The organism is Paenibacillus sp. A14 (assembly GCF_036864815.1).
Taxonomy (GTDB): Bacteria; Bacillota; Bacilli; order Paenibacillales; family Paenibacillaceae; genus Fontibacillus; species Fontibacillus sanfengchensis.
This window is the reverse complement of record NZ_JBAGJD010000002.1, coordinates 1-115,343: the sequence shown is the minus strand read 5'-3', so window position 1 is coordinate 115,343 and position 115,343 is coordinate 1. Positions and strand designations below refer to the sequence as shown.

At 49.1% G+C, this 115,343-nt stretch carries 94 protein-coding genes, 1 rRNA gene and 2 pseudogenes (1 of these 97 running past the window's edge); 89 read left to right on the top strand and 8 right to left on the bottom strand.

Going from position 1 to position 115,343, the window contains the following annotated elements; all coding sequences use genetic code 11:
- The 28 genes from V4U88_RS04995 to V4U88_RS04860 form a co-directional block, all read left to right on the top strand.
- Nucleotides 1-648, top strand: partial view of a stalk domain-containing protein gene (locus V4U88_RS04995; protein WP_334072168.1) — the final stretch only. It extends 2,043 nt beyond the left edge of the window; the window shows 648 of its 2,691 coding nt (coding positions 2,044-2,691); its start codon lies beyond the left edge, outside the window; it ends in the stop codon at nucleotides 646-648.
- A gap of 47 nt (nucleotides 649-695) precedes the next feature.
- A complete protein-coding gene (locus V4U88_RS04990) occupies nucleotides 696-1,871 on the top strand; it encodes a sensor histidine kinase (protein WP_334072167.1) in 1,176 nt (391 codons plus the stop codon).
- Nucleotides 1,864-2,592, top strand: coding sequence for a response regulator transcription factor (locus V4U88_RS04985; protein WP_334072166.1), 729 nt, complete (start codon nucleotides 1,864-1,866; stop codon nucleotides 2,590-2,592). Before V4U88_RS04990 ends, V4U88_RS04985 begins: the two co-directional genes overlap by 8 nt.
- A 495-nt stretch (nucleotides 2,593-3,087) precedes the next feature.
- A complete protein-coding gene (locus V4U88_RS04980; protein ID WP_334072165.1) occupies nucleotides 3,088-3,510 on the top strand; it encodes a hypothetical protein in 423 nt (140 codons plus the stop codon).
- Nucleotides 3,511-3,702: 192 nt separating this feature from the next.
- Nucleotides 3,703-5,799: a DEAD/DEAH box helicase gene (locus V4U88_RS04975; RefSeq protein ID WP_334072164.1), complete on the top strand. Its 2,097-nt coding sequence runs from the start codon at nucleotides 3,703-3,705 to the stop codon at nucleotides 5,797-5,799.
- A complete protein-coding gene (locus tag V4U88_RS04970; RefSeq protein WP_334072163.1) occupies nucleotides 5,796-6,854 on the top strand; it encodes a ComF family protein in 1,059 nt (352 codons plus the stop codon). The genes V4U88_RS04975 and V4U88_RS04970 overlap by 4 nt, the downstream gene beginning before the upstream one ends.
- 102 nt (nucleotides 6,855-6,956) lie before the next feature.
- Nucleotides 6,957-7,379: a TIGR03826 family flagellar region protein gene (locus V4U88_RS04965; protein ID WP_334072162.1), complete on the top strand. Its 423-nt coding sequence runs from the start codon at nucleotides 6,957-6,959 to the stop codon at nucleotides 7,377-7,379.
- A 128-nt stretch (nucleotides 7,380-7,507) separates the two neighbouring features.
- Entirely contained in the window at nucleotides 7,508-7,792 is a 285-nt protein-coding gene (gene flgM / locus V4U88_RS04960; RefSeq protein ID WP_334072161.1) for a flagellar biosynthesis anti-sigma factor FlgM, read from the top strand.
- A 12-nt stretch (nucleotides 7,793-7,804) separates the two neighbouring features.
- A complete protein-coding gene (locus V4U88_RS04955; RefSeq protein WP_334072160.1) occupies nucleotides 7,805-8,305 on the top strand; it encodes a flagellar protein FlgN in 501 nt (166 codons plus the stop codon).
- Between the two features lie 30 nt (nucleotides 8,306-8,335).
- Entirely contained in the window at nucleotides 8,336-9,907 is a 1,572-nt protein-coding gene (gene flgK, locus V4U88_RS04950; protein ID WP_334072159.1) for a flagellar hook-associated protein FlgK, read from the top strand.
- 48 nt (nucleotides 9,908-9,955) lie between these two features.
- Nucleotides 9,956-10,843: a flagellar hook-associated protein FlgL gene (gene flgL, locus V4U88_RS04945; protein ID WP_334072158.1), complete on the top strand. Its 888-nt coding sequence runs from the start codon at nucleotides 9,956-9,958 to the stop codon at nucleotides 10,841-10,843.
- Between the two features lie 31 nt (nucleotides 10,844-10,874).
- Nucleotides 10,875-11,273, top strand: a complete 399-nt coding sequence (locus tag V4U88_RS04940; RefSeq protein WP_334072157.1) for a DUF6470 family protein — start codon at nucleotides 10,875-10,877, stop codon at nucleotides 11,271-11,273.
- Complete coding sequence (gene fliW / locus V4U88_RS04935) at nucleotides 11,270-11,695, top strand: flagellar assembly protein FliW (RefSeq protein ID WP_334072156.1); 426 nt, start codon at nucleotides 11,270-11,272, stop codon at nucleotides 11,693-11,695. Before V4U88_RS04940 ends, fliW begins: the two co-directional genes overlap by 4 nt.
- Complete coding sequence (gene csrA / locus V4U88_RS04930) at nucleotides 11,696-11,935, top strand: carbon storage regulator CsrA (RefSeq protein ID WP_334072155.1); 240 nt, start codon at nucleotides 11,696-11,698, stop codon at nucleotides 11,933-11,935.
- A gap of 24 nt (nucleotides 11,936-11,959) precedes the next feature.
- Nucleotides 11,960-12,328, top strand: a complete 369-nt coding sequence (locus V4U88_RS04925) for a flagellar protein FlaG (protein WP_334072154.1) — start codon at nucleotides 11,960-11,962, stop codon at nucleotides 12,326-12,328.
- Nucleotides 12,329-12,348: 20 nt separating this feature from the next.
- Nucleotides 12,349-13,854, top strand: coding sequence for a flagellar filament capping protein FliD (gene fliD, locus V4U88_RS04920; protein ID WP_334072153.1), 1,506 nt, complete (start codon nucleotides 12,349-12,351; stop codon nucleotides 13,852-13,854).
- 15 nt (nucleotides 13,855-13,869) lie between these two features.
- The gene (fliS, locus tag V4U88_RS04915) at nucleotides 13,870-14,262 is read left to right on the top strand and encodes a flagellar export chaperone FliS (RefSeq protein WP_334072152.1); all 393 of its coding nucleotides are present in this window, start codon (nucleotides 13,870-13,872) and stop codon (nucleotides 14,260-14,262) included.
- Nucleotides 14,249-14,668, top strand: coding sequence for a hypothetical protein (locus V4U88_RS04910; RefSeq protein WP_334072151.1), 420 nt, complete (start codon nucleotides 14,249-14,251; stop codon nucleotides 14,666-14,668). Before fliS ends, V4U88_RS04910 begins: the two co-directional genes overlap by 14 nt.
- 101 nt (nucleotides 14,669-14,769) lie before the next feature.
- Nucleotides 14,770-15,588, top strand: coding sequence for a flagellin N-terminal helical domain-containing protein (locus tag V4U88_RS04905; protein WP_334072150.1), 819 nt, complete (start codon nucleotides 14,770-14,772; stop codon nucleotides 15,586-15,588).
- Nucleotides 15,589-15,701: 113 nt separating this feature from the next.
- Nucleotides 15,702-16,277 carry a hypothetical protein gene (locus V4U88_RS04900; RefSeq protein WP_334072149.1) on the top strand — a complete coding sequence of 192 codons (576 nt, stop codon included), beginning with the start codon at nucleotides 15,702-15,704 and terminating at the stop codon, nucleotides 16,275-16,277.
- A 15-nt stretch (nucleotides 16,278-16,292) separates the two neighbouring features.
- On the top strand, nucleotides 16,293-18,182 hold the full coding sequence (locus V4U88_RS04895; protein WP_334072148.1) for a motility associated factor glycosyltransferase family protein: 1,890 nt from the start codon (nucleotides 16,293-16,295) through the stop codon (nucleotides 18,180-18,182).
- Nucleotides 18,166-19,170, top strand: a complete 1,005-nt coding sequence (locus V4U88_RS04890) for a UDP-N-acetylglucosamine 4,6-dehydratase family protein (protein WP_334072147.1) — start codon at nucleotides 18,166-18,168, stop codon at nucleotides 19,168-19,170. Before V4U88_RS04895 ends, V4U88_RS04890 begins: the two co-directional genes overlap by 17 nt.
- Nucleotides 19,171-19,193: 23 nt before the next feature.
- The gene (locus V4U88_RS04885; RefSeq protein ID WP_334072146.1) at nucleotides 19,194-20,141 is read left to right on the top strand and encodes a dTDP-glucose 4,6-dehydratase; all 948 of its coding nucleotides are present in this window, start codon (nucleotides 19,194-19,196) and stop codon (nucleotides 20,139-20,141) included.
- Between the two features lie 50 nt (nucleotides 20,142-20,191).
- Nucleotides 20,192-20,923 carry a glycosyltransferase family protein gene (locus tag V4U88_RS04880; protein WP_334072145.1) on the top strand — a complete coding sequence of 244 codons (732 nt, stop codon included), beginning with the start codon at nucleotides 20,192-20,194 and terminating at the stop codon, nucleotides 20,921-20,923.
- A gap of 6 nt (nucleotides 20,924-20,929) precedes the next feature.
- Nucleotides 20,930-21,832 carry an SDR family oxidoreductase gene (locus V4U88_RS04875; RefSeq protein WP_334072144.1) on the top strand — a complete coding sequence of 301 codons (903 nt, stop codon included), beginning with the start codon at nucleotides 20,930-20,932 and terminating at the stop codon, nucleotides 21,830-21,832.
- Nucleotides 21,816-22,895, top strand: coding sequence for an N-acetylneuraminate synthase family protein (locus tag V4U88_RS04870; RefSeq protein ID WP_334072143.1), 1,080 nt, complete (start codon nucleotides 21,816-21,818; stop codon nucleotides 22,893-22,895). Before V4U88_RS04875 ends, V4U88_RS04870 begins: the two co-directional genes overlap by 17 nt.
- Nucleotides 22,895-23,419 (top strand): GNAT family N-acetyltransferase, encoded by a 525-nt coding sequence (locus V4U88_RS04865; RefSeq protein WP_334072142.1) that lies wholly within the window; start codon nucleotides 22,895-22,897, stop codon nucleotides 23,417-23,419. The genes V4U88_RS04870 and V4U88_RS04865 overlap by 1 nt, the downstream gene beginning before the upstream one ends.
- Nucleotides 23,419-24,471 (top strand): methyltransferase domain-containing protein, encoded by a 1,053-nt coding sequence (locus V4U88_RS04860; RefSeq protein WP_334072141.1) that lies wholly within the window; start codon nucleotides 23,419-23,421, stop codon nucleotides 24,469-24,471. Before V4U88_RS04865 ends, V4U88_RS04860 begins: the two co-directional genes overlap by 1 nt.
- Before the next feature lie 290 nt (nucleotides 24,472-24,761).
- Here the strand turns inward: V4U88_RS04860 and V4U88_RS04855 are convergent, their stop codons facing one another.
- Nucleotides 24,762-26,639, bottom strand: coding sequence for a glycosyltransferase (locus tag V4U88_RS04855; protein WP_334072140.1), 1,878 nt, complete (start codon nucleotides 26,637-26,639; stop codon nucleotides 24,762-24,764).
- 582 nt (nucleotides 26,640-27,221) lie between these two features.
- On the opposite strand from V4U88_RS04855, the gene V4U88_RS04850 reads away from it, so the two are divergent.
- The 7 genes from V4U88_RS04850 (at nucleotide 27,222) to V4U88_RS04820 (ending at nucleotide 35,517) form a co-directional block, all read left to right on the top strand.
- On the top strand, nucleotides 27,222-27,419 hold the full coding sequence (locus tag V4U88_RS04850) for a cold-shock protein (RefSeq protein WP_007132290.1): 198 nt from the start codon (nucleotides 27,222-27,224) through the stop codon (nucleotides 27,417-27,419).
- A 570-nt stretch (nucleotides 27,420-27,989) separates the two neighbouring features.
- Nucleotides 27,990-29,084, top strand: a complete 1,095-nt coding sequence (locus V4U88_RS04845; RefSeq protein WP_334072139.1) for a glycosyltransferase family 4 protein — start codon at nucleotides 27,990-27,992, stop codon at nucleotides 29,082-29,084.
- A 137-nt stretch (nucleotides 29,085-29,221) separates the two neighbouring features.
- Nucleotides 29,222-29,785, top strand: coding sequence for a VanZ family protein (locus V4U88_RS04840; RefSeq protein ID WP_334072138.1), 564 nt, complete (start codon nucleotides 29,222-29,224; stop codon nucleotides 29,783-29,785).
- Between the two features lie 130 nt (nucleotides 29,786-29,915).
- Nucleotides 29,916-30,467, top strand: a complete 552-nt coding sequence (gene hpf / locus V4U88_RS04835; RefSeq protein WP_334072137.1) for a ribosome hibernation-promoting factor, HPF/YfiA family — start codon at nucleotides 29,916-29,918, stop codon at nucleotides 30,465-30,467.
- 276 nt (nucleotides 30,468-30,743) lie between these two features.
- Entirely contained in the window at nucleotides 30,744-33,251 is a 2,508-nt protein-coding gene (secA, locus tag V4U88_RS04830) for a preprotein translocase subunit SecA (RefSeq protein WP_334072136.1), read from the top strand.
- 110 nt (nucleotides 33,252-33,361) lie between these two features.
- Nucleotides 33,362-34,475, top strand: a protein-coding gene (gene prfB, locus V4U88_RS04825; protein ID WP_334072135.1) for a peptide chain release factor 2 whose coding sequence is annotated in 2 segments (ribosomal slippage) — nucleotides 33,362-33,433 and nucleotides 33,435-34,475 — 1,113 coding nt in all. Because the reading frame shifts where the segments join, the coding sequence is not laid out codon by codon here.
- 148 nt (nucleotides 34,476-34,623) lie between these two features.
- Nucleotides 34,624-35,517 carry a YitT family protein gene (locus V4U88_RS04820; protein WP_334072134.1) on the top strand — a complete coding sequence of 298 codons (894 nt, stop codon included), beginning with the start codon at nucleotides 34,624-34,626 and terminating at the stop codon, nucleotides 35,515-35,517.
- 594 nt (nucleotides 35,518-36,111) lie between these two features.
- Here V4U88_RS04820 and V4U88_RS04815 read toward each other — a convergent pair.
- Nucleotides 36,112-37,632, bottom strand: coding sequence for a zinc ribbon domain-containing protein (locus V4U88_RS04815; RefSeq protein WP_334072133.1), 1,521 nt, complete (start codon nucleotides 37,630-37,632; stop codon nucleotides 36,112-36,114).
- Nucleotides 37,633-37,658: 26 nt separating this feature from the next.
- Complete coding sequence (locus V4U88_RS04810; RefSeq protein WP_334072132.1) at nucleotides 37,659-38,609, bottom strand: hypothetical protein; 951 nt, start codon at nucleotides 38,607-38,609, stop codon at nucleotides 37,659-37,661.
- A 298-nt stretch (nucleotides 38,610-38,907) separates the two neighbouring features.
- Here V4U88_RS04810 and argC point away from each other — a divergent pair, with 298 nt between their 5' ends.
- From argC to V4U88_RS04755, 11 genes are all read left to right on the top strand, one after another.
- Nucleotides 38,908-39,954, top strand: a complete 1,047-nt coding sequence (gene argC / locus V4U88_RS04805) for an N-acetyl-gamma-glutamyl-phosphate reductase (RefSeq protein WP_334072131.1) — start codon at nucleotides 38,908-38,910, stop codon at nucleotides 39,952-39,954.
- Between the two features lie 59 nt (nucleotides 39,955-40,013).
- The gene (gene argJ / locus V4U88_RS04800) at nucleotides 40,014-41,249 is read left to right on the top strand and encodes a bifunctional glutamate N-acetyltransferase/amino-acid acetyltransferase ArgJ (RefSeq protein ID WP_334072130.1); all 1,236 of its coding nucleotides are present in this window, start codon (nucleotides 40,014-40,016) and stop codon (nucleotides 41,247-41,249) included.
- Between the two features lie 749 nt (nucleotides 41,250-41,998).
- Nucleotides 41,999-42,772 carry an acetylglutamate kinase gene (gene argB, locus V4U88_RS04795; protein WP_334072719.1) on the top strand — a complete coding sequence of 258 codons (774 nt, stop codon included), beginning with the start codon at nucleotides 41,999-42,001 and terminating at the stop codon, nucleotides 42,770-42,772.
- Between the two features lie 39 nt (nucleotides 42,773-42,811).
- Entirely contained in the window at nucleotides 42,812-44,014 is a 1,203-nt protein-coding gene (locus tag V4U88_RS04790) for an aspartate aminotransferase family protein (protein WP_334072129.1), read from the top strand.
- Complete coding sequence (gene argF / locus V4U88_RS04785; protein ID WP_334072128.1) at nucleotides 44,011-44,964, top strand: ornithine carbamoyltransferase; 954 nt, start codon at nucleotides 44,011-44,013, stop codon at nucleotides 44,962-44,964. Before V4U88_RS04790 ends, argF begins: the two co-directional genes overlap by 4 nt.
- Before the next feature lie 17 nt (nucleotides 44,965-44,981).
- Entirely contained in the window at nucleotides 44,982-46,217 is a 1,236-nt protein-coding gene (locus tag V4U88_RS04780; RefSeq protein ID WP_213507776.1) for an argininosuccinate synthase, read from the top strand.
- Nucleotides 46,218-46,623: 406 nt separating this feature from the next.
- A complete protein-coding gene (gene argH / locus V4U88_RS04775; RefSeq protein ID WP_334072127.1) occupies nucleotides 46,624-48,039 on the top strand; it encodes an argininosuccinate lyase in 1,416 nt (471 codons plus the stop codon).
- A 318-nt stretch (nucleotides 48,040-48,357) separates the two neighbouring features.
- On the top strand, nucleotides 48,358-50,337 hold the full coding sequence (locus V4U88_RS04770; RefSeq protein ID WP_334072126.1) for a methyl-accepting chemotaxis protein: 1,980 nt from the start codon (nucleotides 48,358-48,360) through the stop codon (nucleotides 50,335-50,337).
- Nucleotides 50,338-51,427: 1,090 nt separating this feature from the next.
- Complete coding sequence (locus tag V4U88_RS04765) at nucleotides 51,428-52,072, top strand: YhbD family protein (RefSeq protein WP_334072125.1); 645 nt, start codon at nucleotides 51,428-51,430, stop codon at nucleotides 52,070-52,072.
- Entirely contained in the window at nucleotides 52,069-52,779 is a 711-nt protein-coding gene (locus V4U88_RS04760; RefSeq protein ID WP_334072124.1) for a hypothetical protein, read from the top strand. The genes V4U88_RS04765 and V4U88_RS04760 overlap by 4 nt, the downstream gene beginning before the upstream one ends.
- Nucleotides 52,780-52,810: 31 nt before the next feature.
- On the top strand, nucleotides 52,811-53,503 hold the full coding sequence (locus V4U88_RS04755; protein ID WP_334072123.1) for a hypothetical protein: 693 nt from the start codon (nucleotides 52,811-52,813) through the stop codon (nucleotides 53,501-53,503).
- Nucleotides 53,504-53,596: 93 nt separating this feature from the next.
- On the opposite strand, the gene V4U88_RS04750 is transcribed toward V4U88_RS04755, so the two are convergent.
- The gene (locus tag V4U88_RS04750; protein ID WP_334072122.1) at nucleotides 53,597-54,964 is read right to left on the bottom strand and encodes a CynX/NimT family MFS transporter; all 1,368 of its coding nucleotides are present in this window, start codon (nucleotides 54,962-54,964) and stop codon (nucleotides 53,597-53,599) included.
- A gap of 608 nt (nucleotides 54,965-55,572) precedes the next feature.
- Here V4U88_RS04750 and V4U88_RS04745 point away from each other — a divergent pair.
- Nucleotides 55,573-55,782 carry a hypothetical protein gene (locus V4U88_RS04745; RefSeq protein ID WP_334072121.1) on the top strand — a complete coding sequence of 70 codons (210 nt, stop codon included), beginning with the start codon at nucleotides 55,573-55,575 and terminating at the stop codon, nucleotides 55,780-55,782.
- A 266-nt stretch (nucleotides 55,783-56,048) separates the two neighbouring features.
- On the opposite strand, the gene V4U88_RS04740 is transcribed toward V4U88_RS04745, so the two are convergent.
- Nucleotides 56,049-57,611 carry a VanW family protein gene (locus V4U88_RS04740; protein WP_334072120.1) on the bottom strand — a complete coding sequence of 521 codons (1,563 nt, stop codon included), beginning with the start codon at nucleotides 57,609-57,611 and terminating at the stop codon, nucleotides 56,049-56,051.
- A gap of 244 nt (nucleotides 57,612-57,855) precedes the next feature.
- Between V4U88_RS04740 and ftsE the strand changes: the two genes are divergently transcribed.
- The 5 genes from ftsE (at nucleotide 57,856) to V4U88_RS04715 (ending at nucleotide 63,787) form a co-directional block, all read left to right on the top strand.
- The gene (gene ftsE, locus V4U88_RS04735) at nucleotides 57,856-58,542 is read left to right on the top strand and encodes a cell division ATP-binding protein FtsE (RefSeq protein WP_334072119.1); all 687 of its coding nucleotides are present in this window, start codon (nucleotides 57,856-57,858) and stop codon (nucleotides 58,540-58,542) included.
- Nucleotides 58,532-59,446 carry a permease-like cell division protein FtsX gene (gene ftsX / locus V4U88_RS04730; RefSeq protein ID WP_334072118.1) on the top strand — a complete coding sequence of 305 codons (915 nt, stop codon included), beginning with the start codon at nucleotides 58,532-58,534 and terminating at the stop codon, nucleotides 59,444-59,446. The genes ftsE and ftsX overlap by 11 nt, the downstream gene beginning before the upstream one ends.
- Before the next feature lie 44 nt (nucleotides 59,447-59,490).
- Nucleotides 59,491-60,735: a murein hydrolase activator EnvC family protein gene (locus tag V4U88_RS04725; RefSeq protein WP_334072117.1), complete on the top strand. Its 1,245-nt coding sequence runs from the start codon at nucleotides 59,491-59,493 to the stop codon at nucleotides 60,733-60,735.
- Nucleotides 60,736-60,906: 171 nt separating this feature from the next.
- Nucleotides 60,907-62,373 (top strand): S41 family peptidase, encoded by a 1,467-nt coding sequence (locus V4U88_RS04720; protein WP_334072116.1) that lies wholly within the window; start codon nucleotides 60,907-60,909, stop codon nucleotides 62,371-62,373.
- Between the two features lie 127 nt (nucleotides 62,374-62,500).
- Nucleotides 62,501-63,787, top strand: a complete 1,287-nt coding sequence (locus V4U88_RS04715; protein ID WP_416367210.1) for a PDZ domain-containing protein — start codon at nucleotides 62,501-62,503, stop codon at nucleotides 63,785-63,787.
- A 265-nt stretch (nucleotides 63,788-64,052) separates the two neighbouring features.
- Here V4U88_RS04715 and V4U88_RS04710 read toward each other — a convergent pair whose 3' ends face one another.
- The gene (locus tag V4U88_RS04710; RefSeq protein ID WP_334072114.1) at nucleotides 64,053-64,931 is read right to left on the bottom strand and encodes a flagellar motor protein MotB; all 879 of its coding nucleotides are present in this window, start codon (nucleotides 64,929-64,931) and stop codon (nucleotides 64,053-64,055) included.
- Nucleotides 64,928-65,713 (bottom strand): flagellar motor protein, encoded by a 786-nt coding sequence (locus tag V4U88_RS04705; RefSeq protein WP_334072113.1) that lies wholly within the window; start codon nucleotides 65,711-65,713, stop codon nucleotides 64,928-64,930. Before V4U88_RS04705 ends, V4U88_RS04710 begins: the two co-directional genes overlap by 4 nt.
- 234 nt (nucleotides 65,714-65,947) lie before the next feature.
- On the opposite strand from V4U88_RS04705, the gene uvrB reads away from it, so the two are divergent.
- The 6 genes from uvrB to galU all read left to right on the top strand — a co-directional run bounded on the left by uvrB (nucleotide 65,948) and on the right by galU (nucleotide 75,837).
- Nucleotides 65,948-67,942: an excinuclease ABC subunit UvrB gene (uvrB, locus tag V4U88_RS04700; protein ID WP_334072112.1), complete on the top strand. Its 1,995-nt coding sequence runs from the start codon at nucleotides 65,948-65,950 to the stop codon at nucleotides 67,940-67,942.
- An 18-nt stretch (nucleotides 67,943-67,960) separates the two neighbouring features.
- The gene (gene uvrA / locus V4U88_RS04695) at nucleotides 67,961-70,819 is read left to right on the top strand and encodes an excinuclease ABC subunit UvrA (protein WP_334072111.1); all 2,859 of its coding nucleotides are present in this window, start codon (nucleotides 67,961-67,963) and stop codon (nucleotides 70,817-70,819) included.
- Nucleotides 70,820-71,197: 378 nt separating this feature from the next.
- Entirely contained in the window at nucleotides 71,198-71,407 is a 210-nt protein-coding gene (locus V4U88_RS04690) for a DUF2759 family protein (RefSeq protein WP_334072110.1), read from the top strand.
- 269 nt (nucleotides 71,408-71,676) lie between these two features.
- The gene (locus tag V4U88_RS04685; protein WP_334072109.1) at nucleotides 71,677-74,190 is read left to right on the top strand and encodes a U32 family peptidase; all 2,514 of its coding nucleotides are present in this window, start codon (nucleotides 71,677-71,679) and stop codon (nucleotides 74,188-74,190) included.
- Between the two features lie 370 nt (nucleotides 74,191-74,560).
- A complete protein-coding gene (locus tag V4U88_RS04680) occupies nucleotides 74,561-74,758 on the top strand; it encodes a hypothetical protein (protein ID WP_334072108.1) in 198 nt (65 codons plus the stop codon).
- A 194-nt stretch (nucleotides 74,759-74,952) separates the two neighbouring features.
- Nucleotides 74,953-75,837, top strand: coding sequence for a UTP--glucose-1-phosphate uridylyltransferase GalU (gene galU, locus V4U88_RS04675; protein ID WP_334072107.1), 885 nt, complete (start codon nucleotides 74,953-74,955; stop codon nucleotides 75,835-75,837).
- Nucleotides 75,838-75,858: 21 nt separating this feature from the next.
- Here galU and V4U88_RS04670 read toward each other — a convergent pair whose 3' ends face one another.
- The gene (locus tag V4U88_RS04670) at nucleotides 75,859-78,315 is read right to left on the bottom strand and encodes an O-antigen ligase family protein (RefSeq protein WP_334072106.1); all 2,457 of its coding nucleotides are present in this window, start codon (nucleotides 78,313-78,315) and stop codon (nucleotides 75,859-75,861) included.
- A 114-nt stretch (nucleotides 78,316-78,429) separates the two neighbouring features.
- Here V4U88_RS04670 and rfbA point away from each other — a divergent pair, with 114 nt between their 5' ends.
- The 31 genes and pseudogenes from rfbA to V4U88_RS04525 form a co-directional block, all read left to right on the top strand.
- The gene (gene rfbA / locus V4U88_RS04665) at nucleotides 78,430-79,302 is read left to right on the top strand and encodes a glucose-1-phosphate thymidylyltransferase RfbA (RefSeq protein ID WP_334072105.1); all 873 of its coding nucleotides are present in this window, start codon (nucleotides 78,430-78,432) and stop codon (nucleotides 79,300-79,302) included.
- A 36-nt stretch (nucleotides 79,303-79,338) separates the two neighbouring features.
- Nucleotides 79,339-80,118, top strand: a complete 780-nt coding sequence (locus tag V4U88_RS04660) for an ABC transporter permease (RefSeq protein ID WP_334072104.1) — start codon at nucleotides 79,339-79,341, stop codon at nucleotides 80,116-80,118.
- A gap of 10 nt (nucleotides 80,119-80,128) precedes the next feature.
- A complete protein-coding gene (locus tag V4U88_RS04655) occupies nucleotides 80,129-81,778 on the top strand; it encodes an ABC transporter ATP-binding protein (RefSeq protein WP_334072103.1) in 1,650 nt (549 codons plus the stop codon).
- Between the two features lie 30 nt (nucleotides 81,779-81,808).
- Nucleotides 81,809-84,262 carry a methyltransferase domain-containing protein gene (locus tag V4U88_RS04650; protein ID WP_334072102.1) on the top strand — a complete coding sequence of 818 codons (2,454 nt, stop codon included), beginning with the start codon at nucleotides 81,809-81,811 and terminating at the stop codon, nucleotides 84,260-84,262.
- Nucleotides 84,255-85,097 (top strand): glycosyltransferase, encoded by an 843-nt coding sequence (locus V4U88_RS04645; protein WP_334072101.1) that lies wholly within the window; start codon nucleotides 84,255-84,257, stop codon nucleotides 85,095-85,097. The genes V4U88_RS04650 and V4U88_RS04645 overlap by 8 nt, the downstream gene beginning before the upstream one ends.
- Before the next feature lie 13 nt (nucleotides 85,098-85,110).
- Nucleotides 85,111-86,211 carry a glycosyltransferase gene (locus V4U88_RS04640; RefSeq protein WP_334072100.1) on the top strand — a complete coding sequence of 367 codons (1,101 nt, stop codon included), beginning with the start codon at nucleotides 85,111-85,113 and terminating at the stop codon, nucleotides 86,209-86,211.
- 38 nt (nucleotides 86,212-86,249) lie between these two features.
- Nucleotides 86,250-88,166 (top strand): glucosyltransferase domain-containing protein, encoded by a 1,917-nt coding sequence (locus V4U88_RS04635; RefSeq protein ID WP_334072099.1) that lies wholly within the window; start codon nucleotides 86,250-86,252, stop codon nucleotides 88,164-88,166.
- Nucleotides 88,167-88,291: 125 nt separating this feature from the next.
- A pseudogene (locus tag V4U88_RS26935) lies at nucleotides 88,292-88,441 on the top strand (hypothetical protein); the annotation flags it as partial.
- A 35-nt stretch (nucleotides 88,442-88,476) separates the two neighbouring features.
- Nucleotides 88,477-88,707 carry a transposase gene (locus V4U88_RS26930; RefSeq protein ID WP_416367209.1) on the top strand — a complete coding sequence of 77 codons (231 nt, stop codon included), beginning with the start codon at nucleotides 88,477-88,479 and terminating at the stop codon, nucleotides 88,705-88,707.
- A gap of 400 nt (nucleotides 88,708-89,107) precedes the next feature.
- A complete protein-coding gene (locus tag V4U88_RS04630) occupies nucleotides 89,108-89,500 on the top strand; it encodes a GtrA family protein (RefSeq protein ID WP_334072098.1) in 393 nt (130 codons plus the stop codon).
- Nucleotides 89,500-91,056, top strand: a complete 1,557-nt coding sequence (gene rfbH / locus V4U88_RS04625; RefSeq protein WP_334072097.1) for a lipopolysaccharide biosynthesis protein RfbH — start codon at nucleotides 89,500-89,502, stop codon at nucleotides 91,054-91,056. Before V4U88_RS04630 ends, rfbH begins: the two co-directional genes overlap by 1 nt.
- Before the next feature lie 19 nt (nucleotides 91,057-91,075).
- The gene (gene rfbF, locus V4U88_RS04620; RefSeq protein ID WP_334072096.1) at nucleotides 91,076-91,873 is read left to right on the top strand and encodes a glucose-1-phosphate cytidylyltransferase; all 798 of its coding nucleotides are present in this window, start codon (nucleotides 91,076-91,078) and stop codon (nucleotides 91,871-91,873) included.
- Complete coding sequence (gene rfbG, locus V4U88_RS04615) at nucleotides 91,870-92,937, top strand: CDP-glucose 4,6-dehydratase (protein WP_334072095.1); 1,068 nt, start codon at nucleotides 91,870-91,872, stop codon at nucleotides 92,935-92,937. Before rfbF ends, rfbG begins: the two co-directional genes overlap by 4 nt.
- Nucleotides 92,938-92,953: 16 nt before the next feature.
- The gene (locus tag V4U88_RS04610; protein WP_334072094.1) at nucleotides 92,954-94,720 is read left to right on the top strand and encodes a thiamine pyrophosphate-binding protein; all 1,767 of its coding nucleotides are present in this window, start codon (nucleotides 92,954-92,956) and stop codon (nucleotides 94,718-94,720) included.
- 14 nt (nucleotides 94,721-94,734) lie between these two features.
- Nucleotides 94,735-95,700, top strand: a complete 966-nt coding sequence (locus V4U88_RS04605; RefSeq protein WP_334072093.1) for an NAD-dependent epimerase/dehydratase family protein — start codon at nucleotides 94,735-94,737, stop codon at nucleotides 95,698-95,700.
- A complete protein-coding gene (locus tag V4U88_RS04600) occupies nucleotides 95,693-96,652 on the top strand; it encodes a glycosyltransferase (protein WP_334072092.1) in 960 nt (319 codons plus the stop codon). Before V4U88_RS04605 ends, V4U88_RS04600 begins: the two co-directional genes overlap by 8 nt.
- A 21-nt stretch (nucleotides 96,653-96,673) precedes the next feature.
- Nucleotides 96,674-97,375 (top strand): annotated as a pseudogene (locus V4U88_RS04595) (sugar phosphate nucleotidyltransferase).
- A gap of 23 nt (nucleotides 97,376-97,398) precedes the next feature.
- A complete protein-coding gene (rfbC, locus tag V4U88_RS04590; RefSeq protein ID WP_334072091.1) occupies nucleotides 97,399-97,947 on the top strand; it encodes a dTDP-4-dehydrorhamnose 3,5-epimerase in 549 nt (182 codons plus the stop codon).
- A gap of 13 nt (nucleotides 97,948-97,960) precedes the next feature.
- Nucleotides 97,961-98,983, top strand: coding sequence for a dTDP-glucose 4,6-dehydratase (gene rfbB / locus V4U88_RS04585; RefSeq protein ID WP_334072090.1), 1,023 nt, complete (start codon nucleotides 97,961-97,963; stop codon nucleotides 98,981-98,983).
- Nucleotides 98,980-99,858 carry a dTDP-4-dehydrorhamnose reductase gene (rfbD, locus tag V4U88_RS04580; RefSeq protein WP_334072089.1) on the top strand — a complete coding sequence of 293 codons (879 nt, stop codon included), beginning with the start codon at nucleotides 98,980-98,982 and terminating at the stop codon, nucleotides 99,856-99,858. Before rfbB ends, rfbD begins: the two co-directional genes overlap by 4 nt.
- Before the next feature lie 100 nt (nucleotides 99,859-99,958).
- The gene (locus V4U88_RS04575) at nucleotides 99,959-100,924 is read left to right on the top strand and encodes a glycosyltransferase family 2 protein (protein WP_334072088.1); all 966 of its coding nucleotides are present in this window, start codon (nucleotides 99,959-99,961) and stop codon (nucleotides 100,922-100,924) included.
- Nucleotides 100,925-101,056: 132 nt separating this feature from the next.
- On the top strand, nucleotides 101,057-101,989 hold the full coding sequence (locus V4U88_RS04570) for a glycosyltransferase family 2 protein (RefSeq protein ID WP_334072087.1): 933 nt from the start codon (nucleotides 101,057-101,059) through the stop codon (nucleotides 101,987-101,989).
- 119 nt (nucleotides 101,990-102,108) lie between these two features.
- On the top strand, nucleotides 102,109-103,548 hold the full coding sequence (locus tag V4U88_RS04565) for a sugar transferase (protein ID WP_334072086.1): 1,440 nt from the start codon (nucleotides 102,109-102,111) through the stop codon (nucleotides 103,546-103,548).
- Between the two features lie 126 nt (nucleotides 103,549-103,674).
- Nucleotides 103,675-104,565 (top strand): phosphatidylinositol-specific phospholipase C/glycerophosphodiester phosphodiesterase family protein, encoded by an 891-nt coding sequence (locus tag V4U88_RS04560; protein ID WP_334072085.1) that lies wholly within the window; start codon nucleotides 103,675-103,677, stop codon nucleotides 104,563-104,565.
- Nucleotides 104,566-104,762: 197 nt separating this feature from the next.
- Nucleotides 104,763-105,485, top strand: coding sequence for a heptaprenylglyceryl phosphate synthase (locus V4U88_RS04555; protein ID WP_334072084.1), 723 nt, complete (start codon nucleotides 104,763-104,765; stop codon nucleotides 105,483-105,485).
- Nucleotides 105,486-105,746: 261 nt separating this feature from the next.
- On the top strand, nucleotides 105,747-108,092 hold the full coding sequence (pcrA, locus tag V4U88_RS04550) for a DNA helicase PcrA (protein WP_334072083.1): 2,346 nt from the start codon (nucleotides 105,747-105,749) through the stop codon (nucleotides 108,090-108,092).
- 85 nt (nucleotides 108,093-108,177) lie between these two features.
- Nucleotides 108,178-110,196, top strand: coding sequence for an NAD-dependent DNA ligase LigA (gene ligA / locus V4U88_RS04545; RefSeq protein WP_334072082.1), 2,019 nt, complete (start codon nucleotides 108,178-108,180; stop codon nucleotides 110,194-110,196).
- Nucleotides 110,197-110,371: 175 nt separating this feature from the next.
- Nucleotides 110,372-111,754 (top strand): radical SAM/SPASM domain-containing protein, encoded by a 1,383-nt coding sequence (locus tag V4U88_RS04540; protein WP_334072081.1) that lies wholly within the window; start codon nucleotides 110,372-110,374, stop codon nucleotides 111,752-111,754.
- Nucleotides 111,755-112,024: 270 nt separating this feature from the next.
- A complete protein-coding gene (locus tag V4U88_RS04535) occupies nucleotides 112,025-113,416 on the top strand; it encodes an ABC transporter substrate-binding protein (protein ID WP_334072080.1) in 1,392 nt (463 codons plus the stop codon).
- A 23-nt stretch (nucleotides 113,417-113,439) separates the two neighbouring features.
- Nucleotides 113,440-114,861, top strand: a complete 1,422-nt coding sequence (locus V4U88_RS04530) for an ABC transporter substrate-binding protein (RefSeq protein ID WP_334072079.1) — start codon at nucleotides 113,440-113,442, stop codon at nucleotides 114,859-114,861.
- Nucleotides 114,862-115,220: 359 nt separating this feature from the next.
- Nucleotides 115,221-115,343, top strand: a 16S ribosomal RNA gene (locus V4U88_RS04525); the annotation flags it as partial.

The following is a 115,343-nucleotide window of genomic DNA, read 5'->3' as shown; positions in this document are numbered from 1 at the left end:
CTTGGAGATGCGAGCCTGAACTGGCTGCGGGCCGAGTTTGCCGGAGCGGACGGAAAGAGCGTTTATGTGGATCTTGCGCGGCCACTCGACTTTACCGGATGGAAGACATTGACGGTCGATTTGACGGCAAGCGGACTGAAGCACCCGGCCAAGCTGAAACGGCTTTATGTGGTAAACCTGGAGGACGGCCAGGATGAGCGTGCCTTGACGGGAAGCGTGTCTTTTGATAATATCCGGTTTATTGCCCCGGTGACGGGTGGAGATACGGGCCTGCCAAGCGCTACGGTGACGATGATCGCCGGGCAGAAAGCGATGACCGTAAACGGGCAAAAACAAAATATGGACGTGGCTCCGCTGTTGAAGGACGGAACGACGTATATCCCGATCAAGTATGTGGTGGATGCTTTTGGCGGGGAGGCGTTATGGAACAAAACCGCGAAGAAAATCACCGTCACGCGCGGTACCACCGTGCTTGAGTTAACCGTAGGGAAGAAAGAATTTATTCTGAATGGGGCTACGAAAAAAGCCGAGGTTTCCCCGATTATCGATAACAATAGGACTTTGGTCCCTCTTCGCTTGGTTTCGGAGCAACTAGGGATATCCGTAAATTGGGAAAAGAAAACCAAATCCATTACCCTCGAATCATGATATGATAAGTTCGGAGTATACGGACACAGGGAATGGAGAAGGGTGAAGTGGCAGACTATCAAGCTGATGCAATTGACCGCGTTATTAAAAACGCCGTAGGCGTTATGGAGAATAGCAAGCTGCAGATCCTTGAAATTCTGGACGCAGCGCGGAATGAGCTCAAGACGCTCAACAATGAGTTGCAGCAGGTCGTTAAAGAAACCGCAGAGACTGTGGAAAAGGTCGATCAACTGGAAATTAATTACCGGCGTTCCCGCATCCGGCTGACGGAAGTCAGCCGGGATTTTGTGCGGTATAAGGAAGAAGACATCAAACAGGCCTATGAGAAAGCCACCCAGCTTCAATTGGATCTTTTGATTTACCGGGAAAAAGAAATGTATTTGAAAGCACGCCGGGATGAATTACAGAAGCGTGCGCGAAATGTCGAAAAATCCGTGGAACGGGCCGAAACCGTCAGTTCGCAGATGGGGGTTGTGCTGGAATACCTGTCGGGTGAACTGGGTCAAGTGTCCCGAATCCTGGAGTCGGCCAAAAACCGACAGATAATCGGTTTAAAGATTATTTTGGCGCAAGAAGAAGAAAGAAAGCGGATCTCGCGGGAGATTCATGACGGACCGGCTCAGCTTTTGGCGAATCTAGTTCTTAGGACGGAAATTGTGGAAAGAATGCTTGCCAAGCAGGAATTTAAGATGGTACAGGACGAAATAGTAGACTTGAAGAGTCAAGTCCGTTCCAGTCTGGAAGAAATGCGGAAAGTCATTTTTAATTTGCGTCCCATGGCTTTAGATGATCTAGGTTTGATTCCGACTTTGCGCAAGTATGTACATGATTTCGAAGAGAAGACCAAAATTAGAACGACCTTCGAAACGAGAGGGAAAGAACATCGCATGTCTTCACCCATGGAGGCGGCGGTATTCAGACTGGTTCAGGAAGCTCTCACCAATGCAGCCAAGCATGCCTTTCCTACTTATGTCGGTGTCGATATCACCTATCAGGCCCAAATGGTCAAAATCGTAGTTCAAGACAATGGACTGGGATTCAAGGTCGATCAATTGGAGCAGAAGACAAAGGAGCATACCCATTTCGGTCTGATTGGGATGCGGGAACGGGTAGAATTGCTGGAAGGAAGAATGGAAATAGAGTCGACAGCGAACATAGGCACCAAAATCATTATCCACATTCCGACAAATGCAGAGAAGAGAAAGGAGCACCAGGATGGATAACCTTGTTACCAACAGTAGACAAACAATTAAAGTTCTCTTGGCAGATGATCACCAGCTGTTTCGCGAGGGATTGAAACGGATTTTGAATATGGAGGAAGATATTGAGGTCGTTGGGGAATGCGGTGACGGCTCTCAGGTTCTGGAGTGCTGCCACCAGTTAGAACCGGAGATCGTGCTCATGGACATCAACATGCCGCTTTTAAACGGAGTGGATGCGACGGCCGAGCTTCGCGACTCGCTTCCGGAAGTCAAGGTCATTATTTTATCGATTCATGATGATGAAAGTTATGTATTTGAAACCCTGCGCAAAGGGGCTACCGGTTATTTGTTGAAGGATATGGAAGCCGAATCACTGATTAACGCGATCCGTACCGTGGCCGAAGGCAATGCCTTCATTCATCCGAAGGTAACGGGGAAATTGATTCAGCAGCTTCGCCGGATGGAGTACCTGAGCGAAACGGGCGCGATCGCCGAGGATCATGCGATTCGCGAAGCAGGCGTCAAATTTGTGGCGGGCGAAGATAATCCGCTAACGCGCCGCGAAGCGGAAGTGCTCCGATTGATGGCGGAAGGACGCAGCAATAAAATGATCGGGGAGCATTTGTTTATTAGCGAAAAAACGGTCAAGAACCATGTCAGCAGCATCCTGCAAAAAATGGATGTCGATGATCGGACGCAAGCGGTAATCAATGCGATTAAATTCGGCTGGGTAACCCTGTAAGGAAGGATGTAACAGTTAGGTCTTACAGCACGGATTAGGGATCTTTTTCGGTCTCGTGTTCCAATTTTTGTTGGAACATGAAATAAGAGGACTGCCCTCTTGTTCGTAAAAATTAGAGTAAGAGGGTTTGCCGGGGCGCGTACATAAGATTAAAATAATTAATATGGCTATATAAATTGAACTTGAATTTGCTAGGAGGCAGCCGTGTGGAATGTTCTTCCGATCGCTGTTGTTCCCGGATTTCTGGATTAAGTAAAACAAGTCGGTAGAAATCTAGTCACAAAGGCGAACGCTCCGCTTCTCCAGAATCATTTCACACTCTTGCCTAAAGCTAATTTTCTAGTTCAACTTATATAGCAGGTGGTGCAGAACGGAATTGAGCAAAGCGCGTTTGGAACCGTCTTCCTTGATGCGGCATATATTGTCGCTATATAGGGGTGTTCGGCAGCCGGGGGAAAGGCCCGCCGCCGAAGGGCTCTACAAGGAGGAATGGCCATGGTTGTTCACATGGGTTGGATATTGCTCGGCTATGTGATGGCAGCACTGCTCGTGCACCTTTCTTACGGCAGGCTTCGGCGGCAACCGCCGGAGAACTCCGGAAGAACGCACTATATTTTGGTCACCCGGAATCACGGGGATCAAATGGAATGGTATTTAAGAGCTTTATCTTGGTATGCGCGGATTCGTGGCGAGTCCGTTAAAGTGACGGTGCTGGACGAATATTCTCAAGATGATACCCGTAGGATCGTGCAAAGGTTGCGGAATCAGCCGGGGATCGAACTGGCGCTGCGGTCATGGAGAGCGTCAGGCGATGCCGGGATGAGCGGGTCTGGCGCGCTGGCGGAAGAAGAGACCCTGATTTATGTGGATCTTCGCAAGCCGCAGGAGGCGGCAAAAATTCCCTATGTCCAGGTATGAATTAATTTATAGAGAACATGAGTTGAAAGTGTGAAGCACACTCTTTTCAGGCTATAGGCCGGGGAGTGTGCTTTTTTGCGTTGTTTGGGCTGTTTCGGGATTCAGCAGCAAGCTGAGAAATTCAATAATTTTCCTCTAATTTATATTTTTTTACTTCCATAATCGGGAGTACCTTGAAGAGGGGGTTAACAAATGAAAGTCGGGCTGTATGCGATCCGGGGGAGTTTGCGTTGGGCATTGAGGATCACGCTGGATATGTATACCGATCTTTATTGGTGGTCAAACGGGATGGAAACGAAAGAGGAAGATGGTCATCGGCCAGATCAGGGAAAGGGGGAATTTTCCGAAGCAGGGCAGGCGGAAGGGTTGCTGCAGTTGTCCTCCGGAATGCCGCTGGGATGGGCGGTGACCCTTCGTGACGAGTTCGGTCTTCGTCCGGTCGAAACATTGGATGGATGGACGGCTCGCGATTGGATGCGATACATGGAGGAAGCCTTAGCCGCGGAACTGGAGGAGGAACGGAAGGGTATTGTAAAAGACGGAGGGCGCGGCGAGCCGGTGGGAATCCGTTCGCTGAATGAGGTGGCGAACCCGCAATGGTTGTGGACCCGAGGGCGGGGACTGACGACCTCGGGAGCGGCCCTGCTTCGGGGGCGGGGCCACCCCGAAGCAGGGCCGCGCGAGGCGGCGCGAGTCGCGGACGCGCTGGCGGGGCGGTCGCTGCTGGAGGCGGAGCTCCAGCAGCTTTTGGCGGAACGCCTGCCGGAGCTGGGCCCGGCCTGGCGCTCCGCGCTGCAGCTCGCGCACCTGCAGGGGCGCGTGCAGCTCACTTCGGGCGTCGCGCGAGCGGACGCCCGGGGTGGGGCGGCCCGCCCGCTCGCGCGGCGGGCCCCGGAGCTCCGCTGCCGGCGCTGCGGCAGCGGGGTGCACCGCCGCACGCCCTGCGGGTCGTGCGGCTGCGGCGGCTGCGCCTACTGCGAGGCCTGCCTCGCGCTGGGGCGCAGCCGCTCTTGTGCGCTGCTGCTGCGCGGCAGCAGCGCCGATGTGCCGCCCGCCGCAGGCGGCGGCACGGGAAGCCCCACCGGGTCCCTGCTGGACCGGTGGGGCCTCAGCCCAGCGCAGCGCGAAGCGGCGGGCGCCGCGCTGCGGTTTTTGGCGCAGCCGGGACCGGTGGCTGCGCCAACCCCCAGGGCCGCCTCCCCCGAGGCCGGCGGCCCGCTGCGCCTGCTCCCCGCCCGGCTGCGGCCGCGCCGGGCCGCTCCGCCCGGGCCGGCGCCGGGACCGCCCCGCTTTTTGCTCTGGGCGGTGACCGGAGCGGGCAAGACGGAGATGATCTTTCCGCTGCTCCGCTACAGCCTGGACCGCGGCGGCAAAGTGCTCGTCGCGACCCCGCGGCGCGACGTGGTCCTGGAGCTGGGCCCGCGGATCGCCCAGGCGTTCCCGGAGGTGCCCACCGCCGTTCTTTACGGAGGCAGCCCGCAGCGCTGGGAGGAGGCGAGGCTGTTTCTGTCGACGACCCACCAGCTCATGCGTTTTTACCAAGCGTTTGATCTGGTCATTATCGACGAAATTGACGCTTTTCCTTACCATAACGATCCGATGCTCGAGTATGCCGCAGAGCAATCGTGCAAGCCGAGCGGACGATATGTCTTTCTCTCGGCTACGCCCCCCGCTCCCTTGCAGCGTGAGGTTCGGAGCGGCCGGTTACCCCATGCCAAAGTTCCGGCACGGTTTCATGGTCACCCGCTCCCGCTGCCTCGGCGGATCGTCATAAAGCCGGTCGATGTCTGCTTGCGCCGGGGGGAGCTTCCAAAAGCCTTGCTTTCCGCTTTGGAGACATCGATGAAAAGAGGAGCGCAGATCTTTATTTTTGTGGCGCTCATTCGCCATATCGAACCTGTCGTCGCGCTTTTGCGGAGGCACTTCTCTGCGGAGGCTGTTGAAGGAACGTCATCGCAGGACAAGCAGCGGGGCGATCATGTGCTCGAGTTCCGCACTGCCCAAACCCGAATTTTAGTGACGACCACCATTCTGGAACGTGGAGTAACCGTGCCAAAAAGCGATGTATACATACTGGATGCCGACAGCGAGCTGTTCGATGAGGCCTCCTTGGTCCAGATGGCCGGACGGGCGGGAAGATCCAAGGATGATCCGAAAGGACGGGTGGTGTTTGCTTCCCCGGAATGGACCCGGTCCCAAAAAGGAGCCGTCCGCCAAATCCGCGAGATGAATGAGATGGCTCGTAAACAAGGCTTTTTAAAAGAAGATGAGGAGGTCGTGAAGAAATGAAAAGTACGTCTTGTGCCTGTGAAGAGTTGCAACGCAAGTTCAGACTGAGAAATCGGGTATGGCCCGGCGGGTATCACCGGGATGGTGGAGAAGATGCGGGAGCGGTGCCTGCCCGTTTGGTCGGCTGCAGCCGAGAAGGAGCTGTGGTAAACGAAGAACGATCCGTTTCCTATGCGAGAATCGATTGGAGCACAGCCAAGGAAGCGGTGCTGTCTCCGCTGCATAATCTGCTTGCTCCTCCCGCTCTTCCTTGTCTGACCTGCGGCAAAATGATTTCCGGCACCGCAAAAGGCTACCCGGAAATTTGCTCCTCCTGCTACGCCGCCATCCCTTGGATTACGTCTTTGAAATGTAAAAACTGCGGGCGCCCTGTAGGCTGCCCCGATTGTACCCGGGAAGGGGCGCCGGCGCGAAATTTTGTGCTGAACCGCAGTGCGGTTTCCTACAATGCCACGATGCGGGAGTGGCTTGCCCAATATAAATTCAGAGGCAATGAGGCGTTGGGCCCCGTTCTGGCACGCATGACCGGATTTGCCGCACAGCGAATGCTTCGGGAATTGAGTGAAAAAAATGGCGGGACAGGCGACAGGTTTCGTTTCGATGCCGTAACTTTTGTGCCGGTCAGCGAGGACCGGCTGCTGGAGCGCGGGTTCAACCAGGCCAGAACGTTAGCGTTGGAGGCGGCCTCCATTCTCGGTTCCCCGCTGCTCCCTTTGCTCGAGCGTGTCCGCCATACCGAGAAGCAGAGTTTTAAAAGCCGGTGGCAGCGCCTGCGTGACCTGCAGGGAATCTTTTGCCCGGCGGAGGACGCGTGGGATCAGCTCAAACCGGCGCTCGATCGCCCCGGGGCCAAGACTTTTCCGTGGTCGGTTTTTTCGCTTCATGATTCTATGGTTGCCGAAACCTCTCGTGCTAGACCGATCCGGCTGCTGTTGATTGACGATGTTTATACCACCGGAAGTACGGTCGATACCTGTGCCGGTTTGCTCCGCGAGTTATGCGAATCCGAGGGGCGTTCGGGGGAAATCTATTGCCTGACGTGGGCGAGATCTTAGATCAGGGGGCTGGGAATATTTTTAAAACCCATGGACGAATTTCCTTAAATAAGGTAATCTAACAGCATAAGATAACGTAATATCGAAAGGACGAACGGTCGAATGGCTCTAAATGTAGGAAATTGTCCGCGCTGCGGAAGGCTGTTTGCCAAGAACTTCAAAGATATCTGTCCGGTTTGCATGAAGGACATCGAGAAGGAATACGAGAAGTGCCTTGAATACCTGCGACAGGAGAAAACCGCGACGATCCAGGAGGTCTCCGACGCAACGGAGGTATCTGTTCGGCAAATTACGAAGTTCATTAAAGAAGGTCGGATTTCCATCGCCAATAATCCGAATATGATGTATCCGTGTGAAGTTTGCGGTGTGCTTATTCGTGAAGGAAATATGTGTGACGGATGCCGGGGACGGCTTACCCGGGACTTGACGGCCGCCGCCCGGGAAGAAAAGAAAAGCGGTGAAGCGGGGAATAAGAACGGCGGGGCTTACGGGGTTATCGACAAATTCCGTGATCCTTCGAGATAAAATCCCCAAAGGTTTGGCATAATATTCTTTATAATCCAACGGTTCGCTATTAAATCTGATTCAATCCACGCCGATAAACTTAGTAAAGATTATCGGCTTTTTTATTTGGAAAGAAAGGTGGAGCCCTTATGAAAATCAATGAGACCGGACGGCTTGGTGCCATAAATAACTATCAACGGCAAGTGGATGCGCAGCGTAAAGATCCCGACAATAAAACCCGCCGCAAGGACGAGGTGTCGATCTCTTCGGCAGGCATGGAGATGCTGAAAGCCCAGGGAAGCGCCCAGGACCCCGCTCGCGCGGAGCGCATCGCCGAACTGAAATCGCAGGTTTCCGAGGGAACCTATCATGTGGACGCCGCAAAACTGGCTGAGAAGCTCGTTCCATACTTCAAGTCTTTTACCGATAAATAACAGGGGGCGAATATGGAAGTCCAAAAATTAATCGATGGTCTCAACCGAATGGATGAGCTCCATGTCAACTTGCTGGAAATTATGGAGCAGAAGAAACAATCCATCCTGAACCGGAATTACGAGGAATTGGTGGGGACTCTGTCGCGGGAGTCGAAGATGGTCAAAACCATCGAAGAATGCGAACAGGCGCTTTTGACCTCGGCGCAGGAATTTTTGCACTCCAAGGGCATTAAATCACGGCTTGAACTGACGATTTCGGAAATTCTCCGGCTTGTGTTCGACCCCGAAGAGAAACGGGCGCTGGAAGAGGCCAGGGTGAGATTAGGGAAACGCTTGGTGGAATTGAAGCAGGTCAATGCGTTGAATCAGGAATTGATCACGCAGTCGCTCTCCTTCATCGATTTCTCTTTGAATCTGATGATTGTGGGGGAGGATGATGGAGCGACCTATTCCCCTCCCCAGGGCCAGGACAGAAAGCCTGCAATGAGAAGTATGTTTGACACAAGAGCATAATTAATATGAACCGATAAAGGAGAACTGCAGATGGCCTCCACTTTTCATGGCATCGAAACAAGCAAACGCGCTTTGTTTGTAAATACCGTATCAATGCAAACGCTGGGGCATAATATCGCCAATGCCAACACCGAGGGGTACACTCGGCAGCGGGTAAATTTAAGAGAAGCCAACCCGATCTGGGCGATGGGGATGACGAAGAGTCAGCAGCCCGGACAATTGGGAACCGGCGTCGAGTACACAAGCATTACACGGATTCGGGACAGCTTCTTGGATACCCAATTCCGCCGGGAAAACCAGTTGCTCGGTTCTTGGGAAATCCAGAACGCCAGTATGACCGCGATCCAGAATATCTTAAATGAACCCACGGGCAGCGGGCTTAGTGCTGTCATGGACGATTTTTGGAATTCCTGGGAGACTTTGAACCGGGACCCATCTTTGCTAAGCGCGCGTGTGGCAGTAGCCGGTGCGGCCAGCAATATGGTAGACACCCTGAAGCATATCAGCGAGGCTTTGACCAACCTGACGAACGATTTGAACAACAACATCGATAAGAAAGTGATGGAAGCCAACAATATCGTTGAAAATATCGCACGATTGAATGTTCTTATCCGCGACAACGAGAGTTTCGGCGATCATGCGAACGACTATCGGGACCAGCGGGATCTATTGCTGGACAAGCTGTCGTCGATCGTAGACGTGGCGTATGTCGAAGATGAGAACGGCATGGTCAACATCACGTCCGCCGGGGCAAATGTACTGGAAGGCGAGAATGTTACCGCCTTAACTGCGGCGAATGCCACCACAGCCACGGCCGGGCAACTTCACGGTTACACCCAATCCCTTCAAGAAACCGCTCTGATCCGTAATCAGTTAAACGGCTTGGTCAGTACGTTGGTGACGGGCGATGTTAAGGTAACCTTGAGTAACGGATACGTTACCACGAACAACATGGTGGCTCTAAACGATGTTACGGTGGATGGGTTAGGTGTCATCCCTGCCGGCAGTTCCATCCCTGCCGGTTCGAAGATTACGTCTTCTATGCAAGTCATGGTTAAAGGCTTTAATGGTCTTCATCAATTGGGATATACGTTAACGGAACCGACTACGTCCGGTATTCCTTTCTTTACGTCCACTACTGGAGCTTTTACGATCGACAGCATTCAGGTGAACGCGGAAATACTGGCGGATACGAATAAAATCGCCGCTTCCTCGCAATTTGAAACCGTGAACGGCGTAAACAAAGTCATTCGCGGGAACAGCGATGTGGCCAATGCTCTGGCAAGCATGAGAGATGCGCTCTTTACTTTCCCAGATGCGCTTACCTCCATGTCCCAGGGAACGACGGATGACTACTTCCGCGCGTTGACGGCCGATTTGGGGATTCGGGCCAGCAATACGGAACGGAACTACCAGAATGAACAAACAATGACCGACAATTTGCAAATCCAGCGTCAATCCGTAAGCGGGGTTTCGATGGATGAAGAACTGGCGGATATGATTCGTTTTCAGCAAGCGTACAATGCGGCCGCCCGCAACATGACCACCGTCGACGAAATGCTGGATCGGGTGATCAATCAAATGGGCCGGGTAGGATTATAGGATATAGTCGTTAGTTGACTTAGACTCATGAATAAAGGAGGTTTATCCATGCGCGTAACAGGCATGATGCAGAATATTCAGCTTTTGAAAAATTTACGGAACATCAATACTGCAATGACTACAGGGCAACAGCAGCTTGCAACCGGCCAAAAGATAACCAGGCCAAGCGATGATCCGATCGGGACAGGGTATCAGATGCGTTATGACACGGATTTGGCACGTAGTGAGGAATTTTTGACGAATGCCCAGACGGGCTCGGAAATCCTGAAGACGATGGATTCTTTGCTGCAACAGGCCAACGACGTGTTGAAACGGGCACGTACTTTGACATTGCAAGCCGCTAATGGTACTTATGCCTTGGAGCAGAGACAAACTATTTCCGCGGAGATCAAGCAATTGAAGGAACAGATGGTGACGATCGGCAATAGTACTTATAACGGGAGATACCTGTTTAATGGACAAAAGACTGATCAGCCGCCATATACTGCGGCTGGAGCTGCCGGTGAAAAAACGGATCCAGGCTTGTTTTACCTGAATGTGAGTCCTTCCGTAAAGGTACCGGTTAGTATAACGGGAGAAGTTGTATTCGGAGCAGCCGGGACGGACAACGTTTTTAAGGTGTTGGATGACTTGGCCAATGCTCTCAATACGGATAATCGCACTGGGATTAGCGCAGCTTTGAATAAGATTGACGCCTCTTCTGATCGTTTGTCTGTCAGTTGGGCGGAAATCGGAGCACGAATGAATCGCTTTGAGATGATGGAGAATCGCATCTCCGATGATCAGGTGAGCTTAAAAGAGCAGCGTGCCCATGTTGCCGATGTGGACGTCCCTTCCACGATTGTTGATCTGAAATCCAAGGAAACAGTACTGCAGGCCGCTCTCTCAACGGGAGCAAGAATCATGCAAACCTCGCTTGTTGACTTCCTAAGATAATGGATTAGGCCGCAAGGCGAAGGAGGGAAATATGCCAGGGATTCAACCCATGTTGTCCAGTGATTGGGGGACTTACCGCCCCGCTGAACTAACCATTCGGATGAAATCAGCCGATATGAATACCGATTGGACTAGCGTGTTTAACGATCTGGAATTGAAGCGGCCGATGACGTTAGGAAAAGATTTGGAACAGCAAGCCCGGACTCAGACGATTCAAAATATAGCTATTAAAGCGCAAGAAGGCGATCGGATGATGAATATAGCTGCCGGGGAGAAAAATGTCTTTGGACGCATCGCCCATGACCGTTACATGCGAAATGGTCAAAAGGAAGTGACGGTTGAGGCCATTCCTCATCAGGGCGTTGTTATAGATTTTCGTATCTATCCGCCGGAAATTTCGGTCGATCCGAGAGGAGCCATCCCAAAATGAAGGAATTGCATAGTAAGGCATATGGATTGCTTGAAGTTGAAGACAGCCAGATCTATCTGTTTGAATCGGGAATTCTGGGAATTCCCGATATCGGGCAGTATGCCCTGCTTCCGATGGAAGGCACCCCTTTTTTTGTTCTGCACGCGCTTGGAGAAGAAGTCAGCTTCATATTAGTGCCATCGCACCAGGCTGTGGAAAATTACAGTTTTCGCATCACCGATGAAACCATTGACCTTCTTGAACTGAAATCACCGGATGATGTCGGGGTTATGTTAATTGTGAACATTAATAAGGACGAGCTCTATGTGAACCTGATGGCTCCGATCCTCCTCTCTCCGCACTCTCAGAAAGGATGCCAATATATAATCAAGGATCAGGAGCTTCCGGTCCGTCATCCTTTAGTGCCGAAGGAGGAAGCTTAAATGTTGGTGCTGAGACGAAAAGTTGGCGAGACCGTGATGATCGGCAATGATATCCAAGTACAGATTTTGGGTATCGAAGGAGACCAAATTAAACTTGGCTTTTTAGCCCCCAAGGAAGTGCAGATTTTAAGGCAAGAACTATACGAAGGTATTGTTGCCGAGAATTTGGCAGCTAGGGAACACACAAATCAATTACAACAAGAACAAATCCTAAACCTGCTGAAAAATTTTAAAATGTAAACATTTGAGGTAGGTGGGTTTGAGATGAATATCAACGTTAATCGCGTGGATGCTAATTTTTCAGACACATTAAGATCCGCGGAACCAGGGATCAAAAAAAATACGCCATCCCTGTCTGAGAACAGCTCGAACATCAATGAGCTGAGAGCGCAGAAATTTTTGAGAGAGCAACAAGAAGAACTTGAAAAACAAGCAAAAAAACTGAACGAATCGATCGCATCGACCGGCAAAGAGTTAAAGTTTAAATACAACGATGAAGCCGAGGAGCTTTACGTGGAGATTATCGATTCGAAAACGAAGGAAGTCTTATCCAGCCTTCCTCCGGAATTTTTGATTGAGCTTTCCGTCAAAATGAAAGAAATGATAGGGATGTTTTTTGATAAGAAAATCTAAAATTAGAAAGGATGATAGTGATGCCAACAGTTACGTTTCCCGGTTTAGCCTCCGGGTTTAACACGAAAGAATATATTGATGCAGTTATGAAGGCTGAGAAAATACCGTATAACAGGCTGGAAGAAAAAAAGGAAATTACGACAGTTTATAAGGGTGTGTTTGACAGCCTGAAAACTAAATTAAATACGTTTAAGGATGCCGCTGCGGATTTAAAATTAGTCGGCAGTTTTACGGTAAATAATGCCACGGTATCTGATGCAACAAAAATGACGGTAACTGCAGGTGAGTCAGCTTTAGCGGGCAGCTATGCAATTAAGGTGGATAAGCTGGCTAAGCAAGGGGTCTATCAAAGTAAAGTCATGCAACAGAATTCTGATATTAGCGGCTTAGTTGGTCAGAAAATTCAGTTGAAATTGTCGGATTCGGAAATTACAGAAATTGAATTGAAAGGTACAAATATCGACGAAGTACTTAATAATTTGGCTAAAAGCATCAACAATAACACCAAATCCGGAGTTTCAGCTTCAATCGTGCAAACTTCGTCTACTGAAAAACGGTTGGTTCTTACCTCCAAAGAAACCGGTGCGGCTCATGAAATCAATTTTATGGATCCCATTACGAATTGGAGTACATTGACTCCAGAAGACAGAAAACAGGTTTTGCAGCCGACAGGGGATCATCCTGTAATTTTTATGTCGAGTGCCGTAAAATCGGCGTTGGGTTTCGATGCCGCTGATGCACATATTCAAACAGCCATTGATGCGGAATTGACAATTAACGGAGTAGCAGTGAGCAGTCCTTCCAATTCGGTTAAAGACGCAATACCGGGTGTAACGATGCAATTGACCGCCATTGGAGATTCGACGGTAAAGGTCAGCCAAGATACGGATAAAATCGTAAGCAAAGTACAAGCATTCGTGAATGCCTATAATGATATCATTAAGACAATAAAAGCAAACACACCTAAGTCCAGTAAGAACAGTGATGGCTCCTTAACCTTGACATTACAAGGTGATTCGACTTTAAGGTCGCTGCGCAATGAGCTTGGTTCTTGGATGGACAGCATTGTAGGGGATGTCCAAGGTTTCAAACTACTAAGCGATATTGGATTGGAAGTGGATAAAGGCGTTAAAACTGCTGCGGCTATGACAGGTGAAATTAAGTTTGATGCTGAACTGTTTAAGAGTAAGCTGGCCGAAAATCCGGAAGCTGTACAAAAAATGTTCACCTCGAATAAATCCTCAGGGGATACGATAGATGGAATAGGCGCTCTTTTTGAAAAAAATCTGACACCTTGGACTCGGAGTACCGACGGCTATATGGCATCACGAATCACCGCGTACGAATCGGATATCAAATTTATTACAGAACAATTGGACAATATGGATTTGAGATTAAAAAAGAGACAAGCGACACTGGAAAGCAAATTTGTGAACATGGAAAAAGTGATGTCGGGTTTGAACAATCAATTGACATGGATTAAAGGTCAGGTAGCATCCCTGACTAAATCTTCATCATCCAATTAATGGGAGTTGGAGCTAGTGGCTTTTAACACAGCAGGTTACCAAGCATATCAGAAGAATAAATACCAGACGGCTTCCCCTCATCGGTTAACACTAATGCTTTACAATGGTGCCATCCAATTTGCTGGTCAGGCCGGGGCTGCTATTCAGCAAAATAACATTGTGGATACAAATACTTATATCCAAAAGACTCAGGATATCATCTATGAGTTGATCTCCTCTCTTAACATGAAAGAGGGAGGGGGGATCGCACAAAATTTGCGCCAGCTATACTTTTATATGATAAGCAAGCTGATCGACGCAAATATAAAAAAACGTGTAGATTTTATTGAGGAAGTTATAGGTCTGTTGAACGAGCTAAGAGAAGCCTGGGACCAGATTGGAAAAGGAGGTACACTTGGACAATCTTAAGTCGGTGAGTTCACTGTTGGCGGAACGAAAAGGTCTGTATGGCAAACTGCTGCAATGCTCCAGAGCACAGCTAGGCCTGTTTGAACGATTAAGAAGTGAGGAGGAACTTCCTGTCGAGTTTCTGGAATTACAGGACCAGTGGGAGAGTACTGCGTCGGATATTAATAAGATACAGAAAAGACTGGAAGAAACGGTACAGGAAAAGGATATTCAAGACTCAGAACTGGTAGAGGTTATGCAAGAGTGCATCGAGAATATGAGTCTGCTACAACAGAAGTTGGCAAGCTACAAGGAGAGTTTAGGTGGCGACTTTCAAAATATCAGGGATCAACGAACTCTGATGAACGCTTACTATGGAATTACCCGCAAAACACCGATTTCATTCTATTTCGATGAAAAAAATTAAAAAATTCTCCTAAAGACCTAAACAATTAGTTTCTTCCGCCGATATAAATAATAGGCCACAAGGATGTAGCCAATATAAACCAATCATGGAGGATGATTACGATGGGAATGTTTATCAACACTAACGTTGGCGCGATTAACGCTAACCGCAACCTGAACTTCAACAACACGAATATGGGTAAGACGATGGAAAAGCTGGCTTCCGGCTACCGCATCAACCGTGCTGCTGACGATGCTGCAGGTTTGGCAATCTCCGAAAAAATGATTTATCAAATCAACGGTTTGAACCAAGCTCAGCGTAACGCTCAAGACGGTATCTCCCTCTTGCAAACGGCTGAAGGTGACTTGACTGAAGTTCACTCCATGCTGCAACGTATGAACACGCTGGCTAACCAATCGGCGAACGGTACTTACCAAACTGAAGACCGTAATAAGATCCAACTCGAGGTTGCAGAACTTGTTAAAGAAATTGACCGTATTGTTGACAACTCCAAATTTAACGGAGTTAACTTGCTGAACGCAAGCGCTACTGTTACTTTCCAAATTGGTGTTAATAACAACGAGACATTAGTAGCGAATTTGGCAGACAACAATACTACGGTTCTCTTTAGTGGGAATACCCTCAACGTTGCTACAGTAACTGGTGCAAGAAGTGCAATGGCGCTTATTTCCAAAGCAATCAATACAGTATCTCAGAACCGCGCACAACTTGGTGCTTATCAAAACCGCTTGGAACACACCATCAACAGCTTGGGCGTAACTTCCGAGAACTTGTCGGCTGCTAACTCCCGAATCAAGGATGCCGATATGGCAACTGAAATGACGGCATTCACGAAGAACCAAATTCTGGTTCAAGCGGGTACGGCTATGTTGGCACAAGCTAACTCCGCACCTCAAGCAGTTCTTAAGCTTCTTGGTTAATAACCGGAAAAAAGGCCTCCAAAATTTGGAGGCCTTTTTTTTTATTGTTCTATACAGACCGTTGCTGGATAAACCGATAAAATAAGTAATACTCGAAAAAAGGTGTGTAGTTCATGAATATAAAAGTAGATCAAGCCGAGCAGTTCTCCGTTTTGAATTTTAAGGAAGAATTTGAGAAAGTGTGGATGAACTGTTTGACAGATATATATCGTGAGGACAGATTAATTCATCATGTGGAAATCGATGGACAAATTTTTTATAGTGGTTACGAAAATTACATTAAGAGCAATGTGGACTTGGTTAAAGAAATCCACATTATTACTTTTTCGAGGCTAGAAAGTATAACCGAAACAGAAACTACTTTATCAGAATATTTAGTCAAATACATTCCCGGGATGGAGGAGATTACAAACAAGCTTTACGGAGACGTGTCTCCTGAAACATGGGAGGAATTTGCTACTGGTTTAAAAGGTCTCCAATGGATCGTGAGCTCGTTAGAGTTTTTGAGGTTTTTATATGCACCAGGATCGGAAAAAAGTGCACATATACAGGATTATTGCTCTCAATTATCACAAATCGTGAAGGAGCTTGATAAGGAGATGCAAAGTAACAATTTAGTAGGTGTAGCGGACCTGTTGCAATATGAGCTATTGCCTTGTCTTAATGATTTTTTGTCTGAAGAAAAATAAGGAAGGTTCGTGGATATGGACGTATTCAATAAAAATTTGAAATTCCTTGAGCAGAACTATCCTCAGTTGCTTCCGGTTATTCAGGGAAACGATATTAGTTCCTGTACCCAGGTTTTCACCAAAAAACAAGAGCCAAACATCATTTTGAATGCAAACGGGACGGAAGTCTATCTCCATAGCAAATATAACGCTGAGGAAGAAGCACGCAAATGGGCTCTTTCTCTTGGTGAACAAGATATTCAATCCGAACACTTGTTAATTGTAGGTTGCGGTTTAGGCTTTTATTTAGAGCAACTGCTTGATCATTCGAAATCCTCCTCAATTTATGTTTATGAACCGAATATTCAAGTCTTGAAAGAGTGGGCTCAGAGCAGAGATATGTCGAAGGCTTTATCTCATCCTAGAGTTCGTTTATTTGTCGTCGGGGAGGACGAGTTTTTTCAAACCGTAGTGGTTCATAGTGTCTCTTCATATGTATCTAACACAATCGGTTTCGTCTCTCCACCTGTTTATAAAAGGATATATCCAAACCTAGTAGATGATTTACAGCAAAAAATGAAAGATGCTCTTCATGCGCATAGAACGAATCAGGCAACGCTTAGTACTTTCAATAAAGAATGGCTTGAAAATGTGTTGTATAATTTACCGTATGCTAGTCAAGTAGACTCGGCAGCTAAGCTTAAGGATCGTGCCAAGGGAGCAACGGCCATTGTTGTTGGCTCTGGCCCCTCTTTAAAGTATGACATCGACTACCTGAAATCTGTAGAATCAAAGTGTCTAATTATTGCAGCAGGTTCAAGTATTCAAGCCTTGGAGCACCATGGAATTACTCCCCATATAGTTGTGTCTATGGATGGAGGTCTCCCTAATTATAAAGTCTTCCAAAATATTGATACAGGGAGGGTTCCTCTTGTATATTGTTCTCAGATCAATTACCAGATCGTTGAGAACTACAAGGCTCCATTATTCTGTTCTGTATTAGATACGGACGAAGTAACCCCATATGTCGTCGGCCAAGAATCACTGCCTAAATTTCAATCAACTACCTCGGTGACAGGTACTGCGATGCAGTTGGCAGTTTACATGGGGGCTTCCGAAATAGTTTTAACGGGACAGGATCTTTCCTACCCCGGACACCAATACTATTCTTCAGGTGTGAATCATATCTCTTCCAACATAATAGAACGGGAACTAGATGGAGCTAAAGAATTAGTGCCGAATGTGGATGGTGGAGAAAACCCGACTACTTTGAAAATGAAAATTACCTTAAATGATCTTGGGCTATTAGTTCAATTGATTCATCTGCAGGGGGTTAGAGTAATCAATGCTTCCAAACACGGGGCTGTAATTCAGGGCACGGAATGGAGAGCAATGAAGGAGTTGTTGCCTCAGTGGTTAAAGAAAGAAGACCAAGATTTTAGAATTGAAAGATTCGCATCATCATCTTCTTCTGAAGAGAAATTAGAACATTTATCTAAGGTTAAAACCGATATTCAATCCCTATATGTGAAAACAAAAGAACAAAACAAACGAATTAACCGAATGGCGGATCTGATTAAACAGTTAGCGGATAAATCGGAAAGCGGAAATATAAACACACTTTCAAAAAGATTAAATGAAGTGGACAAATTGTGGACAACGATTACCAGACAAGATGTTTTTAAATTATTTTATTCATTTTTACTAAAACACCACATTGATGTTTATATGCGACATGTAACTACTATTGTCGAAACTCAAAATCAACGACAGAAAGCAGCACTTATAGTGGAACATCTAGGCAAGCTGGTAAAAGCGATGAACGACTTGACTCCGGAGATATATGAAATTCTGAATAAAAGCATGGATCGAGTCGACTTACTAAAAGATAGATTAGGTGATGTCAGCTATGAACGGACAATTTAGAGGGGCGAAAGTATTAATCGTAGGCGGTACAGGTACAATTGGTCAAAGCTTGCTTCGCGAAATATTAGTAGACAATCCTGAAGTTGTTCGTTTGTTGAGCCGGGATGAATTTAAGCAGTTTCAGTTACAGCATGAATATAAGGAATACACGAATATTCGTTACCTAATTGGAGATATCCGTGATTATAATCGATTGGAAAGAGCTATGCAGGACATAGATTATGTATTCCATACTGCTGCTATGAAGCATGTTCCTGCGTGTGAATATAACCCTTTTGAAGCCGTACAAACCAATGTTCTGGGTACACAAAATGTCATCCAAGCCGCATTAACCTGCAATGTGAAGAAAGTGATTTTTACGAGCACGGATAAAGCCATTTCACCTACAAATACTTATGGAGCATCAAAACTCATGGCTGAAAGGTTAATTGCCGCGGCTCAATATCAGGCAGGTTCAAAGCAAACTAAATTTGCTGCTGTACGATTTGGAAATGTTATGGGATCCAGAGGTTCGGTTATCCCGCTGTTTGAGTGGCAAATTGAAGAAAAAAGAAAAATTACAGTTACCTGCAAAGAAATGACAAGATTTATGATGAGTTTGAAACAGGCAACCGAACTAACTTTAAAGGCTATGGAGATCGCCCAAGGCGGTGAGATTTTTGTTCTAAAGATGCCTGTTGTTAGACTTATTGATTTGGCACACGTTGTCATTGAGCAGACTAGTTCTAAATTAAACCTTGAACGATCAAGTATCGTGATAGAGGAAGTTGGTCTTCGCCCAGGGGAGAAAATGTTTGAAGAATTAATGACCGAAGAGGAAGCTAGATATGCTGTAGAAACTGATGACATGTTTATTATTCAAAATTCTTTTATGGAAAAACGAGACTATTCAGGCGCTTTCCCGGCAAAAATTCAAGGTTACAGTTCACATAGTTCTACTCCCGTTGATATTCAACAGCTTCATTTATTAATTAGTGATAAAAAGTAGAAATTATTTCATGAGGTGGGACAATGAAAATCTTATTAACAGGCGGGGCCGGATTCATTGGTCGTTGGGTAGCGAAACAACTATTAGATGGGGGTCACCAACTTTGGATACTGGACGATCTTTCAAACGGTAGAGAGGAAAACATCAGAGAGTTTTTGGATCATCCAGGAATGAAAAGGTTTATTATAGGATCTATTCTGGACGAAGCCTTGTTAACAGATCTTTTTGAAAAAAATCAATTTGAATTGTGCTATCATCTGGCTGCTTCGATTAATGTGCAAGATTCGATTGATGACCCTAGTACGACATTTAAAAATGACACTGTAGGCACCTTTTATATTTTGGAACAGTGTCGAAAGCATAATACTAAAGTTGTGTTTATGAGTACTTGCATGGTGTATGATCGGTGTAATGATGATCAAGGTATAAGTGAGGTGCACCCTACGAAGCCGGCATCCCCGTATGCTGGGGCAAAGGTAGCAGCAGAAAACATGGTACTGTCTTATTACTATGCGTACGGGCTACCAACAGTAGTTATTCGCCCTTTTAATACTTATGGGCCTTATCAGAAGACTGGTGGCGAAGGTGGAGTTGTTGCAATATTTTTGAAAAATCATTTGAATGGATACGACTTGAATATTTATGGTACCGGTACTCAAACCCGTGATTTGTTATATGTAGAGGATTGTGCTCGCTTTGTAATCCAAGCGGGATTGTCATCCTCTGTTAATGGAGAAATTGTAAATGCGGGTCTTGGGAAAGATATATCTATTAATGATTTGGCATTAATAATTACTAATGATAAAACAAAGATAAAGCATGTAGATCATATTCACCCTCAAAGTGAAATCCAAAAATTATTATGTAACTCGAATAAAGCAAAACGATTATTAAACTGGAAGCCTGAGATCAGCTTAGAAGTTGGGCTTGAACTTACAAAAAAATGGATTGAAGAGACGGGTATGATATAATGTCTACCCGTATTTCTATCTACCAGAAATCGTTGAGAGGTTGATTAGAAATGAAAACAGTTGCAATAGTTCAGGCAAGAATGGGATCCTCAAGATTACCAGGAAAGGTAATGAAGAAACTACAGGATAAAACGGTTTTAGGCCAGGTAATTACAAGACTTAAAGCGGTCGGACAAATTGACGAAATTGTTATTGCTACTACCTCAAATTCAGAAGATGATGTAATTGTTACGGAAGCTGAACAGTATAATGTGTCCTATTTTAGAGGAAGCGAAGAAAACGTTTTGTCCAGGTATTATCTAGCAGCTTCAGCTCTGTCAGCAGATGTAATTGTAAGAATTACCTCCGACTGTCCTCTTATAGATCCTGTTATCACAGGAAATACCATAGATTTGTTCAACAGATCAAACGTAGACTATGCTAGCAATAAAATGATAACAACCTTTCCTAGAGGGCTTGATACAGAGGTATTTACTTTTAATGCGTTAAAAAAATCATATGAGGGCGCATATAATGAGATTCATAGGGAACATGTTACCCCTTATATCTATTTACATCCCGATCAGTTTAAAGTAGCAGATTACACATGGCATATTGATTATTCCAAATATAGATGGACATTAGACACTGTCGAAGATTATCAATTAATTTCTAGAATTTACTATGATCTGTATAGTCCGGGTAGTATTTTTTCATGGCTTGAAGCAATTGAGTTAGTGAAACGTAAACCCGAGCTTTGTCTTATCAATCAACATATTGAACAGAAAAAATTGGGAGAATAGCTCATTATGGGCCATAAAGGAAAATTGCTTATTATAGGATCAACCGGAATGCTAGGAAGATCTTTGACAGCAGAAGCTATAAATAGAGGATATGACACTTATACAGCGTCAAGATCTTCAAGTGATCTATATATTGATATAACTGATGTTAATAGTATTATGGTGGTTGTGGATAAAGTTAACCCCGATATCATTATAAATGCAGCGGCTATTGTTAACTTAACCGAATGTGAGATTGATCCAGGTAAAGCTTATCTTGTAAATGCTCGTCCTGCTGCAATTCTTGCCGATATATCTAGTGCCAGAGGGATCTATAATATACACATTTCAACGGATCACTATTTTAGTGGCGATTTCATGCAATTGCATGATGAGAAGTATCCTGTACGTTTGCTAAATGAATATGCAAGAACCAAGTATGCTGGCGAAACATATGCCCTAACCTGTCCGAAATCTTTAGTCGTACGAACTAATATTGTCGGCTTTAGAGGACGCGCGGACCAACAAACTTTTGTTGAATGGGTGATTTATTCCTTGAGGAATGAACATAAAATGACCTTATTCGACGATTTCTATACTTCGAGTATTTCTACTAAACAATTATCTAGAACGCTGTTTGATGTTATAGATCGGCGGGAAATATACGGAACTCTCAATATTGCAAGCAAGGGAGCTTATAGCAAAAAAGATTTTATTGAGAAATTAGCTAGGTGCTTTGGTTATGGTTTAGTTCATTCATATAGCGGAAGCGTTCATGATTTGCCGGGGGTTCAAAGAGCCGATAGTTTAGGACTTAACGTTTCAAGAGTTGAAAAGATTGTTGGGTATGAAATGCCATATTTAGATGATGTTATAAACCAGTTGTATGAAGATTACATGGAGGAACAAAAGAATGGACTATGCCAATAAGGTGCTTATTAATAACAGAAAGATTTCATTAAGCGAACCCGTTTACTTCATTGCAGATATTGCTGCCAATCATGATGGTGATCTAGCACGGGCAAAAGAACTGATTTGGATGGCTAAAGAAGCGGGTGCAGATGCTGCGAAATTCCAGCATTTCAAGGCGGATAAGATTGTAAGTGATTTTGGTTTTCGACAGTTAAATGGGCAAGTAGGTCACCAGGCTTCATGGAAGCAAAGTGTATTTGATACGTATAAGCAATACGAATGTAACCGTAACTGGAATGAGGAATTAGCGCTGACTGCCCAGAAGGCAGGCATAGACTTTATGACAACTCCATATGATTATGAGGCTGTTGAATTATTAGACCCTTATATTCCTGCTTATAAAATTGGTTCGGGAGACATCACCTGGACGGATTTCATCAGCTTGATAGCAAAAAGGAACAAACCAGTACTCTTAGCTACCGGTGCCTCTGAAATGCGAGATGTGGAAAGGGCAGTGGAAGCCATATTGAACTATAACGATAAAATAGTACTTATGCAGTGTAATACTAATTACACAGGTAGCCTAGAAAATTTTAAATATGTAAATCTAAATGTTTTAAAAACATATGCGGTTAGATACCCGCAAATGATACTTGGGTTATCTGATCATACACCAGGGCATTCCACTGTGTTAGGAGCCGTTGCGTTAGGTGCACGAGTTATCGAAAAACACTTCACAGATGATAATTTTCGAATTGGCCCAGATCATCCCTTTTCAATGAATCCTCAAACATGGTATGAAATGATGCAGAGATGTAGAGAGCTTGAAGCGTCCTTAGGAACAGGAGTCAAATATGTCGAGGACAATGAGCTAGAGACCGTTGTTATACAGCGACGCTGCGTTCGCCTTAACAAAGATGTTGCATGTGGTGAAATTATAACTGAGGCTGACATCGAAGTGTTGAGACCGGCTCCGAAAGGAGCGCTCCAACCATATGAAGTAAATTTAGCTATAGGCAGGAAGTTGAAGGTTTCGAAATTAAAAGGCGATGCCTTGTATGAAATGGATTTGGTGGATTAATGTTAATCGGAACATGTGCAGGGTTAAGGGCAGTTGAAAAGGAAGATTTGAAGAAATTACTTTATTGGAGGAATCAACCGGAATTCAGGAGATATTTTCGAGAGTATCGAGAATTAAGTTTTTCAAATCAATTATCGTGGTATGAAAATGTTGTTCTCAAAGATAAAAGCACCATAATGTTTTCTATTGAGGAGTTATCAACAGGAGAATTAATTGGCGCTTGTGGCCTTTGTTATATTGATTGGGTTAATAAAAACGCAGATTTTTCAATATATATTGGAAAAGATAATCTATATATTGATGAATATTACGCCGATGATGCCGCGAAAGTTATGATCAATTATGGCTTTGATGAACTTGGCCTTCATCGTCTTTGGAGTGAAATATACGATTTAGATCTTTCAAAGCAGAAGTTATTTAAGAGATTAGGCTTTGAATTGGAAGGGAGACACCGCCACAGCCATTGGTCAGAAGGTAAGTGGAGTGACTCGTTATATTATGGTTTGATAAACACGAAAGGTTGATGACATTGATACGGAGATATGGAAAATCATTTACAGATATTGCAGATATAAAAGGACATTTTTTTTCAGAAAATGAGAATTTGGTTAGGAACAATTATAAAATGGCGGAAATATATAAATCGCAGCCTAGAAGGGAACGTTGTAAAAATTGTGACAATATTCTAAATGATAATGTTTATTTTACAAAACAAAAAATAGATTACTATCTGTGTTCTAATTGTAATCACTTAAATGGCGCTTATGAGGATACTGAAGACTTTGCCAGTGCAATATATGTCGAAGAGGTGACTAATTATTCAGTCACATACACTAATGAAAGCTTACAAAAGTATATAGAAAGAATGGATAGAGTTTATAAACCCAAAGCTGAATTTCTAATACATTGTCTTGATAACCTTGGAATAGAATATCGAAACAAATCTTTTTGTGACTTAGGAGCTGGCTCAGGCTATTTTATATATGCTTTAAATAAATTATTTGGCATTAATAAAATTAAAGGCTACGAAGTTTCAACAAAACAGGTCGAGCTGGGTAACATTATGCTGCAAAGCGAGTTCATCTATAACATTAATATTTCGGGTCTCCAGAGTGTTATTGATAATTCTACTAGTAATATTTTTTCAATGATAGGAGTACTAGAACATCTAACAAATCCTAGGGATATCTTATCCAGTTTAAGAGTAAATCCAAATGTTGAATTTTTATATTTATCGCTCCCGTTGTTTTCATATTCCGTTTTTTTTGAATTAGTAAATCAAGATGTGTTTAATCGTCATTTATCCGGCGGACATACTCATTTATATACTATGGAATCAATAGAATACCTTTGTAATGAATTTAATTTTGATATCGTAGGACAGTGGCAATTTGGAACTGACTTTATGGATCTTTATAGGCACATGGTGGTAAGAATGCACGAACTAAATGTTAGCTCCGAAGCAATTAACTTATTTGGTAGCAAGTTTACTGAAGTGTTAGATGATCTACAAAAGACAGCGGATAAACAACACTTTTCTTCTGAGATTCATCTATTACTGCAAAAACGATTGTAGTGCCCTCTGAAACTTCTTTGGTCGGTATTTTAGAGGGATATATTTCGACTTAGGGGCATGTTCTTTTAGCTAATGATGAGTCAATTATGTCCTGCCGGTGACAGAGCAAAAGGTAAGTAAAAGGTAAGTACTTGCGAGTGACTGCAAGTTAAGCAAGCGGCCTCAATTTCATTCGATTGAGGTCGCTTGAACTTTTTATACATGAAATTTTTTACCTGGTTTTCGAAAATTACGAAAACTCAGAGGAGTATTGTTTAAGTTGCTTGGTTGAGGCGTTGGCGTTTATATGCTTAAATTGACTTTTTAAAATGCTCATAACAATGAGCTAGTATTTCTAGATCACTGCGATAGTTGTCGCTATCATTATTTATATTAGCCTTATAGAAGTTTTCATTCGAGCATAATTCATACGCTTGTTCGTATAATTTTCGATAGTCTGTGCCTGTTTTTTTATAATATACGTTTATTGAAACTGTTGTTAGGAACAAGGTTTTTGCACAAAGATGAAGGTACATTTCCCTAAGCAAATCGGATTCCCTGGTGCAAATTTCTAGATCACGAAAAATATGGGTAAACCCTTCATGTTGCTCTAGTCGACCCTCGATTGATGCATAATAAGGTATGACTACTTCATTATTAATTTTTATACTATCGACTTCACTCTTTTCAGCTTTACCTTCGTTTACTAGAATAAGATCCGTGCTCTCTACATTTCCATATTGGCACAGCAGTAGTTCCCAAAACATATGAGGATACCAGTAACAAACGCTATTGTTCAGGTTTTTTTTTATGTACTCGATCCCTCTATAAATTTTGAAAAGGTTATTATTTAGAATAATACCAGACATATAATTTGAAGATAACATAAAGTTTAACAAGGCATCCCTTCCGGGATTGGCAACTAAATTTGATAGGTTGTATTGTGAGGTAGTGGAGGTCCTCATTACAGATATCTTATTGTTCGAGAGGTATAACTTATTCATAATGAAATGTAAATTATCTAGATTTATTAAATCCTCATCACTTAACAATAATATAAATTTTCCACTTGCCAATTCGCAGACTTTGCAGCAGTTAATGGAAAACCCCCGATTCTCTTCAAAGGCAAAGTATTTTAGCCTGGCGTCATCAATTTCACCTATTTTATCATAATATACTTTTGTTTCATTTTGCGTCCCATTATTAGATAAAATAACTTCAATTTCTTCATCATAGTAGGATTGCAGTAGATGAACTACATTTTCATAGGCTCTTTTTCCTCTGTTGTAACTAGGAATACAGACGCTAAGTAAAACGTGGTTGCTCTTTCGATTGTCTTTATGAATCCGGTTATTATGAATTTCATCCAAAGTATTTTGAGGCATTGAGCTACTATCAGATAAGTTGATTATATTTCTTGGGAGAAACAAATCAGAGTTGTACATATAGTGCCTGAAGCGATCAAGGTTATCAAATATTAGAGCATTAGAGATAGTTGCGTTATTTAATAATGAACCTTGCAAACAAGAAAGGAATTTTTCAATATCCTTTATTATGACGTAAGTCTTCTTGTTTCTCTTTTTTGCAGAATTTGTATATGTTAAGACATTGCTCCAATCCCAATCCTCTAATAATAAATAATCTGCAAAAACATCTAAGGTCGGGAGAGATTGTACTGGCTTGTAAGTAAATAATGTTATTTTATCTTGTATAAGTTTCTGACTCTTATTATATAAATAGTATTCATTAGATATGCCATTGGGGAGGAGCCAGAATGGTAAATCCTCAAAATCTATGATTTTCTCGACATCTAAATAATCATTCTTTTGCAAGAACTTAATATTGGCCTCATAAAGATTTCTAAATTCTTTAATGTTAGGCTTAACAAAAGCTTCTAAAATTACTTCTTCTATTTCATCTTTTGAATATCCGTATTCCTGAGCTTTCAATAGCATCTCAAAAAAAGAATTGAATTGAGACCCACTAAACAGAAAATAAGCAAAAGAGATATAAACTTTTGCTTTATATTGATGATTAATATCTTTATATTCCTTACCTTCTATCTTTTGTAAAAGATTAACATACTCCGTGTATGCTTCATCAATCAATTGACTGTCCAATAGCCTGTCTATTTTATGTAGATCCTTCTCGATTTGTTGAGCCATTACAGATAATTCTTTTTCTGTCATCTTCAATTCAGCACCTTTTTTAAGTAAATTATAGCATTAACTTTATCCAATTGAGAGGTATATAATTTTACAATTCGCCCAAAGTAATCGAATAGAAATCGGAAGAGGAATGAGTGTACCAATAAAACACTTTTTTGAGTCAGCCCATCTTTTAACAAACTCTAGCACCAAGCTGAAATTCGGTGCTTTGCCGTAGAGGGAATCGGAAATCGTGGATTCATATGCAAGTACTTTAAAACTAATAGAATTGGGATGGAGTTGGAAGGACGGGTTAAATGTAAGGAATAACAAATATAATATATCAACTGGCTGTAGGCAAAATAGAGGATAGCGTGCAGAAGTTAAACTGATTTCTGTTGCATCTGTTTCACCCCCTCTCACTCTGGTTAATAATAAAGTGGAACCCCACCATTTGCTGCTTACTAACTCACTAAAAGGTCGATTCGACATGGAGAGGCATTTATTGACAATAAAACCCTTTCCTTGGTAATTGACACTGGATTAGTTTGAGTGGTATAGTCAGAAATGTGGACTTGGTCACAGGGTCACACTCTTATTTGATAATGAAGGGAATGTTAGTGCATGCAAGGTAAAGTTAAATGGTTCAACGCAGAGAAGGGTTATGGTTTCATCGAGACTGAAGAAGGCGGCGACGTATTCGTACACTTCTCCGCAATTCAATCCGAAGGTTTCAAGACTTTGGAAGAGGGCCAATCCGTCGAGTTCGAAATTGTTGAAGGCGCTCGTGGACCGCAAGCAGCTAACGTAATCAAATTATAATCATCCGGCACAGCCGACCTACATATAACGGTACGATGGTTAACAATTGAAGATTCGCTAGCATCGACCCTGGGGGAACCTAGGGTCTTTATTTGTTTGCTCCGCAGCGGCCGTACTGAAGCTCTCTAACACGGCGTTACGCTCCACCCCACCAACCACCATCCCCCAACTTTCAGAAGAATCTCCACCGCTCTGAATCCCATTCAAAGCACGTTATCCAAGGCACCGGATAAATCAGAAACGCACGGCTCGCTTCCGGACAATCGTCGGTCATCACATACATAACCCACTTTCGACGAGTGGAAGTTCCATTCTCATAAATTGTGGCCCAGACTACAGAACTCAGCGCCCCTAAAGAAGTATCCTTTTTTTCAGAAAGGAACTACGATGGCGAGTCGATCCCTAGGCCTGATAAGCACCTCGGGCAGGGAACCTGGATAGGTACTGAAGGCACGGGTGATCTATAACATATCGCTCCGTCGCAGTTTTGCACAGTGCCCGAGCGGCAGTGGTCAAAGATATCACGGAGAGCGGGGCCCATACGGGAGTCCCGGCAAGGAGGTTAAAGGGGTGGCCAGAAAAATTTTGGTATTGGCTGATTCCGGCATGGGCTTGTATCGGTTCAGAAAAGAACTGCTGCAAAAGCTCATAGCCGAGAACTATGAAGTGCACATTTCGCTTCCTGAAGACGAGTACACCGCCCGTTTGATAGAACTGGGCTGCAAGTTTATCAATACGCGCATCGACCGCCGAGAAGCCAATCCTTTAAGGGATGGGGGGCTATTGCGCTTTTATATCCGCACGATCCGCAGCTTGAGACCGGACGCCGTGCTGACTTATTCCATGAAGCCGAATATTTACGGCGGGCTCGCCTGTCGGATGACGAACACATCTTATTTGGCCAACATCACGGGGGGAGTCGCCTTTTTGGAAAACAAGGGGTTCCTGCAAGAGATCCTGCTAAAGCTTTATAAGGCGGGTTTGAAAAATGCTTCCTGCGTGTTCTTTCAAAATGAACCGAACCGGCAGTACTTCTTAAGCAAAGGGATTGTCCGTTCGAAAACCCGGCTGCTGCCCGGTTCGGGGGTCAACCTGGAGGAGCACGGGGGCGAGGCGTATCCTCCCGACGGACTTACCCACTTTCTGTTCGTCGGCAGAATCATGAAAGCGAAAGGGGTCGGCGAGCTGCTGGAAGCGGCCAAGCGGATCAGGCGCCAGCATCCCGACGTACGATTTCATCTCGTGGGCGGCATGGAGGAGAAGCATTTCGGTAGAAAGCTGGCGGAATACGAAAATTACGGGATTATTAAATACCACGGCGAACAGAGGGATGTCCGCTCATACATCAAAAATGCGCACGCGGTGATCTTGCCGTCTTATCACGAAGGCGCCTCCAATGTCCTGCTTGAAGCGGCGTCCACTTGCCGGCCTGTATTGGCCTCCCGGGTGACGGGGTGCCGGGAAACGTTCGACGAAGGGATCAGCGGGCTCGGTTTTGAAGCCAAAAACGCGAACAGTTTAATGGATGCAATCCACCGGTTCATTGAATTGCCCTATGCGGAGAAGGAGTATATGGGAATCGCGGGGCGGGCCAAGATGGTCAAGGAATATGACCGGAGCGTCATAATCAATACTTATATAGAGGAAATAGGGTCAATATTTTGAATCGGTAAGCCCGCCTGGCTTTGTCTTTCTTTGCTCGTCTATAATGGAGATAGCAGTTCTAAAACAAATTACAATCGGCTGCTATTAGAAGTATAGACACCGGCCGAGGTATGGCCGTATTTACGAGGTGACCCGACGTGCAATTCCGCAAATTTTACAAATGGATTCCGGCCGTGATGATCATGATGCTGCTTTTCGTGTTTTCATCGCAGTCCTATCAGCAGCAGAGTCTTAAAACCGACATTGAAAAAAGCATTACACAACACTCCGTAAAGGACCGTCTAAGCGGCTTCTCGTTTACCTATGCGGGGCATGAAGTGAGTATACAGAGTTTGGGGATCGGGGGATTTATCGAGTTTTTTATCCGTAAGGCTGCCCATTTCTCCATCTACGGACTATTGGGGATGTTCGTCCTCTATGCGCTGAATTCCGGGCGGAGGGGGCGAGACTTTACTCTGGCTGTGTTCATCTCCTTCCTCTATGCTTGCTCCGACGAGGTGCACCAGGCTTTTACCCCGGATCGCACCCCAATGGTCCAGGATGTCTTGCTGGATACGGCAGGGGCCATCTGCGGCGCGCTGGTCTTGATTCTGTTTTGGCGATGGAGAACGGGGCGGAAGCTGGCGCAAGAGCGATGGAAGAGGACGCCGGAAAAAGAAAGGAAAGAAGGAGGCCCGGGAAGGGCCTCCGAATCGCGTTAAGCGTGATCGTATTGATCGCGAGATAGGATGGGGAAGTGACTTAGAAAGCAATTTACCCTCTGTTAACATTTTTTACTTTGGGCTTACATCTATGCTATAATGAAGGTGCAAAGCAAAGGAGGAGTGCCCAATGAATTACAGTATTCGTGGACAGCAAATTGAAGTGACTGAGGCCTTGAGAGAATACGTGGACAAGAAGCTCAGCCGGCTTGACAAGTACTTTGATGCACCCCCTATCTCCGATGGTAACGTCACCTTGAGTGTCGTACGAGGTTTGCACGTGGTGGAGGTTACAATTCCTCTCACCGGAGCTGTGCTTCGCGCCGAGGACCGCAGCGATGACATGTACGCATCGATCGATGCCGTTGCGGACAAGCTGGAACGGCAGATCCGCAAGCACAAGACCAAGATTAACCGCAAATTCCGCCAGGAAGGCAGCTTGAAGACGCTGTTCGTCGAGAATGGCAGCGATACCGTAGCCACGATGGAAGAAAGCGACGAGGAGCTGGAACTGGTCCGCACCAAGCGGTTTAATTTTAAACCGATGGACGTGGAAGAGGCGATTTTGCAGATGAACATGGTGGGTCATAACTTCTTTGTTTTCTCCAATATCGATACTCAGGAAATCAACGTAGTATACAAACGAAACGATGGGAAATACGGGTTGATCGAGAAGGCCTAACAATACGGAATGTCGGCTTTAAGCCTTCAACCTATCTGAATAACGGGTTAAACAGCCATTATAGCGTATCCAAACATGACGATTGTTTGAATGTCAGTGGTAATTCTTTCAATTGGAGTCAAAGGAACGAGCCTTTATCCGCCTGCGGATAGGGCTCTTTATTCGTATAGAAGAGGGTTTGACGGTTTTTTTGCCGTGACGCCGCTTGTTGCGGCACGCTCTACAAACTGTTACAATTTAGGCAAATCATCTGTTTTTGCGTGAAAGGGGTAAACCATGCTGGGAATTATGAAGAAGATATTTGGCGACACGAACGAACGTGACGTCAAACGTCTTATGAAAACGGTAGATTATATCAATACATTGGAACCGCAATTTGAAGCCCTTTCGGATGAGCAACTGAAAGCGAAGACGACTGAGTTCCGGGAACGGATCGAAAAGGGCGAAACGCTGGATGAGCTCCTGCCGGAAGCTTTTGCCACAGTGAGAGAAGCTTCGAAGAGAACGCTGGGCATGCGCCATTTTGATGTGCAAATGATCGGCGGGATGGCCTTGCACGAAGGAAGAATTTCCGAAATGAAAACCGGTGAAGGTAAAACCCTGGTCGGGACCCTGCCGGTTTATTTGAATGCGCTCCTGGGTCAAGGCGTCCATGTCGTCACCGTCAACGATTATTTGGCGCAGCGGGACAGCCAGCAAATGGGGCAAATTTATAACTTCCTCGGCATGACCGTCGGGGTAAACCTGAACGGGATGGAACATCACGAGAAACAGGAAGCCTATGCCTGTGATATCACGTACGGAACGAATAACGAATTCGGGTTTGACTACCTTCGCGACAATATGGTGCTGTACAAAGAACAGATGGTACAACGCCCGCTCTATTTCTGTATTATTGACGAAGTCGATTCCATTCTTATCGATGAAGCGCGGACGCCGCTGATCATTTCGGGACAAGCCCAGAAATCGACCGAGTTGTACTATGCGGCGGACCGTTTTGTGAAACGCCTGGAGCCTGAAGAAGACTATACCGTGGATATTAAGGTGAAAGCCGTAGCCCTGACCGAAAAAGGGGTGGCCAAAGCCGAGAAAGCGTTCGGCATCGACAACCTGTATGATCCCAACCATATTACACTGAACCACCACGTGGTACAGGCGCTTAAAGCCAACGTCATTATGCGCCGCGACGTAGACTACGTAGTCACCGAAGATGAAGTGCTGATCGTCGACGAATTTACGGGACGCATTATGCAGGGCCGCCGATACAGCGACGGTCTGCATCAGGCGATCGAAGCGAAGGAAGGCATCGATGTTCAGAACGAAAGCATGACGCTGGCCACGATCACGTTCCAGAACTACTTCCGGATGTACCGCAAGCTGGCCGGGATGACCGGTACGGCGAAAACCGAGGAAGAAGAATTCAAGAAAATCTACGGCCTGGAAGTATTGCAGGTGCCGACGAACCGGCCGAACCGCCGTCAGGACTTGCCGGACGTGGTATACAAGAGCGAGGACGGCAAGTTCAAAGCCGTGGTCGACGAAATCGTCAACCGGCACAAGAACAATCAGCCGGTGCTGGTCGGTACGGTCTCGATCGAGAACTCCGAACGCGTCGCGGAAATGCTGAAGCGTAAAGGCGTCAAGCATAAAGTCCTGAACGCGAAGTACCATGCCGAAGAGGCCGAGATCATTTCCCGCGCCGGTGAGCCGGGTGCCGTGACCATCGCTACCAACATGGCGGGCCGCGGTACGGACATCCTGCTGGGCGAAGGCGTGGCCGATTTGGGCGGGCTGCACATTATCGGGACCGAGCGGCATGAATCCCGCCGGATCGACAACCAGCTGCGCGGCCGGGCAGGCCGTCAGGGCGACCCGGGGTCGACCCAGTTCTACCTGTCCCTCGGCGATGAACTGATGAAGCGGTTCGGGGCCGACAACGTGTTGAACATGATGGACCGCCTGGGTTTTGAAGAGGATCAGCCGATCGAAAGCAAAATGATTACGCGCGCGATCGAATCCGCCCAGAAACGGGTGGAAGGCAACAACTTCGATGTGCGTAAAGTCGTATTGCAGTATGACGACGTAATGAACCAACAGCGGGAGATCATCTACAAACAACGCCGCGAGCTGCTGGAATCGGAGAACATCAAGCCGCTGATCATCGATATGATCAAGCCGGTCATTGAGCGCGTTGTCCAGGCGCACACGGCGGATGAAATTCCGGAGAACTGGGAGCTGCAAGAGGTTGCAGATTATGTGAACAGCAAGCTGCTTGAAGAAGGCGCCCTGACGAAGGATGATCTATGGGGGAAAGAACAGGAGGAAATGATCGAGTTCATTTTTGAACGTGTCATGAAGAAATACGATGTCCGCGAAGAAGCGCTCGGATCGGAAATGGTTCGCGAATTCGAGAAGGTCATCGCCCTCCGTTCGGTCGACAGTAAATGGATGGACCATATCGACGCCATGGATCAGCTGCGTCAAGGGATTCATCTTCGTGCCTACGGCGGTACGGATCCGCTTCGCGAATACCAGTTCGAAGGCTACGAGATGTTCAACCAGATGGTCGCCAGCATCCAGGAGGAAGTGGCCACGTACATCATGAAGGCGCAAGTGGAAAGCAACCAGGAGCGTCAGGCGGTCGTGGACGAGGACAAAATCTCCACCAGCGGCGAGCCGGCCGAGAAGCGTCCGGTACAGCGCGGAGAGCAGATCGGGCGCAACGATCTTTGCCCTTGCGGCAGCGGCAAGAAGTACAAACACTGCCACGGACAAAACGCTTAAGCAGCCGGAATGGGCTCGGGTAGTTTAAGAATAAAGCGGGGGGCCGTCCGTCGGATGGCATCCCCGTTTCTGCTTGCATATTATGTGATGACGAAAGGTGGAATCTCAGCATGATCGATGCTAACGTGAAACAGGACATGCGTGAAATAGCCAAGAAATTATCCAATCTTAGGGGGTCTCTTTGACTTAGACCTCAAACAGGAAATGATCGCGAACTTTGAGGAAAAGATGGCCGCCCCCGACTTCTGGGACGACAACGACAAGGCGCAGAGCGTTATTGCCGAGCTGAACGCCGTCAAGTCTTCCGTCGACCAATACAGCGCCCTGCAGCAAGAGTATGACGATGCCGAAATGATGGCGGAACTGGCCGAAGAAGAAGGCGACGAGTCGCTCGCGGAAGAAATCGCCGCCTCGGTCGCGTCGCTGCTCAAGAAGCTGGAGGAGTTCGAGCTTCAACTGCTGCTCAGCCAGCCGTACGACAAAATGAACGCCATCCTGGAGCTCCATCCGGGCGCCGGCGGCACCGAATCCCAGGATTGGGGCCAAATGCTGCTGCGGATGTATACCCGTTGGGCGGAAAAACGCGGCTTCAAAGTAGAAACGCTCGATTACCTTCCCGGTGATGAAGCCGGAATTAAGAGCGTTACCCTGCTGATCAAGGGGTATAATGCTTACGGCTACTTGAAGGCGGAAAAAGGCGTGCACCGGCTCGTCCGCATTTCGCCGTTCGACTCCTCCGGCCGCAGACATACTTCGTTCGTCTCCTGCGACGTCGTGCCGGAAATTACGGACGACGTCGAAATCGAGATCCGCACGGAGGATCTGAAGATCGATACGTACCGGGCCAGCGGCGCCGGCGGTCAGCACATCAACACGACCGACTCGGCCGTGCGGATTACCCACTTGCCGACCGGTATCGTGGTGACGTGCCAGAACGAGCGTTCGCAGATCAAGAACCGGGAGCGTGCGATGACGATGCTCCGTTCCAAGCTGTACGAGCGCAAGCTGGAAGAGCAGCAGAAGGAACTGGACGAGATTCGCGGCGAGCAATCCGATATCGCGTGGGGCAGCCAGATCCGTTCCTATGTTTTTCATCCGTACAGCATGGTTAAGGACCATCGGACTTCCGTGGAAACCGGGAATGTCGGAGCCGTCATGGACGGCGATCTGGACGCGTTTATCGACGGGTATTTGCGGAGCCAGATCAAAACTGAGGCCAACTAAGTCGGAGAATGATTTAAAGATAAGTGTCGACAGTCCTACACTAAGAGAAAGCCTTTATGCCGGAGACAAGCGGAATTCCCGCTGTTCCCTCCGGCCGGGCCGCCTCCGGGGTGTAGGAATTTTTTTGGATGAGTGAGGAGGGGCAGGGGTGCCGCCAAAAACCCGCAAACGCAGATTCAATGAATACATTCCCGTTACCGGCCCGGTGAGGCATACGATGGATACCCTGATGATTATCGTCGGTTCGTTCATTACCGCGCTCGCTTTTAACCTGTTTCTCGTGCCGAACCATATCGCTTCCGGCGGGGTGTCCGGTTTGTCGGTTATCGCCCAGTCGCTGTTCGGCATCGAGCCCGCTTATACGCAGTGGGCTTTGAACATTCCGCTTTTTATCGCGGGCTTCCTGCTGCTGGGGCGCAATTACGCGATCCGCTCCCTGCTCGGCACGGTGATTCTGCCGTTGTTCGTGTTAATGACCCGGGTTTTTCCCGTTCCGACCACCGACCCGCTGCTGGCTTCTCTCTACGGGGGAATCGGCGTCGGTCTGGGACTCGGGATCGTGTTCCGGGGCCGCGGTTCGACAGGCGGGCTATCCACCCTGGCTCAAATCATTCAAAAATACAGCGGACTCAGCCTGTCGGTCTGCGTCGTCCTGATGGACGGGACGGTGATCGCCCTGGCCGGGTTTGTTCTTTCTCCGGAAAAGGCGCTGTACGCATTGATCGGCCTTTACATCACCGGCAAAATCATCGATTCCATCGAATTGGGCTTCAATTACACGAAAGTGGCGTATATTATCGCGGAAAATACCGAGGCTATCGCCCAAGCGGTTCTCTCTGAGCTGGACCGGGGGTTGACGAAGCTGAACGCCCGTGGCGGCTATACGGGGGATGACCGGACCGTGTTGATGGTCGTCGTCGGCCAGAGCGAAGTCACGCGGCTTAAGACGCTCGTCCAGAAGCTGGAGCCCTCCGCTTTTGTCATCATTACCAACGCCCACGAAGTGTTGGGCAAGGGTTTCAAGCGCTCGGAGCAGGCATAGGAAGCTGTGAGGCGGGGCCCTAGCCCAGTGGGCCGACCTGCAAGCAAAGGCTGGCGGGCTGCCGTAGAAGCCGGAATGCTGCAGCAACCGGATTGCCGCAAAAGCCGGACTGCAGCAAGCTGCCAGACACCGGACCGCCGCAAAAGGCCGGACTGTTGCAAAAGCTGCCAGACGCCGGACCGCCGCAAAAGCCGGACTGTTGCAAAAGCTGCCAGACGCCGGACTGCCGCAAATGCCGTAGCTGCCGGACCGCCAAAATTAGCAAAAAGATGCAATAGTGCAGGAATTTCACGGCATTTGCAAGTCATCAAGCGGAAAGATGCGATAGTGCGGGAATTTTTGGAAGATCGGGGATATGGATACTTTTCTGACGAAAAAAACTGCAGATTTGCAGGAATTTTTTAATTCGGTCTCCAAACGACGAAAATTCCTGCAGATTTGCAGGAATTTCGGTTCACGAAATGGGCGCGCGCTCCCGGCTGACAAGCCGGCCAGGTGAATAAGGGCCTGTGTTTGGATTCGGCACCGGGTTTGATGCAACCTCAGTGCGGGTTAAAGGGATTTTCCTTTTTAACCCGCACTTTTTTTTATAAATTACAGCAAGACTTCCTCCGTATTCGCATCATTAAAGTTATAGGAGTCGTAGAAGTTGGTTACGATCCACTGACCGTCCTCCAAATAGGTAAGTTCAAGCGTTTGCTGAATACTGGTATCTTCGGTCTTCTTGGTTGAAGGGTCGGCTGAAGGATGAACCGACTCGCTCAAATCCACCTTCATGTTGACCGTCGCTTTATACTCCCCGTCCCAGCCCGACAGCTTAATGCTGTCCAAGTCGAACGCGATTTTCTTCACCTTTGCACTGTAAACCGCCTTCTCCGCTTTCAATTCCTGAATCAGCGAATGAATCGCCTGTTTGACCGGTTCCGACAGATGAGCCGCCTTAGAGGTGTCCTGCGTGTTCATGGCCGTTACCATCTCTTGAAAAAACGTCTTTGCGGCCGCCTGAACGGTTTGCCGGAACGCATCATTTTCCGGTTCGAGCCCTATCCGGATGTAGGAATCCCGGATGGGGAGTTTCTCGCTCCGGATCAGGCCCCACGGATATTCTTTCTGTATATACACCTCACTGCTGCCGTCCAGCAGGAGCGGGCCGATCTCCTTGAAATTACCGGTGGTGAGTCCAGTATCCTTGTCATCGATAAAAATAGCGGCATCCTGCTCATCGGACACCACGGTGATGTAGCTGCCCTCCAAATCCAGGTTGACGTCATAATAGCGGAGAGCATCGCCGAAGGTGACGGTCTCTTTCTTTTCGATCGCGGCAAACTTGCCTTCGTATTCCGCAAGTATCTCATGCGTTCCGGGGATCAGCGGCCCGATTTTCTCGCCGAGGTAATCTTCGTCTGAAGTCATCATTTCTTTCCCGTCGACCGATATTTTGGTTCCCTCAAAGGTTGTTTCGACATAGGGATAAATGGGCGCCACAACCAACGTGTAATTATCGAAGAGCCACAGTTTTTTCCCCGACTTCTTCACCTGAACGATGTTGCTGTCAGATTCCTCCGAATCGGTAAATTCGCCCTCGGCCTTTTTGGCTTTCGCCGCTTGATCACGCAGCCTTTGGACCAGGGCAGTGCGGCTGAACTCGTCTTTTTTCAAGTAATTCAGCAGCGGGATAACGGTATCTTTATTGATGGTCAGAGCCTTGTCCTCCGGCTGGAGGAGGGAGGCGAGCGCAGCGGCGTCGCCCTTTTTGATGGCTTGTTCAAAACGGGATACGACCCGGTTGCCATCGGTCAAATAGGCCCCGGCGGCATACAAGCCGCCGAGTATAACGACAAAGACCAGAACGCTAAGGGTGACCCATTTATGGCGTTTGATCCAGGACATGGCCGAGGCCGCTCTCTTTTTCCGCTGGATCGGAGCCTCCGTTCCGGAAATCCCGGGCGCTTCGGAAGCGAGAGCTTCAATCGGCATCATTTCCTGCGCAGCGGCGGACTCGGCGGCAGGAACCGTCGGTGCCAGATCCGGATCTTCCACCACAGTGCCGCATTCGGGGCAAAATCGCGAGCCCGGAGCAAGCTTTACACCACATTCGCTACAGTAGTTCACCATAGATTGTTTTCCCTCCCAAATCTCCGTTATAGAAGGCCGCCCATTAAAGCGTCAATCCCGAAATCGGCAAATTTGAAGAGAATATAGCCGAACGCGATGCTGGCGATGACGGCGCCGTACAGTGGGTCCAATCCGCCGCCCGATTCCTTCCGGCTGCCAATAACGACCGCAATGATCGCTGTGAAAATGAACGTCAGGGCAAGCGAGAAAAAGAAGAGCGAAACGTTTGGACTGAACTGCAGGATAATGCTGAGATTACATAGCGCCAAGGCGGCGGTTGCCGGTACGAGCAACGTCCCCAGCTTGGTGGTCACGGACCTGTAGTCGCTGGCCACACGGGCCAACCGGATGAGTCCAAACGCGATCGCGCTGGCCAGAAGCAGGGCGATCAGGATTAAAATAAACGGCTTGATGACGCCGCCGATAAACGGCAGATGAAAAAACGGGTTCCGCAGGCTCGTAAGGTAAAACGCGAGCGGGAGCAATAGCGAGGTGAGTACCATCGTAATGATCCCATTGGTAAAATGCGACTTGTCCAAAGTGGCGGCCGTGCCGAACGGGTTCATCAACGCCTTCAAATAATAGGCGAAATACTGCTTGCTGATTACCGTTCCCTGCTGGACGACCTGACTTTTTTTCACTTGCTCCCAGCTTTTCGCCATCGACGGCAGCTCGGGAATATCCGTTGATCCGGATGAGGCAGCCTGCTGCACGCCGGAAGCCGGCCTTGCTTGGGATGCCGGGTTCGCGTTGGTTACAGGGTTCCCATGGATGGTTGGGCTCCCGTCAGGCGTTGGGTTCGTGTGGGCATGGGATGCCGGTTCTGTTGGAGCAGCCGTTCCCGGTACCCGGGCAGGGTTGTCCAAGCCGGGGGCAGCGGAATTCGAATTCGACGGGAACGTAAAGGTGACAATGTCCCCGGTTTCCGAGGTCGCCGCCGACTGGCTCGGGTTGGACGGACCGGACTCCTCTGTCAAGGGACTTCCGCATTTGACGCAGAATCTTCCCTTTTCATAAATTTGACCACATTGCATACAAATCATATGTATTTCAACCTCCTCAAGAAATAAGGCACATAACTCCAGAATAGTAGTATGACGGGAAGAATACAAACCATAAAATGGAAAAGAATATGAAAGAGACTGATATGCCGCGAAAATTTCCCGTTGTATATATATTAATATGAATGTATAATAATACGTACTTACGAATGAAGGGGCCCGATTCTTAAATACCAAGCGTCCTTGAGAGGAGAAAGAGAGGCAGAAGGTGAGCATGGAGAAAGTCAAAGTTGCCATTGTCGGTTCCACGGGGTATGGCGGTGTGGAGCTGATTCGTTTTTTATTGGGACATCCGCAGGTGGAGATTGCCTCGGTCATTTCCGCATCCAGTGCGGGAGCACCGATCACGGAAGGGTTTCCGCATCTGTCGGACATCGTAACCCGGCCGTTGGACGGGGTCGATCCGCGGGAAATCGCCGAAAAAGCCGACGTGGTGTTCACCGCCACTCCTTCCGGCGTCAGCGGGAAACTGGTTCCGCAGCTGTTGGACGCCGGGCTCAAGGTAATCGATCTGTCGGGCGACTTCCGGATCAAGGATGGCGCGGTATACGAGACGTGGTATAAGCATGAAGCGCCGAAAGCGGAGCTGCTCGAAAAAGCGGTCTACGGCCTGTCCGAGATCAACGGAGCCCAGGTCAAGGGGGCCGGCTTGATTTCCAATCCCGGCTGTTATCCGACGGCCACGCTTTTGGGCCTGATTCCGGTGCTGCGTGAGGGATGGATCGATCCCGCATCGATCATTATCGACGCCAAATCGGGCGTTTCCGGCGCGGGCCGGGGCACCAGCCTGACGACGCATTACGCGGAAATCAATGAGAACCTGAAGGTTTACAAAGTCAACAAGCATCAGCATATCCCGGAAATTGAACAATGCCTGTCGGAGGCGGCCGGCGAAGCGGTGACCGTGACGTTCACCACCCATCTGACGCCGATGACGCGGGGCATCATGAGTACGATGTACACCAGTTTAAAAGGAAACTATACCGAGGAAAACCTCGTGGAACTATACCGCCAATATTACGAAGGACGGCCGTTCGTCCGCATCAGAGAGTCCGGGAAATGGCCGGCGACCAAAGAAGTGTTCGGGTCCAATTATTGCGATATCGGCTTTGCCGTCGACCCGCGAACCGGGCGTCTGACGATCATTTCGGTGATCGATAATGTCGTCAAGGGAGCCGCCGGGCAGGCGATCCAGAACCTGAACCTGATGATGGGCTGGGACGAAGTGCTGGGCCTTCAATTGAGTCCGGTGTATCCGTAAATCGTTCTATGGGCCATTCCAAATAAAAAGATAAGGTGCCAAATCGAAAGGAGAACGTCATGGGAGTAGTTAGTTTGTTTAGCGTGGCGCCGGAGGGTTCCATTACCTCGCCGAAGGGATTTCGGGCCGGCGGCCTGCATTGCGGCCTGAAGAAAACGACGCGCAACGATCTCGGCGCGATCGTGTGCGAGGTGCCCGCGGTGGCGGCGGCCGTCTATACGACGAACGTGTTCCAGGCCGCCCCGTTGAAAGTGACGCGAGAGAGTCTCGCGTCCGGCGGGCGGCGGCTGAAAGCCGTCGTCGTCAACAGCGGCAACGCCAACGCCTGCACCGGGCAGCAGGGCGAGGCCGATGCCTACGCCATGCGCGCCGCGGCGGCCGCGGCCTTCGGGCTCGCCGAGCACGAAGTCGCCGTCGCCTCCACGGGCGTCATCGGCGAACTGCTGCCGATGGACCGCGTCGAAGGCGGCATCGCCGGCTTGCCGGGCGTGCTGTCCGGCGGCGGCGACGGCGCCGAGCAGTTCTGCCAGGCGATTCTTACCACCGACCTCGTGAAGAAGGAGGTGTGCGTGAGCCTGGCGGTGGACGGCCGCGAGGTGCGGATCGCCGGGGCGGCCAAGGGCTCGGGCATGATCCATCCGAACATGGCGACGATGCTCGCCTTCGTGACGACCGATGCCGCCGTCGAGCCGCAGGCGCTGCAAAGCCTGCTCGGCACCACCACCGACGTGACGTTCAACATGATCACGGTCGACGGGGATACGAGCACGAACGACATGTTGGTCGCCATGGCCAGCGGGCTGGCGGGCAACCGGGAGCTGGCGCCGGGCCATCCCGACTGGGAGGCCTTCGCGGCCGGGTTTCGCCATGTGTGCCAGACGCTGGCACAGGCGATCGCCCGCGACGGCGAAGGCGCCACGCGCCTGGTTGAAGTGACGGTGGAAGGCGCCGTCACCGATGCTTCCGCGCGCGTCATCGCCAAGACGATCGTCGGCTCCAGCCTGGTGAAGTCGGCCGTTTTCGGGGCCGACGCCAACTGGGGCCGCATCATCGCGGCGGTCGGCCGCGCCGGGGAGCCGGTGAATCCGGATACCGTCGATATCCGGCTGGGCGACATCGTCGTTTTGGCCGGCTCGCGCCCGATTCCTTTTGACGAGGATGAGACACTGGCCTATCTCCAGGGCGATACGGTTGCGATTCACGTCGACCTGCACGGGGGCAGCGGCCGCGCGACGGCCTGGGGCTGCGATTTGACTTATGACTATGTGAGAATCAATGCGGCTTATCGGACATAGGCGGCGGAGATGAATGAAATATTCAATCTATATAGGTTGAACTAAAGAATTGGCGATAGGCGAGGATGTGAAATGGTTTCGGAGATACGATGCTAACATCCACGATTGTAGATATAAAGCGCCACCGTCGGAGTCTACACACTAACGGGAAAACCTCCCGTTAATATATCGCTCATGACCCTTGGATCGGATTTAGCTGGAAAAGCTCCATCTATTTCGCGGCCTAATTGCCGATATACACAATTTCAGGCGAATTAGCGGGAGGTTTTCCAGCTAAATCGCCTCTGCAACCGCATAGGCACCAAATTAACGGGAAGAATTCCCTTTAATTCAAACCAAAGAATTAAGAAAAGAATCCTTTACACGCATGTCTAATATGCAGATTCTAGTTCAACCTATCTAGAGTCCCATTAGGAAGCGTTACATGCAGGAAAAGATGCAAATCTGCAGGAATTAAGCGCCTTTTTGATAAAAGCTATTTTTTCAGAAAATTCCTGTAGAATTGCAGCAATCTTGTAAATTACTGTACTGCTCGGGAAAAACAGCAGATATGCAGGAATTCTATTGTGAATAAGTGATTCGGTGCGCGAAAGCTGCAGCTGCGGTCGCGTACAGTCCGATAAAGGGTGTATTTTGCTAAAAATGATATTGTGAACCTTGAGAGGGGGAGAACGGGAGTGAGAATCGTACTGGAAGGCGGTCAATTGTCCGCCGGAGCGCCGGGGATCGCGGTTAAACGGACATTTGTCATGAAATGCGGGGGCAGCACGCTGGAGGAACTGCCGGATTCGTTCTACGAGGACTTGGCCGGACTTCAGGAGGACGGGATTCAACCCGTAATCGTCCATGGCGGCGGGCCGGCGATCTCCGAGAATTTGGGCAAACTGGGGATTGAGTCGCGTTTTGTGAACGGGCTCCGCTATACCTCCGAAGAGGTGCTCGACGTGGTGGAGATGGTGCTTGCGGGCAGCATCAACAAAAAGATCGTTCGCCGGATCGGGCAAGCGGGCGGAAAAGCGGTCGGCTTGTCCGGTGTGGACGGCGGCCTGATTCAGGCGAAGCCGGTCGTGAACGCCGCGGAAGTCGGACTTGTCGGCGAGGTTACCGGCGTCAATGCCGAGCTGATTGAAGGTGTGGCGGAGCTCGGCTTTATTCCGGTCATTGCTCCGGTGGGCATGGATGGCGGCGGACAGCGCTACAACATCAACGCCGATACGGCGGCCGGGGCTGTCGCTTCGGTGCTCGGTGTGCAGCGGATGATCGTGGTGACCGATGTGCCGGGCATTTTGAAGACGGTGAACGGGGAAAAAAGAGTGCTCCCGACGGTGACCGTCCAGCAGATCGAGGACATGATTCATACCGGTGAAATTTACGGCGGCATGATTCCGAAGGTCCGGGCGGCCGTTGCCTGCATCAGCGGTAAAGTGAACGAAGTCGTTATCGTCGACGGCAGTGTGCCCGGCGTGCTGGGCAAGGTGCTGGCCGGAGAGGCGATCGGTACGAAAATCGTGCGTATGCAGTAAGCATCTTGGAACGTATGCCAAGGAGAAGGAGATGGAGAAATGACGCAAAGCGCATTGTTTACGACCTATGCCCGCTATCCGCTGAATCTGGTCAAAGGGCACGGAAGCTGGGTCTGGGACGATCAGGGCAACCGGTATCTGGACTTCATGAGCGGCCTGGCCGTCACTAATCTGGGGCACGCTCCGGAGAAAGTCAAAGAGAAGGTCAAAGCCCAGCTCGACGAGCTGTGGCATATTTCAAACCTGTTTCAGATTCCCCAGCAGGAAAAAGCGGCGCGGTTGCTTACGGAAGTCAGCTGCGCGGATGCGGTCTTTTTCTGCAACAGCGGGGCGGAAGCGAACGAAGCGGCCATCAAGCTGGCCCGCCGCTACCATCAGAAGGTGAAGGGTGCGGACCGCTATGAAATCATTACGTTCGAGCAGTCCTTCCACGGCCGGACCCTGGCCACGCTGACCGCCACCGGCCAGCAGAAAGTGAAGGACGGGTTCCTTCCGCTGCCGGAAGGTTTCAAAACGGTGCCCCTGCATGACCTGGACGCGCTCCGGGCGGCGATCGGGCCGAAGACGGCGGCCGTCATGCTGGAACTGGTGCAGGCCGAGGGCGGCGTGTACCCGGTGGAGCGCGAGTTTGTTCAGGGGCTTGCGGCGCTCTGCAAACGGGAAGGGCTGCTGCTGATCCTCGACGAGGTGCAGACCGGCATGGGCCGGACCGGAACCTGGTTCGCGCATCAGCAGTACGGCGTGGAGCCGGATATTTTCACCACGGCCAAGGGGATTGCCAGCGGACTTCCGGCCGGCGCGATGCTGGCGAAGGACTACCTGCGCGAAGCGTTCACGCCGGGAACGCATGCCTCGACCTTCGGCGGCAACCCGGTTTCGGCGGCGGCGGTGATCGCCACGATCGAGACGATGCGCGAAGAGCGCGTGCCGGAACGGGCGGCGGAGGCGAGCGCCTATTTGATGGAACAGCTGCGCGGGGCCTTGGCGGATCAGCCGTTCGTGAAAGACATTCGCGGCCTTGGCTTGATCATCGGCATCGAGTGTGCCGGTCCGGTCGGAGAGATCGTGATCGCGGGCCAGCAAAACAAGCTGCTGTTCGTGACCGCCGGGCCGAACGTCATCCGGCTGCTGCCAAATTTGCTCGTGTCGCGGGAGGAAATCGACCAGGCGGTGGGGACACTGACCGATTTGATCGCCGACCATGCCGCCAAGGATGCCGTAAAGGAGGAAATGAAATTATGAGCCTGACGGAACAGAAAAAATTCAATCTTACCGGACGCGATTTTCTGGAGCTGGATGACTACTCCACCGAGGAGATTCAATACTTGATCGAGCTGGCGATCGAAATCAAAGCCAAGCAGAAGCGCGGTGAGGCTTATCAGTCGCTGAAGGGGAAAACGATCGGGCTGATTTTTGAAAAATCGTCGACCCGTACTCGCGTGTCTTTTGAAGTGGGGATGTACCAGCTCGGCGGCCATGCGCTCTTTTTGAGCAAAAATGATATCCAGTTGGGCCGCGGTGAGACGATCGCAGATACGGCGGGCGTCATGTCCCGCTACCTGGACGGGATTATGATCCGCACCTTCGGCCATGATAAAGTGGTGGATTTGGCGCGGTACTCCACGGTTCCCGTGATTAACGGACTCAGCGATCTGGCTCATCCGTGCCAGGTGCTGGCGGACTACCAAACGATCTATGAACATAAAGGCGTGCTGAAAGGGCTCAAGCTGGCCTATATCGGCGACGGCAATAATATGGCGAACTCGCTCATGATCGGTGGAGCCAAGCTCGGCGTGCACGTATCGGTGGCGAGTCCGGAAGGGTATGAGCCGGATGAGCAAGTTGTGGCGGCCGCGCGGGAAATTGCCCAAGCGACGGGAGCGGTCATCGAGGTGCTGCGCGATCCCCGGGAAGCGGTGAAGGATGCCGATGTGATTTACACCGACGTCTGGGCCAGCATGGGGTTTGAGGAAGAGCAGAAGGCCCGCGAGGCGGCATTCGCTGCTTACCAGGTGGACGAGAAACTTGCCGGGTACGCCAAGCCGGATTATTTGTTTATGCACTGCCTGCCGGCGCATCGCGGCGAGGAAGTCAGCGAGGGCGTCATCGACGGCGGGCATTCGATTATTTTTGACCAGGCGGAAAACCGGCTGCATGCGCAAAAAGCGCTGATGGCGGCTTTGATGGGATAAAAGGAGGATTTACGATCATGGCAAAGGAAAAAATCGTATTGGCGTATTCGGGCGGCCTGGATACGTCGGTGATTTTGAAATGGTTAAAAGAGACTTACGACGCGGAAATCATCGCCTTTACGGCGGATATCGGACAGAAGGAAGAACTGGACGGGTTGGAGGAAAAGGCGCTGGCCACCGGAGCTTCCAAAGTATACATCGATGACCTTCGCGAAGAATTCGCCAAGGACTTCATTTATCCGATGTTCCAGGCTGGAGCGCTCTACGAGGGGCAGTATCTGCTCGGTACGAGCATCGCCCGTCCGCTGATCGCGAAGCGCATGGTGGAGATCGCGCGGGCCGAAGGCGCGACGGCGATTGCTCACGGCGCTACGGGCAAGGGCAACGACCAGGTGCGCTTCGAGCTCGCGGCGGCGGCGCTGGCGCCGGAAATCGCCGTGATCGCCCCTTGGCGGCTCAGCGAGTTCCGCGACCGGTTCCCGGGCCGCGCGGAAATGATCGCCTACGCCGAAGCGAACGGCATTCCGGTGACCGCCTCGGCCGCCAAGCCGTACTCGATGGACCGCAACCTGCTGCATATCAGTTACGAGAGCGGCGTGTTGGAGGATCCTTGGTTTGACCCGTCGGCGCCGGAGAACAAGGAGATGTTCCTGCTGAGCGCCTCCCCGGAGGATGCGCCGGACCAGCCGGAATACCTGGAGCTGGAATTCGAGCAGGGCAACTGCGTCGCGCTGAACGGCGAGCGGCTGGATCCGCTCCGCGTCATGGAGAAGCTGAACGAACTGGGCGGCAAGCATGGGATCGGGCGCGTTGATATGGTGGAGAACCGCTTTGTCGGCATGAAGAGCCGGGGCGTATACGAGACACCGGGCGGCACGATTTTGTTCACGGCCCACCGCAAAATGGAGTCGCTGACGATGGACCGCGAGGTCATGAACCTGCGCGACAGTTTAATTACCCGTTACAGCACGCTCGTATACAACGGGTTCTGGTTCGCCCCGGAACGGCTTGCCCTGCAGGCCCTGGTTACCGAGAGCCAGAAGAACGTGACGGGCACCGTTCGCGTCAAGCTGTACAAGGGCAATATTATTGCGGCCGGCGTAAAAAGTCCGGTAAGCTTGTATAATCCGGACATCGCGACGATGGAAGCCGATCCGACCCAAGCTTACGATCAGGGCGACGCGACCGGGTTTATCCGGTTGAACGCGCTGCGTTTAAAAGTGGGATCGGGTGTCGAGCAGAACAAGCAATAGATTTTTCACAACGTTTACTATACACAATTTTAGATATAAAGCACCGCCGTCGGAGTTTAAGCACTAACGGGAAAACCTCCCGTTAATGTACCGCTCCTGGCGCTTGGATCGGATTTAGCTGGAAAAGCTCCATCTATTTCGCGGCCCGACTATCGATATACGCAATTTCAAGTGAATTAGCGGGAGGTTTTCCGGCTAATTTGCCACTGCAGCCGCATAGGCACCAAATTAACGGGAAGAATTCACGTTAATTTTGAACAACCGAATTAGCTGTAGGCAAGAGTGTGAAAAGAACCTTCGGACCGCTGCCTGATGTGCAATTCAATAAGTTCAACCTATACGGGGCGTTTAACAATGGCGATAAACAGATTGATTTCAGAGCGTATAGAACTAAGGAGTGAATCAGGTGAGCAAGCTGTGGGGTGGACGTTTTACGAAGCAAACGAACCGTCTGGTGGAAGAGTACACCGCTTCGATCGGATTTGACAAGGCGCTGGCGGAGGAGGACGTACAGGGAAGTCTGGCGCATGTGACGATGCTGGGCAAATGCGGCATCCTGCCGGCGGACGACGTGGACAAAATCAAGGACGGCCTCCATGCCGTCCTGAACAAAATCCGTCGGGGCGAGTTGGAGTACACCGTTTCGGACGAGGACATTCACATGAATATCGAGAAGCAGCTGATCGACGAAGTCGGCTCGGTCGGAGGCAAGCTGCATACCGGACGCAGCCGCAACGACCAGGTGGCGACGGATATGCACCTTTACTTGCGCAAACGGGTCGTCGAATTTGCGGGACTGCTCCATGATCTCCAGGAGGCGTTGATCGGACAGGCCAAGGCGAACCAGACCACGATCGTTCCTGGGTATACCCACCTGCAGCGAGCGCAGCCGATCTTGTTCGCCCATCATTTGATGGCTTACGTCTCCATGTTCCAGCGGGATATCGAGCGTTTGCAGGACAGCTACAAGCGCATTAACGTGCTGCCTCTGGGCGCCGGGGCACTGGCGGGCACGACGTTTCCGATCGACCGTCATTTCGTGGCCGAACAGCTGAATTTTGGCGCGGTCTACGAGAACAGTTTGGACGCGGTCAGCGACCGGGACTTTATCCTCGAATTTTTGGCCGACGCCTCCATCTTGATGATGCACCTGTCGCGGCTTAGCGAGGAGCTGGTTCTGTGGAGCAGTACCGAATTCCGGTTTATCGAACTCGATGATGCCTTCTGTACGGGCAGTTCCATTATGCCGCAGAAGAAGAACCCGGACGTGCCTGAACTCGTGCGCGGCAAAACGGGCCGGGTCTACGGTAACCTGATGGGCCTGCTCACCGTGTTAAAGTCGCTGCCGCTTGCCTATAACAAAGATATGCAAGAGGACAAGGAAGGCATGTTCGACACGGTGGCTACCTTGCAGGGAGCGCTGCAGCTGTTCGCCCCGATGATCGCAACCATGAAGGTGAACGGGGAGCGGATGCGCGAAGCGGTGAACAAGGATTTCTCCAATGCGACGGATATCGCCGATTTCCTGGCGGGCAAAGGGCTGCCGTTCCGGCAGGCGCATGAGGTCATCGGCAAAACGGTGCTGTACTGCATTCAGAACGGGAAGTTTTTGCTGGATCTGACGCTGGAGGAGTTCAAACAGTTTTCGCCCCTGTTCGACGAAACGATTTATGGGGTGCTTCAGCCCGAAGCGGTCGTCAACGCGCGGAATGTATACGGCGGAACCGCCTCGGATCAGGTGGCGGCGGCGATTGCCCGGGCCGAAACGAAGCTGGCGGAAACGGGCGAATGGGTTCGGACCTATATGGAAAAAAGCAAATAATCCATCGGGCGGGGAACAGCCTTCGTCTGCAGCATTGCTGCTGACGGAGGCTGCTTTTAGTTTTGCGATGAAAATGAAATAAAATTTTCACTTTTATTTTCAAAAATATATAAAAAGATAGTCAATTTTTGTCGAAATAATGTTATATAGCTCACTGTAATTATAAGGTGGGCCAGCTGAGGCCACCACCGCGGTAGCACCTGGGATATTTTACAAGAATCATTGCCGCTTTACCGGCCTTATATTTATCTGAAGTACATACAAAGTAGAGACTTACTGAGAGAGAGGGAAAAAAGTATGAAGACGCTATTTAAGCGTATGAGAACTCTGCTGGAAATTCGTACGCTGCGCAACCGGATGCTTCTGCTGTTTGCGGTAACATTGATCATCCCGAATCTGGTGATCGCCTATTCCAGCTTGAACAGTGCCAGCGGACAGCTGCGCGCCAAGATGGATCAAAGCACCGAATCGAACGTCAAGTTGGTCAACGACTTGCTAGGCCAAATCGTGGAAGCTGAGGTCAGAAACGTCGAGCAGCTCGTTATGGAGCTAACCTCGCAGGGGATTGAAGATAAATCCCCGGAGCTGCGCAAGCACATCGAGCTTTTTATGGAGAAGCATCCCGAGCTTGAGCTGATGACTGTAGGCACGCAGAGCGGAGCCTGGATGAAAGCTCCGGATCCGGGGCAGGAGGATTATGATCCGCGAAAGCGGGACTGGTTCAAGAAGGCGCTCGCCGCGCCGAATGAGACGCTGATTCTCGATCCGTTCACGTCTGCGACGACCGGCAACTACAATTTGTATATCAGCCGGGCTTTGCCGGATGGACAAGGGGCGATCACGGTCTCCTTGAACATGGCGGAGCTGAACAAAAAAGTGGCCAGCTTGCGGTTAGGCAGTAAAGGTTACATCTACATCATGGACGCAACGGGCAAAATCGTGGCCGATCCGACCGCAAAAAGCGGGGAGCCTGCCACCGGGGACCAGGTGGCCAAAATTCTGGCCGGCCAATCGGGTTTTCTCCATTATACCAGCCCGTTGACCGGAGAACCGCAAAGCAGCTACTATACGACGAACGAGCTGACCCGCTTCAAAATCGTCGGGCTGCTGGAGACCAATGAGTTTACCGAAGCGTCGATGCCGATTTTCTGGACTTCGCTGGTCGTATTGGCCGTGTCCCTGCTGGTGGCCGGCGTGATCTTGTTCTTCGTCATCCGCAGCATCACCCGTCCGATCGAAGCGCTGAATCTTTCCGCAAAGCGGGTGGGCGAAGGCTATCTGAACGAGCAGGTGATCACCAAACGCCGCGACGAGATCGGGCAACTGGCGGGCAATTACAATGAGATGGTCAGCTCGATCCGCTCCATGGTGCTCGGCATTTCGGAGCTGTCCAGCCAGGTTGCCGCTTCCAGTGAGGAGCTGACGGCCGGAACGGAGCAGAACTCCAAGGCGGTCGAGCATGTGGTGAACCTGGTGCAGGAGACATCAGAGGATGCGGAGAGACAGGCCGCGATGTCCTTGGAAAGCGCGAAGACGATGGAGGAGATGTCGCTGGGCATCCGCAAAATCGCGGAAGCATCGGGCAACATCGTGGAATCCTCGCGCCATACGGAGGAGGACGTGAGGTTCGGCAGCGAGAAGGTTAGTCATGTAAGCGAGCAAATGGAGGAAATCCGGCGTTCCACGCGGGTGTCGGCGGGCTTGATGCATCAGATGAATGAGCTGAGCGCTCAAGTGGCCGGCATGAGCAGCGCCATCTCCGAGATCGCCAACCAGACGAACCTGCTGGCCCTGAATGCGGCGATTGAAGCGGCTCGGGCGGGCGAGGATGGCAGAGGCTTTGCGGTCGTGGCGGGCGAAGTGCGCAAGCTGGCGGAGCAGTCCCGGGGGACGGCCGAACGGATTCAGGACAGCATCGGGCAGATGACCGAATTGACGGCCAAAGCCTACGAGGTGATGAACCGCGAGGTCAACGAGAGCGTTGAACGAGGCATTTCCGTCACGGAGGCGGCGCGAACCGCGTTCCAGCAAATCGAGGCTTCGACGAAGCAAATCGCCGAACAGATTCATGAGGTCTCGGCCATTACGGAGCAAATGTCGGCCAGCGCCGACGAAATTGCCGCATCGGTGACCCAAATGGCCGATACCTCCTCGAGAAGTCTGGAATCGTTCCAGAGCGTAACCGCGGCCACACAGGAGCAGTTGGCTTCGATGGAGGAAATCTCCTCCGCGTCGGACGGCTTGGCCCGGATGGCGGCGGACATGCATGCCCAAATCGATCATTTTAAATTGGAATAGACGTTTTCAGGGAAAAGCGTGCTATCGGGGTCCCAACTCAGCTTGGGGCCCGGGGCACGCTTTTTTTGACTGGAAAATTAATTTACGGGAAAAACTCCCGTTTTCTCGTATGAGCCGGAGGCCAGCCCTCCCTTTGAAGCCAGTCAGGTGAATAAGGGTCTTATGCGGCGCTATTTTGTCGAATTCGTATGAACTGGTTTCGGAGTTACGTTGCCGACATCCACAATTATAGATATAAAGCCCCAGCGTCAGAGTCCACATCATTAACGGGAAAATCTCCCGTTAAAGTACCGCTCTTGGCTCTTCGATCTGATTTAGCTGGAAAAACTCCATCTATTTAGCGGCCCTATTGCCGATATAGACAATTTCAGGCGAAATAGCGGGAGGTTTTCCAGCTAATTCGCCTCTGCAGCCGCATACGTGCTATATTAACGGGAAGAATTCCCTTTAATTCAATGAGTTGCAGGTGAAGAGTGGGAAAAGAACCCATTACAACGTTGTCTAGTGCTCCATCAGACATCGCGTTAGGAGAAAATGAGAATCCGCTGCTTCAACTATAATTTGGAGTTAGTGAGATACTCGAAAAGTACGCAGTCTCAAGCCCACAGATATCCAAATCCGCATTAAGCCCACGGCTATCAAGGTGCCTAGCGCACTACCAACTCCAACTCTAACTCCGAAATATGCAAATCTGCAGGTATTTCTAGCGGTTTTAGAGAAACGGGCCTATTTCGTGTAAAATTCCTGCAGAATTGCAGGAATCCTGAAATTTTTATTCCAAACAGAAAAAAAACATACACATATGCAGGAATTCTATGTTATCAAGGTTGTCTGACGGGGACTAGTATGCAAATCATTAGTTCAAACTATATAGCGGATTTTTAGGTCCTTATTTTGGGGCTCGTAACCGTAAAATAAGCCCCTTTTTGATCGCGGTAATTCCGCCGCAGTCGAATTGGACCGCAATAGTGCCCTAAGAGAGAGGCCGCTATTTACGACGGGCGGCTAGTGAATTTAGCGGCAGTGAGAACCGCTCGTTTACAACGTAACAATGTTATGTTACATTAAAAAGCAAGAAAGGAGTCTGGTGATGACGGAGGAATTGATCTCAAAGAAGGAATTGCTTGATGTCACAGGAATCTCTTATGGCCAGCTGTACCGTTGGAAGCGGAAAAACCTGATCCCGGAACATTGGTTCATCCGCAAATCTTCCTTCACGGGCCAGGAGACCTTTTTTCCCCGGGAGAAAATAATGCGGCGCATTGACCGGATATTGAACATGAAGGACGACCTGTCGCTCGATGCGTTGGCGGATGTATTTTCCCCCAGCCCGGGAGAAATCAGCCTGAGTGTTGGGGAAATATTGGAACGAAACATTGTGTCGTCGGTTTCTTTGAACCTGTATTTGGAAACTGTGGAGTCGGTACAACAGCCTATTCTCGGCTTTGAAATAATATTAAAGATTTATGTGCTCGACAAGCTGCTGCGCAGCGGGGACATTTCTTTGGATGAGGGGCGGATCCTGATCCGGACGCTGGAGGCGTATTTTCCCGGAAAAACCGGCAGGGAATGCGGAATCAGGCTAACCCGGAAGATGGGAGTGGCGGCTTTTATGCTGGTGCCGGGCGACGGAGAGGTTTATTTCGACAGTGAGGTTAAAACGGTAGCAAGGTTGTCCATGCCGGCTTGCACCGAAGAATTGAAATTAAGAATGGGCGGGAGTGAAGGCGCGTGAGCGACTTGAAAATCAATGGCCTGGGGCAGGCCGTTGGAGGAACCTACGGAAAGATCAGCATCGACGGGATCGGGACTCTAAACGGGGATACGGTTTGCGATTCCTTGACGGTGAACGGTACGTTGAAGGCGAAGCAATCGATTCAAGGCGGCGACATCCGCGTTAACGGCAGCAGCTCGGTCGGCGGTACGGTCGAAGGCGGACGTTTGCGGGTGGACGGCACGCTCAAGGTTGGCGGGGACGTTCGCTCAGAGCGGATGGATATCAACGGGATGCTGCGGATCGGAGGCGGCGCTGTCGGTGAAATTCTCGAGATCGATGGCGGCTTGAAAGCGGTCGGGAATGTGGAATTTGAAACCGTGCAGGTGTACGGCGGCATCCAGGTCGGTGGCATGCTGAACGCGGGAACGCTGGAGATCAAGATGGCGGGAGTTTGCCAGGCCCGGGAGATTGGAGGGGAACGGATCCGGGTAGAGGCCAAGAAAGGGTCCCGGAAACTGCTCGCGCTGTTTTCGTCTTCCCTGGGCGCCCGCCTGAGGGCGGATGTGATCGAGGGCGACGATATCGTGCTTGAGGATACCACGGCGGATGTGGTACGGGGCAGCCGAGTGCGGATCGGCCCGGGGTGCGAAATCGGCGTTGTCGAGTACAGGCACGTATTTGAGGCGGATCCCAAGGCGGCGGTAGGAAGAGCGGTGCAACTATAAACGTTTTTTTTATCAAAGGAGGTTGGGGAAGATGCATGAATCCACCCGTGAACCGCAACAGGCGGACATGAAGCTGGTCGGCAACAATACGGCGAGCGGAGGCGTATACCGGAACGTAAGCATTACCGGAGACGTGGAGATTGGCGGGGGTGTCGATTTCCGTTCTTTCAAATGTATCGGGAATGCCAATGTGGACGGAAGCTTGCGCGGCGGAGAACTGAAGACGACGGGGAATCTGGGGGTAAAAGGCTCGTTGGAGGCGGCCCGCATCAGGCTTACCGGGGACATGGAGGTAAAGGGTGCACTCACCGGAGAAGAGATCCATATTTTTGGGGGATGCGCGGTAAAGGCCGGAATCCAGGGGGGACAATTTCATTTGAAAGGGTCGCTCCAAAGCGAGGGTATGCTGAATGCCGAGCATGTAAATATCCGTTTGCTGGGCAGAAGTACAGTTGGCGAGATCGTCGGAACCCGCGTGGAGATCAAGCTGCATGCCTCGCATAAATGGGTGCCCTGGCTGCCTCTCAGGGACGCTCCGGAGCTTGCGGCTAACGTCATTGAAGGGGATATCGTTTATTTGGAAAATACGGTGGCCAAAGCGGTCCGCGGCGAACAGGTGACGATCGGTCCGAACTGCCGGATTGAACTTGTGGAATACCGCACCGGATTTCATCAGGATTCGTGTTCTGAAGTGGCGCGTAGTGTGCGGCACAGCGAAAAATAGAGGTATTGGAGAAAAAACGCCGGAATCCCCTCGTCTTTTTCGGAGAGACGTGAGAATAGCGGCGTTTTTTTGTGATACCCGTCTGCAAAAAAATTAAGCGGGATTAACATACCCTTTTCGCCCGGCCGCATATCCCATCACGATGGTGAGCAGGGAGAGGGCAGTAATCGTCGCAAGCGGGACTGTCCATCCGCCGCTTTGATCGTGAAGGAAGCCGAATAGCGTCGGCCCGACCGCGGCGAGCAGGTAGCCGATCGACTGGGCCATACCGGACAATTCGGCAGCCTGGTCGGCCGAGTGGGCGCGAAGCCCGAAGAACATGATGACCAGGCTGAAGGTTGTGCCGCAGCCGAGGCCGATCAGCATGATGAAGAGCATGGCCAAGGATGCGGGGCCGAGCCATACCCCGGCAAAACCGGCCAGGAACAGGGCGGAGGAAGCGGCGGCGAGCCATTTTTGACTCTGGGTACGCGCCGCGATCAGCGGCATGGTAAAGGAGCCGACCATGCTGAGCAGTTGCATGATGGACAGCATCCATCCGGCCTGCTCCATGCTCATGCCCCGTTCATGCAGAATTTCCGGCAGCCAGGAAATGCCGATATAGAACATGACCGATTGCAGGCCCATGAACAAGGTGACTTGCCAGGCGACCCGGGAGCGCCAGACCGCTCCGGATTTCCGATAGGGTCCTGCCGGGGCGCCTGTGCTCTTCCGGTTGGCGGCGTACCGGCGCACCAGCGGAATCCAGACGAGGGCGGTCGCCGCCGAGAGCAGGATCCAGAAGCCGAGCGCCCCGCGCCATCCCAGAAAAGTCCGGGCCAGCGGCATGCTGACGCCCGAGGAAATGGCCGACCACATGTTCATGAAAGACGTGTACAGCGACGTCATCAGACCGATCCGCAGCGGAAAATCCCGCTTGATCACGCCGGGGACCAGCACATTGGCGACGGCGATCGCACTGCCGACTAGCGCGGTACCGCCGAACAGGGCGGGAACGGACGGCAGGGAACGAAGCAGGATCCCTCCGGTCATGATGACCATGCAAACGAGCAGCGTCGATTCGCTGCCCCAGCGCGCCGCCAGCCGCGGCGCGGCCAGAGCGAATACGGCGAAGGCGAGCAGCGGTAGTGTGGTCAGCATCCCGGACAGGGTATGCGACAGGCCAGTGGCGCGCTGGATCTCGCCGATCAGCGGCCCCACGCCCGTGATCGGCGAGCGCAGCGTCGCTGCCGTGAGCAGGATGGCCGCGACCGCCAGAGCCGTTCCAGCGCCGCGCGGGAGGTTGCCCGCTGCGGGTGATGGGGCCGGATTGGACTCGGCCGGCGTTGAATCGGGCATTTTACCGTTTGCCGAGTTGTCGGCCGATGCGGTAACTGAAGGAGAAACTGGTGCTGCTGTGCTATTCGTCGAAATAGACTCCTCTTTTTGAAGGAGATCGGGAATCGTTGGATTAGACTTCATTATGAGATAAATCCTTTCTGTGTAATTCTGCTTGATCCTGAGCCGAACATCGGAAATCAGGTGGGTTTACCTTACCACAAGAGAAGAAAATTAATCAACAGCAGCTTCCATCCCTCGTCAGGGACTTCAGACAATGACGGAGTAGGGTGAGCTTGTGGAATTGCGGGAGACTATTATGGTAAAATCTGTGGTGAAATAAGGTTAAATCGAGAATGGTGAATATTTGGAGAAGAGTCGTGGAGCACACGCCTTTTGCCGCGGAGATAGAAATCCCGGGCAAGGGGCGTTTTTTAATGGCGAAAAGGAGGTAAATCGAATGGCATTCCTGGAGGCGCACGAAGTTTATATGAAAGAACACTTGGCAGTGAGGGAGAGGGAACGGGAGAGAAGGCTGCTGGAAGGGCGCGGTTATGGTCCCCACTGGAGGAATGTCAGCCGCATCCAGTTTTCCGATCATTGCCGGAGGCAGAACGATTTGGTGATCGATGGCTGGAAGGTGCTGAGATTCTCCTATACGATGTCAAAGATAGCCCCCGCCACTGCCAGCAGAAAATCCAGCAATTTCTCGAGCGCTGGCTCGGTGAGGACAAGGCTGGGCCGGAGACGGATTGCTGGAAAAGGAGGTCGTCCGACTGTTTATGCGGACCGGCCGTCCTTTAACGCCGGGGGAGGTAGGCCGGCATATGGGGTTCGGTGAGAAGAAGACCAGGGCGGTGCTGTTCAGCCTGGCCCGAAAAAAATGGATCCAGCCCCATAGCGGCAAGGAGCGAATTCGCTCATACCGGCTGAGTTTGGAGGGGCGGGATCTCACTTTCTGATGTGGAACAGGGAGCGTGCGAGCGGTTTCCCTTGTGGAGCCATTCAATAGGATAAGTGCCTTTTGGGGCGCTATTTTGTCGAATTCGGCTCGTCAGTGTGAAATAGCGGCCTTTTGGGGCCTTGTTTTTGGAAAATACGGGCCGGAACCTGATTTCAGGGGCCGAAGCAGGCAAATAAGGCCGTTCTGGACTGCTATTATTCCGGCGGTACCGAATCGGCCCGCAATAGCGCCCCAAAACGTCGCTATTGCGGGCGGCGGTGGCGGCTAGGGGAATTGCGGAGCGCCGACGCCGTCCTCCAGCAGAGCGGGAGGACGCCCTTCCGCCGCCGGCGGCTTGCCGCTGCCCGGCGTGCGGCCGCCTTCGCGGGCGTTTCCGCCGCGCTGCGCGTCACGCTCGGCGCGCGCATCGCCAGCACCGCCCGCGTCGTCCGGCGCCGCGCCTGTGCCGCCGCCCGCGCCGGGCGGCACGGCGATTACGTTCGGCTGCGCCGGGTACGTGTCGCGCGACAGCCGGATGCGCTCGGCGATCCGGCCGTCGACGTATTTGACCCGGTACGTGTCGACGACGAACCCGGGTTTGCCCCTGACGATGACCTTGCGGCTTCCGGCGGGCAGGGCGGGATTTACGACATATTTATTTCCGGCGGGGAGGATTTTCGCTGTCTTGGATTCCATGTCGTAAAGCACGTTCCCGGGGATGTCGCCGAACAGCTTGACGGTCAATCGGCCGCTGTCCGTCCGGGCCGCGATCAAGAGGTGGTTTCCGGTCGTGTTCCGGAAACGGAAATTGATGTGGCCCTCGGCGAAAGTAGCGTCCTGTCCCAGCGGGATGTATCGGACAGGCACGGAGTGGTTGCGCCGCTCGACGATGTCCAGCCCGGCGCGGACCGCCGCGTTGTACAGCGTGCTGGACACCTGGCAGATGCCGCCGCCGACGCCGGGCACCAGGCGGCCGCCGAAGATCACCGGGGCTTCCCGGAAGCCGTACTGCTCCTCGGCGGCGCGGACGATCGCCGCGTAGTCGAACACGCCGTCCGGCGGCAGCACCAGGCCGTCGAGAGCGCGGGCCGCCGCGTCCACGTTGTGCACCCGCCCGGCAACGCTGGCCCCTAGCCCGGTCGAGAATTCGGCGATTTTGCGCCGGATGCCCTGCCGCTTGAGGGACTCGACCGTCACGGCGGGCGGCACTTCGGTCAGCGGCAGCTGTACCGAAGCGAACACGCCTTCCGCGAGGTCGCCGGGCGTGCCCAAACGTCCGGCGCCGCTGCCTTCGGCCTCCTTTGCGGCTTCGAGCATGCGCCGCTGCAGGAGGGGCCAGTCGATGCGCCGGACCGATGTGCCGGGCGAATAGCTGATGGAGTCGTCCGGGTGGATCGTGCGTACGGCGTTTACAGGGCTGCCGAACTGCCGTTTTTCCCAAGTCGGACTGAAGGTCCGTTTTAAGGCGGGAGCATGGAACGAAGTTTGCAGCGCCCATTCTTTTTTAAAATGGAATCGCGCCCGGGCCCGCTGCCATATCCCTCCCTCGGAGAGGGAGCTTAATCCGGCGCGGAAGCCCGGGGCGCTCCAGGTGATTCCCGCCTTCCGCCAGGACAGCACGATTTCCGTATCGACAAACTCCACTTGCCGCTCCTCCAAATCGGCGATTCGGGCTTCCAGCAAGTGAAGCGCCTTTTCGGCGGGGAGGCCGCCGAGCCGGAGAGAGCCGACCGCCGTGCCCGGCGGTATGAGATCCCGCGATCCATAAAGCCATAGACCGCCATAGAACAAAGCGGCGGCAAGTGCCAAGCCCGCGGCGGCCATCCATATCCGCTTGGATTTTTGCATGGAACCTCCTTTTCCGATCCGAACTTCTTTGCGATCAGGTTGTACAACCATATATATGTTTCTACTTCAGGAAACTTTCGGGTACTCAAGTGGTAACATATTTGTTACAATAGGTAACGGACTGATGAAATGGCTCGCCTTTTAAAGGAATTGGCGAGATGATGTCGAATGTACAACGTGGTAAAAAAGACAGCTTCGTCGAATTATCAACTAGGGTTTGGAATCAAGTTTAGGACGTGATCTAGTGATAGAAATGCAGGACATATGGAAGACGTACCCGAACGGTACGCATGCTTTGAAGGGCGTCTCGGTCAAGATTGACCGCAACGAATTTGTCTACCTGGTCGGCCCGTCCGGAGCGGGTAAATCGACCTTTATGAAGCTTATATATCGGGAAGAAGTCCCCACCAAAGGGCAGATTTCCGTCAACGGTTTTAATATCGGTAAGCTGAAACCTCGCAAAATTCCTTATGTTCGCCGGAATATCGGCGTTATTTTCCAGGATTTTCGCTTACTGCCCAAGCTGACGGCTTATGAGAATGTCGCTTTTGCGCTCGAGGTGATCGAAGCGCCCAAGAAAGTGATCAAGAAGCGCACGATGGAAGTGCTCGAGCTGGTCGGGTTGAAAAACAAAGCCAACCGTGACCCGTCCCAGTTGTCGGGGGGAGAACAGCAGCGCGTGGCGATTGCCCGGGCCATCGTTAACAACCCTTCCGTCATTATCGCGGACGAGCCCACAGGGAACCTCGATCCCGAAACCTCCTGGGGCATTATGCAGTTGCTGGATGAGATCAACTTCCGGGGAACGACCATCGTTATGGCCACCCATAACAAAGATATCGTGAATACGATGCGCAAGCGCGTTATCGCGATCGAGCACGGCAACATTGTCCGAGACCAGCTGAGAGGGGATTACGGTTATGAGTTTTAACACCCTCCTCAGACATTTGCGGGAAGGCGCCAAAAACGTGTTCCGGAACGGGTGGATGTCGGTAGCGTCCATTACGTCGATTATCGTCTCTCTGTTTATTTTGGGCGTATTCATAATGCTCGTGCTGAACGTCAATTCTTTTGCCGACGCGGCCGACAGCCAGGTGGAGATCAGCGCTTACCTCAATCCGGATGTGGATCAGGCGACCCGGGAGAAGCTGCAGAACGACATCGGCTTGATGACCGAGGTCAGCCGGGTCACTTTGATTCCGAAGGCGGAAGGCTTAAAGGATTTCAAGAAGAAAATGGGCAACGAGATGAAGGATCTGCTCGAAGGATATGACGATAAGACCAATCCGATCCCCGATACGCTCAAAATCGAGGTGGTTGAACCGACGACGGTGCCTTACGTGGCCAGCAAAATCAGCGCCTTGAGCGATCAGTATCCGAACGACCCTATCTACAAAGTAAGATATGGACAAGGTACGATTGAGAAATTGTTCAAAATCACGAAAGCCATCCGCAACATCGGGTTCGCTTTTGTGGGCGGTTTAGCGCTGATGGCGATGTTTTTGATCTCCAACACGATCCGCGTAACGATTCTGGCCCGGCGCCGGGAAATCGGGATTATGAAGCTGGTCGGCGCAACGAACATGTTCATCCGATGGCCGTTTTTCGTGGAGGGGGCCTTGATAGGATTCGTAGGTTCCGCCATTACCATAGTGTTATTGTTTTTTGGATACAATCAGTTGGTGGATTCCGTGAAAGCGGACATAACGCTGGCGTTTCGACTCATTCCGATCGGTGAAATCGGCTTGCAGGTGGGCGGACTGTTGCTCGGCCTCGGGCTGTTGATCGGGATTTGGGGCAGCACCATGTCCATTCGCAAATTCCTGAAGGTGTAGTCGGATAGAGTTTAGTACCTTTAGAAAAGGACGGGGAAACGATTTTGAAAAGATGGATATCCATTGTTGCCGTAATCGCTTTAGCCGCTGCAATTTTTCAACCTACTGAGGGTTTTGCCAAATCGAAGACGATCAGCCAGATCGACAAGGAGCTGAAACAGCTTCAGGAACAGGCCAGACAGGCCAAGAAACAACAGGAGAAAGCGGTGGAACAAAAACAGTCCGCCCAGCATTACGTGAACAAGAACAAGGAATACTTGAATACCGTACTGCAGCAAATCAACACCGTCAGCAATGAGTTGGCCCATATTTCGGTGGACATCGAGAATACCGAGCAACAACTGCGGGACACCGCCGTCAAGCTGGAGGAGACCAAAGCGCGGATCGCCGAGCGTTCCGATCTGTTGGACTCGCGTGTCCGTCTGATGTACACGGATGGAGCGGTCTCCTATCTGGACGTACTGCTGTCTTCGACGAGCTTCACGGATTTCCTGGAGCGGGCCGATTCGCTGCAGGCCATCGCCAACCAGGATCATACGCTGCTGGAAGAGCACAAGCATGACCGGGAATTGCTCGTTCAACAAAAGGCACAGTTAAACAACGAGTACGACAAGGTGAAGAAGCTGTACGCTGACGCGGAATCGCGGAAGAGCATTCTGGAGCAGAAGGAAGAAGAGAAGCAGCAGCTCATCGCCAAATATTACGCGGAGATCGAAGAATCCGACGATATCAGCGAGGACCAGGAGAAATTGCTCGTGGAGCTGGCGACCAAACGGGCTTCTCTGGAAAAAGAGAAGAACAAGCTGAAAGCGGCTCAGGTATATACCTATAAGCGTAAAAAATCCTCGTCCTCCTCGTCTTCTTCGGGTTCGTCGTCCGGCGGATTTCAGGGAAGCGGTGGCTCGATGGGGCTGCCGGTCACGGGAGCCCGGCTGTCTTCGGGTTACGGAAGCCGGATTCACCCGATTACGGGCAAACGGAAGACGCATACGGGGATCGACCTCGCGGCTCCCCAAGGCACGGATATCCACGCCGCGGAGGGCGGTGTCGTCATCGTCGCCGAATGGTGGAGCGGCTATGGGAATACGGTGATTATCGACCATGGCGACAATGTATGGACCTTGTACGGCCATATCCGCAACGGCGGGATCAAGGTGGAAAAGGGACAGCAGGTGAAGCGGGGCGAAAAAATCGCCGAGGTCGGCAGCACGGGGAACTCCACGGGGCCGCACTGCCACTTTGAAGTTCGGATTAACGGCAATCCGGTGGACCCGATGCCTTATTTATAATAAAATAGAAATGCCGATTAAAAACGGATCGTTGTCCGCAAGGGCGGCGCATCCGTTTTTCGTTCATGTAGTTTTATAAATAATCCGTACAAGCCGGACATATACTATGGGACGTTCTATTTTTTGGCAGGAAATTCAGAAACCGAACAAACACAGGCGGTGAAGTTAATCATGTATAAGAAACGAACAGTCGTATTTCTCATTGTCGTATCGATGCTGATCAGTTGCTTGTTTACGCTGTCTTTAACGGGTCAGTTGAGCTTTGCGGACACGGGACCGGCGCGGAGCGGGATTTTTGCCGACACGGCGGGAAGTACGACCAAAGCCGGGATTAAGAAAATCGAGACCGCGATGGAACTGGTCAAGTCCAATTATGTGGAAGGCGTGGATCAGCAAAAGCTGGTGGACGGCGCGATCGACGGGATGATGAACGCCCTCGGCGACCCGTTCTCCTCCTATATGGGGCCGGAGACCGCACAGCAGTTTTCGGAGCAGATAGAAGGTTCTTTTACCGGGATCGGGGCCGAGGTTTCAATGGAAAACGGCAATGTGGTCGTCGTCTCGCCGATCAAAGGTTCGCCGGCCGAGAAGGCCGGGATCAAACCCAAGGATATTTTGCTGTCGGTGAACGAGGAGTCTTTTGAAGGCTTGAGCCTGAATGAAGCGGTCTCCAAAATCCGCGGACCGAAAGGAACGAAAGCAAAGATCAAAGTGAAGCGGGCCGGCTCGGCCAATACGCTGGAATACACGATCGTCCGGGACGACATCGCGCTGGAAACCGTACGCGCCCGCTTGGAGAAGGGCGGCGTCGGCGTCATTGAGGTCACCGAGTTCTCGATGAACACCGCGGAACGTTTCCGCAAAGAGCTGGAGAACCTGGAGAAACAGGGGATGAAGGGCCTGGTGATCGACGTCAGAAACAACCCGGGCGGGGTGCTCGATATCGTCATCGACATGGCGGAGCAGTTCGTGCCGAAGGGGAAAATGATCGTGCAGGTCGAGGACAAGAACAAGCGCCGCGGCAAGACGGAGTCCCGCGGAAGCGGAAAGAACTATCCGGTTGCGGTCATCACCAACAAGGGCAGCGCGAGCGCGTCCGAAATTCTGGCCGGCGCGCTGCAGGAATCGGCCGGAGCCAAGCTGATCGGTGAAGCCACCTATGGCAAAGGTACGGTGCAGACGAGCTTCAACAAGGAGTTCGGCGACGGCAGTCTGCTGAAGGTGACGATTGCCAAGTGGCTGACGCCTAACGGCGAATGGATTCACAAAAAGGGGATTCAGCCGGATGTCGCGGTTTCCCAGCCGGGATATTTTTCCGTAGCGCCGATCAATAAGGAAAAAACGTTCAAGTACGATATGCTCGGCGAAGACATCAAGAGCGCACAGACGATGCTGCAGGGCCTGGGCTATGAACCGGGCCGGACCGACGGGTATTTCAGCAAAGCGACGGAGAACGCGCTCAGGAAGTTCCAACAGGAGCAGAAGCTTGAAGCCACGGGTGTGCTGGACGCCAAGACGGCCGAAACGCTTGAAGCGGCCTTGGTGAAAGAAATCCGTGATCCAAAAAATGACAACCAAATGAACCGGGCGATCGAGGAGATTCGGAAGGAAATCGAAAGCCCGGTGTCGAAGAAATAAGAAGGCTGCTTTCCGGCCTTCTTTTTTTCTGTGTACAGGGCGGAAAAAACGGCATCGCGGAAGCTCATCATCGGGGAAAAGGGAGTGAACTCTTGTGGAGCTATGGCTGGAAGGATTGTGGAATTTGATGGAAGCGGGAGTACAACTGCTCTTGCAGCCGTTTTACTATATTTCGATCATTTTAATTATGCTGTTATACCGCAGGCAGGTGATGTTGGAGCGCAAGCTGTTCCATGTCCGGCTTCACGGCTGGTTGGGCCAGACCTGGCGCACCGTACTCGGCGGCCTGCTCGCGGGTTTGGGCGTCTCGCTCGTTTCCGCGTTTATCGGCATGACGCTGACCGTGGAAGGGATGCTGTGCATCTGGGTCGCCGCGATTTTGCTGCTGCTGTTGCGGGTGCGCTATCTTTGCCTGGCTTACTCGGTCGGATTGCTTGGTGTGGTTCAATTCGGACTGAATCTGTTCCCGGGGTTTACGGGCGGAGGCTGGGTGGAAGCGTGCGTAAGCGCGGTTCGGGAACTGAACATCCCGGCGCTGCTCTGTCTGGTCGGCCTGCTTCACCTGGCCGAGGGGCTGCTGATCCGCTGGCAGGGGGCTTCTTTTGCCGGGCCGTTGTTCTTTGAGGGCAAGCGCGGCAAGCCGGTCGGCGGGTACACGATGCAGAGCCTGTGGCCGGTGCCGCTGCTTCTGCTGATCCCGGCGCAGACGGCGGGCGGGGTCCTGCCTTGGACCCCGCTGTTCGGGGGGGAAGCCTGGCAGGGCGGCTTCGCCATGATGGCCCTGCCGGTCGTCATCGGCTTCGCGGAAGTGACGACCGGCCTCTTGCCGCAGCAGAAGGCGCGGGTGACGTCAGGCCGGCTGCTCGGCTACGGGCTGATCGTCATCGCGCTGGCCCTGCTGGCGAACTGGTGGGCACCGCTGACGCTGGTGGCCGCGCTGGCCGCATTTGGGCTGCACGAGGCCCTGGTCTGGTTCAGCCGGCTGGAAGAACAGCAGCGCAGCCCGCTGTTCGTGCACCCGCAGGGCGGGCTGAAAGTGCTGGCCGTGCTGCCGGGCAGTCCGGCGGAGGAGCTCGGCATCCAGGCCGGGGAGACGATCGTGCGTGTGAACGGCGTGCCGGTTCCCACGAAAGAGGAGCTGCACGCGGCGTTGCGCATCCAGTCGGCCTTTTGCAAGCTGGAGGTCCGCAATCTCGCGGGCGAGAGCAAGTTCCTCCAGCGCGCGATCTACGCCGGCGAGCATCACCAGCTCGGCGCGATTCTGGCGCCGGACGAGCAAGCGCCGGCGACGGTTCGGCTGCAGCTGCTCTCGCTGCTGCAGCTGGTGAAGCCGCGCCGCGGCGCGCCCGCCGCCCGGCGCGGGGAGGCGCCCGCCGCCGAAGGCGAGGCGGGCGTGAGCGACGCCGCCCGCTAGCGCGCGTCGCGGGCGCTCACGCCGAATTAGCTGGAATTTCTCCCGCTAATTCGGCGTTTTTTGCGTCACTGCCCAAACTAGCTGGAAAACCTCCCGCTAATTTGGGCAGTGGCAAGGAATTTCGCCTTACGGCGGAAAAATAACTGGAGGTATTCCAGTTATTCCTGCCCCGCAGGCGGCTTACACATGAATTAACGGGAGTTTTTCCCGTTAATTCTGCCCAAACTAGAACCCCCCGTCCAAACTGGACGGGGGGTCATATTCGTTACTGCTGCAGCTGCCGCAGTACGGTGATTTCGACGCGGCGGTTTTTTTGCCGGCCCGCCGCGGTGGCGTTGTCGGCGGCCGGGCGGGTATCCGCGTACCCGGCGTATTGGAAGTCTTCCGGGTCGAGCTTCTCCCGGTCGAGGAAAAACCGCAGCACCGACAAAGCCCGCTCTCCCGACAACTCCCAGTTGTCCTTGAAATCGGAGCCTTTGCCGATCGGGAGGTTATCCGTATGGCCTTCGATGCTGATCATCGTGTCGAGCTGGCTGAACAGGCTGGCCAGTTTGGTTAGCGTTTTGGCGGAGTCGGGCTTCAGCGCGGCTTTGCCGATATCAAACAGGAAGCGGTCGCTCAGGGTAATGGAGATCCCCTTGGGCAAATCCGCTACCTGAATTTGATCCTCTAACTGGTTCTCCTTCACATAGGCTTCGATAAGACCCATCAAGTTTTGCAGTTCCTCCTCCTGTTTACGGAAGGCGAGCTCGCGGTCGGTCAGCGGTTTCTGCGACAGATCGCCGCCGTTCTGCTCCGGTTGGCCGGAGGTACTCTTCCCGTTTTGCCCGTTCGGACCGCCTTGCCCCGGACCTTGCTCTCCTTGCCCGGCGGAGTCCGTAGGGGGATTTTTAAAAGCGTGGCGATCCTCGCTCCCGAGGACACCGGTGCCTTTCTCAATCAGCGAGTCCCCATTGCTGAACGTGAGCTGCAGGGATTGCGTGACGATACCGTATTTCTCCACGTCCAGGCGGCTCATCGCATACATGACAACGAAAAAAATAAGCAGCAGCGTAATCAGATCGGCATAAGTGATCAACCAGCGGTCATGATTTTCCTTGCCGTCCCGCCGGCCCCGGCGCTGCGGTCTCGGAGTGCGGCTCATACGCTTTTCGTCTCCCCGGATTTCGCCACATCGTGGCGCGCACCCGCTATGTAGGATTCCAGCTTGCGCCGGACGAGGACCGGATGATCCCCGTTTTGCAGGGAAAGCACGCCTTCGAGCATCATTTCCATGCGGGCCACTTCCTCCTCGCCCCGGTCCTTGAGTTTGGAAGCGATCGGGAGGAAGATCAGATTCGCGCAGGCTACCCCGTACAGCGTGGCCGTAAACGCGAGGGCGATGGACGGGCCGAGCGCGGTCGGCTCACTCAGACTGCCGAGGACGTGAATGAGGCCCATGACCGTCCCGATGATCCCCATTGTAGGGGCATAGCCTCCGGCGGATTCAAAGATTTTCGCATACCCTTCATATTTATGCTGAATGGCGTCGATTTCCAAATCCATAATTTGCTTAACCATGCTCTGCTCCGTACCGTCCACGACGAGTTGAATGCTTTCCTTCAAAAAGGGGTTCGGGTGTTCCGCCGCTTTTTGCTCCAAAGCAAGCACGCCTTCGCGCCGTGCGATTGTCGACATGCCGACAAGATTCTCGATCAGCTCCGTCGTGTCCTCGTTGCGTGAGGTGAAGGCCAAGGCCAAGGCGCGCGGGACGGTTTTCAGTTTGGCGAGCGGGTAACTGACCATGACGGCGGCCAGCGTACCGCCAAGCACGATGACGGCCGAGGCGATCTGCATGAGCCCGCCGAGTTCTCCTCCTTCCCACATAAATCCGCCGATCAGCGCGGCAAGTCCAATAATGAGGCCCAGAATCGTTGCAATATCCATTGACTGTTAAACAACTCCTATTCCATGACTTATCGATTGCATCCCATTTCTAAAAAAGGTATAATTAATGGGAACACTCATTCTTATTTTTTGGGATGAGCCAATAAAAATGAGACTTCCCTGTATATCTTCAATTAAGAGATGAGAATACAGGTTAATATAAAGTGCCTGGTTCAAATCTACTGCATATAAGAAGTACATTTTCCATTTTAGACGATAAGGGTGATGTGGACAATGAGTGAAATTGTCTTAAGCAACAATAAATTCGAGCTGATTTCCGAATTTTCGCCACAGGGCGACCAACCGGGGGCCATCGAGGAATTGGTCGATGGTGTAAAAATGGGTAAAAAGAACCAGACGCTGTTGGGAGCCACGGGTACAGGAAAAACCTTCACGATCGCCCAAACGATCGCCAAGCTCGGAAGGCCCACTCTGGTCATCGCCCATAACAAAACGCTTGCGGCCCAACTGGCCAGCGAATTCAAAGAGTTTTTCCCGAACAACTCCGTAGACTACTTCGTAAGTTACTATGACTACTACCAGCCGGAAGCCTACATTCCATCCTCCGACACCTATATCGAGAAAGATTCCAGCATTAACGAAGAGATCGATAAGCTAAGACACTCCGCGACCAGCTCGCTGTTTGAGCGGCGGGACGTCATTATTGTGGCCAGCGTGTCCTGTATTTACGGCCTCGGTTCGCCGATGGAGTACCGCAACCTGGTTCTTTCGCTGCGTGTGGGGATGGAGAAATCGCGGAACCAGATTTTAAGCCGCCTGGTGGATATCCAGTATCAGCGGAACGATATTAACTTCGTGCGCGGGACGTTCCGCGTCCGCGGCGACGTGTTGGAAATCTTCCCTGCTTCGAAGGGCGAGCAGGCGGTGCGGGTCGAGTTTTTCGGCGACGAAATCGAACGGATTACCGAAATCGACGTCCTGACCGGAGAATTGGTCGCGGAGCGCGATCATATCGCCATCTTCCCGGCTTCGCACTTTGTGACCCAGGAAGAGACGATGCGGATCGCTCTGATAAATATCGAACGCGAGTTGGAGGAACGGCTCGAGCTGTTCCGGTCCCAGGGCAAGCTGCTGGAGGCGCAGCGGCTGGAGCAGCGGACCCGCTATGATATCGAAATGATGAAGGAAGTCGGGTTCTGCTCGGGCATCGAGAACTATTCCGGACCGCTCACGTTCCGCGAACGCGGAGCTACGCCTTACACGCTGCTGGATTATTTTCCGGACGACTTTCTGATCGTGATCGACGAATCCCATGTGACGCTGCCGCAAATCCGCGCGATGTACAACGGTGACCAGGCCCGCAAAAACGTGCTCGTCGACCACGGCTTCCGCCTGCCTTCGGCGCTCGATAACCGGCCGCTCAAATTTGAAGAGTTTGAGAAGAAGGCCGGGCAGCTTATTTATGTTTCGGCGACGCCGGGGCCTTATGAAATCGAGCATTGCAATACAATGGTAGAACAGATTATCCGGCCGACAGGCTTGCTGGATCCGATCATCGAAGTGCGTCCGACGAAGGGTCAGATCGATGATTTGATCGGGGAAATCCGGGAACGGATCGACCGGGATGAGCGGGTGCTGGTGACGACGCTGACGAAGAAGATGTCGGAGGACCTCACGGATTATCTGAAAGAAATCGGCATTAAGGTCCGCTATTTGCACTCGGATATCAAAACGCTGGAGCGGATGAGCATCCTGCGCGACTTGCGCCTGGGGACGTTTCATGTTCTGATCGGGATTAACCTGCTGCGGGAAGGCCTGGATTTGCCGGAGGTTTCACTGGTGGCGATCCTGGATGCGGATAAAGAAGGCTTCCTGCGCTCGGAGCGGTCGCTGATTCAGACGATCGGACGCGCGGCGCGGAACTCGGAAGGGCGCGTGCTGATGTACGGCGACCAGATTACGGAATCGATGGACAAAGCGATCAAGGAGACCGAGCGGCGCCGTTCCATTCAGATGGCTTACAACGAAAAGCACGGGATCACGCCGCAGACGATCCGCAAGAAAGTGCGTGACGTCATCGAGGCGACCCGGGTGGCCGAAAGCAAGAGCGATTATCTGGCCGGCGCGACGAAGGGCAAGATGTCCAAGCGCGATCGCGAGGCATTGATTGGCCGCATGGAGAAAGAAATGAAAGAAGCCGCCAAAAACCTGCAGTTCGAGCGGGCTGCGGAGCTGCGTGACGCCATTATGGAACTGAAGGCGGAATAAGAGTGGGGAGATGAAACCTTGGCTAGTGAGAATATCGTCATCAAAGGCGCGAGAGCGCACAATTTAAAAAATATCAATATCACTATCCCGCGCGACCGCTTCGTCGTTTTGACGGGATTGAGCGGTTCCGGCAAGTCGTCGCTGGCGTTTGACACGATTTACGCGGAGGGACAGCGCAGATACGTGGAGTCCCTTTCCGCTTACGCCCGGCAGTTTCTCGGTCAGATGGAGAAGCCGGACGTCGATTCCATCGAGGGCTTATCCCCGGCGATTTCGATCGACCAGAAGACGACGAGCCGCAACCCTCGGTCTACCGTCGGCACGGTCACCGAGATTTACGACTATCTTCGCCTGCTATTTGCACGGGTAGGCCATCCGCATTGTCCCGAGCACGGGATCGAGATCACCTCCCAATCGGTGGAACAAATGGTGGACCGGATTATGCAGTATCCCGAGAAAACCCGGCTGCAAATTCTCGCGCCGGTCGTCTCCGGCAAGAAGGGCGAGCATAAGAGCCTGTTCAGCGAGATTGCCAAACAGGGATTTGTCCGCGTCCGGGTGGACGGGGAACAGCGCGACCTCTCGGAGAACATCGAGCTGGAGAAGAATAAGAAACACTCGATCGAAGTCATCGTGGACCGGATCGTCATAAAGGAAGATGTCCGCAGCCGGCTGGCCGATTCCATCGAAACGGCGCTGAAAATGTCCGGCGGTCAGCTGCTGGTCGATATCATCGGACAGGAGGAACTGCGCTTCAGTTCCAATTACGCCTGCCCGATCTGCGGTTTCAGCATGGAGGAATTGTCCCCGCGCATGTTCTCGTTCAACAGTCCCTTCGGCGCTTGTCCGGAATGCGACGGTCTCGGCGTCAAGATGATTATCGATCCCGAATTGCTTGTTCCCGACAAATCCAAGTCGATCGAAGAAGGCGCTTTTGAGGCGTGGGCGGGCAGCACATCGAACTACTATCCGCAATTTTTGCGGTCGGTCTGCGAGCATTTCGGCATTCCGCAGAATGTACCGGTTTCCGAGCTCAGCAAGGAACATATGGATAAACTGCTGTACGGTACGGGGGACACCAAAGTCCGATTCCGCTATCAGAACGATTTCGGCATGAGCAAGGATGCTTATGTGACCTTTGAAGGGATCGTGCACAATTTGGAGCGCCGCTACCGGGATACCGCCTCGGAAGGCATCCGCGAATTTATCGAGGAGTTCATGGGAACGAAGCCTTGCGGAACCTGTAAGGGGCACCGCCTGAAGAAAGAGATACTCGCCGTTACGGTTAATGACCAGAATATGGCCCACGTTACCTCGCTGTCTATCGGCGAAGCCATGGAATTCTTTCAGGGGCTGCAGCTGAGCGAGAAGGAAAAAGCAATCGCCCACCTGATTCTCAAGGAAATTAACAGCCGATTGGGTTTCCTTGTCAATGTGGGTCTGGAATACCTGACGCTGAGCCGGGCGGCGGGCACGCTCTCCGGGGGAGAGGCGCAGCGGATCCGTTTGGCGACGCAGATCGGTTCCAGCCTGATGGGCGTCCTGTATATTTTGGACGAGCCCAGCATCGGGCTACATCAGCGGGATAACGACCGTTTGATCTCCACGCTTGCGCATATGCGGGATTTGGGCAATACGCTGATCGTCGTCGAGCATGACGAAGATACGATGATGGCGGCGGACTATATTATCGACATCGGCCCCGGCGCGGGCAAGCACGGAGGTCAGGTGATCGCCCAAGGGACTCCGCAGGAAGTGATGGCCGATCCGAACTCTTTGACAGGACAGTATTTGAGCGGCAAGAAGTTCATTCAGGTACCCGAGGAGCGCCGCAAACCGGACGGACGCTGGCTGGAAGTGAAGGGCGCGAAGGAGAACAACTTGAAGAACATCAACGTCAAATTCCCGATCGGCGTATTCTCTGCGGTCACCGGGGTATCGGGATCCGGCAAATCTACGCTGGTGAATGAGATTTTATACAAAACCTTGGCGCGGGATCTGAACAAGGCCCGGGTTCGTCCGGGACAATACCGTGAAATCAAAGGCCTGGAGCATGTCGACAAGGTGATTGACATCGACCAGTCGCCAATCGGCCGTACACCTCGCTCCAATCCGGCGACATATACCGGCGTTTTCGACGATATCCGCGATCTGTACTCGCAGACGAATGAAGCGAAGGTTCGCGGATACAAGAAAGGGCGGTTCAGCTTCAACATCAAGGGCGGTCGCTGTGAAGCCTGCCGGGGCGACGGGATTATCAAGATCGAGATGCACTTCCTTCCCGATGTTTATGTGCCTTGCGAGGTATGCAAAGGCAAGCGGTACAACCGGGAGACGCTGGAGGTCAAGTACAAGAACAAGAGCATTGCCGATGTGCTGGATATGACGGTCGAGGATGCGACGAAATTTTTCGAGAACATTCCGAAGATCCACCGCAAGCTTCAAACGCTGCTGGATGTCGGCCTCGGATACGTTAACCTGGGGCAGCCTGCGACGACCTTGTCCGGCGGTGAAGCGCAGCGCGTGAAGCTGGCTTCCGAACTGTACCGCCGGAGTACTGGCAAGACGATTTATATCTTGGACGAGCCGACCACCGGCCTTCATGTCGACGATATCGACCGCCTGCTTACGGTGCTGCACCGCTTGGTGGATTCCGGCGAAACGGTGCTGGTGATCGAGCACAACCTGGATGTCATCAAAACCGCCGATTACCTGATCGATCTCGGTCCGGAAGGCGGCAGCGGCGGCGGTACGATCGTCGCCACGGGAACGCCGGAGGACCTCGTCCAAGTCGAGCAATCCTATACCGGGCGTTATCTGGCTCCGATCCTGGAGCGCGACAGAAAACGTACGGAAGAAATCAAGGTCCACTCTTAAGCGGAGCGGAACCAAGCCTTGAATCGAAGTTGAATCGAACCGGGTAATTCGAATTCGAAGGACCGTTCCCAGGCAGGTTGAATGAACCTGATGGGGCGGTCTTATTTTTATCCGGGGAGTAGGGGGGATGTCGAAGAGGAGGTAACCCTGTTTGTCCACTTTTGGAAAGACATATTTAGATTTTGTCCTTGAGGAGAGTACATTATATTTGAACTGAAAACTGTTTATAATGAAAAAAACGAAAGGTCAATGAGATATCTGTACGCGGAATAAAGTAAATGTAGATTTTTTTTGTCATTTCTCTTGCATCCGCATTCATGAGAAGCTAACATATAAGAAGATGGAAATTTCGTGAACATTCTCAAGGAGGGCTAGCGCATGTTACTCGCTGCAGCGGGGGAAGTAACGACGACCTTTAACGGCTTTGATATTTTTATGATTCTGTTTACGATCGTGATTTTTATCGGGGTGGTTCGTTTGCTGAGAGAGCGCCCGAAGAAGAATTTGTTTGCGATCGGATTCGGCCTGCTCAGCTTGCTGATCTTTTTGGCATCCGACGCCATCATGATTAAATCCTGGTTTAGTTAATCGGTTAAGCAGACAAGCGGGGGACAAAGAAGGGAAGGCACTTTATTCCGGGGGCGGGATGGGGTGTCTTTTTATGTGCGGCTATGCGCGATTTGGGAAGGGGACCAACGCTTTCCGTTGCCAGGTGGCTAGAGAGTAGGGCCGATGTCTGTTAAAATGGTTTAGTTATGGCGTTTATCATCTCAGGTTGCAGCATGCACCTGTAATTATCAATATAGATGAAGATGATCCGGCGGTTGCCCGGGTTCTCTGTCATCCGGGAGGAAATCATGAGCCAGAAGGCATTGACTAGACAAGATGTGGAGCTGCTCGCTCCGGCGGGGGATTGGGACTGCATGCGGGCGGCGGTGGCGAACGGGGCGGACGCGGTATTTTTCGGCGTAGAGAAGTTTAATGCCCGGGCGCGCGCCAATAATTTTCGAATGGACGAGCTGCCTGAAATTATGGCTTTTTTGCATAGCTATGGGGTTAAAGGTTTTTTGACGTTCAATATTCTTGTGTTTGAAAATGAGCTGGCCGATGCGCAGGACTTGATCGAACGCTGTATCGACGCCGGCGTCGACGCGGTAATCGTACAGGACCTGGGGCTGGTAAAGCTGATCCGGGAACTGTCGCCGGACTTTCCGATCCATGGTTCGACGCAGATGACGATTACGTCGCCTGAGGCGGTGGAATTTACGAAGCCCTGGAATATGGAACGGGTGGTTCTCGGGCGCGAAAATAATCTGAAGCAAATCCAAAAGATCGGGGAGCAGGCGAAGCTGCCGATGGAAGTGTTTGTGCATGGCGCTTTGTGTGTGTCTTACTCCGGTCAATGCCTCACCTCCGAGATGTGGGGCGGCCGTTCGGCCAATCGCGGCGAGTGCGCGCAGGCCTGCCGATTGCCTTATGATCTGATCGTGGACGGAGAGCCGAAGCCGATGGGGGATATCGCCTATCTGCTGTCGCCCAAGGATTTGGCGGCCATCGATATCATGCCGGAGCTGATCGAAGCCGGCGTCACCTCGTTTAAGATTGAAGGGCGCTTGAAGAGCCCGGAATATGTGGCCAATGTGGTGAGCAAGTACCGGAAGGCGATTGACCGATATTTTGACGGGGACAATACCCGTCCCTCCAAAGAGGAAGTTCGCGAACTTCAACAAAGCTTTTCGCGCGGCTTTACGCATGGCTTCCTGGAAGGAACGAACAACAAGAAGCTGGTGGAGGGGACGTTCCCGAAAAGCCGGGGCGTTTATCTCGGCCGGGTGGAGCAGGTGCTTCGCGACGGGGTCGTCTGCAAGCTCGAAGCGCCGCTGAAGCGCGGCGACGGCATCGTGTTCGACGCGGGCGATCCGACGAAGAAGGAAGAAGGCGGCCGCGTCTATGATCTGCGGCGCAAGGGTGTGAAGCTGGAAGGCGAAGCCGGCGAATCGTGGATCGTCGACATCGTCCCCGGACGCAACGACGTGGATTTGCGCCGGGTGCATGTGGGCGACCGGATCTGGAAGACGAGTGATCCGGCGCTGGACAAGCGGCTGCGCCAGACGTTCGAGACCGACAAGCCGTACCGGGTGTTCCCGGTACATGTGCGGGCGGTCGGCCGCGCCGGCGAGCCGCTGACGACCTTCTGGACCGATGTCCAGAAGGGCACGACCGTGCGCGTCGACTCGGAGCTCACGCTCGAGGTCGCGCAAAAACGGCCGATGGACGCCGCGCTGCTAGAAGAGCAGTTCGGGCGTCTCGGCGGCACGGTGTTCCAGCTCGAGCGGCTGGACACGTCGCTGGAAGGCGACGTGATCCTGCCTATGCGAGAGCTGAACGGGGTGCGCCGGCGCGCGGTGGAACTGCTCGCCGGCGCGCGGCCGAAGCCGCCCGTGTACACGCGGGCTGCGGCTCCGGCGGCCACCCCGGCGAAGCAGGGCGGCGCGCCCGTGGCGCGCGGTGGGGCACAGCTCACCGCGCTGTGCCGCAGCCTCCCGCAAGTGGAGGCTGCGCTGGAGGCGGGCGTCGGCATGATCTACGCCGACTTCGAGTTTATCAAGCAGTTCCCGGCAGCGGTGGAGGCCGTTCGGGCCGCCGGCAAGCAGATCGCGCTGGCGACGCCGCGCATTCATATGCCGGGCGAGAACGGCTACCACAACAACATTCTGCGCCTCCAGCCGGACGCGGTGCTGGTGCGCAATACCGGCGCGCTGTATTTTTACTTGCGCCACCGGATGGAAAACCCGTCCGCCTCGCATCCGCGGCTGATCGGCGATTTTTCGCTGAACATCGCCAACCACAAGACGGTGGAACTGTTCCTCGAGGCGGGCTGCGACCTCGTCACGCCGTCCTACGATCTGAACGTCCAGCAGATGGTCGATCTGCTGCGGCGCAGCCGGACGGCCCAAATGGAAATCGTCATCCATCAGCATCTGCCGATGTTCCATACCGAACACTGTGTGTACTGTACCTTCCTGAGCGAAGGCACCGACTACACCAACTGCGGCCGCCCGTGCGAAGAGCACCGCGCCTCGCTGCAGGACCGGATCGGTATGAGCCATCCGGTGCGGGTCGACGAGGGCTGCCGCAACACGGTCTACAATGCGATTGAACAATCCGGGGCGGAATACCTGAGTCATTTCTTGGAGCTCGGGGTACCGAACTATCGGGTGGAATTCCTGGAGGAAACACCGGAGCAGGTTCACCAGGTGATTGACCTGTACAACCGTGCGCTGCGCGGAGAAATCAGCGGCACCCAGGTTTGGAAAACACTGAAAGCCACCAACCAGCTCGGCGTAACCCGGGGACAGTTGGTGAAGTAAACAAAAATCGGTTTGGATGGCCCTCCGGCGCATTTGCCTGCGTGCTCGGAGGGCATCTTTTTGCTTTAGTACACCTTATTAACGGGAAATCCTCCCGCTAATCTATTGCACCAAATTAACGGGAAGAATTCCCACTAGTTAAAGAGCAGTTCACTACGAGAGGACAGCTGTATTCGGTAGGCAAACAAAGCCGTGAAGCCGCATCACTACAGTTTTTTTTGCTTGTGACGAGGTTGTGAAAACTCAAAAAAAATGGCCGATAAACGAGATTTATCAGCACGCAAAAAATCGGTGATGTGGTATAATGAAAGCGTAACCAAAATAATGAAGGTTCAATCGAAATTCATTTATTTTCAGGAGGGTGAAAGTGATGTTTGAAGGATTCCTCGAAATGCAGTCGGTGGTTACCAAGGTTCATAATCGGCTGGAAATCGGCGGTGACCAAGAGTACCGGAAGATCGAGTACGGCACCGAACGCCATCTTCATACACCGGACCCGGACGCCTGGAAACGGTACGAAGAAACCCCGCAGTCGCTCGCATCGCGCTTTAAATTCTGGATGCATTGATCGTGGATGAATTGAAGGCTTCTCGAGGCATGCTTGCCTGGGAGGCCTTTCTTGTTGATTATCAGTCTTAGATATCCTTTGCTCTAACAAGTCAGGAGATACTTTGTCATACTGCATATCTGCCTGTCTTTTTTTTAGTTCGATTATGTTATAATGGCACCATCTTACGTATTTGGAAAGGAAGACTGACCTTCATGAAAATTCGCAAAGCGATCATCCCCGCGGCTGGACTGGGAACCCGCTTCCTGCCCGCGACCAAAGCGATGCCGAAGGAAATGCTGCCGATCGTGGATAAGCCGACGATTCAGTATATCGTGGAGGAAGCCGTAGCTTCGGGAATTGAGGATATTATCATCGTCACCGGGAAAGGCAAGCGGGCGATTGAGGATCATTTCGACAATTCGTTTGAACTCGAGCAAAACCTGTCCGAAAAGGGCAAATGGGACCTGCTGAATGAGGTTCGCAAGTCTTCGGAGATGGCCGATATTCATTATATCCGTCAGAAGGAGCCGAGGGGTCTGGGCCATGCAATATGGTGCGCCCGCAAGTTTATCGGCAATGAACCGTTTGCGGTGCTGCTCGGCGATGATATTGTGGAATCGAGAGTGCCTTGCTTGAAGCAGATGATCGATGTTTACAATTTTCAAAAAGCCTCGGTCGTGGGTGTTCAACCGGTACCTTGGGAGGAAGTGTCCAGATACGGGATTGTTGACGGAACGGAGATCGGGGATCGCGTTTATCAGGCGAAACAGTTGGTGGAGAAACCGCCGGCCGACCAAGCTCCGTCCAATTTGGCCATTATGGGAAGATACATTTTAACTCCGACGATTTTTGACATTCTGGAAGGACAGGATGAGGGGGTAGGCGGGGAAATTCAACTAACCGACGCGATTTCACGCCTGAAGGAGACCGAGCGCATTGTTGCCTATCACTTCGATGGAGTGCGTCATGACGTTGGGGAGAAGCTCGGATTTATCAAGACGACGATTCATTACGCACTGCAAAATCAAGAACTGCGGGAAGATTTGCTGGCTTACATGGCGGATCTGCTGACAGATAAAAAAATCGGCCTCTCTTAACGGAGAAGCCGATTTTTTCTTTTAAAAATTCAACATTACCAAGTTGTCGATCGTTTCTTTTTCGCTCGGATCAAGTTGGATGAGCTGATCGTAAAGTGCTTGATCGTTGCCGCCGGATTTCTGCAGCGCGGCCAAATACCAGCTGGCGATTTCCTTGTTCGTCGAATCGTTCAGATCAGGACCGAGTCCCTGCTTCAAGATGGCTGCGGCCTCGGCCGGTTGATTCATCATATACTGCATTTTCCCGGCATTGAGGGCCATGGTCGGTGTCACTGCGAACGCACCGCCCTGCATTTGCCCCTTTGGAAGGGTCTTCAAATGCTCTACGCCGTCCACGACGTGTTGATAAGCCGCCAGACCGCTTCTGAAGTATTTGTCCTTTTGGTCCGCCGCCGCTTTGCCCAAGGCCTGGTGCCCGAGCTCAAAGGATTGCGCAATCAGCTTTTCGTACCAATCCTGGTCATATACATAACGGTGAGCGTTGTCCTTCAATACTTCATAGGCCTTATCATATTCCCCTTTTGACTCATAGAGGGTGATCAACTGGTTATACATGCTCTTGTTGAAAGAGTCCTTTTTCAAAGCGTCTGTCAACAGCTTGAGATCTTGTTCATAGAAAGCCTCGTCTTTGGTTTGTTCATAGCCGGCACGCAGGACAACGTTGTAATTGAGCACCGCGTCCGGTTGGTCAGCGCGTTTCTTCAGAGCCTCTACGAATGGAGCTTGAATGGCCTGGAAGTCGGAGCTGGTTCTGATTAAAGTGATACCTTTCTCGGCAGCGCCGCTAGCCTGGATGTAAATGGCAGAGACAAAAATCAGAATCAGCGAGCCGACCACCATCACGGCACTATAGAGCGCGCGGATTCCCGAAGGTTTGATGGTCAACCGCTTGACCGGTTTACTGTCCATCGCCGCGGCCATACCGCCGAGGCCCAGAAAGACGAGCATGCTGATATAGATATAGCTCATATTAAAGTCCATTAAGCTGTGAATTAATAAGGAGAGAACGACAATAAAGTAAACGAAATAATCGTTTCGCTTCGTCTCGTCGGCACGTATATAACCTCGAATATACTTGTAGAAAATATAGGCGAGGAACGCGACCAGAACTATAAATCCGAGAATGCCGGTTTCCACGAGATACTGCATAATAAAGCTGTGCGCCTGCCGGCTGGAGTACGGGTTGTTTTGATATTTTTCGAAAATATTAGCCCATGCTCCGCCACCGGCTCCGACTACCGGATAATCTTTGATGACCTTCACAGCGTCTTTGTAAAACGTGAGACGTTCCAGCAAACTATGCTGCTGCATATTGATATTTTCGAGGCGCTGCCCAATATTCCCAGGCAGTACATTTTTAAGGTTTGTTCCGAGCAAAAGCACGGCTAGTACTACGACAGCCACCACGGAGATGAGCGGAAGCCAGAGACTCGCCAGTTTTTTTGCTGACCAGCGCTCTGTTACCTGCTCAAGCTTGGGAGCGACGAAGCGTTGGATAAGCCAGGCGATGACGGCCACCAAAGCCGAGACGACGAGGATATACCCCCAGCCCTTGGCAGGATCTCCGATCTGCCCGAGGTGGAACTGCTGCCCCAGGTCCGTGACCGGTTTGGCGATGGCAATCGTCGCAACACCGGCGATCAGACAGTACATGATCCACAAAATCTGCTTAGCCGGCTTCAGGAACAGCAGCAGGATAACGAAAACGACCGGCAGGAACACCAAACCGCCCCGCGATAGCGTCAGTAGGATCGAAAGCACGATCGGTACGAGCATAAAGGCGTGAATCGCCTGGCTGTACCATTTTTTCGAACGTGTAATCGCAAAAACCGCCACGAAGAAGAACGCCATCAAGAAGGCGGCATACGTATTCGGATACTGGAACACCGAGGCCAAACGAGGACCGTTGGAGTCCACCCAGACGGCTTGTTTATATTGGCCATTAATGACCCACTTCGTAAACCAGCCTACCATGGCCGATACGGTTCTCCCTTGGCCCAGCCAATTCAACAAGCCGAACATTACGATGAGGTAAGCCACTGTAACGATGGAAGTCTCTATTATAGAATTAGCTTGTCTATTTTGCAGTAGATAAAGACCAATAATGAAGACCATCGCATAAAGGCACTGAATCAGCACCATATTCATGGCAAAATAATGACTGGCCGCCGAAATCAGCGCCAGACAATAGGTGATCGGAATGAGCAGGACCCAAACCGCCAACCAGTCCCGCTGCTCATTCAGTTTTATCTGCTTGAAGTAGGCTGCGACCCATGCCAGCATGAGCAAGCTGCCGATGAATACGGACCAAAACATCGGTTTTTCAAAGTTAAGCGCAAGTCCGTTGAAGACCCCGGCTTGGAACGGCGCCCAAACCAGAAATGCAATCAGTCCAATCAACAACACCCACAACGCCGCAGGCAAATTTTCCCCATTTCTCGACGTCGCGGTTTTTTTCCCGTATACTGGATTCGACACGTTTTTTTCTCCTTTGCTAATAGATACGTTAGTATTTTAGCATAGGAAGTGGAATGGAGCTAGATTTCCACTCATAGGGGTTGCTTTTATCTTATTTCAGTTAGGGTGAGTTTTTTGAAGGGAATTATTTTGGCTGGTGGATCTGGTACGAGGTTATATCCTCTAACCAAAGCAGTATCTAAACAAATATTGCCGATTTATGATAAACCGATGATTTATTATCCACTCTCAGTGCTTATGTTAGCTGGTATTAGGGAAATTCTTATTATCTCAACTCCTCGTGACTTGCCTATATTTAAGGAGTTACTTGGTGATGGTAGTCAACTCGGCATGAGTTTTTCATATCAAGTTCAAAGTGAACCAAAAGGTTTAGCCGAGGCATTTATACTTGGTGAGGGATTTATCGGATCCCGAAATGTTTCTTTAGTGTTAGGAGATAACATTTTTTACGGTCAAAGGTTTAGTGAAATACTTAAAAAGGGCTCTTGTATCAAAAACGGTGCATTAATCTTCGGTTATTACGTAAAAAATCCTGTGGATTATGGTGTAGTTGAGTTTGATGAGCGAAATAATGTGATATCAATTGAAGAAAAACCCAAAAAGCCTAAATCTAATTACGCTATCCCAGGGCTTTATTTCTATGACAATAAGGTGGTGGAAATAGCGAAGTCTGTAACTCCGTCTCCAAGAGGTGAGCTCGAAATCACTTCTATAAATCAAGAGTATCTTAAAATGAATAACTTAAAAGTGGAACTTTTTGGTCGAGGTATGGCATGGCTTGATACCGGGACCCATCAGGGGCTACTGGAAGCAAGTAACTATGTTGAGGCAGTACAGAAAAGGCAGGGGTTATACATTGCTTGCATCGAGGAAATTGCTTACAGAATGGGATATATAACGTTAACAGAGTTGGAAAGATTGGCAGCCCCGTTGCTTAAAACCGATTACGGGGTTTATTTAACTGAAATTGTTAACGGTCAATTGTGAGTTGAAAATATTAAGAAATAATTGTGGGGTTGTTCGATGATTAATAAAGTATTTACTCTATATGGAAAATATGGTTTTTTGCTCTCTCAGTTAGTTGAACGGGATTTTAAAACAAAGTATCGAAGATCGGTTTTGGGTATTTTGTGGAGCCTGTTAAATCCATTGTTGATAATGGTTGTGCAATATATGGTTTTTTCTACTGTATTCCGATTCGATATACCCAACTATGCAGTTTATTTGTTGAGCGGGATTGTTATGTTTAACTATATGTCTGATGCAACAACACAATCGATGACCTGTATTATTCAGAATGCATCACTTATTAATAAGGTTTATATTCCCAAATATATCTACCCCTTTTCTCGTGTCGTTTCTTCTGGCGTTAATTTCTTGTTTTCTTTAGTAGCCCTTTATGTCGTAATTATAGCTAGCGGAATGACTATTACGTGGACTCACTTCGCGATCTTGTACGGAATTTTATGCCTATTCATATTTATTTGCGGAGTATCTTTTTTGCTTGCGTCAGTAATGGTGTTTTTCAGAGATACTCAGTTTTTATATAGTATTGTGCTAACGATTTGGACCTATTTAACACCAATATTTTATCCTGAAAGCATACTTCCATCTTCAATGACGACCGTGCTGAAATTAAATCCCATGTATCACTTTATAAGATTCATTAGATTTATAATTTTAGAAGGTGGTATACCGGTTGCGAAAGCATGGATAAATTGTGGGATTATTGCTGTATGCTCTTTGGTTATCGGAATAATAGTGTTTAAACGGACACAAAATAAATTTATTCTTAATTTGTGAGGAGATCAATTTGATTTCAGTAGATAATGTTTCCATGAAGTTCCGGATGGCAAATGATCGTATTATGAGTCTTAAAGAATATGTTATTAAAAAGGTATCGGGTAAAATTGAATACAAAGAATTCGTCGCATTAAACAACGTTTCGTTTTCTATTAAAAAAGGGGAAGTTGTAGGAATTATTGGCAATAATGGTGCAGGGAAAAGCACATTACTTAAAATTATTTCGGGAATATTGGCCCCTACTGAGGGAAACGTAAAAGTCATGGGTAACATTGCACCAATGTTAGAACTTGGGGCTGGATTTGATATTGATCTAACCGCTAAAGAGAATGTTTTTCTTAATGGAGCTGTACTCGGGTATTCAAAAAAATATTTAACAGAAAAATATAATGAGATAGTTGAATTTTCAGAATTGCATGAGTTTATGAATGTCCCTGTCCGTAATTTTTCTTCTGGTATGACGATGAGATTGGCATTTTCGATTGCAACACTCGTTGATCCAGATATTTTAATTGTAGATGAGATACTATCAGTCGGTGACGCTAGCTTTCAGAAGAAGAGCGCGCGGAGAATGCGCGAGTTAATGAGCGGAGGCACAACGGTTATAATGGTTTCTCATAGCATAGAACAAATAAGACAAATGTGCTCTCGAGTTATATGGCTTGACCATGGTGAGGTCAAAATGATTGGTAACGCCAATGAAGTTTGCAAAGCATATCAAAGCTATACAAGGGAACTTGTGGCTTCCCAATCAGGGGTTACAAGTGATTTTAATAATTACAAATCTAAACTATATTCACCAACGTGCATAACTAAAATCGACGAACGTTATTTTATTGTAGATTGCTGGCACCATCGTGTAATTCACAATGATAATTTATTAGATGAAATCGAGTATTGGGACACTCTACCTGTAGATTTAAATAATCCTCATTCCATTGCATCAGATGGTTCGGTGACTTTAATTGAAGATACTGGGAATGACGCGGTAAAAGTTTTAAAGATACTAGGATCCGGAGATGTTGTGGAAACACAGACAATTTCCGGGATTGGTCGACAACCTAATAAAATTGTTTATGACTGCAACACAAATCGATTTTATGGAATATCTGCGTCATCGCAGCAAATATTCGTATTAAGGAATGTTGATAATGTTGTTGAAGTTGAAAAAGTAGTTAAGCTGGATTTTCTGAAATCATCGTATGTTAGATCCATAAGCTTAATAGATGACAGTCTTTATATAGTTTCAGGACCTGGTAAGATAACTGTGGTCAACCATAAGGATTTATCATTTAATTTGGTTAATGAATACACCGTTCCTTTTGATTTTCAAGGAATGAACGAAATTATAAAAATGGGTTCATTTTTTTATATTAGTATTTACCAAAATGGTGCTGGCGATATTACGCCAGGATTAATCAGAGTCAAAGACCTACACAATATAGAAGAATCCTATGAGGATATTATGGGATTATTGGACGTAAGAGGAATACCTTATGGCTTGACTAGCCTAGATGATCGAATTTTTTTGACAGAAATTGACTCGTATTCAACAATTAAATCCTTTAGGGTAATAGAGGGTGAAATTACTGATATCCAGGTGCATTTTGATGTAGGCCGCCCTGATATGTATTCGTTAAATAGACGAGATCTTAAGTAAGGTTTTAAATTATGAGTTGGGGGGATTAAAATGGCAAAGTTAAATCTTGATTACTATATATCGAGTAATGACAACCTCTACTCTGATGGAGATATCGAACAAGAGCTATTTGAGATTTCTCAATCAATAAATGAATACGATTGGTTTCAGGATGGGAGATGGCCAGTGGTTTATCATTTTTCTCATCTCCGGCAAAATATATTAAACTGGTTTCCATTTAAGCAAAATTGCAGCATTCTAGAAATTGGAGCGGGCTGCGGGGCAATAACAGGGTTGTTTTGTGAAAAGGCAAAGAAAGTAGTTGCAGTTGAGTTAACAAAACGGCGAGCAGAGATAAATTATCAACGTCACAAACATTATGAAAATTTAGAAATTGTAGTGGGTGATATTCAAAGTATTCCTTCAGATTGGAAGTTTGATTACGTTATTGTGAATGGTGTATTGGAATATGCTGCTTATATGTTTGATAGTGCGAATCCATATAAAAAATTTTTGGAGATATCTAGTTCTCACTTGAATGAAAAGGGGAGAATACTGCTCTCTATTGAGAACAGAATAGGACTTAAATATTTTTCAGGTGCCAAGGAAGATCATACTGGTGAGTATTTTTCTGGAATTAACGGGTACATGTATGGCGAGAAGGTAAAGACTTTTTCTAAGGTAGAACTTGGTGAATTAGTTAAACAAACAAATCTTCATGTTTTGAAATACTATTACCCTTATCCTGATTACAAGTTCCCTGCAGAAATTTTTACAGATAAAACAGTGAATAAGATGGTACCTTCGGTTCCCAATTATCCTATGGATATGTCCAGAGTTACATTGTTTGAAGAACAAAAAGTCTATCAGTCCTTTATGAAGCAAAATATTGTTGATAATTTCGCCAATTCTTTTCTTGTTGAGATAGCTTTAACACCAAATGAAGAAGCAGCAAATATTTCTTATGCAAAATTAAGCGCGAATAGGAAAGAACAATTTCGCATTTGCACAATTTTTGATGATGCTATGAATTGTGTATATAAGAATGCTTTGAACTCTGAGGCATTAAAGCACTTGAGCAATATGGAACGGTACAGTGGGTTTGTATATTCCTATGATGAAACTATGAAGAATATTACTTGTAATAAAGAATCCATGGGCCTTTCATATCCCTTTCTTTCAGAGATAAGTTTAGAAGAATGTTTGATTGAATCTTATGGGGCTGATCGAGACCTTTTCTTTAAAGAAGTTTCTCGTTTTAGAGATATTTTGTTCGAAAATGTTCCTAAAGAACATCAACCACATTCTTCGGAATTTAAAGAGATTTTTGGAGAATTACGTTGTCAACAGGAACTTCATTGGGCTTCAAATCAAAACCTTGACATGATATCTGGCAATGTGTTTGTAGACGGAGATAGTTATAAGGTAATTGACTACGAGTGGCACATTGGCTGCAAATTACCGCTAGAGTTTATAATCTGGAGAATGCTTAGACAATTTATGACGGATCATTCTCTGGATTCGTCCCTGACACCATCTATAATAAATGACTTAATTCATATCAATAAGCAAACTGAGGAGTGTTTTATTAGCTGGGAAACTTATTTTGCAAGTCAGTATGTCGGAATAAAAGAGCTTTATAGACTTTCAAAGGATGTTATTCCGCTAAATATCGAGAGAGCTGTAACTCATTACTTGAAGGAAAGCAGATTGAAAACCACTTTGTTTTTTGACGTTGGTGAGGGTTATACCGATTCTAATATTGAAAGTAAATACGCAGTTCCTGTTTCTGGTTCTTTCAGAGTGTCTTTTCAAGAGGATGCATTACAGAAAGCAAAATTGTTAAGATGGGATCCTCTAGAAGGAAATGCTAGTTGGATAAAAATAAAAAGTATTGAGACAGATGGAATCGTCTCAGATATTAAGCCAATTAATGCTGAAGAGAACACAGAGGAAAAGGGGGCTAAGTTCTTTACCTTCGATCCACAGTTTGAAATTTTTGGAGATTTTACAAATGCAACGTTTTTAACGATTGATTTTTTCTGTAGTATTATCGACTGGACAGAGGGGTATCAAGAACGAGAAAAAGAAGTTTATCATTTTAGAGATCAATTAAATGAGCAATTTATGGTTAATCGTCAATTAACATTAGAAATGAGTCAATTAAGAGAACTTGTTACTGATTTACAAAGCAGGATTATTACAATTCAGCAGAACCATGAGGAAACGGAAAATCAATTAGCTTCAACAGCAAATGAACTTATATCAACTAAAGCTAATCTTGATGAGGCTATTTCTGCTCAAAAAAATGCTGAAATAGAACTAGGGGATACTAGAGCCACTTTAAATAGTACCCAAGATAAACTGGAATTTGTTGAACACACCCTAGAAAATACACAAAGACACCTTGGTCATTTAACTAATTTTGCGAGAGATCATAAGTTTAAAGCTGTTAAGAATATTCTGTTTCATGGTGAGATAACTAGGGGGACGCTTGATGAGTAAAGTAAGTATTATCATGCCTTGCTACAATGATGGTGCCTATATTGAAGAGGCCATTGCTTCTGTAAAAGCACAGACATATAAGGATATAGAATTAATTGTTGTTGACGACGGCTCTAATGATGATCACACTCTGAAGGTGTTAAATGACAAAGTAACTGATTCGGATATTAAACTTATACGTACCACTCGCCTTAGGCCGGCAGGGGCAAGAAATGCCGGAATTGCGGAAGCCACGGGAAAATACATATTACCCTTGGATTCAGATGATACTATTGAGCCGGATTATGTGGAGAAAGCGGTTAACATATTAAATACAAATAATCATGTTGGTGTAGTTTATTGTTACGCGGATTTATTCGGGGAAAGGAGTGGTAGATGGGACCTCCCGAATTATTCACTAGAAAAAATGCTTCTAGATAACATTGTTTTTGTTACCGCAATGTTCTATAAAGAAGACTGGGAGAAGGTTGGCGGATTCAATACTAATATGGAGCATGGAATGGAAGATTACGATTTCTGGCTATCTCTGTTAGAATTAGGCCGGGAAATATATCAAATTCCCGAAGTTTTATTTCATTACAGAATTAAAGCTAGTTCACGTACAACCGAATTCTTAACAAATATCAATGTTGTTAAAAAAACCTATAGTGATATTTTTTCTCAACATCCGGCCCTTTATGAAAAATATAAACATTTATATCCACTAATCATAAGAGATGCTCTAATAGAACAGATATTTTTGAACAGGGCGCTCCAAGATAGTATTACAATTTTAGAGAAGATCAAAAGAATTCCTTTACTAAAATCCATCATAAAAAAATATATTATTAAATAATAGAGGTATATTTATGATCATTTTTACATCTATTTGTGCAAATTATCTACACAAGGCTAGAACTCTTGCAAAATCGGTAAAAGATAATATTCCTGATGCTACTTTTATAATTTGTTTAACAGAAAAAGAATTATTGCCTCAGTATGAATCTCCTTATTTTGATCGAATTGTTTTATCCAAGGATGCTTGGGAGGGTAATTTTGATCGTTTTATCTTTAAACATACTATAGTCGAAGCCTCGACTGCTGTTAAAGGCCAATTTTTTCGATACTTATATACGGAATATCCAAACGAAAATAAAATTATTTATCTGGATCCAGATGTGTATGTTTACTCAGATTTTACAGAATTACGCTCTATTTTAGATACACGTCCGATCATATTATGTCCTCACCTACTTGATCCTGGGAATATTGATATGGAGCTCTCTAGTACAGCTCATGGCGTGTATAATCTTGGCTTTTTAGGAGTTAATCGTAGTGAGGAAGCCCGAAAATTTATTGATTGGTGGGCTGAAAGGCTCTACCTTTTTTGTTATGATGACATTGTTAATGGAATTTTTACTGATCAAAAGTGGATTGATTTGGCTCCTTGTTTCTTTGATGTTGAAATATTTAGGCATAGAGGCTATGATTTTGCTCCTTGGTCACTGCTGGACTGTGGAATGACAGAACAAAATAGGAACTACTTTGTTAAGGGAGATCCCTTGCGATTTATCCATTTTTCTGGTTATGGAGATTCCGCTGAAAAATGTATGAGAGATTGGCTGCCGGAGGGCTCACATCCTTTTCGAAATTTATACGCTGAATATTCAAAAATCCATGATAGTAACGACTCAGATAATATATCCAAAACTCCCTGGTCTTATGGCAGATATGATTCAAATGAAAAGATTGATGATTCGATTAGAATAGCATATCGAAAAGATTACGATGTTATGTTTAGTCTAGAGAATCCTTTTGAAATGAGTAATAAGTTTTTTTATAAAAAGTTAAAAAAATCCAAATTTCTTGGTGAATTAGGTAGTCTTTTTTTGAAAAGTAAAGAAGTTATCCGTACTTATGGATACAGAACTTTCTTTAGAAAGGCTATTAAGTATGTAAGGAGCAAATGATTTAAAGAAGGATAATAATTTTAAGGGGAAATCTCTTGATGTTTAAAGAAGCTTTTAGCCGGAATAAATATTATTGGATAGCAATCACATTAACTGTTTTGTTAGCATATGGTTTTACATTAACAAATTTCTCCATGGGCGTCGATGATGAGAGTTTTGAGAGATATTTTTTTGAAGGCATGCTTTTGGCTCAAGGAAGATGGGGCGCTCATATCACGAAATTTATATTCAATACTTATGAATTTTTACCTTTTTGGCGTGATTTTATAGGAGTTTTGCTTATTACTACAGGGGTAACTCTTTGGGGGTACATTATTCAAAAATTTTCAGGGAATTTTTTTAATAATGCATCTATAATAGTTTTCTCTTGCGTTGCGGTTAGTGCTCCTTATATAGCAGATATTTTTATTTTTATGACGACGACAGTAGAAACTGGGCTAGTGTTGTGTCTAGTTCCAATTTCACTTAATAGTTTTTATGAATATGCCTTTAATAAAAAATCACTTAAATATATTTTTATTTCGATAGTTTCGTTACTGTATGCACTCTCCTTTTCTGAACTTGCAGTGGTTTATTTTTTAATAGGAATTTTTATTTCTTGCTTTGTTACAGCACTGTATACAGAAAATAAAGATTTAAATAAATTTCAGGGTGTTTTCTTGGTGTTATTAAAAGCATTAGGCCTTATTGCTTTTGTTATATTTTTGAATAGTAATGTAGTATTGCTTTTACAACTGTTTTTTTCCGTTGAACCTTCAGGTTATACAGCCAACTATATTAAATATGATTTAAGTAGTTTTAAAAGTCTTTTGGGCTCTCTACTTGAGTTTATTTCGAATTTTGCTCATCCATCTTTTCTAATAAAAAAAATCGGCTCACTTATGGCTTTTAGTGCGAGTATATTTTTATTTATATATAGTGTAGGCGTTTCAATAAAATATAAACGATTCATGTATATGTTCTTAGGTTTGGGATGTATTTTGGCAGCATATTCTATGTATTTTTTAACTGGTAATGTTTACCTCGTAAATCGGATTTTCATAACAAATAGTGTATTTGTTGGATTTGTCGCTGCTTTACTGTACATGTTTTTTTATCATAAACATTATCTGAAAATTAAGTTTCGCGGCGCAACCATTTTGTTAATCATTTTTGTTATACTAATTCAGACGAAGTCAATGAACCAAGTTTTTTACACGGATTATTTACGGTATCAGATAGATATCGCTAAAATGAATTCAATTGTTACAGAGATCGATAAGTATCAGACAGATGATGGTGTTCGGAAAAAATTGGTGTTTATTGGTGCACCTCCAAGCTTCAATTTAAAACTTGGGGATACAGAAGGCTATTCTATGTTCCAATGGGATCGAACTTGGGGGCTTGAAAGTGAATTGAGAAATTCCAGTAGAATCTTTCGCTTTATGAATTTACATGGTTACGATGTCAAAGAATTTGAAAATTTTGATGATAAGGAGATTATTGCGAGAGCAGGGGCTATGAGTTATTACCCTAAAGAGGGATATGTAAAGGATTTTGGAGATTATTTGTTAGTTAAATTAGGACCAACTCCTTATGAGATAAGTGAACTTTCTCGCCAAGAATTTTATAAGAAATTCAATACTAGTGATTTCAACATAGAATATACAATAGATTGGTTTGCTTATCAAAATAATATTCTTAGTATAGGTGGATGGGGAAGTATAGATGGGGTTAGCCCAAAAGATACTATAATTAAAGTTGCTCTAGTAAGTGACAAACGGCAGTATTTATTAACAACAGATTCAAGAAAAGAGGACAATGATGAAGAAATTTTGAATTTAAAATCTGGTTACCGTGTTCTGTCTCTTCCTACGGGTACCCTTGAAAAGGGAAAGTATGATGTTGTTTTAATATTTGATACCCCCAATGGCAGAACATTAAAGAATATTAAGGATACAATTACAGTTGAATAATTATAAATAAAAATGGCTTGCTGAAAAATCAAAAGTCCAAAAGCAACAAGGGTTTAGATGAGTCACGTGCGGCCCCGATGGGAAGGACATACGTTTGCAGAGATCGGTGATATACTTGGCCGCTCCCGTTGGTGGCGGAATGGATTAAGCGAGAGATTGGCGTCACGATCAGTAAGTGCGGAATCAGTGCGATGCGGGGACGAATGAACTTTAGTTTAACCAAAGCAACTATACATTTGCCCAAGCCGATGAGAGGCCCAGGCATTTTTCCGTAAGCACATCTTTGTACAGTTGAAAAAGTAGGTGGAAACTGGAGAAAGATGAAACCGGACAGGTACATCATCGTGAAGAGGAAAAGGCTGATGTGGACGCCTTTATTCGCTTCCTCGAGGATCTTCTGACGGCGTATCCGAACGGAAAAATTCCCAAGATTTTAGATAACAGTCGGATTCATCAGACCACCGGGTTGCAGCCTTTTCTGAAGAAACATCTACGCCTTCACTTAGTCTTCCTGCCGACGTATAGTCTGAATTTTGGATAGTTATGTAATTCGACCAGTTTATGAAGCGAATCAATAAGCATCCGATGGAAACTATTGATCGCTTATTGATAGAATTTTATTCTTAATGCGTTCTCTATAGCTACCCCGATGAAAAGGATGGATCACATTCAGTAAGTGTCCAGCTAGACACTGCTAAATGGAATTACCTAACGGGGTACTTACGACCAGGGAAATGTACACTTATTTAAAAATGGAGTATTACAAGAGCAATTGAATAGCAGTTTATCATTATTGAAAATAGTGAGACGCCGCTATCGATTGGTAATTGGGCGAATCAAGATAGAGCATTTAGTGGTGGTGAGATCAGGGAGGCAGTGATAAGTAATGAAATTTTGTCGCAAGAAGCAATTGCGAATAGATGGAAGATTATAGGTGGGAAATGAACCAATCAATGAAGTTTATTATAGTTGGAGTGTTAAACACTATAGTAGGTTTTATAACCTATGCGGGATTTATTCAATTTGTAAACCGCAATTATTTTGTTGCGCTTGTTTTCTCCCATATTGTCGGAGTTGTCCATAGTTATCTTTGGAATAATAAATGGACTTTCAGTCAAAAAAAACATCAAGCTAAGAGTGCTGTGAAATTTGTGTTGGTTTATATATTTACGTTTTTGGTGAATTTGTTCCTATTATTCATATTAGTTGATACAATGGGTACAAATAAGTTGATTGCTCAAGGAATTGCCTTGGTTATCACAACTTTAATCAGTTTTTTTGCTCATAAGTATTGGAGTTTTCAAAATAAAGCAAGTTCAAGAGGGGTGCGGTAATGCTAAAGCAAGGAGATATTGTCTTTAATAAGGCTAGACAAAGTTATGCATTAATTAGCAACGGACAAGATCAAACGCAGGGATATGAGCTGAGCCAAAAGTTGCAGGAGAATTTTGTAGAAAAATATCATGTCGAGATAATTGATATTAACCTTAACACCCGCTTTTATCTTGATATTCGCATGAAGATAAACATAGATTTAAAAGAAGTAGAGACGGTATCAAAGTTACAGCACAAGAATCTAGAGAGAATTAAAAGACTCGAAATTCTGTCCCAAGTCGAAGAGTATTATGACTTATTCCATTCCGATCGTGGCAAAAATTTCGACTCTGAGAAATCCCCTGTCGTATACGGTGGACGTGTATACGACGAAAAAGAAATGAGAAGCTTGGTAGATTCGTCTTTAGATTTCTGGCTAACTGCCGGAAGATATAATAAACAATTTGAAAAGGAATTCGCCGAATATCTTGGTGTTAGATATGCTCTGCTGACGAACTCCGGATCATCTGCTAACTTGCTGGCTTTCTCCGCATTAACATCGCCGAAGTTGAAAGAAAAACGGATTTTCCCGGGGGATGAAGTAATCACGGTGGCTGCGGGTTTTCCGACAACGGTTGCACCCATTGTCCAAAATGGGGCAATTCCGGTATTTATCGATGTGGAATTGGGCACTTACAATATCCTGGCGGATCAGATCGAGAGTGCCATAACGCCCAAGACGAAAGCCATTATGGTTGCCCATACGATGGGGAACCCCTTTGAATTGGATAAGGTTATGGAAATCGCCGAAAAGTACGGTCTTTGGGTTGTTGAAGATAATTGCGATGCGCTAGGTTCTACTTTCAACGGGAAATTGACAGGGACGCATGGACACATTGGAACCTCCAGCTTTTATCCTCCTCACCATATGACCATGGGGGAAGGCGGCGCTGTCTATACCAATAATGCGCTTCTTAAGACGATTATTGAATCATTCCGGGATTGGGGCAGGGATTGCTGGTGTCCTTCCGGCTGCGATAACACTTGCAATAAACGTTTTGGCTGGGAATTGGGCTCTTTACCTTACGGATATGACCATAAATATACTTACTCGCATATCGGCTACAATCTTCGGGTTACCGATATGCAGGCGGCGGTTGGCGTGGAACAAATAAAAAAAGTTCCGGGTTTTGTGCAAGCCAGAAAATACAATTTCCAGCGACTTTATGAGGGGCTTAAAGACTTGGAACCATTTTTTGTTTTACCTAGAGCGACTAGAAATTCCGATCCAAGCTGGTTTGGTTTCATCTTAACGGTTAAAGATGGAGCACCTTTTACGAAAAATGAAATTGTCGGTTACCTGGAGTCTCAAAGAATTCAGACAAGAATGTTGTTTGCCGGTAACTTGACTCGTCAGCCAGCCTTTCAAGGCGTGAATTATCGGGTACATGGAGAGCTAACGAACACCGACAAAATTTTAAATGACACCTTCTTGGTAGGTGTTTATCCAGGACTAACCGATTCAATGATCGATTATGTAGTGGAGAAGATTAGAGGGTTTGTGCTAGGAAAATAGTCTACAGGAGGGTCCTGCATTGAAAGTTGTTATTCTTGCCGGTGGTTACGGCACCCGTATAAGCGAAGAGTCTCATCTCAGACCAAAGCCAATGATTGAAATCGGTCAGAAGCCGATATTATGGCATATTATGAAGCTGTACTCTCATCACGGCTTCAATGACTTTATTATTTGTCTAGGTTATAAAGGATTCTATATCAAGGAATATTTCGCCCATTATTTTCTTCATGAATCTGATGTGACGTTTGACTTCAGGAACGACAACCAATTAATTACTCATCAGCATACGGCTGAGCCTTGGAGAGTAACTCTGGTCAACACCGGTGTCGATACCATGACTGGCGGTAGGGTGAAAAGGGTGCAGGATTACATTGGTAATGAGCCATTTATGCTGACTTACGGGGATGGAGTATCAGATGTTAACATTACTGAATTAGTTAAGCACCATAAGCTGCATGGCCGACTTGCCACTGTGACTACAGTTCAACCAAGTGGGAGATTTGGGGCTCTAGATATTACTTTAAACGATGAGGTTCGAGGGTTCCAGGAAAAACCAAAAGGGGATGGATCATGGATTAACGCTGGTTTCTTCGTATTAGAACCGACGATCTTCAATTATATTTCCTCTGACGAAACAGTTCTTGAGAAAGAGCCTTTGGAGAACCTGGCAAAAGATAACGAATTAATGGGATTTAAACATGATGGTTTTTGGCAGCCGATGGATACTTTGAGGGATAAAAATTACCTTGAAGAGCTGTGGAAAACCGGGAAAGCTCCGTGGAAGACATGGGGGAAAGAATCGGTGGATGCGCTATGATCGATGTGGATTTTTGGAAAAACAAAAAGGTATTTCTAACTGGACACACTGGTTTTAAAGGTTCATGGCTTTCTCTATGGCTAACGTCAATGGGCGCGTATGTCATCGGTTATTCTTTAGAACCAAACACAAAGCCTAGTCTTTTTGAGTTGCTGAATATAGACAGACTAATTGCAAAACATGTGATCGGGGATATTAGAGACGGAGTTTCGCTCCAATTAGCATTGCAGGAGGCGGAACCCGATATAGTCATCCATATGGCTGCCCAACCTCTGGTTAGGGAATCCTACAAAAATCCCGTTGATACTTATGCTACCAATGTGATGGGGACAGTCAACCTTTTTGAGTCCGTTAGAACCTGTACCAGTGTTTCTGTTGTCGTGAATGTAACCACGGATAAATGCTACGACAATAAGGAATGGGTTTGGGGATATAGAGAAGATGAGCCGCTTGGCGGCTATGATCCTTATTCAAGCAGCAAGGCTTGTTCGGAACTGGTGACCAGTGCTTACCGCAATTCGTTTTTCAATCATGGGGATAGATTTGTAGCCGTAGCCTCGGCCCGAGCAGGAAATGTCATTGGAGGAGGGGATTGGGCGGAAGATCGTCTGGTTCCTGATTGTATACGTTCTATTTTGTCGGGAGAGTCGATCGTCATTAGAAATCCGAATTCCATCAGGCCGTGGCAGCATGTCCTTGAACCGTTAAGCGGCTATCTACTGCTGGCTCAAAATTTATATCATCACGGAAGAGAGTATTCAAGTGCTTGGAACTTTGGTCCACGTGATGAAGATGCGAAATCCGTTGAGTGGATCGTGAAGAAAATTTGCGAGAAGTGGGGCGAAGGAGCATCTTACCAAGTCGATACGAGCCCTCAGCCGCACGAAGCCAATTATTTAAAGTTAGATTGCTCGAAAGCAATAACTTATTTAAGGTGGCAACCAAGATGGAGTCTGGAACAAGCGATTGATAAAATTATTGATTTTACTTCGGCCTATGAGAGAAATGCTGCCGATATCAAAAAAATATGCCTTAAACAGATCAATGACTACCAGAACTCATAGAAGGAGGCAACATTGAATGAAGCTTTCGGACTACGTGATCGAGTTTATTCAAAAAAAAGGCGTCTCTCATGTCTTCGAGTTCATAGGTGGAGCGATCGTTCATCTGCTGGATTCGGTTTCCTTGAGAGATGATATTGAATGCGTTTCGGTAAGACACGAGCAAGCTGGCGCATTTGCCGCGGAAGCATATGCTAGAATGAATGGGGAATTAGGGGTCGCTATGGCAACAAGCGGTCCCGGTGCCTTAAACTTATTGACTGGGATCGGAAGCTGTTATTTTGATTCGGTTCCATGTCTATTTATTACAGGTCAAGTTAACACCTATGAATACAAATTTGATAGGCCTATTAGACAAATTGGCTTTCAGGAGACGGATATAGTAAGCGTTGCAAAGTCTTTAACCAAATACGCCGAACTTGTGACCGATCCCGAAAAAATTAGATTTTATCTGGAAAAGGCGGTATACTTGGCCCAAAATGGAAGGCCAGGTCCTGTTTTATTGGATATTCCCATGAATATTCAAAGAGCGAATATTAATCCAGATGAGCTGGAAAGCTTTTTTGATAGTCAGGAATATCTTAATCAGATGAACGAAGAGCCGGTAGTTTTCGAGCAACTTGAGTATATCATTTCTTTAATCAAAGATGCTAAGAGGCCGCTGGTTCTTGTCGGTGGCGGAATTCGTCTGAGCAATGCCTGTGAACAACTGGAGCAATTCCTGGATAAGACAGGCTTGCCGCTGGCAAGTTCATTAATGGGCCTTGATGTGATTCCTCACGACAATCCGCAATACGTCGGGTTGATCGGATCGTATGGAAATCGATACAGCAACCTGGTTCTAGCAAATTCCGATTTATTGATCATCCTGGGATCCCGTTTAGATAGCAGACAGACCGGAACCAGGCCTGATACGTTTGCGCGTGCCGCTAAGAAAATCCATGTTGATATAGATTCCTTGGAACTTAATAGTAAGGTCCAGGTCGATGTTTCAATCCAGGCCGATTTGCGAAGCTTTTTAACCAGTCTTAACGATGCATTGGACAGCTATGAGAGAGCGGATATCAGTGAATGGTATGGAAAAATTAATGTTTTAAAAGAAAGATATCCAACATATTCTTTTGACCCGATCGCTAATGAGATTGAGCCTAATCGGTTTATGCAATTGCTTTCTTCGAAATGCAAGGATTTTGGATCCATTTGTTTGGATGTAGGTCAACATCAAATGTGGGCGTCGCAATCTTATAAAATCTCCAAAGGACAGCGGTTGTTAAATTCCGGAGGCATGGGTGCGATGGGGTTTGCCTTACCTGCGGCCATCGGAGCTGCTTTGGCGGATAAACGGGAAGTATTGGTTATTGCTGGAGACGGCGGAATTCAATTGAACATTCAGGAGCTGGATACAATTACGCGATTGAATCTTCCCGTGAAGATTGTCGTCCTTAACAATAGCTCTTTAGGGATGGTAAGACAGTTCCAAGATTTATATATGGATGGAAGGCAACAATCGACAGTGAACAAAAATCCGTCGTTTATTGACATTGCAAGGGCCTACGGCATTCCTTCCTATCGGGTCGATTCTAAAGAGGATCTGACTGTGATCGATGACTTTCTTTCTATACAAGGCCCCTCGTTCTTGGAAGTCATACTAAAGAAGAATACGGAGGTCCATCCTAAACTAGTAGTGAATAGACCGATTGAGGATATGTTTCCTTATTTGGAACGTGACGAACTTAAAAAGCTAATGCAGATCGATTTAGTCGAGGAAATGGAGATTCCAAAGTAGGAGAGCTGTAAGCAATGATGAATGATTTGCCTAAAAAAGTAGCCGTTTTAGGAGCTTCAGGGCATATTGGAAAGAATGTTACGGAGTTTCTTAGAGAAGACCCTGAGTATCAATTGTATTTATTCGTTAGATCTCGGGGAAAAATGGTCGATTATTTGCGAAATAATGGGTCTTTCCCGAGAAGCAACCTTAAAGTATTGCCGTTTGAGGACTTCAGGAACGGGTTATATGATGTGGTCATTAATTGCGTAGGTATCGGTAATCCGAACGAACTAACTTTAGAGCCATACCGTATCTTTCAGGTGACGGAGGAATTTGATAATCTAGTTCTCGACTATATTCGAAAGCATCCCAAAACGCTGTATATTAATTTCAGTAGCGGAGCTATTTACGGTACTGACTTTGCAGAAGCAGCCTCACAAACAAAATGTGCTTCCATCGATGTTAATCAATTGGGAATCAAAGATTATTATGGAATTTCCAAACTGCATATGGAAGCCAAACACCGTAGTTTGCCGGATCATTATATTGTCGATATCAGAATTTTTGGCTTCTTTAGCAGATACATCGATATGGGATCCCGTTTTTTTCTGACCGATGTCGTTAATAGCTTGAATGATAATAAAGCATTGATGACCAACTCGCAAGACATGGTTCGTGATTATGTGCACCCATCTGATTTGAAAGAATTGATGGAACTTTGCATTCATAAGCATTCAATCAATGCAGCGTATGATGCCTACTCGTTAGAACCTGTTACTAAGTTCGAGCTTTTGGACTACTTTATTTCAGAACATAATCTGCATGTCCAATATCGACATGATGAACCCAGCCAATCGCAATCGGTTACTGGGGCAAAAAACAATTACTACTCGATTAACAAAAGTGCGGCAGAGATAGGATATACACCAAATTACAGTTCAATGCAATGTATTGCTGATGTTGTTAACCTATTGAAAACGGGGAAATCAAATGCATAAGATAAGTATTGTAACTCCTTGCTATAATGAAGAAGAAAACGTGGAGGAGTTATACAAACAGGTAAAAAAAGTTTTTAGCCAAATCGATGATTGTTTTTATGAGCATGTATTTATTGACAATGCCTCCAAAGACAACACTGTTTCTATCTTGAAAAAAATGGCCAAAAATGACAACAATGTTAAGGTTATCCTTAATTCGCGCAACTTTGGACATATCCGCTCTCCTTACCATGCACTGCTGCAGGCTGAAGGGGATGCGGTTATTTTGCTGGTTGCAGACCTACAAGATCCTCCTGGCTTGATCAAAGATTTTATTGAAAAATGGAAAGAGGGCTATAAGGTTGTCCTAGGCGTTAAGAATGAAAGTCAAGAAAGTCCGGCTATGTTCGCGATTCGAAAAATGTACTACAATTTTATCAACAGAGTTTCTGAAATTGAATTGACGAAAAACAACACCGGATTTGGCCTGTACGATAAAAAAATTATTGAAATACTTAGGGAAATTGACGATCCTTACCCTTATTTTAGAGGGCTGATTTCCGACATCGGCTTTGAGAGCTACAAAATTAATTATGTGCAGCCAGCTAGAAAAAGAGGCATAACAAAAAATAATTTCTATACCTTGTATGACATGGCGATGTTAGGGATTACGAATCACTCCAAAATTCCTTTGCGGCTAGCTGCCATGCTTGGATTTGTGATGTCTGCGTTAAGTCTGGTCGTAGCTTTAGGGTACTTAATAGCAAAGTTGTTTTTTTGGAATTCCTTTACCATGGGAATGGCGCCTTTGATTATCGGACTTTTTTTGTTTTCGTCAGTTCAGCTTTTTTTTATTGGTATATTGGGAGAATATATTGGTTCCATTCATACTCAAGTCCTTAAACGTCCTTTAGTAGTTGAGAAAGAGCGAATAAATTTTGTGAATCACGAAGATGATATCAAACGTTCCTAAAGGGCGTGCCCAAAAAAAGCCATAATCCTGTTCGGCGGTACCGGCTCACGCCTTTATCCTTTAACTAAAGTAACTGACAAGCATCTCCTCGGAAAATACCCTATGGTTTTTCATGTCGTTCATAAGCTGAAGTAAGCAAGGGCTTACCGCTGTTCTCGTAGTCACCGACAATAGCACATGGGCGATGTCGTGAGCCTACTTGGCATCGACATGGGGGGCTTCACTTACAAGGTTCAGGACGAAGCAGGGGGGATTGCGCAGGCGGCTGGGCCTGGGCGAGTAGTTTTTAGGAAGCGAGCAAGTGCTTATGTGTTTTCTGATGATATTACTTCATACCTTGTTAATTTCAGAAATCAACAAACTGGTGTAAAATTTTTATTCATAAGTACATGATCCGCCTCGTTTTGACGTCCCCGAATTTCGAGCGAACCGAATTGTTTCTACCGAGGAAAAACCAAAGCAGTCTAAATCAGACTATGCTGTAACCGGGATGTACATGTACGATCATCATGTTTTCGAGAATTATTCAGACTCTAAAACCGTCCGCCGGGGCGAACTGGAAATCACTGATGTCAATAATGCATATATTTAACGTGGAGAGCTTTCTTTTGATGTCTTGCGAGGCTGGTGGACGGATGCGGGGAACCCACGCGTCGCTGGTGCGTTTAGTGAATTCGCCAAGGATCTAGTGTTTTGGAAGAGTTTGGGAATCTTAAGCTTTAAATAGATAGGGAGGATGCACTGAGATGAAACTCACCTCAATTAAGTTGGAAGGCGCGGCATTGCTTGAACCGGTGGTACATGGGGATCACCGGGGTTTTTTTATGGAAAGTTATAATGAAGCTGTAATGCATGGTTTAGGAGTAAATTATAAATTTATTCAAGACAATCACTCCCTTTCGGCGGAGCCAGGGGTGCTAAGAGGGCTGCATTATCAATTAAATCCCAAAGCGCAAACCAAACTGGTTCGGGTTTTGTCAGGGGCGATTTATGATGTGATTCTGGATATCCGGCGCAGTTCGCCAACGTTTGGACAATGGGTTGGAGTGATCCTGAGTGAATACAACAAACGGCAATTGTTGGTACCAAAAGGATTTGCGCACGGCTTCTGTACCCTTGTTCCGAACACCCAAGTTTTATATAAAGTGGATGAATATTATTCCCCTGAGCATGATCGCGGCATATTATGGAATGATCCGGCGTTGCAGATTGACTGGCCTGTGAGTGAACCGCAGCTGTCGGACAAGGACCGACGTCATCCGTTATTTGCAGATGCCGAGATGAACTTCAATTAGGAGGATTTAAGTCATGAAACTGCTCGTTACCGGGGGCGCCGGATTTATCGGCAGCAACTTTGTGCTATATATGCTTCAAAAGTATCCGGAATACCAAATCATCAACGTTGATGCGCTTACTTACGCTGGGAATTTGGAGAACTTGAAATCCGTTGAGAATAACCCGAATCACGTATTTGTTAAGGCGGACATTACGGATGCCGAGAAAATGAACGAGTTGATTGGGCAAGGCGTCGATGTCGTAATCAATTTTGCGGCGGAATCGCATGTGGACCGGAGTATTCTGGAGCCGGATATTTTTGTGAAGACGAATGTGCTCGGAACTCAGGTGCTGCTGGAAGCGGCAAGAAAGCATAACATTACCAAGTTTGTTCAAGTTTCCACAGATGAGGTATACGGCACACTTGGGGAAACCGGCCTGTTCACGGAAGAGACGCCACTTGCTCCGAACAGCCCATACTCTGCAAGTAAAGCAGGCGGAGATCTGTTAGTCCGGGCTTACCATGAAACATTCGGTTTGCCTGTCAATATTACGCGCTGCTCCAACAACTACGGACCTTATCAGTTCCCGGAAAAATTAATTCCGTTAATGATCTCCAAGGCTTTGAACAATGAGGCTCTTCCGGTTTACGGAGACGGGCTGAATATTCGCGATTGGCTATACGTTGAGGATCATTGCAGCGCGATAGATCTGGTGATCCATCAAGGCCGTAACGGCGAGGTTTACAATATCGGTGGTAATAACGAGCGAACAAATTTGCAAATCGTTAAAACGATTTTACAGCAGTTAGGGAAGCCTGAGTCTCTAATTACCCATGTCCAAGACCGTCCTGGTCATGACCGTCGCTACGGCATTGATCCTACGAAGACGATGAACGAGTTGGGATGGAAGCCGAAGCACTCTTTTGAGACGGGGATCAAAGAAACGATTTCTTGGTATTTGGACAATAAAGAATGGTGGACACGGATTCAGTCGGGAGCTTACCAGGAGTACTATGCAAGGCAATATGGCGAACGTCTGGGTGATCAAGCATGAACATCCTGGTGACGGGAGCAGCCGGACAGTTAGGTAAAGACGTGGTGGCTCTATTTCAGAAGGCGGGTCATACGGTTCAACCTTATGATCGAGACTCGCTCGATATTACGGATCTGGACGCTTGTTTCATGAGATTAAATAAATCGAAACCGGACGCGGTGATTCATTGTGCGGCTTATACGGCGGTCGACCAAGCAGAGCAACAAGTGGAGGCCGCATATTCCGTTAACGCTGTGGGCACCCGAAATATGGTTTTGGCCAGCGAGCGGGTAGGGGCGAAGTTTTGCTATATCAGCACCGACTACGTGTTTGATGGAACCTCGCTAAGTCCTTATCATGAGTACGATAATACAAATCCTCAGAGCATTTATGGAAAATCGAAGCGTGCTGGTGAGGTGTTGGTTCAGAGCTTGTCATCCGCTTTTTTTATTGTGCGTACTTCTTGGGTTTATGGCCTGCAGAGCAATAACTTTGTCAAAACCATGCTTAAGCTGGGGAAGGAAAGACCTGAAATTAAGGTGGTTAATGATCAGAAGGGATCACCGACATATACGGTGGATTTGGCTGGTTTTCTCTTACAGCTGGTTCAGACAGAGAAATACGGGATTTATCATGCATCCAATGCGGAGGCTTGTACCTGGTATGAATTCGCCAAAGAAATTTTCGCAGAGGCTGAAAAAATGCATCCGGGGGCTTTTCCGGTGCAGGTTCATCCGTGTACAACGGCGGATTTTCCGCGTCCGGCGCCTCGCCCGATGAATTCGGTTATGGAGCATTTGGCGATTCGCACCAATGGATTCGAGGATTTGCGGCCGTGGAAGGAAGGGCTTCGGGATTTTTTGACCCAGTACTTGCAACATCATCCCCAGAAATAGTTAGTATAAACTGACGATTATATAAATACATGGTATGCTAAAAGAACATTATCTAAGTGATAGTGTTCTTTTTTATTTTTGATAAAGGAAGCGTGCTTTTATGCCACCCAAAGTTACTGTCCAAATCGTCACCTATAACAGTTCTCATGACATAGAGATGTGCCTGAATGCGGTGATCCGTCAAACGCATCCTGTTGATGAAATAATCGTCGTGGATAATGCCTCCTCGGACAATACGGTAGAGGTAGTAAAGGCATTTTTATCAAAGAGTGAATCCCGAATTCGATTGGTCCAAAACGAACTTAACACCGGTTTTGCTCCTGCCCATAACCAGGGAATCCGGCTTTCCCAATCCGACTACATTTTGGTACTAAATCCGGATGTCGTGTTAGCTCCCGATTACATTACGCTGTTGGTAGAGGTCATGGAAGAAAAACCGGATGTAGGTAGTGCCACGGGAATGCTCGTTTTTCAGGATCATCAGGACATCATCGACAGTACAGGTCTTGTGATGAACCGGATCTGGAGAGCGTTTGACCGAGGGGCGGGGGAACCGAGACAGCAATGGAGCGATCCGGGAGAGGTATTCGGCGTCTCCGGGGCAGCGGCGATCTACTCGCGAAACATGATCGATGACATTTCGATACAGGGACAGTTCTTTGATGAGGATTTTTTTGCATACAAAGAAGATGTAGATGTGGCCTGGCGCGCCGGGCTGCTTGGTTGGAAGGCCTATTATTGCGCCGAGGCGCTCGGCATTCACAAGCGGGGCTGGAAGAAAGGCGGCAGAGGCTCCAGACCGTTGTTTATACGCCAACGCTCATTCATAAACCGGTATAAAATGATCTATAAAAACCTTTCCGGCGCAAGTTGGATGAAAAACATCCCTCAATTATTTGCCTATGAAATTATGGTACACGGATATATGCTGCTGCGAGAGCCTAAAGTGCTTGGTGCCTGGATCGATTTTTGGCGGCAACTGCCGAATCTGAAGGCGAAGCGAAAGAAACTTAAGGAGAAAGTGTCTGAACGGGAAAAAAACAAGGCTTATGAGACTTCGAAGTAAGGAACTGGTTGAACCGGTTCCTTTTCGTTATTATTAAGCCTCAACCACCATTTCCCACTCCATAATTCCCCTCCCCCTCTCACATTATGCTATAATGTCGATAGATTACTATTTTTGTCAGGAGCGTTGCTGGTGGATTTATCCATAGTTATTGTCAATTACAACACGTGCCGATTGACGTTGGATTGTCTGCAATCCGTATATGCCTCTGAAACGGGGTATCGCTTTGAGGTTATTGTGGTGGACAACCACTCGCATGATGATTCGGTGGAGCAGATTCGCGAGCAGTTTCCTCAGGTCAACCTTATCGTTAATCAGGAAAATACGGGTTTCTCTTATGCGAACAATCAAGCGATGAAAATCTCCGGCGGACGTTATATTTTGCTGCTCAACTCCGATACGATTATTCAAAAGGACACGTTACAGATCATGCTGGAGTTTATGGACAGCCACCCGGAAGTGGGGGCATCGGGCTGCAAGGTGATTTTGCCCGACGGGTCGTTGGATAAGGCCTGCAAACGAGGCTTTCCTACGCCATCCGCCTCATTTTATTATGCCTTCGGGTTTTCGAAATGGTTCCCGGATAACCCCAGATTCAACCAATACCAACTAGCTTATTTGGATCCGGATCAGGAATATCCTATCGATTGTCTGGTCGGCGCCTTTATGATGGTACGCCGGGAGGCGATCGAGCAAGTGGGCATGTTGGACGAGGATTTTTTTATGTATGCGGAGGATACGGACTGGTGTTATCGGATCAAGGAGGCCGGATGGGTCAATTATTACTATCCGCGAACCACGATCGTTCACTACAAGGGAGGCAGCGCGCCTCGCAGACCGTTAAAAATCATTTACGAATTTCATCGATCCATGGTGTTGTTCTATAATAAACATTATAGGAAGAAATACAATCCTTTGGTAAGTGCAACCATCTACGCGGGGATTGGTGTACAATTTATGATGGCGGTTGTCAAATCCGCGCTTTCATTCCCGCTCAAGGGAAGCAAGAAACCGGAATCCCTGGCGACAAGATCGGATAAGGATTCAGGGGTGGGGATGAACTAACGCCTTCAGGCAATCCATTTGTTTAGCAATGCTTTTTGGGGAGTGTAGAAATGAGTTCGTCGGTATCCATGAATAATAAAATAAATTCAACCAACCTGTTAATTGCGGAGAATATTTCAATGTACAAAAAACGGACCCTTCGTTTGGAGATGTTTCTCAATGTGGTCTTGATTGGACTGGAATACCTCTTCTATATCTGCAGTTTTTTGCTGCTGTTCTTTATCCGGGTTCTTCCCGATTATAAAATCGACAGCATCACTGATCTGTTCAATCACTGGGAAACCCTGCCGGTGGGAAGAGACTATCTGCTTTTGTTGGGTGTAATCTTTACCATCTACGCCATTTATACGACCCATCACGGGCTTTACAAGTGGGATCGGGATATCAGAATTATCGATGACACCATCCAAGCGGGAAAAGCCGTCTTCTTTTCCTTCTTAATTGCCCTCGGCCTCATCTTTTTCTTGAAAACAGGGGTCAACTACTCTCGCTTGGTTATTTTCTCTTTTGCGGTCTTGATCGTGGTCAGCGCCTTTATTTCGCGCCTGTTGCGCCAGGGAGTTATGATACTCTTAACCCGCAATAATATTTACAGCAAGAATGTGTTGATTATCGGCGCCGGGCGGATAGGCGAGGAAATCAGAGATAACCTGTTTAGCGGGAAGACGAACGGATACCGGTTTATTGGTTTTTTGGATGATTATAAAAAGGATTCGGAACAGGTTATCGGAGCGATTGATCAGGTGGAGAGGCTGCTTCAGCAGTACGAAATCCATGAAATTTACATTACGATTCCCTCCGAACGAAATGTCATTAACAATATGATCACAAGAATCCGCAAGTATGATGTTCGCATCAAAATCATTCCGGAAATGTTCGAAATGGTTACGTCGGGTGTCGTGTTTGACCAAGCCTATGAGTATCCCTGCATTGAGATCGTTAAGACACCTTTGCGGGGGCTTAATCTGATTTTAAAAAGAGCTTCGGATTTGGTACTTTCCGCATTAGGCCTGATTCTGATTTCTCCTTTACTGCTCGTTGTAGCTATATGTATCAAGCTGGACAGTAAGGGACCTGTGATTATTAAACAGCGGCGTATCGGTAAAAATGGTGCTCCGTTCAACATGTATAAATTCAGATCCATGGTGGAGAATGCCGAGCAGCTCCAGGTAGAGTTGATAACGCAAAATGAGGCGGATGGCCCGGTGTTTAAAATAAAAAACGATCCTCGCGTGACAAGAGTGGGGCGAGTTATCCGCAAATATTCCATTGATGAGTTGCCGCAACTCCTCAATGTCGTACTCGGCCATATGAGTCTGGTCGGCCCGCGTCCCCCGCTTCCGAAGGAAGTGGAGAAATATACGGACTACGAATGGCGCCGTCTGGATATCCGACCCGGAATTACGGGGCTTTGGCAAATTAACGGCAGAAGCGACCTGCCTTTTGAAGAATGGGTGAAGCTGGACTTATACTATATTGAACACTGGAGCTTTGGCTTGGAAATGAAAATCCTCTTTAAAACCCTGCCGATCGTCATTAAAGGTACGGGAGCTTATTGAATAACCGACCGCACTTTAAAAGCCTGCAAGACTCTCCCCTGAGTCTGCGGGCTTTTTTACGTTTATTAGTTAATAAGGCTCAAGCCCAATCCCGGACAATATCACCATAAAAGGGGGCAACACAACATGACCCGAAAACCCCTGCATTACGCGTTATTATTTGCGGGCCTCGCTATACTCTTGCTTTTCACCCTCTCCCGGCCGCAGGCTGCAACACCGACACCGTCGACCCCGGGGTTTCAGGCGCATCGGGTGGTGGCGCACGCCATGGGCGGAATCGAGGGGCTGACGTATACGAACAGCTATGAAGCTTTTATTGCCAACTATGAAAAGGGCACCCGCGTCTTCGAAGCGGACCTTCTGATCAGCAAGGATGACCAACTGATTGCCCGGCATGAATGGGGCGAGAAATTTACGGAGATGCTGGGCCAGGAGGAAATAGTCGATCCCTCCGACCGCGGGGCGGTGTGGAGTTACCATGAATTCAAGGAGGCCAAAATCCTGGGCCGATATGAACCTTTGGGCTGGAAAGATATTCTCGATTTGATGGAGCGCTATCCCGATATATACGTGGTCACCGATACCAAACAGATTGAACCGGAGGAGTTTGAGCGGATATACAGCAAAATTGTCCAAAGCGCCAAAAAACGGGATGCATCCCTGCTGGATCGCATTGTACCGCAAATTTACAGTCGGGCGATGTGGGAGGAGGTGGAGCGGCTGCATTCTTTTGAGCAGGTGATTTATACGCTCTATCAATCCGAGGATACGGATGAGCAGGTCGTCGAATTTGCCAAGGAAAAGCGGCTCGCCGCCGTCACGATGTCGGAAACCCGGGCCACCGAAAAACTCGTCTCCGCTCTGAACAGCATCGGGGTCCCATCCTATGTGCACACCGTGAATGACCCCCGAAGCATTGCCCAATTTAAGCGGATGGGCGTGTATGGATTCTATTCCGATTTTTTGAGCGAGCAGGATGCCGCCCGTGCCGGGTGGACCGCTTATCTTGGATTTTAAGAGTGCGCTGCCGCGAGGGGCGCATCTTTTTTTGTTCGCCTCCGATGCGAACATTGACAGTCCCCCTGGGGTAACTTAGACTAGAAATGTTATGATATACAGCACTGTGAAAAAAGCGGCATAAACTGCATGCGGGGCGGGAAAGAGGCCCCGTTTTTCGCGACCATATAGGGAGCTGAATCGGTTGGAAAGGCTTGGTGGATGGGGTGTTAAAACAGCAGCAAAGCCGGCCATTCTGGCGGCATGTTTTTAAATTGGATCCGGATCGCATACTGACGGACGAAGCGTTGGAAGCCGTATGCTTGTCCGGAAGCGATGCGATCATGGTGGGTGGATCCAGCGGGGTCACCTATGAGAATACCGTGGATCTTTTGTCCCGGATTCGTCAATACGAGATCCCCTGCGTGCTTGAGGTGTCCGACCTGGAGGCCGTCGTGCCGGGATTCGATCTGTACCTGATTCCGATGGTCCTGAACACCGGGCAAAGCGACTGGCTGGTCGGACAGCATGCCCGGGCGGTGGAGCAATACGGTTACATGATCCCGTGGGACATGCTCGTGCCGGAAGGCTACATCGTGCTGAATCCCGATTCCACCGTCGCCCGGATCACGTCCGCGGATACGCGGCTGGAGGCCGCGCAAGCCGCCGCTTACGCGCAGGTCGCGGACAAGCTGCTCCACCTGCCGATCGTGTACGTGGAGTACAGCGGGACGTTCGGCGATCTTGAGCTGGTGGCGGACGTCCGCCGCTCGCTGGATGAAGCCCGCCTGTTTTACGGCGGCGGCATTGCGGATGCGGAGTCGGCTCGGAGGGCGGCCGCCGTCAGCGACACGATCGTCGTCGGCAACGCGGTGTACACCGATCTAGACCGGGCGCTTGAAACGGTGCGGGCGGTGCAAAGCAACGCTGAGGCTTTCTAGCAACGGACATAATAGCTGCTATTCCCCCTCAAAAGGGCTTTTTCCCACTCTAACGGACATAACAGCCGCTATTTGTTTGAAACTGGGTTACTCTGACACGGATGAAGGTAATTAGGCGCTATTATTTCCGTTAAAATTTAGAAAAGGCGTTTTAATACAAAATAGCGGCTACTGCTTCCGTTAAAATTCACGCGGGATCGTATTCAACTTCCCGGCTGTTCCGGCAGTCGGAACGCAAATCAAGAAAGGAGCATTATTTCTATGCAACCTGTTAATATACAAGAGGCGGTCGCCCGTCTGAACCCGCAGCAGCGGGAAGCCGTCATCACGACGGAAGGGCCGCTGCTGATCATGGCCGGCGCGGGCAGCGGCAAGACGCGCGTGCTGACGCACCGCATCGCTTACCTGATCGCCACCCGCAAGGCGCCGCCTTGGGCCATTCTGGCGATCACCTTTACCAACAAGGCCGCGCGCGAGATGCAGGACCGCGTATCCCGCCTCGTCGGCGGCTCGGATGGCCGGGACATTTGGGTGTCCACCTTCCACTCCATGTGCGTGCGGATCTTGCGGCGCGATATCGAGCGCATCGGTTTTACGTCGAATTTTTCCATCCTGGACTCAACCGACCAGCTCTCCGTGATCCGCAATATTATGAAGGAGCTGAACATCGACACGAAGAAATTCGAGCCGAAGGCCGTTCAGTCGATGATCAGCACCGCCAAGAACGAACTGATCACACCGCAGCAGTATGAACAGAAGATCGGAGACTTTTTCGAAGGGATCGTCGCCAAAGTCTACACGATGTATCAAAAGCGGCTCCGCAGCAACAACTCGCTCGATTTCGACGATTTGATCATGAAGACGATCGAGCTGTTCAAGGAAACGCCGGAGGTGCTGGATTTTTACCAGAAAAAATTTCAGTACATCCACGTCGACGAATACCAGGACACCAACCGGGCGCAATATATGCTGTGCCGGATGCTGGCCGACAAACATCACCGCATCTGCGTCGTCGGGGACAGCGACCAGTCGATTTACCGCTGGCGCGGGGCGGATATCACCAATATCCTCAATTTCGAGCAGGATTATCCGGAAGCGACGACGATCATGCTCGAGCAGAACTACCGTTCCACCGCGACGATTCTGAACGCGGCCAACGGGGTGATCGGGCGAAACACGGGACGGAAGCCGAAGAAGCTGTGGACCGACAAAGGTGAAGGCGACAAGATCAAGGTGTACCGGGCGGATTCGGAGCATGATGAGGGGTATTTTGTCACATCGGAGATATCCAACAACATCAAGGCGGGCAAAAAATACCGCGATCACGCCATCCTCTACCGGACCAACGCGCAATCCCGGGTCATCGAGGAAATTCTCATCAAATCGGATATCCCGTACCAGATTGTCGGGGGCATCAAGTTCTACGATCGCAAAGAAATCAAGGACCTGCTCGCTTACCTGCGGCTGTTGTCCAACCCTGACGACGATATCAGCTTAATCCGGATCATTAATGTGCCCAAAAGAGGCATCGGCGATACGACGGTCGGCAAACTGGCCGACGCGGCGGCACAGCGGGGAGTATCCATTTTCCGCGTGCTGGAGACGGTCGACGATCTCGGCATCGCGGGGCGTACGCGCAACGCGCTGGTCGAGTTTTACGATATGATCGCGGCGCTGCATCAAATGGTGGAGTATCTCTCCGTCACCGAGCTGACCGAGAAATTGCTGGAGATGACGCAGTATCGGCTGGAGCTGCAGAACGAGAATACGATCGAATCGCGGTCCCGCCTCGAAAATATTGATGAATTCCTGTCGGTAACCATGGAATTTGAGAATAATAATGAAGATAAGTCGCTCGTTTCCTTCCTGACCGACCTCGCGCTGATCGCCGATATCGACAGCATGAACGATAACAGTGACGCCGAGAAGCAGAACGACGACGCGGTCGTGCTCATGACGATGCACAGCGCCAAGGGCCTGGAGTTCCCGGTCGTGTTCATCGTCGGGATGGAAGAAGGCGTGTTCCCGCACAGCCGGGCGTTCCTCGACAACGAGGAGCTGGAGGAGGAGCGCAGGCTGGCTTATGTCGGTATTACCCGGGCCGAGGAGAAGCTGTTCCTGTCCTGCGCCCAGATGCGCACCCTGTTCGGCCGGACCACCGCCAACCCGCCTTCGCGGTTTCTGGATGAGATTCCGGAGGAACTCAAGGAAGATACGGGCATCGCGCGCGATCGGTACCGCCGGGGGGCGGGGATCGGCGGCGCGTACAGCGGCCGCGGCTTCGGCGGCGGCGGCGGAAGCAACTTCGGCCACCGCGGCGCGGCCGAAGCTCCCGCCTCGCGGCCGGCGGCGGGCGGCCGCAGCGGCGTCACCATGACGGTGGGCGCCTCCGGGTCGTCCGCCATGGCTAAGCCGCCGGGGTCAACCGATCCCGGCGAATTCCAGGCCGGCGACAAAGTGTCGCACGGCAAATGGGGCATCGGCACCATCGTTTCGATCAACGGCTCCGGCAATAATACGGAGCTGACGATCGCTTTTCCGGCGCCGATCGGCTTGAAGCGCCTGCTCGCCAGCTTTGCCCCGATCACGAAGGTGACCGAGGGCTAAGGAGCCATCATCAATACGCGGAGGGCCCCTGAACCGAATTTCAGGTCGGTCCCTCCGTCCTACATATAAGGAGGGTTGTCCCTGCATGGATAAAATGCAAAGAATGGAACAGCTTGTAGAGCAGTTAAGCCAGTATAACTATCATTACTACACCCTGGACCAGCCGCTCGTCAGCGACAAGGAGTACGATCTGCTGTACGACGAATTGACCGCGCTGGAGGCAGAAACCGGGATAACGCTTCCCGATTCGCCCACGGGACGGGTCGGCGGCGATTTGCTGCAGGGCTTTAAGCCCCATCGCCATCTGGCCCCGCTGTGGAGTCTGGATAAAGCGCAGAACGAGGAGCAGCTGATCAACTGGAACAATCGGGTGCAGCGGTTGATTGCCGACTACAACAGCAAGAACCCCGATACGCCGTTGCCGGCGCCAACCTATGTCGTGGAGCTTAAATTCGACGGCCTGACGTTGAATCTCACTTACACGGACGGCAAGCTGGTTCAAGCCTCGACCCGGGGCAACGGGGTGGTCGGGGAAGGCATTCTGGCCCAGGTCAAAACGATAAAATCGGTACCGTTGACCATTCCATTCACCACGGGGACGATCGAAGTTCAGGGCGAAGGCATTATGAATTTGTCCGTGCTCGCCAAATATAACGAGACGGCCGCCGAGCCTTTAAAGAATGCGCGGAACGCCGCAGCCGGGGCGCTGCGCAATTTGAATCCGCGGACGACGGCGGAGCGGAAGCTGAACGCTTTTTTCTATAACGTCGGTTATTCCGATGGGATTCGGTTTGCCAGTCATCAGGAAATGGTGGCCTTCCTCAAGGAGAACCGATTCAAGGTCAACCCGCATGTCACGTATCACGACAGCTTTCAAGAGGTCATCGACATCCTCCATACCATTGTGGAAAAACGTTCCTCGCTGGATTACCTGATCGACGGGGCCGTCATCAAAATCACCGACATGCGCACCCGCGAAGTGCTCGGCTATACGGATAAATTCCCGCGCTGGGCGGTCGCCTTCAAGTTTGAGGCGGAGGAGACGACCACGGTGCTGGAGTCCGTGACCTGGAACGTCGGCCGCACCGGCAAAATCACGCCGCTGGCCAGAGTCGAACCGGTCGAACTCGCGGGGGTTACCGTGCAAAATTGCACGCTCAACAACGTCGGCGATATCGAGCGCAAAAACTTGAAATTTGCCCTGGGCACCCGGGTATTTATCCGCCGCTCGAACGATGTCATTCCGGAGATCCTCGGAAAGGTGACCGAAGAACAGGACGGCGGGGAGATCGTCTACCCGGTAAACTGCCCGGCCTGCGGCTTCCCGCTGGAACAGCGCGGCGCCCACCTGTTCTGCAACAACCGGCTGGACTGCAAGCCGCAGATCGTCAGCCGGATTACGCACTTCGCGTCCCGCGACGCGATGGACATCGAAACGTTCAGTGAGAAAACCGCCGAACAACTTCACGATGAGCTGAACGTCCACGAGCCCGCCGAGCTTTACACGCTTGCATTTGAGGATTTGATCAAGCTGGAGCGGTTCGGCGAGAAGAAAGCTAACAACCTGCTGAAGGCGATTGAGGAGAGCAAGGGACGGGACCTGGCTTCGTTCTTGTATGCGCTCGGCATCCCGAACACCGGAAAATCGACGACCAAAGTATTGGCCGATCATTACCGGGATCTGACCAAAATTATGAACGCCACGGTAGAGGAACTGACGGAGCTGCCGGATATCGGCGGGATTGTGGCCGAGAGCATTGTGTCCTTTTTTGCCGATCCGTTTATGCAGGCCGGTATCCATAAGATGCTGTCCCTTGGCGTAGAGGCGAAACCTCCGAAACAGGCGGCTCCGGTGACGGATTCGTTCTTCACCGGCAAAACCGTCGTACTCACAGGTACGCTTCATCAGCTCGGCCGGGACGAAGCCACGGCGCGGCTTGAAGCGCTAGGCGCCAAAGTGACCGGCAGCGTATCGAAGAAGACGGACCTGGTCATCGCCGGGGAGAAGGCCGGCAGCAAGCTGGCCAAAGCCCAGGAACTGGGCATTCCCGTGATCGAAGACGAGAATGAATTTATCAAGCTATTGAACGGACAGAGCGAATAACTCCATATCGAAGTGTGGGGATAAATCCCGGGAGACGGTGCATGTCATATGTGCCGACCGCCCGGGATTTTTTTTGCTAAAGTTTGTTGCCTTATAGTGATACTGGTCATTGAACTATCGGCCCTTTTCCTTTCATGATGATTAGATCGGGGAGTTAGCGAGTCTTTCTCTCGAAATGAAGATGAAGAAGGATGGGATGTTGTTGATGGAAATCGGTCTCGGATGGAAGCCTTCACGGTTTAATGCGCAAAGCGAATGCGATGACGGAGGATTGGTGCTGTACAACAGTTATACCGGGGCGGTAGCCTCCTTCTCCGCGGAGGAACGCGGCGGGGTATTGGCATGCCTTCGGCCGGGGGAGCCGCCATCCGGCCCGGTTCCGGAGCTGCACGCGTTGCTCGTCGAGCAGGGCTTTTTGGTCAGGGAGGACACGGATGAGCAGCGCAGAGCCTTGTTTCTGCATCAATCCCTGCATGCGGCGGATGCGATGCACCTGGTTCTTTTGGCCACCGAGGCGTGCAACTTCCGCTGCACCTATTGCTATGAATCCTTCCCGCGGGGAGCGATGCGCCAGGAAGTGTTGGAAGGCTTGGAGGCTTATATCGCGAACCGGAGCAAAACGTTAAGCCGGCTGACGATCAGCTGGCATGGCGGCGAACCGCTGTTGGTCCCGCATCTCATCGAGAGGCTGTCGCGTTCCTTTATCGCATCCTGTGAAGCGAACGGCGCCGTTTATGAGGCGGAAATGTCCACCAACGGGTACTTCCTCACGCGTGAACGGCTGAGACAGATGCTGGATTTGCATGTTGGGCGTTTTATGGTCACGCTGGACGGGGAAGAGGAGGTCCATGATCGTCGCAGGGGGCTTCATGGCGGCGGCGGAACATACCGCACAATTGTGAACAACCTGCTCTCGCTGAAGGACGTTGACCGCCCCTTTGAAATCAATCTCCGCGTTAATTTTGATAACAGCAATCTCGAAGCGGTTTCCAGCTTTATCCCCGTACTGCGCGATCTGTTTGCGGACGATTCGCGGTTTAAAGTTTATTTTCGTCCCGTCGGCTGTATGGGGGGAGAGAACGATCTTAATCTTCCGGTATGCGACGAGCGTACCAAGGACCAAAAGATATGGGAGTTCAACGAAATAGCCCTTGCCGAAGGGCTGGAAGTCAGTTCGTTTATCTCGGATATTTTGCTGCCGACCGGGGCCATTTGCTACGCGGCGAAACCGAACTCTTTAATTGTCGGTTCCGATGGTGTGCTGTACAAATGCTCCGTTGCGCTGGATCAGGACAACAATCAGCTTGGCCGGATTTACCGGGACGGCGCGCTTGAACTGGATTACGACAAGCTGGCCCTGTGGACGACCTCGGGGGAGGAAACGGATGAAGCCTGCCGTGCGTGCTTTTTCCGACCTGCTTGCCAGGGGAATCATTGTCCGCTCTATCGAATGCGTACCGGTCAGCGTCCCTGTTCTTACGAGAAAAGGCAGATCAAACAGACGCTGCGCACGATCTGGCTGCAAAACGAAAGCAAGCAGGCGAGCTTCATGAAGTAAGCCGCCAGCATCTAATAAAAGGAGGTGAGAGCCATGAAAGTTATCCGTCCCGCAGCCCAGCCTGCGCTTGTAAAAACGGGCCGTGTATCGAAGTCGGTACCGGGAAATTTGAGCTGATGTCCCTTCTTACTGCTCAGCATCCTCTGCCTTCGCGGCAGGGGATTTTTTTATTTAGTATTGGAAAAATATTACGAAAAGTGTAACTTTCATTTCCTTTCAAGCGTTATAAGGTTGGAATGCTATCATTTCGAATCTATTTTACAGGGGGTAATGATAATTTTTAGAAAGCTACATAAGCCGCTGATCCTGTTCATCGTGTGCTTGTTGGCGGCGGGTTGTGCGAACACGGGGAATCAGGCGAAAAGTGAGCAGCGAACGCTCAAAGTCATGTTCGGGGATGAAGGCTATTTCTATCAAACCTACGGCGATTTGTTTGCCATGAGATATCCGAATGTGAACATAGAAGTTGTAAGCATGCAAAGTCTCTATAACGGCGAAGAGAAAGATCCGAAAAAGGCTCTGAAGGAGCTCGTGGAAAAGGAGCAGCCCGATATTTTAATGCTCGACAACGACAGTTACAGTACCCTGGCTTCCGAGGGGCTTTTGATGGATTTAGAGACGTTGATAGACCGTGAAAAATTTGACACGGCATCGTTCTTCCCGGGGATGGTGGAGACGTTGAGGGAACAAGGCGGCGGTAAGCTTTATGGCCTGTCCCCTTCCTTTCGTGCGAATGTGATTTACTACAATGCGGACCTGTTTGCGAAATACGGTGTTGAAGTGCCGCATGATGGCATGACCTGGCAGGATATTATCGATACCGCCCGCCGGTTCCCGACCGATGGGGACGAGAAAAGCCGGGTCTATGGTTTCGGAGGCGATTATGGCTTTCAGCTCCAAGACATGGTCGGCATGATCGCGCGTACCCATGGAATCAAGGAAGTGGACCCGAAAACCAAGAAAGTCACCGTGAATACGGAAGGCTGGAAGAAAGCCTATCAACTCGCGCTGGATGCCGTGGAATCCAAAGCGATATACAATCCGCAGGATGGAGGCTTTCAAGGCGGAACCATGGAAGAGTTCTATCAGAGCCAACCTTTTCTCATGGGACGCATGGCAATGACCACGGACAGCTCTAATTTTCTTCAAAACTTAAAAGAAGCCAAAGGCCGGATAAAGGGTTATAAACCGTTCCAGCTTGGCATCGTTGCGGGACCGGTGGATCCGGCCAGACCGGATGAAACGCGGGGGGTCTATTTCAACCGCATTTTATCGATCCGGGCGAACACACCAAATGTCGAAGCGGCCTGGGATTTTATGGGGTTCGTCCATGGCGAGGAATTTGCCAAAATTAAGTCGCGAACATTGAATGAGGGGATGCTCACCCGGATGGGGTATACGAAAGAATTTGACGGTGTCAGCCTGGATGCTTTTTATAAGCTGAAGCCAAGCGCCGAGAGCACGCCGCTGTCGTCGGAAGATGAGATTCCTTCGGAGTTCTACGAGCAATACTATTCTATCCTTTCACGGGAGATCGGACTGCTTGAGAAGAAGAGCAAATCCGTGGATGACGTGCTGAAAACCATTGAGCAGGAAGGTCAGGTTCAGTTGGACAAAGCGCTCAAGGATAAGCAGAACAAGAAGAACAAAGAAGGCAATTAAGTTAAATATAAGGAGGGTGTAACTTGAAAGGTAAAAAATTTAACAAGCTTCTGCTGCTGGCTTTGAGTGCTGTAATGGTGCTGGTGAGTGGTTGTAATCCGGGGCCGAGCAAACAGGCGGAAACCCAGCGTGTGATCAAAGTGATGTATTATGATGAGAGCTATTTTTTTCAGCAGTATGGGGATCTGTTTACGATGGAGCATCCTAATGTTGATATTGAAGTGGTTAATACGCAATCCATTTACAGCGGCGAGGAAGTTAAGGATTATAACAAGGCACTTATGGACTTCATCGAAAAAGAGCAACCTGACGTGGTGATGTTGAATCCTGAAACCTATGGCAAGATGGCCAATGAAGGCAAATTAATGGAACTGGACACGCTGATCGACCGGGACAAATATAATACCGAAACGATTTATCCCGCGCTGCTCGAGATGCTGAAGGAAAAGGGCAACGGTAAGCTGTACGGCTTGAGTCCGACATTTAGTGGAAATGCCATTTTTTATAATGCCGATCTTTTCAAAAAATATGGGGTTGAGCCACCTCACGATGGGATGACTTGGCAAGAAGTACTTGAGCTTGCGCGCCGTTTCCCTGCGGAGGGAGATGAGAAGACCCGGGTTTACGGTTACGGTGCGGATTATGCCACAACGTTTGTCCAATTGGGTCAGCAGATCGCGGCTGCGGAAGGATTGTCAGTCTTTAATAAGGATACATTAAAAGTGACGATCGACACGGATTCCTGGAAAAAGGCTTATCAGACTGCTTTGGACGCCACGAATTCGGGGGCGGTATATAACCCGAAAGACGGCGGTTTCCAAGGTGGATCTATGGAAGAGTACTATAAGAGCCAAATGTTCTTGATGGGTCGCATCGCGCTCACGGTGGGCAACACGTATATCCTTCAAAGCATTAAAGAAGTCAAAGGGGCATTGAAGGATTATAAGCCATTTGAGCTCGGAATGGTGGCAGGACCGGTTGATCCGGCCAACCCGGAAACGACCCGGAGCATTTACTTCAACGAAATTTTAGGTATCCGCGCCGGCTCGCCGAATGCGGATGCAGCCTGGGATTTTATCAAGTTTATCAACGGGGAAGATTACGCGAAGGTGAAATCGAGATCTTTAAATAACGGGCTGCTCTCCCGTATGGGTTTCAGCAAGGAATTCGATGGACATAGCCTTGATGTTTTCTATAAGTTGAAACCGAAAGTTTCGGACGATGACTATTCTTTGTCGGAAAAAGTTCCGACTGAGTTCTACCAACAATTTGATTCGATCATGCAGCGTGAACTTGGCTTGGTTCAAGACAAGAAAAAGTCGCTGGATGACGCCTTGAAGGCTGCGCAACAGGAAGCCCAAGTCACACTGGACAAGGCGGTCAAAGATAAAGAAGCGAAGAAAGACAAAGAAGGCGCGGCTGGCGCAGGAGAAGGCACAAAGTAAAATAAGTTGAAAGAGCATTATCGGAAGGTTGGTCCCGGGGGAGTTGCGGGATCGGCCTTCTTTTATTTATGTGGTAAAATATACCTGTTGCCAAACTGGCGAGGTCGTGATAAATTATTATTTGTCGCTTCGAGAGAATGCTTGCTGAACAGCTTGCGATTTAAAAAAAGAAGTTGACAGCGAAGTTAATCTTTGATATAATAGGTAACTGTTCGACAAAAGTTGATTGATCATTAAATCGCTTTTAGCGAACCAGTCAAGTTCTTTGAAAACTGAACAAATGGAACACGTCAATTTAGATGATTTTTAAAATCGTCAGATTCAAAATGAGCTATCAGCTTATTCAATGAGTTTCAACTTTATTGGAGAGTTTGATCCTGGCTCAGGACGAACGCTGGCGGCGTGCCTAATACATGCAAGTCGAGCGGACTTGATGGAGTGCTTGCACTTCTGATGGTTAGCGGCGGACGGGTGAGTAACAC

What these genes read in the sequence shown, in the direction of transcription:
- V4U88_RS04985 (WP_334072166.1), top strand. Translation starts at nt 1,864, where the DNA reads ATGGATAACCTTGTTACCAACAGTAGACAAACAATTAAAGTTCTCTTG.
- V4U88_RS04980 (WP_334072165.1), top strand. Translation starts at nt 3,088, where the DNA reads ATGGTTGTTCACATGGGTTGGATATTGCTCGGCTATGTGATGGCAGCA.
- V4U88_RS04880 (WP_334072145.1), top strand. Translation starts at nt 20,192, where the DNA reads ATGAAAACAGTTGCAATAGTTCAGGCAAGAATGGGATCCTCAAGATTA.
- V4U88_RS04565 (WP_334072086.1), top strand. Translation starts at nt 102,109, where the DNA reads ATGTACAAAAAACGGACCCTTCGTTTGGAGATGTTTCTCAATGTGGTC.
- V4U88_RS04885 (WP_334072146.1), top strand. Translation starts at nt 19,194, where the DNA reads ATGAAAATCTTATTAACAGGCGGGGCCGGATTCATTGGTCGTTGGGTA.
- flgK (WP_334072159.1), top strand. Translation starts at nt 8,336, where the DNA reads ATGGCCTCCACTTTTCATGGCATCGAAACAAGCAAACGCGCTTTGTTT.
- V4U88_RS04690 (WP_334072110.1), top strand. Translation starts at nt 71,198, where the DNA reads ATGTTACTCGCTGCAGCGGGGGAAGTAACGACGACCTTTAACGGCTTT.
- V4U88_RS04860 (WP_334072141.1), top strand. Translation starts at nt 23,419, where the DNA reads ATGACATTGATACGGAGATATGGAAAATCATTTACAGATATTGCAGAT.
- V4U88_RS04890 (WP_334072147.1), top strand. Translation starts at nt 18,166, where the DNA reads ATGAACGGACAATTTAGAGGGGCGAAAGTATTAATCGTAGGCGGTACA.
- V4U88_RS04680 (WP_334072108.1), top strand. Translation starts at nt 74,561, where the DNA reads ATGTTTGAAGGATTCCTCGAAATGCAGTCGGTGGTTACCAAGGTTCAT.
- V4U88_RS04560 (WP_334072085.1), top strand. Translation starts at nt 103,675, where the DNA reads ATGACCCGAAAACCCCTGCATTACGCGTTATTATTTGCGGGCCTCGCT.
- argC (WP_334072131.1), top strand. Translation starts at nt 38,908, where the DNA reads ATGGAGAAAGTCAAAGTTGCCATTGTCGGTTCCACGGGGTATGGCGGT.
- V4U88_RS04710 (WP_334072114.1), bottom strand. Translation starts at nt 64,931, where the DNA reads ATGAGCCGCACTCCGAGACCGCAGCGCCGGGGCCGGCGGGACGGCAAG.
- V4U88_RS04650 (WP_334072102.1), top strand. Translation starts at nt 81,809, where the DNA reads ATGGCAAAGTTAAATCTTGATTACTATATATCGAGTAATGACAACCTC.
- V4U88_RS04970 (WP_334072163.1), top strand. Translation starts at nt 5,796, where the DNA reads ATGAAAAGTACGTCTTGTGCCTGTGAAGAGTTGCAACGCAAGTTCAGA.
- rfbB (WP_334072090.1), top strand. Translation starts at nt 97,961, where the DNA reads ATGAAACTGCTCGTTACCGGGGGCGCCGGATTTATCGGCAGCAACTTT.
- secA (WP_334072136.1), top strand. Translation starts at nt 30,744, where the DNA reads ATGCTGGGAATTATGAAGAAGATATTTGGCGACACGAACGAACGTGAC.
- ftsX (WP_334072118.1), top strand. Translation starts at nt 58,532, where the DNA reads ATGAGTTTTAACACCCTCCTCAGACATTTGCGGGAAGGCGCCAAAAAC.
- rfbH (WP_334072097.1), top strand. Translation starts at nt 89,500, where the DNA reads ATGCTAAAGCAAGGAGATATTGTCTTTAATAAGGCTAGACAAAGTTAT.
- V4U88_RS04600 (WP_334072092.1), top strand. Translation starts at nt 95,693, where the DNA reads ATGCATAAGATAAGTATTGTAACTCCTTGCTATAATGAAGAAGAAAAC.
- V4U88_RS04870 (WP_334072143.1), top strand. Translation starts at nt 21,816, where the DNA reads ATGGACTATGCCAATAAGGTGCTTATTAATAACAGAAAGATTTCATTA.
- V4U88_RS04705 (WP_334072113.1), bottom strand. Translation starts at nt 65,713, where the DNA reads ATGGATATTGCAACGATTCTGGGCCTCATTATTGGACTTGCCGCGCTG.
- V4U88_RS04630 (WP_334072098.1), top strand. Translation starts at nt 89,108, where the DNA reads ATGAACCAATCAATGAAGTTTATTATAGTTGGAGTGTTAAACACTATA.
- V4U88_RS04685 (WP_334072109.1), top strand. Translation starts at nt 71,677, where the DNA reads ATGAGCCAGAAGGCATTGACTAGACAAGATGTGGAGCTGCTCGCTCCG.
- V4U88_RS04660 (WP_334072104.1), top strand. Translation starts at nt 79,339, where the DNA reads ATGATTAATAAAGTATTTACTCTATATGGAAAATATGGTTTTTTGCTC.
- argF (WP_334072128.1), top strand. Translation starts at nt 44,011, where the DNA reads ATGAGCCTGACGGAACAGAAAAAATTCAATCTTACCGGACGCGATTTT.
- V4U88_RS04750 (WP_334072122.1), bottom strand. Translation starts at nt 54,964, where the DNA reads ATGAAGTCTAATCCAACGATTCCCGATCTCCTTCAAAAAGAGGAGTCT.
- flgM (WP_334072161.1), top strand. Translation starts at nt 7,508, where the DNA reads ATGAAAATCAATGAGACCGGACGGCTTGGTGCCATAAATAACTATCAA.
- V4U88_RS04855 (WP_334072140.1), bottom strand. Translation starts at nt 26,639, where the DNA reads ATGACAGAAAAAGAATTATCTGTAATGGCTCAACAAATCGAGAAGGAT.
- V4U88_RS04540 (WP_334072081.1), top strand. Translation starts at nt 110,372, where the DNA reads ATGAAGATGAAGAAGGATGGGATGTTGTTGATGGAAATCGGTCTCGGA.
- V4U88_RS04640 (WP_334072100.1), top strand. Translation starts at nt 85,111, where the DNA reads ATGATCATTTTTACATCTATTTGTGCAAATTATCTACACAAGGCTAGA.
- V4U88_RS04790 (WP_334072129.1), top strand. Translation starts at nt 42,812, where the DNA reads ATGACGCAAAGCGCATTGTTTACGACCTATGCCCGCTATCCGCTGAAT.
- V4U88_RS04770 (WP_334072126.1), top strand. Translation starts at nt 48,358, where the DNA reads ATGAGAACTCTGCTGGAAATTCGTACGCTGCGCAACCGGATGCTTCTG.
- rfbG (WP_334072095.1), top strand. Translation starts at nt 91,870, where the DNA reads ATGATCGATGTGGATTTTTGGAAAAACAAAAAGGTATTTCTAACTGGA.
- fliD (WP_334072153.1), top strand. Translation starts at nt 12,349, where the DNA reads ATGCCAACAGTTACGTTTCCCGGTTTAGCCTCCGGGTTTAACACGAAA.
- V4U88_RS04780 (WP_213507776.1), top strand. Translation starts at nt 44,982, where the DNA reads ATGGCAAAGGAAAAAATCGTATTGGCGTATTCGGGCGGCCTGGATACG.
- V4U88_RS04645 (WP_334072101.1), top strand. Translation starts at nt 84,255, where the DNA reads ATGAGTAAAGTAAGTATTATCATGCCTTGCTACAATGATGGTGCCTAT.
- V4U88_RS04575 (WP_334072088.1), top strand. Translation starts at nt 99,959, where the DNA reads ATGCCACCCAAAGTTACTGTCCAAATCGTCACCTATAACAGTTCTCAT.
- rfbC (WP_334072091.1), top strand. Translation starts at nt 97,399, where the DNA reads ATGAAACTCACCTCAATTAAGTTGGAAGGCGCGGCATTGCTTGAACCG.
- csrA (WP_334072155.1), top strand. Translation starts at nt 11,696, where the DNA reads ATGTTGGTGCTGAGACGAAAAGTTGGCGAGACCGTGATGATCGGCAAT.
- galU (WP_334072107.1), top strand. Translation starts at nt 74,953, where the DNA reads ATGAAAATTCGCAAAGCGATCATCCCCGCGGCTGGACTGGGAACCCGC.
- hpf (WP_334072137.1), top strand. Translation starts at nt 29,916, where the DNA reads ATGAATTACAGTATTCGTGGACAGCAAATTGAAGTGACTGAGGCCTTG.
- V4U88_RS04865 (WP_334072142.1), top strand. Translation starts at nt 22,895, where the DNA reads ATGTTAATCGGAACATGTGCAGGGTTAAGGGCAGTTGAAAAGGAAGAT.
- argB (WP_334072719.1), top strand. Translation starts at nt 41,999, where the DNA reads ATGAAATGCGGGGGCAGCACGCTGGAGGAACTGCCGGATTCGTTCTAC.
- V4U88_RS04975 (WP_334072164.1), top strand. Translation starts at nt 3,703, where the DNA reads ATGAAAGTCGGGCTGTATGCGATCCGGGGGAGTTTGCGTTGGGCATTG.
- V4U88_RS04955 (WP_334072160.1), top strand. Translation starts at nt 7,805, where the DNA reads ATGGAAGTCCAAAAATTAATCGATGGTCTCAACCGAATGGATGAGCTC.
- V4U88_RS04815 (WP_334072133.1), bottom strand. Translation starts at nt 37,632, where the DNA reads ATGGTGAACTACTGTAGCGAATGTGGTGTAAAGCTTGCTCCGGGCTCG.
- V4U88_RS04765 (WP_334072125.1), top strand. Translation starts at nt 51,428, where the DNA reads ATGACGGAGGAATTGATCTCAAAGAAGGAATTGCTTGATGTCACAGGA.
- V4U88_RS04715 (WP_416367210.1), top strand. Translation starts at nt 62,501, where the DNA reads ATGGAAGCGGGAGTACAACTGCTCTTGCAGCCGTTTTACTATATTTCG.
- V4U88_RS04895 (WP_334072148.1), top strand. Translation starts at nt 16,293, where the DNA reads ATGGACGTATTCAATAAAAATTTGAAATTCCTTGAGCAGAACTATCCT.
- V4U88_RS04605 (WP_334072093.1), top strand. Translation starts at nt 94,735, where the DNA reads ATGATGAATGATTTGCCTAAAAAAGTAGCCGTTTTAGGAGCTTCAGGG.
- V4U88_RS04925 (WP_334072154.1), top strand. Translation starts at nt 11,960, where the DNA reads ATGAATATCAACGTTAATCGCGTGGATGCTAATTTTTCAGACACATTA.
- V4U88_RS04755 (WP_334072123.1), top strand. Translation starts at nt 52,811, where the DNA reads ATGCATGAATCCACCCGTGAACCGCAACAGGCGGACATGAAGCTGGTC.
- pcrA (WP_334072083.1), top strand. Translation starts at nt 105,747, where the DNA reads ATGCAACCTGTTAATATACAAGAGGCGGTCGCCCGTCTGAACCCGCAG.
- V4U88_RS04740 (WP_334072120.1), bottom strand. Translation starts at nt 57,611, where the DNA reads ATGCAAAAATCCAAGCGGATATGGATGGCCGCCGCGGGCTTGGCACTT.
- uvrB (WP_334072112.1), top strand. Translation starts at nt 65,948, where the DNA reads ATGAGTGAAATTGTCTTAAGCAACAATAAATTCGAGCTGATTTCCGAA.
- V4U88_RS04905 (WP_334072150.1), top strand. Translation starts at nt 14,770, where the DNA reads ATGGGAATGTTTATCAACACTAACGTTGGCGCGATTAACGCTAACCGC.
- V4U88_RS04850 (WP_007132290.1), top strand. Translation starts at nt 27,222, where the DNA reads ATGCAAGGTAAAGTTAAATGGTTCAACGCAGAGAAGGGTTATGGTTTC.
- V4U88_RS04965 (WP_334072162.1), top strand. Translation starts at nt 6,957, where the DNA reads ATGGCTCTAAATGTAGGAAATTGTCCGCGCTGCGGAAGGCTGTTTGCC.
- V4U88_RS04610 (WP_334072094.1), top strand. Translation starts at nt 92,954, where the DNA reads ATGAAGCTTTCGGACTACGTGATCGAGTTTATTCAAAAAAAAGGCGTC.
- V4U88_RS04720 (WP_334072116.1), top strand. Translation starts at nt 60,907, where the DNA reads ATGTATAAGAAACGAACAGTCGTATTTCTCATTGTCGTATCGATGCTG.
- V4U88_RS04635 (WP_334072099.1), top strand. Translation starts at nt 86,250, where the DNA reads ATGTTTAAAGAAGCTTTTAGCCGGAATAAATATTATTGGATAGCAATC.
- V4U88_RS04535 (WP_334072080.1), top strand. Translation starts at nt 112,025, where the DNA reads ATGATAATTTTTAGAAAGCTACATAAGCCGCTGATCCTGTTCATCGTG.
- V4U88_RS04875 (WP_334072144.1), top strand. Translation starts at nt 20,930, where the DNA reads ATGGGCCATAAAGGAAAATTGCTTATTATAGGATCAACCGGAATGCTA.
- argJ (WP_334072130.1), top strand. Translation starts at nt 40,014, where the DNA reads ATGGGAGTAGTTAGTTTGTTTAGCGTGGCGCCGGAGGGTTCCATTACC.
- flgL (WP_334072158.1), top strand. Translation starts at nt 9,956, where the DNA reads ATGCGCGTAACAGGCATGATGCAGAATATTCAGCTTTTGAAAAATTTA.
- V4U88_RS04900 (WP_334072149.1), top strand. Translation starts at nt 15,702, where the DNA reads ATGAATATAAAAGTAGATCAAGCCGAGCAGTTCTCCGTTTTGAATTTT.
- V4U88_RS04940 (WP_334072157.1), top strand. Translation starts at nt 10,875, where the DNA reads ATGCCAGGGATTCAACCCATGTTGTCCAGTGATTGGGGGACTTACCGC.
- ligA (WP_334072082.1), top strand. Translation starts at nt 108,178, where the DNA reads ATGGATAAAATGCAAAGAATGGAACAGCTTGTAGAGCAGTTAAGCCAG.
- fliW (WP_334072156.1), top strand. Translation starts at nt 11,270, where the DNA reads ATGAAGGAATTGCATAGTAAGGCATATGGATTGCTTGAAGTTGAAGAC.
- rfbD (WP_334072089.1), top strand. Translation starts at nt 98,980, where the DNA reads ATGAACATCCTGGTGACGGGAGCAGCCGGACAGTTAGGTAAAGACGTG.